The 113,075-nt window shown below is 73.7% G+C and carries 110 protein-coding genes and 2 tRNA genes (2 of these 112 only partly in view); 81 read left to right on the plus strand and 31 right to left on the minus strand.

Annotation, left to right across the window (positions count from 1 at the left end):
• The 7 genes from Q0795_RS05880 to Q0795_RS05910 form a co-directional block, all read left to right on the plus strand.
• Positions 1-1,415: the 3' portion of an ABC transporter substrate-binding protein gene (locus Q0795_RS05880; RefSeq protein WP_298887865.1), read on the plus strand. Its footprint begins 190 nt before the window's first position; only the last 1,415 of its 1,605 coding nucleotides appear in the window; its start codon lies off the left edge, out of view; it ends in the stop codon at positions 1,413-1,415.
• Positions 1,394-2,416 (plus strand): ABC transporter permease, encoded by a 1,023-nt coding sequence (locus Q0795_RS05885; protein ID WP_298887867.1) that lies wholly within the window; start codon positions 1,394-1,396, stop codon positions 2,414-2,416. The genes Q0795_RS05880 and Q0795_RS05885 overlap by 22 nt, the downstream gene beginning before the upstream one ends.
• Positions 2,406-3,284 carry an ABC transporter permease gene (locus Q0795_RS05890; protein ID WP_298887869.1) on the plus strand — a complete coding sequence of 293 codons (879 nt, stop codon included), beginning with the start codon at positions 2,406-2,408 and terminating at the stop codon, positions 3,282-3,284. The genes Q0795_RS05885 and Q0795_RS05890 overlap by 11 nt, the downstream gene beginning before the upstream one ends.
• Complete coding sequence (locus tag Q0795_RS05895) at positions 3,281-4,897, plus strand: ATP-binding cassette domain-containing protein (RefSeq protein WP_298887871.1); 1,617 nt, start codon at positions 3,281-3,283, stop codon at positions 4,895-4,897. Before Q0795_RS05890 ends, Q0795_RS05895 begins: the two co-directional genes overlap by 4 nt.
• Positions 4,898-4,988: 91 nt before the next feature.
• Positions 4,989-6,404 (plus strand): NAD-dependent malic enzyme, encoded by a 1,416-nt coding sequence (locus tag Q0795_RS05900; RefSeq protein WP_298887873.1) that lies wholly within the window; start codon positions 4,989-4,991, stop codon positions 6,402-6,404.
• Between the two features lie 50 nt (positions 6,405-6,454).
• The gene (locus Q0795_RS05905; RefSeq protein ID WP_298887875.1) at positions 6,455-6,826 is read left to right on the plus strand and encodes a VanZ family protein; all 372 of its coding nucleotides are present in this window, start codon (positions 6,455-6,457) and stop codon (positions 6,824-6,826) included.
• Positions 6,823-7,401 carry a YqgE/AlgH family protein gene (locus Q0795_RS05910; RefSeq protein ID WP_366942453.1) on the plus strand — a complete coding sequence of 193 codons (579 nt, stop codon included), beginning with the start codon at positions 6,823-6,825 and terminating at the stop codon, positions 7,399-7,401. The genes Q0795_RS05905 and Q0795_RS05910 overlap by 4 nt, the downstream gene beginning before the upstream one ends.
• Before the next feature lie 83 nt (positions 7,402-7,484).
• Here Q0795_RS05910 and Q0795_RS05915 read toward each other — a convergent pair whose 3' ends face one another.
• On the minus strand, positions 7,485-7,823 hold the full coding sequence (locus Q0795_RS05915; RefSeq protein ID WP_298887877.1) for a DUF3039 domain-containing protein: 339 nt from the start codon (positions 7,821-7,823) through the stop codon (positions 7,485-7,487).
• Between the two features lie 133 nt (positions 7,824-7,956).
• Between Q0795_RS05915 and Q0795_RS05920 the strand changes: the two genes are divergently transcribed.
• A complete protein-coding gene (locus Q0795_RS05920; RefSeq protein WP_298887878.1) occupies positions 7,957-9,705 on the plus strand; it encodes a DEAD/DEAH box helicase in 1,749 nt (582 codons plus the stop codon).
• A 280-nt stretch (positions 9,706-9,985) separates the two neighbouring features.
• Here Q0795_RS05920 and Q0795_RS05925 read toward each other — a convergent pair whose 3' ends face one another.
• Positions 9,986-10,942 carry a type IV toxin-antitoxin system AbiEi family antitoxin domain-containing protein gene (locus tag Q0795_RS05925; RefSeq protein ID WP_298887879.1) on the minus strand — a complete coding sequence of 319 codons (957 nt, stop codon included), beginning with the start codon at positions 10,940-10,942 and terminating at the stop codon, positions 9,986-9,988.
• A gap of 176 nt (positions 10,943-11,118) precedes the next feature.
• On the opposite strand from Q0795_RS05925, the gene Q0795_RS05930 reads away from it, so the two are divergent.
• Complete coding sequence (locus Q0795_RS05930) at positions 11,119-12,252, plus strand: RDD family protein (RefSeq protein ID WP_298887881.1); 1,134 nt, start codon at positions 11,119-11,121, stop codon at positions 12,250-12,252.
• Between the two features lie 90 nt (positions 12,253-12,342).
• Positions 12,343-12,948, plus strand: a complete 606-nt coding sequence (locus Q0795_RS05935; protein WP_298887883.1) for an isochorismatase family protein — start codon at positions 12,343-12,345, stop codon at positions 12,946-12,948.
• A 53-nt stretch (positions 12,949-13,001) separates the two neighbouring features.
• Here Q0795_RS05935 and Q0795_RS05940 read toward each other — a convergent pair whose 3' ends face one another.
• Complete coding sequence (locus tag Q0795_RS05940; protein ID WP_298887885.1) at positions 13,002-14,303, minus strand: nicotinate phosphoribosyltransferase; 1,302 nt, start codon at positions 14,301-14,303, stop codon at positions 13,002-13,004.
• A 94-nt stretch (positions 14,304-14,397) separates the two neighbouring features.
• Here Q0795_RS05940 and clpS point away from each other — a divergent pair, with 94 nt between their 5' ends.
• The 6 genes from clpS (at position 14,398) to Q0795_RS05970 (ending at position 18,103) form a co-directional block, all read left to right on the plus strand.
• Positions 14,398-14,658 carry an ATP-dependent Clp protease adapter ClpS gene (gene clpS / locus Q0795_RS05945; RefSeq protein WP_298751271.1) on the plus strand — a complete coding sequence of 87 codons (261 nt, stop codon included), beginning with the start codon at positions 14,398-14,400 and terminating at the stop codon, positions 14,656-14,658.
• A gap of 3 nt (positions 14,659-14,661) precedes the next feature.
• Positions 14,662-15,252 carry a DUF2017 family protein gene (locus tag Q0795_RS05950; RefSeq protein WP_298887887.1) on the plus strand — a complete coding sequence of 197 codons (591 nt, stop codon included), beginning with the start codon at positions 14,662-14,664 and terminating at the stop codon, positions 15,250-15,252.
• A 79-nt stretch (positions 15,253-15,331) separates the two neighbouring features.
• Positions 15,332-16,885, plus strand: a complete 1,554-nt coding sequence (gltX, locus tag Q0795_RS05955) for a glutamate--tRNA ligase (protein ID WP_298887889.1) — start codon at positions 15,332-15,334, stop codon at positions 16,883-16,885.
• Between the two features lie 98 nt (positions 16,886-16,983).
• A tRNA-Gln gene (locus Q0795_RS05960) sits at positions 16,984-17,055 on the plus strand.
• A gap of 85 nt (positions 17,056-17,140) precedes the next feature.
• Positions 17,141-17,213 (plus strand) — tRNA-Glu (locus Q0795_RS05965).
• 140 nt (positions 17,214-17,353) lie between these two features.
• Positions 17,354-18,103, plus strand: coding sequence for an HU family DNA-binding protein (locus Q0795_RS05970; RefSeq protein WP_298887891.1), 750 nt, complete (start codon positions 17,354-17,356; stop codon positions 18,101-18,103).
• A gap of 27 nt (positions 18,104-18,130) precedes the next feature.
• Here the strand turns inward: Q0795_RS05970 and Q0795_RS05975 are convergent, their stop codons facing one another.
• Both Q0795_RS05975 and cofC read right to left on the minus strand, forming a co-directional pair.
• Positions 18,131-18,367, minus strand: coding sequence for a hypothetical protein (locus Q0795_RS05975; protein WP_298887892.1), 237 nt, complete (start codon positions 18,365-18,367; stop codon positions 18,131-18,133).
• 10 nt (positions 18,368-18,377) lie between these two features.
• Positions 18,378-19,058, minus strand: coding sequence for a 2-phospho-L-lactate guanylyltransferase (cofC, locus tag Q0795_RS05980; protein ID WP_298887894.1), 681 nt, complete (start codon positions 19,056-19,058; stop codon positions 18,378-18,380).
• Positions 19,059-19,095: 37 nt separating this feature from the next.
• Here cofC and Q0795_RS05985 point away from each other — a divergent pair, with 37 nt between their 5' ends.
• From Q0795_RS05985 to Q0795_RS05995, 3 genes are read left to right on the plus strand one after another with little or no spacing between them, the layout of a single operon-like run.
• The gene (locus Q0795_RS05985) at positions 19,096-19,830 is read left to right on the plus strand and encodes a 1-acyl-sn-glycerol-3-phosphate acyltransferase (RefSeq protein ID WP_298887896.1); all 735 of its coding nucleotides are present in this window, start codon (positions 19,096-19,098) and stop codon (positions 19,828-19,830) included.
• Complete coding sequence (locus tag Q0795_RS05990; RefSeq protein WP_298887897.1) at positions 19,827-20,828, plus strand: NAD(P)H-dependent glycerol-3-phosphate dehydrogenase; 1,002 nt, start codon at positions 19,827-19,829, stop codon at positions 20,826-20,828. The genes Q0795_RS05985 and Q0795_RS05990 overlap by 4 nt, the downstream gene beginning before the upstream one ends.
• 55 nt (positions 20,829-20,883) lie before the next feature.
• On the plus strand, positions 20,884-22,017 hold the full coding sequence (locus tag Q0795_RS05995) for a D-alanine--D-alanine ligase family protein (protein WP_298887899.1): 1,134 nt from the start codon (positions 20,884-20,886) through the stop codon (positions 22,015-22,017).
• Positions 22,018-22,019: 2 nt separating this feature from the next.
• Here Q0795_RS05995 and Q0795_RS06000 read toward each other — a convergent pair whose 3' ends face one another.
• Together Q0795_RS06000 and Q0795_RS06005 are read right to left on the minus strand one after the other, a co-directional pair.
• A complete protein-coding gene (locus Q0795_RS06000; RefSeq protein ID WP_298887901.1) occupies positions 22,020-22,493 on the minus strand; it encodes a DUF3515 family protein in 474 nt (157 codons plus the stop codon).
• Positions 22,472-22,705 (minus strand): Lrp/AsnC ligand binding domain-containing protein, encoded by a 234-nt coding sequence (locus Q0795_RS06005; protein ID WP_298887903.1) that lies wholly within the window; start codon positions 22,703-22,705, stop codon positions 22,472-22,474. Before Q0795_RS06005 ends, Q0795_RS06000 begins: the two co-directional genes overlap by 22 nt.
• A gap of 47 nt (positions 22,706-22,752) precedes the next feature.
• Between Q0795_RS06005 and thiL the strand changes: the two genes are divergently transcribed.
• Entirely contained in the window at positions 22,753-23,775 is a 1,023-nt protein-coding gene (gene thiL, locus Q0795_RS06010) for a thiamine-phosphate kinase (RefSeq protein WP_298887905.1), read from the plus strand.
• A gap of 75 nt (positions 23,776-23,850) precedes the next feature.
• Here thiL and rpmB read toward each other — a convergent pair whose 3' ends face one another.
• Positions 23,851-24,036 (minus strand): 50S ribosomal protein L28, encoded by a 186-nt coding sequence (rpmB, locus tag Q0795_RS06015; protein WP_083519004.1) that lies wholly within the window; start codon positions 24,034-24,036, stop codon positions 23,851-23,853.
• 225 nt (positions 24,037-24,261) lie between these two features.
• On the opposite strand from rpmB, the gene Q0795_RS06020 reads away from it, so the two are divergent.
• From Q0795_RS06020 to mutM, 9 genes are all read left to right on the plus strand, one after another.
• Entirely contained in the window at positions 24,262-25,944 is a 1,683-nt protein-coding gene (locus tag Q0795_RS06020; RefSeq protein WP_298887907.1) for a DAK2 domain-containing protein, read from the plus strand.
• A complete protein-coding gene (locus Q0795_RS06025) occupies positions 25,944-28,238 on the plus strand; it encodes an ATP-dependent DNA helicase RecG (RefSeq protein ID WP_298887909.1) in 2,295 nt (764 codons plus the stop codon). The genes Q0795_RS06020 and Q0795_RS06025 overlap by 1 nt, the downstream gene beginning before the upstream one ends.
• Before the next feature lie 4 nt (positions 28,239-28,242).
• A complete protein-coding gene (gene rsmD, locus Q0795_RS06030; RefSeq protein WP_298887911.1) occupies positions 28,243-28,812 on the plus strand; it encodes a 16S rRNA (guanine(966)-N(2))-methyltransferase RsmD in 570 nt (189 codons plus the stop codon).
• A 25-nt stretch (positions 28,813-28,837) separates the two neighbouring features.
• A complete protein-coding gene (locus tag Q0795_RS06035) occupies positions 28,838-29,380 on the plus strand; it encodes a hemerythrin domain-containing protein (protein WP_298887913.1) in 543 nt (180 codons plus the stop codon).
• A 40-nt stretch (positions 29,381-29,420) separates the two neighbouring features.
• Positions 29,421-29,903, plus strand: a complete 483-nt coding sequence (gene coaD / locus Q0795_RS06040) for a pantetheine-phosphate adenylyltransferase (protein ID WP_298887915.1) — start codon at positions 29,421-29,423, stop codon at positions 29,901-29,903.
• A gap of 116 nt (positions 29,904-30,019) precedes the next feature.
• Complete coding sequence (locus tag Q0795_RS06045) at positions 30,020-30,622, plus strand: YceD family protein (RefSeq protein ID WP_298887917.1); 603 nt, start codon at positions 30,020-30,022, stop codon at positions 30,620-30,622.
• 1 nt (position 30,623) lies between these two features.
• Positions 30,624-30,818, plus strand: coding sequence for a 50S ribosomal protein L32 (gene rpmF, locus Q0795_RS06050; protein ID WP_058892500.1), 195 nt, complete (start codon positions 30,624-30,626; stop codon positions 30,816-30,818).
• 13 nt (positions 30,819-30,831) lie between these two features.
• Positions 30,832-31,584 carry a ribonuclease III gene (rnc, locus tag Q0795_RS06055; RefSeq protein WP_298887924.1) on the plus strand — a complete coding sequence of 251 codons (753 nt, stop codon included), beginning with the start codon at positions 30,832-30,834 and terminating at the stop codon, positions 31,582-31,584.
• Between the two features lie 7 nt (positions 31,585-31,591).
• Positions 31,592-32,524, plus strand: coding sequence for a bifunctional DNA-formamidopyrimidine glycosylase/DNA-(apurinic or apyrimidinic site) lyase (mutM, locus tag Q0795_RS06060; RefSeq protein WP_298887926.1), 933 nt, complete (start codon positions 31,592-31,594; stop codon positions 32,522-32,524).
• 4 nt (positions 32,525-32,528) lie between these two features.
• Here the strand turns inward: mutM and Q0795_RS06065 are convergent, their stop codons facing one another.
• Positions 32,529-32,816: a hypothetical protein gene (locus tag Q0795_RS06065; protein WP_298887928.1), complete on the minus strand. Its 288-nt coding sequence runs from the start codon at positions 32,814-32,816 to the stop codon at positions 32,529-32,531.
• Positions 32,817-32,833: 17 nt separating this feature from the next.
• The gene (locus tag Q0795_RS06070) at positions 32,834-33,868 is read right to left on the minus strand and encodes a Gfo/Idh/MocA family oxidoreductase (RefSeq protein ID WP_298887930.1); all 1,035 of its coding nucleotides are present in this window, start codon (positions 33,866-33,868) and stop codon (positions 32,834-32,836) included.
• Positions 33,869-33,891: 23 nt separating this feature from the next.
• Between Q0795_RS06070 and Q0795_RS06075 the strand changes: the two genes are divergently transcribed.
• The 5 genes from Q0795_RS06075 to ftsY all read left to right on the plus strand — a co-directional run bounded on the left by Q0795_RS06075 (position 33,892) and on the right by ftsY (position 40,340).
• On the plus strand, positions 33,892-34,173 hold the full coding sequence (locus Q0795_RS06075) for an acylphosphatase (RefSeq protein WP_298887932.1): 282 nt from the start codon (positions 33,892-33,894) through the stop codon (positions 34,171-34,173).
• Between the two features lie 111 nt (positions 34,174-34,284).
• Positions 34,285-37,944 carry a chromosome segregation protein SMC gene (smc, locus tag Q0795_RS06080; RefSeq protein WP_298887934.1) on the plus strand — a complete coding sequence of 1,220 codons (3,660 nt, stop codon included), beginning with the start codon at positions 34,285-34,287 and terminating at the stop codon, positions 37,942-37,944.
• Entirely contained in the window at positions 37,941-38,447 is a 507-nt protein-coding gene (locus tag Q0795_RS06085; RefSeq protein WP_298887936.1) for a hypothetical protein, read from the plus strand. The genes smc and Q0795_RS06085 overlap by 4 nt, the downstream gene beginning before the upstream one ends.
• Positions 38,448-38,604: 157 nt before the next feature.
• Positions 38,605-39,105 (plus strand): hypothetical protein, encoded by a 501-nt coding sequence (locus Q0795_RS06090; RefSeq protein WP_298887938.1) that lies wholly within the window; start codon positions 38,605-38,607, stop codon positions 39,103-39,105.
• A gap of 50 nt (positions 39,106-39,155) precedes the next feature.
• On the plus strand, positions 39,156-40,340 hold the full coding sequence (gene ftsY / locus Q0795_RS06095) for a signal recognition particle-docking protein FtsY (RefSeq protein WP_298887939.1): 1,185 nt from the start codon (positions 39,156-39,158) through the stop codon (positions 40,338-40,340).
• A 54-nt stretch (positions 40,341-40,394) separates the two neighbouring features.
• On the opposite strand, the gene Q0795_RS06100 is transcribed toward ftsY, so the two are convergent.
• Positions 40,395-41,360 carry an oxygenase MpaB family protein gene (locus Q0795_RS06100; RefSeq protein WP_298887942.1) on the minus strand — a complete coding sequence of 322 codons (966 nt, stop codon included), beginning with the start codon at positions 41,358-41,360 and terminating at the stop codon, positions 40,395-40,397.
• A gap of 93 nt (positions 41,361-41,453) precedes the next feature.
• Here Q0795_RS06100 and ffh point away from each other — a divergent pair, with 93 nt between their 5' ends.
• From ffh to Q0795_RS06115, 3 genes are read left to right on the plus strand one after another with little or no spacing between them, the layout of a single operon-like run.
• Positions 41,454-43,085, plus strand: a complete 1,632-nt coding sequence (gene ffh / locus Q0795_RS06105; RefSeq protein WP_298887944.1) for a signal recognition particle protein — start codon at positions 41,454-41,456, stop codon at positions 43,083-43,085.
• Positions 43,086-43,134: 49 nt separating this feature from the next.
• Positions 43,135-44,280, plus strand: a complete 1,146-nt coding sequence (locus tag Q0795_RS06110) for a M4 family metallopeptidase (protein ID WP_298887946.1) — start codon at positions 43,135-43,137, stop codon at positions 44,278-44,280.
• Entirely contained in the window at positions 44,280-44,861 is a 582-nt protein-coding gene (locus Q0795_RS06115; protein WP_298887947.1) for a mismatch-specific DNA-glycosylase, read from the plus strand. The genes Q0795_RS06110 and Q0795_RS06115 overlap by 1 nt, the downstream gene beginning before the upstream one ends.
• A gap of 9 nt (positions 44,862-44,870) precedes the next feature.
• Here the strand turns inward: Q0795_RS06115 and Q0795_RS06120 are convergent, their stop codons facing one another.
• Positions 44,871-45,575 (minus strand): N-acetyltransferase, encoded by a 705-nt coding sequence (locus Q0795_RS06120; RefSeq protein ID WP_298887949.1) that lies wholly within the window; start codon positions 45,573-45,575, stop codon positions 44,871-44,873.
• Positions 45,576-45,646: 71 nt separating this feature from the next.
• On the opposite strand from Q0795_RS06120, the gene Q0795_RS06125 reads away from it, so the two are divergent.
• Entirely contained in the window at positions 45,647-46,729 is a 1,083-nt protein-coding gene (locus tag Q0795_RS06125; protein WP_298887950.1) for an amidohydrolase family protein, read from the plus strand.
• Positions 46,730-46,817: 88 nt separating this feature from the next.
• Here the strand turns inward: Q0795_RS06125 and Q0795_RS06130 are convergent, their stop codons facing one another.
• Both Q0795_RS06130 and aceA read right to left on the minus strand, forming a co-directional pair.
• Positions 46,818-48,383, minus strand: coding sequence for a hypothetical protein (locus tag Q0795_RS06130; RefSeq protein WP_298887952.1), 1,566 nt, complete (start codon positions 48,381-48,383; stop codon positions 46,818-46,820).
• Between the two features lie 74 nt (positions 48,384-48,457).
• Positions 48,458-49,762, minus strand: coding sequence for an isocitrate lyase (aceA, locus tag Q0795_RS06135; RefSeq protein WP_298887954.1), 1,305 nt, complete (start codon positions 49,760-49,762; stop codon positions 48,458-48,460).
• Positions 49,763-49,880: 118 nt separating this feature from the next.
• Between aceA and Q0795_RS06140 the strand changes: the two genes are divergently transcribed.
• From Q0795_RS06140 to trmD, 5 genes are all read left to right on the plus strand, one after another.
• Positions 49,881-51,422, plus strand: coding sequence for a helix-turn-helix domain-containing protein (locus Q0795_RS06140; RefSeq protein WP_298887956.1), 1,542 nt, complete (start codon positions 49,881-49,883; stop codon positions 51,420-51,422).
• Positions 51,423-51,554: 132 nt separating this feature from the next.
• On the plus strand, positions 51,555-52,064 hold the full coding sequence (gene rpsP, locus Q0795_RS06145; protein ID WP_298887958.1) for a 30S ribosomal protein S16: 510 nt from the start codon (positions 51,555-51,557) through the stop codon (positions 52,062-52,064).
• A gap of 2 nt (positions 52,065-52,066) precedes the next feature.
• A complete protein-coding gene (locus Q0795_RS06150) occupies positions 52,067-52,309 on the plus strand; it encodes an RNA-binding protein (protein ID WP_298751013.1) in 243 nt (80 codons plus the stop codon).
• Between the two features lie 85 nt (positions 52,310-52,394).
• Complete coding sequence (gene rimM / locus Q0795_RS06155) at positions 52,395-52,919, plus strand: ribosome maturation factor RimM (protein ID WP_298887960.1); 525 nt, start codon at positions 52,395-52,397, stop codon at positions 52,917-52,919.
• Positions 52,920-52,924: 5 nt separating this feature from the next.
• Entirely contained in the window at positions 52,925-53,641 is a 717-nt protein-coding gene (gene trmD, locus Q0795_RS06160; protein WP_298887962.1) for a tRNA (guanosine(37)-N1)-methyltransferase TrmD, read from the plus strand.
• 55 nt (positions 53,642-53,696) lie between these two features.
• Here the strand turns inward: trmD and serB are convergent, their stop codons facing one another.
• A complete protein-coding gene (serB, locus tag Q0795_RS06165) occupies positions 53,697-54,575 on the minus strand; it encodes a phosphoserine phosphatase SerB (RefSeq protein ID WP_298887964.1) in 879 nt (292 codons plus the stop codon).
• 267 nt (positions 54,576-54,842) lie between these two features.
• Between serB and rplS the strand changes: the two genes are divergently transcribed.
• The 8 genes from rplS to Q0795_RS06205 all read left to right on the plus strand — a co-directional run bounded on the left by rplS (position 54,843) and on the right by Q0795_RS06205 (position 60,988).
• Complete coding sequence (gene rplS / locus Q0795_RS06170; protein WP_298887965.1) at positions 54,843-55,226, plus strand: 50S ribosomal protein L19; 384 nt, start codon at positions 54,843-54,845, stop codon at positions 55,224-55,226.
• A gap of 119 nt (positions 55,227-55,345) precedes the next feature.
• Positions 55,346-56,095: a signal peptidase I gene (gene lepB / locus Q0795_RS06175; protein ID WP_298887967.1), complete on the plus strand. Its 750-nt coding sequence runs from the start codon at positions 55,346-55,348 to the stop codon at positions 56,093-56,095.
• Positions 56,092-56,817 (plus strand): ribonuclease HII, encoded by a 726-nt coding sequence (locus Q0795_RS06180; protein WP_298887969.1) that lies wholly within the window; start codon positions 56,092-56,094, stop codon positions 56,815-56,817. Before lepB ends, Q0795_RS06180 begins: the two co-directional genes overlap by 4 nt.
• Positions 56,814-57,134, plus strand: coding sequence for a DUF2469 domain-containing protein (locus Q0795_RS06185; protein WP_058892477.1), 321 nt, complete (start codon positions 56,814-56,816; stop codon positions 57,132-57,134). Before Q0795_RS06180 ends, Q0795_RS06185 begins: the two co-directional genes overlap by 4 nt.
• Positions 57,135-57,241: 107 nt before the next feature.
• Positions 57,242-57,640: a YraN family protein gene (locus Q0795_RS06190; protein WP_298887973.1), complete on the plus strand. Its 399-nt coding sequence runs from the start codon at positions 57,242-57,244 to the stop codon at positions 57,638-57,640.
• On the plus strand, positions 57,640-59,169 hold the full coding sequence (locus Q0795_RS06195) for a YifB family Mg chelatase-like AAA ATPase (protein WP_298887976.1): 1,530 nt from the start codon (positions 57,640-57,642) through the stop codon (positions 59,167-59,169). Before Q0795_RS06190 ends, Q0795_RS06195 begins: the two co-directional genes overlap by 1 nt.
• Positions 59,166-60,278 (plus strand): DNA-processing protein DprA, encoded by a 1,113-nt coding sequence (dprA, locus tag Q0795_RS06200; protein WP_298887977.1) that lies wholly within the window; start codon positions 59,166-59,168, stop codon positions 60,276-60,278. The genes Q0795_RS06195 and dprA overlap by 4 nt, the downstream gene beginning before the upstream one ends.
• The gene (locus Q0795_RS06205) at positions 60,275-60,988 is read left to right on the plus strand and encodes a M23 family metallopeptidase (protein ID WP_298887978.1); all 714 of its coding nucleotides are present in this window, start codon (positions 60,275-60,277) and stop codon (positions 60,986-60,988) included. Before dprA ends, Q0795_RS06205 begins: the two co-directional genes overlap by 4 nt.
• 60 nt (positions 60,989-61,048) lie before the next feature.
• Here the strand turns inward: Q0795_RS06205 and Q0795_RS06210 are convergent, their stop codons facing one another.
• The 3 genes from Q0795_RS06210 to Q0795_RS06220 all read right to left on the minus strand — a co-directional run bounded on the left by Q0795_RS06210 (position 61,049) and on the right by Q0795_RS06220 (position 63,748).
• Positions 61,049-61,939 (minus strand): tyrosine recombinase XerC, encoded by an 891-nt coding sequence (locus Q0795_RS06210; protein ID WP_298888278.1) that lies wholly within the window; start codon positions 61,937-61,939, stop codon positions 61,049-61,051.
• Positions 61,940-62,001: 62 nt separating this feature from the next.
• The gene (locus tag Q0795_RS06215) at positions 62,002-62,592 is read right to left on the minus strand and encodes an RDD family protein (protein WP_298887979.1); all 591 of its coding nucleotides are present in this window, start codon (positions 62,590-62,592) and stop codon (positions 62,002-62,004) included.
• Positions 62,585-63,748, minus strand: coding sequence for a pyridoxal phosphate-dependent aminotransferase (locus Q0795_RS06220; RefSeq protein WP_298887981.1), 1,164 nt, complete (start codon positions 63,746-63,748; stop codon positions 62,585-62,587). Before Q0795_RS06220 ends, Q0795_RS06215 begins: the two co-directional genes overlap by 8 nt.
• A 258-nt stretch (positions 63,749-64,006) precedes the next feature.
• Here Q0795_RS06220 and rpsB point away from each other — a divergent pair, with 258 nt between their 5' ends.
• The 7 genes from rpsB (at position 64,007) to rlmN (ending at position 70,551) form a co-directional block, all read left to right on the plus strand.
• A complete protein-coding gene (gene rpsB / locus Q0795_RS06225) occupies positions 64,007-65,017 on the plus strand; it encodes a 30S ribosomal protein S2 (protein WP_298887983.1) in 1,011 nt (336 codons plus the stop codon).
• Between the two features lie 32 nt (positions 65,018-65,049).
• Positions 65,050-65,877 carry a translation elongation factor Ts gene (tsf, locus tag Q0795_RS06230; RefSeq protein ID WP_298751041.1) on the plus strand — a complete coding sequence of 276 codons (828 nt, stop codon included), beginning with the start codon at positions 65,050-65,052 and terminating at the stop codon, positions 65,875-65,877.
• Between the two features lie 171 nt (positions 65,878-66,048).
• Positions 66,049-66,936 carry a hypothetical protein gene (locus Q0795_RS06235; RefSeq protein WP_298887985.1) on the plus strand — a complete coding sequence of 296 codons (888 nt, stop codon included), beginning with the start codon at positions 66,049-66,051 and terminating at the stop codon, positions 66,934-66,936.
• Positions 66,937-67,033: 97 nt separating this feature from the next.
• Positions 67,034-67,807: a UMP kinase gene (gene pyrH, locus Q0795_RS06240; RefSeq protein ID WP_298888280.1), complete on the plus strand. Its 774-nt coding sequence runs from the start codon at positions 67,034-67,036 to the stop codon at positions 67,805-67,807.
• A gap of 56 nt (positions 67,808-67,863) precedes the next feature.
• Entirely contained in the window at positions 67,864-68,430 is a 567-nt protein-coding gene (gene frr / locus Q0795_RS06245; RefSeq protein ID WP_058892468.1) for a ribosome recycling factor, read from the plus strand.
• Between the two features lie 28 nt (positions 68,431-68,458).
• Positions 68,459-69,352 (plus strand): phosphatidate cytidylyltransferase, encoded by an 894-nt coding sequence (locus Q0795_RS06250; RefSeq protein WP_298887988.1) that lies wholly within the window; start codon positions 68,459-68,461, stop codon positions 69,350-69,352.
• Positions 69,353-69,375: 23 nt separating this feature from the next.
• Positions 69,376-70,551: a 23S rRNA (adenine(2503)-C(2))-methyltransferase RlmN gene (gene rlmN / locus Q0795_RS06255; RefSeq protein ID WP_298887990.1), complete on the plus strand. Its 1,176-nt coding sequence runs from the start codon at positions 69,376-69,378 to the stop codon at positions 70,549-70,551.
• 9 nt (positions 70,552-70,560) lie between these two features.
• On the opposite strand, the gene Q0795_RS06260 is transcribed toward rlmN, so the two are convergent.
• The gene (locus Q0795_RS06260; RefSeq protein WP_298887992.1) at positions 70,561-71,772 is read right to left on the minus strand and encodes an LOG family protein; all 1,212 of its coding nucleotides are present in this window, start codon (positions 71,770-71,772) and stop codon (positions 70,561-70,563) included.
• Between the two features lie 115 nt (positions 71,773-71,887).
• Here Q0795_RS06260 and Q0795_RS06265 point away from each other — a divergent pair, with 115 nt between their 5' ends.
• From Q0795_RS06265 to Q0795_RS06310, 10 genes are all read left to right on the plus strand, one after another.
• Positions 71,888-73,804: an acetate--CoA ligase gene (locus Q0795_RS06265; RefSeq protein WP_298887994.1), complete on the plus strand. Its 1,917-nt coding sequence runs from the start codon at positions 71,888-71,890 to the stop codon at positions 73,802-73,804.
• 107 nt (positions 73,805-73,911) lie between these two features.
• A complete protein-coding gene (locus Q0795_RS06270; protein ID WP_298887996.1) occupies positions 73,912-74,232 on the plus strand; it encodes a hypothetical protein in 321 nt (106 codons plus the stop codon).
• Positions 74,229-75,620: a hypothetical protein gene (locus tag Q0795_RS06275; protein ID WP_298887998.1), complete on the plus strand. Its 1,392-nt coding sequence runs from the start codon at positions 74,229-74,231 to the stop codon at positions 75,618-75,620. Before Q0795_RS06270 ends, Q0795_RS06275 begins: the two co-directional genes overlap by 4 nt.
• Positions 75,617-76,546, plus strand: a complete 930-nt coding sequence (locus Q0795_RS06280) for a hypothetical protein (RefSeq protein ID WP_298888000.1) — start codon at positions 75,617-75,619, stop codon at positions 76,544-76,546. Before Q0795_RS06275 ends, Q0795_RS06280 begins: the two co-directional genes overlap by 4 nt.
• 17 nt (positions 76,547-76,563) lie before the next feature.
• The gene (gene dxr, locus Q0795_RS06285; protein WP_298888002.1) at positions 76,564-77,787 is read left to right on the plus strand and encodes a 1-deoxy-D-xylulose-5-phosphate reductoisomerase; all 1,224 of its coding nucleotides are present in this window, start codon (positions 76,564-76,566) and stop codon (positions 77,785-77,787) included.
• Between the two features lie 12 nt (positions 77,788-77,799).
• Positions 77,800-79,107: an RIP metalloprotease gene (locus Q0795_RS06290; RefSeq protein ID WP_298888004.1), complete on the plus strand. Its 1,308-nt coding sequence runs from the start codon at positions 77,800-77,802 to the stop codon at positions 79,105-79,107.
• Between the two features lie 53 nt (positions 79,108-79,160).
• The gene (gene ispG, locus Q0795_RS06295) at positions 79,161-80,336 is read left to right on the plus strand and encodes a flavodoxin-dependent (E)-4-hydroxy-3-methylbut-2-enyl-diphosphate synthase (protein ID WP_298888006.1); all 1,176 of its coding nucleotides are present in this window, start codon (positions 79,161-79,163) and stop codon (positions 80,334-80,336) included.
• 35 nt (positions 80,337-80,371) lie between these two features.
• Positions 80,372-81,235, plus strand: a complete 864-nt coding sequence (locus tag Q0795_RS06300) for a GNAT family N-acetyltransferase (RefSeq protein ID WP_298888008.1) — start codon at positions 80,372-80,374, stop codon at positions 81,233-81,235.
• The gene (locus Q0795_RS06305; protein ID WP_298888010.1) at positions 81,232-81,939 is read left to right on the plus strand and encodes a uridine kinase; all 708 of its coding nucleotides are present in this window, start codon (positions 81,232-81,234) and stop codon (positions 81,937-81,939) included. The genes Q0795_RS06300 and Q0795_RS06305 overlap by 4 nt, the downstream gene beginning before the upstream one ends.
• Before the next feature lie 14 nt (positions 81,940-81,953).
• Positions 81,954-82,430 carry an SRPBCC family protein gene (locus Q0795_RS06310; protein ID WP_298888013.1) on the plus strand — a complete coding sequence of 159 codons (477 nt, stop codon included), beginning with the start codon at positions 81,954-81,956 and terminating at the stop codon, positions 82,428-82,430.
• A 52-nt stretch (positions 82,431-82,482) separates the two neighbouring features.
• Here the strand turns inward: Q0795_RS06310 and Q0795_RS06315 are convergent, their stop codons facing one another.
• From Q0795_RS06315 to Q0795_RS06340, 6 genes are all read right to left on the minus strand, one after another.
• Positions 82,483-83,253 (minus strand): amino acid ABC transporter ATP-binding protein, encoded by a 771-nt coding sequence (locus Q0795_RS06315; RefSeq protein ID WP_298888015.1) that lies wholly within the window; start codon positions 83,251-83,253, stop codon positions 82,483-82,485.
• Complete coding sequence (locus tag Q0795_RS06320; protein WP_298888017.1) at positions 83,253-84,056, minus strand: amino acid ABC transporter permease; 804 nt, start codon at positions 84,054-84,056, stop codon at positions 83,253-83,255. Before Q0795_RS06320 ends, Q0795_RS06315 begins: the two co-directional genes overlap by 1 nt.
• Before the next feature lie 11 nt (positions 84,057-84,067).
• On the minus strand, positions 84,068-84,877 hold the full coding sequence (locus Q0795_RS06325) for a basic amino acid ABC transporter substrate-binding protein (RefSeq protein ID WP_298888019.1): 810 nt from the start codon (positions 84,875-84,877) through the stop codon (positions 84,068-84,070).
• Positions 84,878-84,947: 70 nt separating this feature from the next.
• Complete coding sequence (gene glpK / locus Q0795_RS06330; RefSeq protein WP_298888021.1) at positions 84,948-86,486, minus strand: glycerol kinase GlpK; 1,539 nt, start codon at positions 86,484-86,486, stop codon at positions 84,948-84,950.
• Positions 86,487-86,558: 72 nt separating this feature from the next.
• On the minus strand, positions 86,559-87,314 hold the full coding sequence (locus Q0795_RS06335) for an MIP/aquaporin family protein (protein WP_298888023.1): 756 nt from the start codon (positions 87,312-87,314) through the stop codon (positions 86,559-86,561).
• A 56-nt stretch (positions 87,315-87,370) separates the two neighbouring features.
• Positions 87,371-89,128, minus strand: coding sequence for a glycerol-3-phosphate dehydrogenase/oxidase (locus Q0795_RS06340; RefSeq protein WP_298888025.1), 1,758 nt, complete (start codon positions 89,126-89,128; stop codon positions 87,371-87,373).
• 154 nt (positions 89,129-89,282) lie between these two features.
• On the opposite strand from Q0795_RS06340, the gene Q0795_RS06345 reads away from it, so the two are divergent.
• A complete protein-coding gene (locus Q0795_RS06345; protein WP_298888026.1) occupies positions 89,283-90,137 on the plus strand; it encodes a DUF4081 domain-containing GNAT family N-acetyltransferase in 855 nt (284 codons plus the stop codon).
• Positions 90,138-90,155: 18 nt separating this feature from the next.
• Here the strand turns inward: Q0795_RS06345 and Q0795_RS06350 are convergent, their stop codons facing one another.
• A complete protein-coding gene (locus Q0795_RS06350) occupies positions 90,156-92,222 on the minus strand; it encodes a prolyl oligopeptidase family serine peptidase (RefSeq protein WP_298888028.1) in 2,067 nt (688 codons plus the stop codon).
• 102 nt (positions 92,223-92,324) lie between these two features.
• Here Q0795_RS06350 and Q0795_RS06355 point away from each other — a divergent pair, with 102 nt between their 5' ends.
• The 3 genes from Q0795_RS06355 to Q0795_RS06365 all read left to right on the plus strand — a co-directional run bounded on the left by Q0795_RS06355 (position 92,325) and on the right by Q0795_RS06365 (position 96,289).
• On the plus strand, positions 92,325-93,533 hold the full coding sequence (locus Q0795_RS06355) for a cysteine desulfurase-like protein (protein ID WP_298888030.1): 1,209 nt from the start codon (positions 92,325-92,327) through the stop codon (positions 93,531-93,533).
• 141 nt (positions 93,534-93,674) lie between these two features.
• Positions 93,675-95,474, plus strand: a complete 1,800-nt coding sequence (locus Q0795_RS06360; RefSeq protein WP_298888032.1) for a proline--tRNA ligase — start codon at positions 93,675-93,677, stop codon at positions 95,472-95,474.
• A gap of 14 nt (positions 95,475-95,488) precedes the next feature.
• Positions 95,489-96,289, plus strand: coding sequence for a TSUP family transporter (locus Q0795_RS06365; RefSeq protein WP_298888034.1), 801 nt, complete (start codon positions 95,489-95,491; stop codon positions 96,287-96,289).
• A 37-nt stretch (positions 96,290-96,326) separates the two neighbouring features.
• On the opposite strand, the gene Q0795_RS06370 is transcribed toward Q0795_RS06365, so the two are convergent.
• The 3 genes from Q0795_RS06370 to Q0795_RS06380 form a co-directional block, all read right to left on the minus strand.
• On the minus strand, positions 96,327-97,445 hold the full coding sequence (locus tag Q0795_RS06370) for an LCP family protein (RefSeq protein ID WP_298888036.1): 1,119 nt from the start codon (positions 97,443-97,445) through the stop codon (positions 96,327-96,329).
• 62 nt (positions 97,446-97,507) lie between these two features.
• Positions 97,508-99,451: a thioredoxin domain-containing protein gene (locus Q0795_RS06375; protein WP_298888038.1), complete on the minus strand. Its 1,944-nt coding sequence runs from the start codon at positions 99,449-99,451 to the stop codon at positions 97,508-97,510.
• Positions 99,452-99,482: 31 nt separating this feature from the next.
• Entirely contained in the window at positions 99,483-100,460 is a 978-nt protein-coding gene (locus Q0795_RS06380; RefSeq protein WP_298888039.1) for a DUF4439 domain-containing protein, read from the minus strand.
• A 102-nt stretch (positions 100,461-100,562) separates the two neighbouring features.
• Here Q0795_RS06380 and Q0795_RS06385 point away from each other — a divergent pair, with 102 nt between their 5' ends.
• The 9 genes from Q0795_RS06385 to Q0795_RS06425 all read left to right on the plus strand — a co-directional run bounded on the left by Q0795_RS06385 (position 100,563) and on the right by Q0795_RS06425 (position 110,941).
• On the plus strand, positions 100,563-101,078 hold the full coding sequence (locus tag Q0795_RS06385) for a ribosome maturation factor RimP (protein WP_298888041.1): 516 nt from the start codon (positions 100,563-100,565) through the stop codon (positions 101,076-101,078).
• Entirely contained in the window at positions 101,078-102,109 is a 1,032-nt protein-coding gene (gene nusA / locus Q0795_RS06390; RefSeq protein ID WP_298888283.1) for a transcription termination factor NusA, read from the plus strand. The genes Q0795_RS06385 and nusA overlap by 1 nt, the downstream gene beginning before the upstream one ends.
• 49 nt (positions 102,110-102,158) lie before the next feature.
• Positions 102,159-102,425 (plus strand): YlxR family protein, encoded by a 267-nt coding sequence (locus Q0795_RS06395; RefSeq protein ID WP_298888043.1) that lies wholly within the window; start codon positions 102,159-102,161, stop codon positions 102,423-102,425.
• 193 nt (positions 102,426-102,618) lie between these two features.
• Positions 102,619-105,438 carry a translation initiation factor IF-2 gene (gene infB, locus Q0795_RS06400; RefSeq protein WP_298888045.1) on the plus strand — a complete coding sequence of 940 codons (2,820 nt, stop codon included), beginning with the start codon at positions 102,619-102,621 and terminating at the stop codon, positions 105,436-105,438.
• A 137-nt stretch (positions 105,439-105,575) separates the two neighbouring features.
• A complete protein-coding gene (gene rbfA / locus Q0795_RS06405) occupies positions 105,576-106,028 on the plus strand; it encodes a 30S ribosome-binding factor RbfA (protein WP_298888047.1) in 453 nt (150 codons plus the stop codon).
• Positions 106,025-106,948: a tRNA pseudouridine(55) synthase TruB gene (gene truB, locus Q0795_RS06410; protein ID WP_298888049.1), complete on the plus strand. Its 924-nt coding sequence runs from the start codon at positions 106,025-106,027 to the stop codon at positions 106,946-106,948. Before rbfA ends, truB begins: the two co-directional genes overlap by 4 nt.
• A gap of 10 nt (positions 106,949-106,958) precedes the next feature.
• The gene (locus Q0795_RS06415; protein ID WP_298888051.1) at positions 106,959-107,924 is read left to right on the plus strand and encodes a bifunctional riboflavin kinase/FAD synthetase; all 966 of its coding nucleotides are present in this window, start codon (positions 106,959-106,961) and stop codon (positions 107,922-107,924) included.
• Between the two features lie 7 nt (positions 107,925-107,931).
• Complete coding sequence (gene rodA / locus Q0795_RS06420; RefSeq protein WP_298888053.1) at positions 107,932-109,068, plus strand: rod shape-determining protein RodA; 1,137 nt, start codon at positions 107,932-107,934, stop codon at positions 109,066-109,068.
• Positions 109,069-109,102: 34 nt separating this feature from the next.
• On the plus strand, positions 109,103-110,941 hold the full coding sequence (locus Q0795_RS06425; RefSeq protein WP_298888055.1) for a long-chain fatty acid--CoA ligase: 1,839 nt from the start codon (positions 109,103-109,105) through the stop codon (positions 110,939-110,941).
• A 60-nt stretch (positions 110,942-111,001) separates the two neighbouring features.
• On the opposite strand, the gene xylB is transcribed toward Q0795_RS06425, so the two are convergent.
• Positions 111,002-112,417 (minus strand): xylulokinase, encoded by a 1,416-nt coding sequence (gene xylB / locus Q0795_RS06430; RefSeq protein ID WP_298888057.1) that lies wholly within the window; start codon positions 112,415-112,417, stop codon positions 111,002-111,004.
• Positions 112,404-113,075, minus strand: partial view of a mannitol dehydrogenase family protein gene (locus Q0795_RS06435; RefSeq protein ID WP_298888059.1) — the end only. 834 nt of this gene lie beyond the right edge of the window; 672 of the gene's 1,506 nt are visible here — the last part of the coding sequence; the start codon falls outside the window, past its right edge; it ends in the stop codon at positions 112,404-112,406. Before Q0795_RS06435 ends, xylB begins: the two co-directional genes overlap by 14 nt.

Genomic DNA, 113,075 nt, shown 5'->3' on the forward strand with positions numbered 1-113,075 from the left:
ACGCGCGCTGGGGTGACGGCAAGATCGTCGAGGGGCTGGTGCGGCTGGGTGTCGACCTCGAGCCCGAGCCCGTGCTGGCCGAGGAGCTGCCCGAGGTGGCGGACGACGGCCTCACCTACACCGTCACCCTCCGGGAGGGTGTGACCTTCCACGACGGGCAGGAGCTCGACGCCGAGGACGTGGTGGCGACCTACGAGGCCGCGCTCGACCCGGAGAACGGCTCCCCGGTGGCCGCCGACCTCACCGCGCTGGAGTCGGTGGAGGCCGTGGACGGGCGCACCGTCCGCTTCACCCTGGCCCACCCGCAGTCCGCGTTCGTCACCACGACCACCCTCGGCATACTCCCGGCGGACCAGGTCGACGCGACCTCGCCGGAGGACGTCGTCGGCACCGGCCCCTACCAGGTCGAGGGCTACCGGGCGGGCGAGCGCCTGGTGCTCACCGCCAGCCCCGACTACTGGGGCGAGCAGCCTGAGGTCACCCGGGCCACCTTCCTCTTCGTGGACGACGACGCGGCCCGTGCCGCCCGGCTCGCCTCCGGCGAGGTGGACGCCGCACTGCTGCCCACGCAGGCGCTCGGCCGTTTCGAGGACGACGGGGCCTACGACGTCATCCGCCGCGACACGGCCGACTTCCGCGCACTCGTCCTGCCCGAGGAGGGGGAGGTGACCGGCGACCCCGCCATCCGCACGGCCCTGCAGACGGGCCTGGACCGGCAGGCGCTGGTCGACGGCGCCCTGGCCGGCGCCGGGCGTCCGGCCTACGGGCCGATCCCGCCCGAGGCGCCGGAGTACTCCGACGTCGTCGAGGTCGAGGCGAACCCGAGGACGGCGGAGCAGCGGCTCGAGGAGGCCGGCTGGGTCGAGGGCGCCGACGGGGTCCGCGCCCGGGACGGGCAGCGAGCCGCCTTCACCCTCATGTACCCGGCCGGCGACACGCTGCGCCAGAACGTCGCCCTCGAGGTCCAGGCCCAGGCCGCCGAGCTCGGCATCGAGGTCGAGCCGGAGGGGCTGAGCTGGGAGGCGATCGAGCCGCGGATGTCCAGCGACGCCCTCGTCTACGGCAGCGGCAACCCCTACAACGCCGACCTGTCGACCTACCCCCTCTTCCACTCCAGTCGCGCCTTCCAGGGCTTCGACAACCCGGGCGGCTACGACTCCGCGGAGATGGACGCGGCCCTCGAGGCGGGCCGGGCCGCGCAGGAGGACTCCGAGCGGGTCGAGGCCTACGCCACCGTGCAGGAGCAGCTCGCGCAGGACCTGCCCTGGGTGTTCCTGGCCTACGTCGAGCACGACTACGTCATCGAGGCCGACACCTGGGCCGGGTATGACGTGCCGCTCGTCGAGCCGCACGAGCACGGTCTCCAGGGCGGACCCTGGTGGAACCTCCCCTCGTGGACGACCGCCGGCGGGTGAGGCTGCCGACCCGGCTCCACCCGGCCCGCCCTCCGCTGACCGGGCTCCTCGTCGGTCGGCTGCTGCTGCTCCCCGTCCTCGTGGCGGTGGTCACCCTCGTGATGTTCGCGCTCGCGCAGCGCACCCCCTTCGACCCGGTCCTCGCCACGCTGGGGGAGCGGGCCCTGACGATGGACGGGCCGACGCTCGAGGCGATGCGGGACCGGGCCTCCGACACCGGCGCGGTGCAGCAGTGGGCCGCGTGGTGGGGCAATGCCCTGCAGGGGGACCTCGGGGTGTCCTCCAGCCAGCGCTCGCCCGTCTCGACCGTCATCGCCCAGCGGCTTCCGTGGACGCTCGGGCTCATGTCCGCCGCGCTGGTGCTGGCCGTGCTCGGCGGGGTACTGGTGGGCGGGCTGGCCGGCACCCGGCCCGGTTCCTGGGCGGACCGGGCGGTGGGCGGTGGGCTGCTCGCGACCCAGGCGGCGCCCCCCTTCTGGGTGGGGCTCGTCGCCGTGTGGGTCTTCGCGGTGTGGCTCGGGTGGCTGCCGACCGGCGGGGCGACCTCGCCCGGCTCGGGCTCCGTGGAGGCCCTGGACGTGCTGCGGCACGCCGTGCTCCCCGTGCTCGTCCTGGCGCTGTCCCAGCTGCCGTGGTTCGGCCTGGTCGTCCGCGACGCCACCCGCGACGCACTGGCGGGGGTGCCGGTGCGCGCGGGCTGGGCCCGCGGCATACCCACGGCGCGGTTGCTGCGCCAGCACGCCGTCCGACCCGCGCTGCTGCCCCTGGTGACCGTCCTCGGGGTGCGGGTGCCGGAGCTCATCACCGGAGCCGTGCTCGTCGAGACCGTCTTCTCCTGGCCCGGGGTCGCGAGCGCCACGGTCGACTCGGCGCTGCGCCTCGACTTCCCGCTGCTCGCCGCGCTCACCGTCCTCACGACCGTCCTGGTCGTGCTCGGCAACCTGGCCGCGGACGTCGCCTACCGCGTCGTGGACCCGAGGGTGGGCCGTCGTGACGGCTGAGGGGTGGCGCGAGGTCGCCGGCGCGCGCTCCCGCCCCTGGGCCGGGACCCGGCACGCGGTGGCGCGGGGAGGCTCCGGCCCCTGGTGGGTCGCCCTCGGCGGCGTGGTCGTCGTCGTCCTGCTGCTCGGCGCGGGTGCGGCCGACCAGCGGGCCGACTTCGAGCAGGCCTTCCTGCCCCCCTCGGCAGAGCACCCCTTCGGGACCGACCAGGCCGGCCGTGACCTGCTGGCCCGCAGCCTGGCCGGCGCCCGGGTGTCGCTGCTGGTCGGGCTGGTGGCTGCCCTCGTCTCCAGCGTCGTCGGAGTGGTCGTGGGAGGGCTCGCCGGCTCGTTGGCCTCCCGCGCCGGTGGCGTCGTCGACGGCGTGCTGATGCGTGTGGTCGACGCCGTGAACGCCCTCCCGCACCTGGTGCTCGGCATCGTCATCGTCGCCCTGCTCGGCCCCTCCCTCGGCAGCGTGATCCTCAGCGTCGCCCTGACCCACTGGACGACGACCGCGCGGCTGGTGCGGGCCGAGCTGCTCGCGCTGGAGGGCGTCGGCTTCGTCGAGGCGGCCGTCGGGGCGGGCGCGGGGCGTTGGTGGGTGCTCTCCCGGCATCTGCTGGCGCACGTCATGGGTCGGGTGGTGCTCGCGACGGTGCTCATGGTGCCGCACGCGATCATGCACGAGTCGGCCCTGAGCTTCCTCGGCCTCGGGCTGCCCGACGACCAGGCCTCGCTCGGCACCATCATCGAGCAGTCGCGCACGGCCGTCCTCGCGGGCCACTGGTGGCCGGCGGTGCTGCCCGGCCTGCTGCTCGTGGCGCTGAGCCTGGTCGTCTTCGTGCTCGGCGAGCGGCTGCGCCCGGTCTCGTGGGGGCGCTCGTGAGCGGCCACGGGTATGCCGAGAGCCGGGACGTCGTGCTGCCCGCCTCGCAGACGGCTGGCCCGGGCGGTACGCCAGATTGGCGTCCGGTCGGCGGGTTGCGGGTGGAGGGGCTCGGGGTGGCCCTGCCCGACGGTCGGGGTGGGCACCAGACGGTGCTGGAGCAGGTGGACCTCCGGGTGCCGCGCGGGCGCCTCGTGGTGCTCCTCGGGCCCAGCGGCGCGGGCAAGTCGACACTCCTGGCCGCTCTGCTGGGCCTGCTGCCCACCGGCTCCCTGGTCCGCGGGCACGGGTGGTGGGAGGACGAGGAGGCCGAGCCGGTGGACCTCGTCGACCCGGGCGCGCCCGCGCGGGAGCGGCTGCGGGGCCGCGTCGCGGCGTGGCTGCCGCAAGCCCCCGTGGGTGCGCTGACCCCGGTGCTCACCGTCGGCCACCACCTCACCGAGAAGGCGCGGGTCCACGTGCCGGCGGGCCAGGTGCAGGCCTCGGTGCGGTCGGCGATGCGCCGCCACGACGTGGAGCCGCAGTGGTGGCGTCGGCTGCCCTCGCAGCTCTCCGGCGGGCAGGCCCAGCGGGTCTCCAACGCCCTCGCGCTGCTCGGTGACCCCGGGCTCGTCCTGGCCGACGAGCCCACCACCGGCCTGGACCGGCCCCGGGCGCGGGCGGCGGCGGCCGGGCTGACGGCGCTGGCGCACGACGAGGGCCGGGCCGTGCTGGTGGTCACCCACGACCTCCGGCTCGCGGAGGAGGCCGCGGACGCCGTGGTCGAGATCGACGGCGGGCGGTCCCGTGGCGCGGACGTGCCGGTGGGTGAGGTCATCGCCCGGGCCCGCCGCGCCACCCACCGCCTGGCCCCGCACGCCACCACCGGGCAGCGCCTGACCGCGCCCGGGGAGGGGCCGGCCGTCGGCGGAGGGCCGGCCACCGGGGGAGCACCGCACACCCCGGGCGGAGGGCCGGACGAGGGACAGGGCCCCGGCCTGGCCGGCGTGGACCTCACCCTGCGGCGCGGCCGGGGCACGCTGGTGCGCAGCGGGGTGACGCTGCGGGTCCGCCCGGACCGTACGACCGGCCTCATGGCCCCCTCCGGTGCGGGCAAGACGACGCTGCTGCGCGCCCTGGCGCTGCTGCACCGACCCTCGGCCGGCCAGGTGCGCCTGGACGGGCGCCCGGTCCACGGCACGGGGTATGCCGTGCCCGCCGCCCTGCGTCGTCGCATCGCCTTCGTGCCGCAGGACCCGCGACAGGGGGTGGACCCCCGGTGGACGCTGGGCCGGAGTCTGCTGGAGCCGTCCCGGTTGGCGGGGCGGGCCGGTGACGACACCACGGTCGCCCGGATGCTGGACCGGGTGGGCCTCGCACCGGAGCTGGCCGGCCGTCGACCGGACGAGGTCTCCGGTGGACAGCTGCAGCGGGTCGTCCTGGCCCGGGCCCTCACGCTGGGCGCGGACTTCCTCCTGCTGGACGAGCCGACGTCGATGGTCGACGCGGCCACCGCCCGCGCGGTCGTCCGGGCCGTGCACGAGCACCAGCACGCCACCGGGTGCGGGGTGCTGGTCGCCTCCCACGACGAGGAGCTCCTGCGCACCTGGTGCGACGTCGTCGTCGAGTGGTGAGCCGGAGCCGTCCCGCAGGGTCCCGGCGGACGCGGCACGCCGGGAGCGGGCTGCATACCTCTCGCGGGTCGGGACGCGCCACAATGGGGCCATGAGCCCCGTCCCGTCCGTGTCGAACTCCATCACCGTCCGTCTCGAGCTGCCGGCCCGCGTCACCGCCGTCTCCGAGATCACCACCGCGGTCGCGGACGTCGGCGGCATGGTCACCGCGGTCGACATCAGCGACTCGGCCCCCGAGCGGCTGCAGGCCGACCTGACCATCGCGACCTACGGCACGGACCACGCCGCCGAGGTCGTCGAGGCCATTAGTGAGGTCGACGGGGTGGAGATCGGGCGGGTCAGCGACCGGACGTTCCTGGCCCACCTGGGCGGCAAGCTGGAGGTGAAGTCCAAGCTGCCGATCCGCAACCGCGACGACCTCTCCCTGGTCTACACCCCGGGCGTGGCCAAGATCTGCCAGGCGATCGCCGAGAACCCCGAGGACGCCCGCAGCCTCACCATCAAGCGCAACACGGTCGCCGTCGTCACCGACGGCTCGGCCGTCCTCGGGCTGGGCGACATCGGGCCCCTGGCGGCCATGCCGGTCATGGAGGGCAAGGCCGCGCTGTTCAAGCGGTTCGCCGACATCGACGCCTTCCCCATCTGCCTCGACGCCCACGACAGCGACGAGATCGTGCGGGTGGTCAAGGCGATCGCGCCCGGTTTCGCCGGGATCAACCTCGAGGACATCTCGGCGCCGCGGTGCTTCGAGATCGAGGCGCGGCTGCGGCGGGAGCTGGACATCCCCGTCTTCCACGACGACCAGCACGGGACGGCGATCGTCGCGCTCGCCGCGCTGAAGAACTCCCTGCGGGTGGTCGACAAGGAGCTCAGGTCGGTCAAGATCGTCATGTCCGGGGCGGGTGCCGCGGGCTCGGCCATCATCCGGCTGCTGCTGCAGGCCGGGGCCACCGACGTCCTCGTCGCCGACGTCGACGGGGTTATCCACCCGAGGCGGCCCGACGTCATGCGCGGCGACAACGGCAACCTCGCCTGGATCGCCAGCCAGACCAACCGCGGCCTCGAGACCGGGACCCTCAAGGAGGCGCTCGTCGGGGCGGACGTCTTCATCGGTGTCTCGGCCGGCAACATCCTGACCGGTGAGGACATCGCCCGGATGAACGACGACGCGGTCGTCTTCGCCATGGCCAACCCGGTCCCCGAGGTCGACCCGGTCGAGGCCGGCAAGCACGCCACGGTCGTCGCGACCGGCCGCAGCGACTTCGCCAACCAGATCAACAACGTGCTCGTCTTCCCGGGGGTCTTCCGTGGCCTGCTGGACGCCGCGAGCGACCACATCGACGACCAGATGCTCCTGGCCGCAGCCTCCGCGCTGGCCGACGTCGTCACCGCCGACGAGCTCAACCCCACCTACATCATCCCCAGCGTCTTCAACCCCAAGGCGACCAAGGCAGTCGCCCAGGCGGTCGAGGAGGCCGCGCGGGCGCGTCGCGCGGAGACGAGCTGACGGGCGGCCCGCGAGATCCACGGCGGCCTCCCGGCCTGGACCTCGTCGTCGTGCTCGGGTGGTTCGCGCTGCTCGTGTCGCTGCTCGTCCAGGGGTACGGGCTCTACGCCCCGCAGGCGCCCGGGCCCGCCGGGGTCCCCGGCCTGGACAAGGTCGGCCACCTCATCGCCTTCGCCGTGCCCGCTGCCCTGGCGTGGTGGCTGCGAGCGCCATGGCTCGTGCCGGTGCTGGTGCTGCACGCCCTGGTGAGCGAGCCGCTGCAGCAGCTGCTCGCGCCCGGCCGGCAGGCAGACCTGCTGGACACGGCCGCGGACCTGCTGGGCGTGGGGCTCGGGGTCTGGCTCGCCGCGACGAGCCAGAGCCGCTGGGGTCATGATGGGGACATGCGCGAAACCTCGACGCCGACGAGGCGGCAGTCGTGAGCCCACCGCGCATGGAGCGGGGCGAGGTCACCGGTCAGCTGCTCGTGGCGACCCCGCTGACCGGCGAGCCCTTCGCCGGGTCCGTCGTGCTGATCCTGCACCACGACGAGGACGGCGCCCACGGGCTCGTCCTCAACCAGCCGATGGAGGCCGGCGTCGACGCGGTGCTGCCGGAGTGGCAGCCCTTCGTCACCGACCCGGGGGTGCTCTTCCGCGGTGGCCCGGTGGGTCGCGACACGGCCATGGGGTTGGTGAGCGTGCCGGGGCACCTGCCGGAGGACCCGCCCCTGGGCACCCAGCTGCTCTTCGGCGGGATCGGCCTGGTCGACCTGGACGCCCCGGCGCCGCTGGTCGTGCCCGAGCTCGGTGCCTTCCGGATCTTCGTGGGCTACAGCGGCTGGTCCGCCGGTCAACTCGACTCCGAGATCCGGCACGGGGCGTGGGAGGTCGTGCCCCGCGAGCCGCGTGACGCCTTCCGTGAGGACACCACCGACCTCTGGCGGGAGGTGCTGCTCCGCCAGCGCTCGGCTGCCTCCTTCCTCACCACCTGGACCGAGCACCCCGAGCGCAACTGACGGGGCGTCGCCCGTGGTGGCTCAGAAGCGGCCGCGCGTCGCTCGTGGTGGCTCAGAAGGGGCCGCGCGTCGCTCGTGGTGGCTCAGTCCTCGCCGCCGGACCCCCCGCCGGAGCCGCCACCGTCCTGCGGCTCGCGCAGCCCCTCGTAGATCTCCTTGCACTGGGGGCAGACCGGGAACCGCTGCGGGTCGCGACCCGGCACCCAGATCTTGCCGCACAGCGCGATCACGGGGTCCCCGCTCAGGGCGGACTCCATGATCTTCTCCTTGCGGACGTAGTGCGAGAAGCGCTCGTGGTCGCCCGGCTCGGACAGGTCGGGCTGGACCCGGGTGTCCTCGCGCTCCAGCACGGCGGTCTGTGTCGACGGCTGGGTCGGTGCCTCGGGCGCGTCGAGGGGCTGGTCGGACATGCGGACGCTCATGCGCCCCAGTCTAGGCGCGCTCCGGCATGCCTGCCCGCGGGCGGGAGGGACGGCATACCACGGGGTGCGGCGCCCCGGCGGGAGCGGGAGGGCCGGTGAGTCGGATCCGGAAACGACCTATCCTGGCGAGTCGATGTCCACTTCAGCCGCCTCCCACCTGCCCCCCGCCTATCCCGAGCGTGCCGCCTGGGGCACGGCGGGCAAGCTGCGTGCCTGGCAGGCGAGCGCGCTGCAGACCTACCTCGCCGAGCGCCCCCGTGACTTCCTCGCGGTGGCGACGCCCGGTGCGGGCAAGACGACCTTCGCGCTGCGCGTCGCGACCGAGCTGCTGGACCGCGGAGAGGTGCAGCGGATCACCGTCGTGGCGCCGACCGAGCACCTCAAGACCCAGTGGGCCGAGGCGGCCGCCAAGGTGGGCATCCGCATCGACCCGCGCTTCGCCAATGCGCAGGGGCGGCACAGCCAGGACTTCGACGGTGTCGCGGTGACGTATGCCGGGGTCGCCAGCAAGCCGCTGCTGCACCGGGCCCGGACCGAGGCGGCGCGCACCCTGGTGATCCTCGACGAGGTCCATCACGGCGGCGACGCGCTGTCGTGGGGGGAGGCCGTGCGTGACGCCTTCGAGCCGGCGACCCGGCGGCTGGCGCTGACCGGGACGCCGTTCCGGTCCGACACCGCGGCCATCCCGTTCGTGCGCTACGAGATGGACGCCGAGGGGATCCTGCGGTCGTCGGCCGACTACACCTACGGCTACGCCGACGCGCTGCGCGACGGCGTCGTGCGACCCGTGCTCTTCCTGTCCTACGGCGGCACGATGCGCTGGCGGACCAAGGTGGGCGACGAGCTGGAGGCGCGGCTGGGGGAGCCGCTGACGCAGGACGTCACCAAGCAGGCCTGGCGCACCGCGCTGGACCCGGCCGGCGACTGGGTCCCGGCGGTGCTGCGGGCAGCGGACAAGCGGCTGACCGAGGTGCGCCGACACGTCGAGGACGCCGGTGGTCTCGTCATCGCCTCCGACCAGCGCTCGGCGCGGGCCTACGCCAAGCAGCTGCGCGAGATCACCGGTGAGGCGGCGACCGTCGTGCTGTCCGACGACGCCGGGGCCTCGGCCCGGATCGAGGAGTATGCCGCGGGCGACTCGCGCTGGATGGTCGCCGTCCGCATGGTGTCCGAGGGGGTGGACGTGCCGCGGCTGGCCGTCGGGGTCTACGCCACCTCGACGTCGACTCCGCTGTTCTTCGCGCAGGCGGTGGGTCGCTTCGTGCGGGCCCGGCGCCGCGGTGAGACGGCCTCGGTCTTCCTGCCCAACGTGCCGCTGCTGCTCGGGCACGCCGGCTCGATGGAGCTGGAGCGTGACCACGCGCTGAACCGCAAGGACGGCGGGGAGGAGCAGCTGTGGTCGGAGGAGGAGGGTCTGCTCGAGCAGGCCCAGGCCGCCGAGGGGGCCTCGGACGACCTCGCCGGCAGCTACGAGGCGATCGGGTCGGACGCGGAGTTCGACCACGTGCTCTTCGACGCCGAGCAGTTCGGCCTGGGTGGGGTGCCCGGGTCGGAGGACGAGGACGACTACCTCGGCCTGCCCGGGCTCCTGGAGCCGGACCAGGTCGCGACCCTGCTGCGAGAACGGCAAAAGAAGCAGGTCGGGCGCGACGGTGGCCAGGCGCGGGCCCAGGCCGTGTCCGCCCACCGGGCGCTCGCCGAGCACCGCAAGGAGCTCAACAAGCTGGTCGCCGCCTACGCCCAGAAGAAGGGCCAGCCGCACGCCGTCGTGCACTCCGAGCTGCGCCGCGCCTGCGGCGGCCCCGAGCTCGCGACGGCCACCTCCGAGCAGGTCCGCGACCGCATCGAGTCTATCCGGCGCTGGTTCGTCGGCCGCCGCTGACGGCATACCTCGCTGGGGGCCTGCCAGGGTGCGGGCTCGCCACACCCGCCCCGGGGCATACCTGTGCACGGCACACCCGTCCCAGGAGCGCCTGTGCACGGATATGCAGCCGGTGCGTAGGTTCTACCGCACGCACAGGCTGCAGCTGCCGTGCACAGGCCGGGCTGATCGAGTTCAAGGTGTTGCGTGGCCGGGCGCGCGGGCGGAAAGGACTGTCCCGAACACTGCTGGACGCCGCCAGACTGGGTATGCCGTCGTCCGCGGCTGCGGGGAGGAAGTCTCAGGCCGGGGTCGCACGCCGAGCGAGCCCACGGGCCATGGCCGCACGGATCTTGGCGACGACGCGCTGGGGGTGGGCCAGGTCGTCCCAGGTGAGGCGCACCACCTCGTAGCCGAGCGCGCGGAGCCGGTCCTCGCGCCACTTCTCGGCCATCAGGTCGAGAGAGGAGGCGTATTTGAGCGCGCCGTCGAACTCGACCACCGTCCGGACCTCCCGCAGCAGGAAGTCGACGAAGCCGACCAGCTCGCCGTGCTCGTCGCAGATCCTCGCCTGGAGCTCCGGGACCGGCAGCCCGGCTTCGAGCATGATCCAGCGGGCCCGGGTCTCACCGGCCGACCCGCTCAGTCCGGTGGCGTGCTCGACCACGGTGCGGACGGCGGGGGCTCCGTGCCCGAACGACCCTTCCCGGCCCGCCTGACGCAGCCGCCCGATGGTCGTCGCCTTCTCCCGCAGCGCGATGTCCGCGCTGACCAGCCCGGCCACGAGGCCCATGGACCCGGCTACCTGCAGACAGGCCAGGGCAGGGTCGACGACGGGCGGCTCCCGGCTCGCCGGGTCGTCCGGGAAGATCACCCAGCTGCGGCTGACCGGTGGGTGGATGTGCACGACGCCGTCGCTCCGCCCTCGCTGGTCGTCGGTCCGCGTGAGGTGCACCTTGTCGTCGACACCGTAGGTTCCGATCCGGCGGACCTCGAGCCCGCTGTGGTGGCTGAGGGCGTACGGGCGGCCCGGTCCGCACAGCTTCGTCGCGACCGCGCGCGCCCGCAGCTCGTGCAGCTGCCACGGGGCCGCCCGACGCCATACCTCGCCTGAGACGAAGCAGTCCTTGCGGATCCGCACCAGCACGCCGCCGGCGATGAGTCTGCGGATCTGGGTGCGGGTGATGCCGAGGGCCCGCAGGTCGTCACCGCTGGCGACGTGGTGCTGGGCGGACAGGCGGGCCTGGAGGTGCTCCATGACGACCCACTGTGGCCGATCCCGGTGTCGCGGACGGGGAGTTGTCCACAGGTGGTGGGGTCGGGGGACGACCGCTTCGAGTCCGAACACGGATCTGCAGCCGGTACGTAGGTTCTACGGCATGCACAGGCTGCGCAACCGTGCACAGGATCAGGTGGGGTGCAGGTGGGGTGCAGGTGGCGTGCACAGGTCTGGCCCGTCTGCACTGGTGGGTGTATGCCCGGCCCACCGGGATGTCCCAGCTGCGCGGCACCTTCCTGTCCCACCGGGACGACCTGCTGCCGCCCGTCCCCGCCGAGCAGTTCCGCGCCGACCAGGTGCTCGTCGCCCGGGAGGTGGTCCGCAGGGCCGGCGGGGCAGCGGTGCCAGAGGAGGTCGTCTGCGCGGATAGTCTGGCCACCATGAGTCAGCAGGCAGGGTGGTACGACGACCCCGAGGACGCGCAGAATCTCCGCTACTGGGACGGCGTGCAGTGGACCCACCACACGGCACCCAAGCAGAAGCCCAACCTCGCCCAGTCGGGCCAGCAGTGGCAGGCGCCGGAGTCGGGCGAGGCCGGGCAGGCAGGCCAGGGGCAGCAGGGCCAGGGCGGCTACGGCCAGGGGCAGCAGGGCCAGGGGCAGCAGGGCTGGGGCCAGCAGGGCCAGGGTGGCTACGGCCAGGGGCAGCAGGGCTGGGGCCAGCAGGGCCAGCAGCAGCCCAACCCCTACGCCGGCCAGACCGGGCAGAACCCGTACCAGGGCCAGTGGCAGGGAGGGCCGGTGCCCGGCGGCTACCAGCCGCAGCCGGGTCCGACGACCCCGGACGGCCAGCCGCTGGCCGGGTGGTGGCACCGCGTCGGTGCCCGCCTGCTCGACGGCCTCCTCGCGCTCATCGTCAGCACCGTCCTCGTCGTGGCCACCGTGACCCCCGAGGTGCGCGGCGCCATGGAGGACTACGTCATGGACCCCGACCCCACGGGCGCCGTGCCCGTGATCCTCGAGGACTGGATCCTCCAGCTGGGGCTCGTGACCGCCGTCCTCGGCCTCGCCTACGAGGTGCTCATGGTGAAGTTCTTCGGTGGCACCGTCGGCAAGCTCATCACCGGGCTGCGCGTGCGGCTGCGGGACGAGCCGGGCCTGCCCACCTGGCGCGCGGTGCTGCTGCGCTCGGCCGTCTACCAGGGCCCGAACCTGCTGGGCAGCCTCTCACCCGCCCTCGGCTTCCTCGGCCTGTTCACCATCATCAACGTCCTGTGGCCGCTGTGGGACGCGAACAACCAGGCGCTGCACGACAAGGCTGCCGGCACCAACGTCGTCAAGAGGCGCTGAGCACGGCCCCCCGGCGGGCGCCGCCCGGCCGCGCGACGTGAGCCGGGCGCTCCTGTGCGGGTGTCGACTGGAGGTGGCACGATCAGGGGTATGAGCCGAGGCCTGATCATCGTCGACGTCCAGCACGACTTCTGCGAGGGCGGCTCGCTGCCGGTGACCGGGGGGATCGCCGTCGCCGAGGGCGTGAGCGCCTACACGGTCGCCCACGCGCAGGAGTACGCGACGGTGGTCGCCACCGCCGACTGGCACGTCGACCCCGGCGGGCACTGGGCCACCGACGGCGAGCCCGACTTCGTCACCTCCTGGCCGGTGCACTGCGAGGTCGGCACCGAGGGCGCCGACTTCCGGCCCGAGCTCGCCCCCGCCCTCGAGCACGTCCAGGCGGTCTTCCGCAAGGGGGAGCACGAGGCGGCCTACTCCGGGTTCGAGGGACGCACCGAGGTGCACGGTCGCCGGCTCGGCCTGGCCGACTGGCTGCGCGAGCGGGGCATCACGACCGTGGACGTCTGCGGCATCGCCACCGACCACTGCGTGCGGGCGACGGCGCTGGACGCCCGCCGGGAGGGGCTGGAGACGCACCTGCTGCTCGACCTGTGCGCCGGCGTCGCCCCCAGGACGACGGACGCCGCGCTGCGGGAGATGCGCGACGCGGGGGTCGTCGTGAGGCACGACACCGCGACGCGGGGGTCGTCGTGACGCACGACACCACGGCGGGGGGACCGGCGCGGGCCTGAGCCGGGCGCCGGCCCTCAGCTCCAGTCGTCGAGGTAGGTCGTCGCCAGCGCCGGGTCACCGAGGGAGAGCCGCAGCGCCCGCTGCGGCAGCTCCGCGCGGGCCCGTTCGTGGTGCTCCCGGGCAGCGGCGACGTCGGTGCGGGCGACCACCTCGCCGTGCTCGACCAGCGGCACCAGCAGGGGCCGGTCGTCGCCGTCGTCCTGCGGCTTCTCGTTGATCCCGATGATCTCCTCGGTCGCCTCGCCGCTGCTGGACCGGCGGCGCAGGGCGTACTTGCGCCCGCCCACGCTCGCCTTGTCCTTGCTCGCCTTGGCCACCCCCTCCATCCGGCCGTCGCCGCTCTCCCGGCTGACCAGCTTGTAGACCATCCCCGCCGCCGGGTGCCCCGAGCCGGTCACCACCTTGGTGCCCACGCCGTAGGCGTCGACGGGCGCGGCCTGCAGCGCGGCGATGGCGTGCTCGTCGAGGTCGGAGGTCACGACGATGCGCGTGTCCGCCGCCCCGAGCCGGTCCAGCTGGCTGCGGACCTCGAAGGCCTGGCTCACCAGGTCACCGGAGTCCAGGCGCACCCCGCCGAGCTCGCTCCCGGCCAGCTCGACCGCCAGCTCGACGGCGCCGGTCACGTCATACGTGTCGACGAGGAGGGTGGTCGACAGCCCCAGGCTGGCGAGCTGGTTGGCGAAGGCCTGGCGCTCGTCGTCGTGCAGGAGGGTGTAGGAGTGCGCGGCCGTCCCCATGGTCGGGATGCCGTGCCGCCGACCCGCCTCGAGGTTGGAGGTCGAGGCGAACCCCGCGAGGTATGCCGCCCGCGCCGCCGCCACCGCCGAGGCCTCGTGCGTGCGCCGGCTGCCCATCTCGATGCACGGGCGGCCGTGGGCGACCGCGGTCATCCGGGACGCCGCCGAGGCCACGGCCGAGTCGTGGTTGAGGACCGACAGGAAGAGGGTCTCCAGCACCACCCCCTCGGCGAAGCCCGACTCGACCACGAGCAGCGGGGAGCCGGGGAAGTAGACCTCGCCCTCGGCATACCCCCAGATGTCGCCGCGGAACCGGAAGTCGGCCAGCCAGTCCAGGGTGCGCCGGTCCACCACCTCCCGGTCGGCGAGGAAGGCGATCTCCTCCTCCCCGAAGCGGAAGTCGCGCAGCGCCTCCAGCGCGCGCCCGGTGCCGGCCACGACGCCGTAGCGCCGCCCCTCGGGCAGCCGGCGGGCGAACGCCTCGAAGACGCAGCGCCGCTCGGCGTGACCGCTGGCGAGCGCGGCCTGGATCATCGTCAGCTCGTAGTGGTCGGTCAGCAGGGCGGTGCTCGGGCTCACCCCCGCACCCTATGGTGGGGGCGTGCCGATCGACACCCCCAGCCCACCGGCGCCGCCGGCCGACCCGCAGACCACCCCGCAGGAGCAGGGCGGGGTGGCCGTCCTGGACCGCCCGGAGTCGGACCGCCCGTGGGTCACCCTGGTGTGGAACGACCCGGTCAACCTCATGAGCTACGTCACCTGGGTCTTCCAGACGCACTTCGGCTACACCCGCAGCAAGGCCGAGAAGCTCATGATGGACGTGCACACCGTGGGCCGCGCGGTCGTCTCGACCGGCACGCGGGAGAAGATGGAGGCCGACACCGAGGCCATGCACGGCTACGGCCTGTGGGCCACCTTCCAGAAGGACGACTGAGGTATGGCGCGGGCGTTCCGGCGCAGGGGCGAGCGGCTCGTCGCCTCCTTCGACGCCGACGAGATCGCCGTCGTCGTCCACGTCCTGCGGCTGACCCGGGACTTCGTGGCCCCGGAGCGCCCGGAGACCGGCGACCCCTTCCTCGACCTGGTCGCCGGGCTGGGGGACGAGGTCGACCCCACCGAGCCCAGCGACCCGGCGTTGCGGCGTCTGCTGCCGCCGGCCTCCCGCGACGACGACGAGCAGGCGGCCGAGTTCCGCCGGCTCACCGAGCACGGTCTGCGCCAGCGCAAGGCGGGCACCCTCGCCACGGCCATCGCGGCCCTGGAGGGGGCGACCCCGCCCCGCCTGGAGCTCGACCTCGACCAGGGGCGGGCCCTCGCGATCGCGCTCACCGACGCCCGGCTTATCCTCGGGGAGCGGCTCGGGCTGCGCACCGACGAGGACTCCGAACGTCTGCACCAGGAGCTCGAGGCGGCCCTGTCGGGGGACACCGACACCGACCTCGACCCGGCGCTGGCGCAGAAGATGGCCTACTACGACTTCCTCTCCTGGATGCAGGAGTCGGTGACGACCGCGCTCATGGGGCGCTGAGGCATACCCCGCGACGGGGGTGCCGCGGCTGCAGGACCGGCGTCCACCGGGTCCCGCGCGACGTAGGCTGGCGCCCATCATGACGACGCACTCCGCCCCTGTCTCCGCCACCGAGCACGACGACGTCACCGGCCCGGACGTCCGCGTGCGCTTCTGCCCCAGCCCCACCGGGACGCCGCACGTCGGCCTCGCGCGCACCGCGCTGTTCAACTGGGCCTACGCCCGCCACCACGGCGGCACGCTGGTCTTCCGGATCGAGGACACCGACGCCTCCCGCGACTCGCAGGAGTCCATGCAGCAGATCGTCGACGCCCTGGAGTGGTTGGGGCTGGACTACGACGAGGGGCCCGGCGTCGGCGGCCCCTACGGTCCCTACCGGCAGAGCGAGCGCGCCGACCTGCACGCCGACGTGGCGCGCCGGCTGCTGGAGGCGGGTCTGGCCTACGAGTCCTTCAGCACACCGCAGGAGGTCGAGGCGCGGCACCGGGCGGCGGGTCGCGACCCCAAGCTCGGCTACGACAACCACGACCGGGACCTCAGCGCGGAGCAGAAGCAGGCCTACCGCGACGAGGGCCGCGAGCCGGTGCTGCGGCTGCGGATGCCCGACGAGGACCTCACCTTCACCGACCTGGTGCGCGGGGAGGTCACCTTCGGGGCGGGGTCGGTGCCCGACTTCGTCATCGTCCGCGGCAACGGCCACCCGCTCTACACGCTGGTCAACCCGGTCGACGACGCCATGATGCGGATCACCCACGTCATCCGGGGTGAGGACCTGCTCTCCTCGACACCGCGGCAGATCGCGCTCTACCGCGCGCTGGTCGAGATCGGCGTCGCGCAGCGGGTGCCGACCTTCGCCCACCTGCCGCTCGTGCTGGGGGAGGGCAGCAAGAAGCTGTCCAAGCGGGACCCGCAGTCCGACCTCTTCCTGCACCGCGAGCGGGGCTTCGTCCGGGAGGGGATGATCAACTACCTCGCCCTGCTCGGCTGGTCCATCGGCCCGGACCGCGACATCTTCGACCCCGAGCACCTCGTGCAGGCCTTCGACGTCGCCGACGTCAACCCCAACCCGGCGCGGTGGGACCAGAAGAAGGCCGAGTCCATCAACGGCGACCACCTGCGGCGGCTGTCGCTGCCGGAGTTCACCTCCCGGCTGCTGCCGGTCCTGCGCGGGGCCGGTGTCCTTCGGGAGCAGAGCGACATGGGCGAGCTGGCGCGGCTGGAGGCGGTCGCCGACCTCATCCAGACCCGCATCCAGGTGCTCTCCGAGGCGGTCCCGATGGTGCGCCCGTTCTACGTCCGCGGCGCGGACCTGGAGATCGCCGAGGACGCCCGCGGACAGCTCAAGGACGACGCACCCGCCGTGCTGGACGCCGCCGTGGCGGCGCTGGAGCCGATCTCCGGGGCCGCGCCGGAGCCGCTCGGCGGGGGTGTGGAGTGGACCCACGAGCGGATCGAGGCCGCGCTCCGTGAGGCGCTGGTGGACGGACTGGGCCTCAAGCCGCGGCTCGCGTTCGGGCCGCTGCGGACGGCCGTCTCGGGCCAGCGCATCAGCCCGCCGCTGTTCGAGTCGATGGAGATCCTCGGCCGGGAGGAGACCCTGGACCGGCTGCGAGGGCTGCGGGCCTCGCTCTGAGGCGCGACGCGGTCCCGCCTGGGGATTTGGGTCGACGACCGGGTCACGGTAGAGTGGTTCCTCGGTTCGCCGCCCCGTACGGGGACGGAGATACCCCTTGGGGTATGGTGTAATTGGCAACACGGCTGATTCTGGTTCAGTTGTTCTAGGTTCGAGTCCTGGTACCCCAGCGCGACATCGAGACGTTGCTCTCGATTTCGTGGAGGTCTACCCGGTCGGGTAGGCTCTCCGCTCGGCGCAGTCAGCGCCGGACACGGCCCCGTTGTGTAGCGGCCTAGCACGCCGCCCTCTCAAGGCGGTAGCGCGGGTTCGAATCCCGTCGGGGCTACCCGTGTCGAACGGCCCTCATCGCACCTGCGATGGGGGCCGTTCCTCGTGTCGGGGCGCCTCGTCGCGATAGCGTGGGGAGGACGTGGCCCGGTCGCCTGACCTGCGGTCTCACGTCCGGCACGGTGGAGAGGGTGCGGCATGAACAAGGCAGACCTGATCGAGGCGCTCGCGCCGCGGCTGGGCGGCCGGGCGGCCGCCACGGCGGCGGTGGAGGCGCTGGTGGACGTGGTGCTGCGCGAGGTCGCCTCCGGGGGGTCGGTGGCGATCACCGGCTTCGGCACCTTCGAGCGCGTGCAGCGAGCCCCGCGGACGGGCCGCAACCCGCGCACCGGGGAGCGCGTGCCCATCGCCCGCACGACGACCCCGCGGTTCCGCCCGGGGAGCTATTTCAAGGACGTCGTCGCCGACCCCGCCGGGCTGCCTGCTGAGGGGTCTGCGGGGGTCCGTGGTGCGGTGGTCGACGGGGCGGCGAGCCGCTCGGGCGCGCCGCCCAGCGTGCGCCGCTCGGCGGGTGAGGAGGCCCGTGGCGGGCGGGCCGCCCCCGCCTCACGCGAGGGGCGGGCGTCGAAGCGGGCCGCGTCGGGCACCCCCTCCAGCGTGCGCAAGGAGACGCCCAGCGACGCCGCACCGGTCGAGTCCGAGGCCGGTCCCTCGGCTCCGGGGGGCGCCGGCCTGGTCTTCGCGGGGGGCGAGGACATCACCGCCGGCATGATCTCGGCCAAGAAGGCGCAGCTGGCCCGGGTGAAGAACGACCAGGTCATCGCGGAGTCCACGAGCTCGTCCTCGAAGAAGAAGAAGAACAAGGGCGGCAAGGGGAAGAAGAAGGGTCAGGACGGCAAGGGCAAGGGCAAGGCAACGAGCACGAACAAGGGCAAGGGCAAGGGCTGAGCCGCCGGTGGGGGAGGGGCGGGGCCCTCAGGTGATGGTCTCGCCCTCGCCGATGCCGACGATCCACACGCGGGAGACGGTGGCGCCCGCGGTCTCGGGGTCGGCGCCCTCGGCGACCTCGATGCACACCCGCTGGCCGACCCGCAGGTGACGCAGGCCGCTCGCCTCGACGGCGGCGGCCGGGAAGGGCAGGACGCGGCCGGTGTCGAGGAGCACCTCACCCGTGCGCGCGTCGAGGTCGTAGGTGTGGACGCTGGCCTGCATGGTGCCCACCCTAGGCCGAGGTCGGCGGGTGCCCGGCGGCGAGGGCGGCGGACGTCCGCGGACCGAGGCCGAGGCGTATGGCGTCGCCCAGGTCCGCGGTGGTGTCGACGTCGCGGCGCAGGCGCGGGAGGTCCAGCGCCAGACGCGCGGCGGTCCTCGCGTGCCGGGCGGCGCTGCCCGCGCCGAACCGTGGCACGAGATCGGCGTCGACCGAGGTGAGCAGCACGGTGCCCGAGCCGTCGGCGTCGGGCACCACCGCGCGCGGGTGGCGTGCGCAGACGTCCAGCGCCGCCACCAGGTCCGCGGGCTGCAGGCACGGCAGGTCACCGAGCAGGACGGCGAGACCCGGCGGTCCCGTCCCGCCCACGGCTTCGCCACCGGGCGTTGCGGCGACCTGGAGGCCGGCCCGGATCGCGGCGTTCAGCCCGCCGCCGGGATCGTCGACGACCCGGGCGCCGAGCGCGGCCGCCCGCGCCGCACCGGCCTCGTCCGAGGTGACGACGACGACGTCGCCCTGGGGGAGGGCACGGCATACCGACTCCAGCGTGTCCGCGGCGATGGCGCGGGCCAACGCGACCCTGCCGACACCCTCGGGCGCCACCAGGCGGGTCTTGGCGCGCTCCGCGCGCTGGAGGGGGACCACGAGCCGCCACCGGGTCGCGGGCCGGGGGACGCGGGGGGTGGGGGTCACCGGTGCATCCTCGCGACGACCTGGCCCGGATGCAAAGATGACCGTCGTGAGACGCCAGCCCAGCCACCACGACCTGCCCTGGTCCTACCACGCGGTCATCACCGCCGTGCGGCCGCTGCTGCAGGTCGCGACCCGTCGGGACTGGGCCGGCGGCGAGCACCTCCCGCAGCAGGGTGGCTTCATCGTGGCGGGCAACCACTACTCCGAGGTGGACCCCATCACGCTGGCCCACTACCTCGTCGACCACGGGCACCCGCCGTTCTACCTGGCCAAGTCCTCGCTCTTCGAGGTGCCGCTGCTCGGGCGCGCCCTCACCCACCTCGAGCAGGTGCCGGTCTACCGCGCGAGCTCGCGGGCCCGCGACGCGCTCGTCTCCGCCCGCGAGGCGCTCCACGACGGCCGCTGCATCGTCATCATGCCGGAGGGCACGCTGACGCGGGACCCGGACCTGTGGCCCATGCGCGCCAAGCCGGGCGTCGGCCGCCTGGCGCTCACCTCCGGTGCCCCGGTGGTGCCGGTCGCGCAGTGGGGCGCCCAGCGGATCCTCGGTCGCTACGCCCGGCGCCCGGGCAACCTCCTGGCGCGTCCCGTGCAGCAGGTGCTCGCCGGGCCGCCGGTGGACCTCTCCGACCTGCAGGACCGCCCGGAGGACCCGCGGGCGCACACCGAGGCGACCACCCGCATCATGGCGGCGGTCACCGCGCAGCTCGCGACGCTGCGGGGCGAGCAGCCGCCGGCGCGCCCGCACGAGTACCGGGAGGAGGGCCGGTGACGCGGGCCGCCATCTTCGGTGCCGGGAGCTGGGGCACGGCCTTCGCGCAGGTCCTCGCGGACGCCGGGGCCGAACGGGTGACCCTCTGGGCGCGGCGCCCGGATGTGGCCCGGCAGGTGCGCGAGGAGCACCGCAACCCCGACTACCTGCCGGAGGTCGAGCTCGGGCCCGTCGTCACCGCCACCGCCGACCCGCGCGAGGCGGCCGAGGGGGCCGACCTCGTCGTGCTCGCGGTGCCCAGCCAGAGCCTGCAGGACAACCTCGACGGCTGGGGAGCCCACCTGCCGGCCGGGGCCCCCGTCGTGTCGCTCATGAAGGGCATCGAGCTCGGCACCGGGCGCCGGATGAGCGAGGTCATCGTGGCCAGCGGCATCGACGAGCGCCGCGTCGTGGTCGTCACCGGGCCCAACCTCAGCCGGGAGATCGCCGCCCGCCAGCCGGCGGCCAGCGTCGTCGCGGGGATCGACCACGGGACGGCCGACCGGGTCGCCGCCGCCGTGATGACGCCCTACTTCCGGCCCTACACCCAGACCGACGTCGTGGGTGCCGAGCTCGGCGGTGCGGTGAAGAACGTCATCGCCCTGGCCGTCGGCATGGCCGAGGGGCTCGGCTACGGCGACAACACCAAGTCCAGCCTCATCACCCGGGGGCTCGCCGAGACCGCCCGCCTGGGGCAGGCGCTGGGTGCGGACCCGGCCACCCTCATGGGTCTGGCCGGGGTCGGGGACCTCATCGCGACGTGCATGTCACCGCTCTCGCGCAACCACCGGGTGGGGGTGGCGCTCGGGCAGGGCCGCACGGTCGCGGAGATCCTCGCCGTGCCGCACCAGACGGCCGAGGGCGTGAAGTCGTGCCGCAGCGTCGTCGAGCTCGGCGCCCGGCACGGGGTGGAGATGCCGATCTGCCAAGGCGTCAGCGCCGTGGTGGACGGGTCGGTCACCCCGGAGCAGCTGACCGGCGAGCTCATGACCCGGGCCCGCAAGCACGAGCGTCACTGAGCGGCGTGCGCGTCCTGCGCGGGCGCCCGCACCACCTTGGCTAGGCTCGACGGCGATGGACACGCAGACCTCGCCCGCCCCCGACCGCCGACGCCGCGTCGCCCTGGTCTTCGGTGGCCGCTCCGACGAGCACGCCATCTCCTGCGCCACCGCCGCGAGCGTGCTGCGCGCGCTGGACCGGCAGCGGTATGCCGTGGTGCCGGTCGGCATCACCCGCGAGGGTCACTGGGTGCTCGTGGACGACGACCCGCAGGCCCTCGACATCCGGGACGGCCGTCTGCCGTCCGTGTCCGACACCGGTCGGCGGGTCATCGTGCCGCTGGGGGGAGTGGAGCACGAGTGGACCTGGGTCGACGCCGCGGGCGAGGTGCACCCGATCGGTGAGGTCGACGTCGTCTTCCCGCTGCTGCACGGGCCGTTCGGGGAGGACGGCACCATCCAGGGTCTGCTGGAGCTCGCCGACCTGCCCTACGTCGGGTGCGGGGTGATGGCGTCCGCGGCGATGATGGACAAGCACGTCATGAAGGTCCTCTTCGCCTCCGCCGGGCTGCCCGTGGGGCCCTACGCGCTCATCACCGACCGGCAGTGGCGGCGGGACCGGGCCGCCGCCCTGGACGCCGCCTCCGGGCTGCGCTTCCCGGTCTTCGTCAAGCCCGCCCGGGCCGGGTCCTCGGTGGGGGTCGTCAAGGTGGAACGCCCCGAGGACCTCGAGGTCGCCGTCGACAAGGCCCGCGACCACGACCCCAAGGTGCTCGTCGAGCAGGGGATCGAGGGGCGGGAGATCGAGTGCGGCGTCCTCGGGGGCCGCGGCTCGGAGCCGCCCCGGGTCAGCGAGTGCGGCGAGATCGTCGTCTCCGGTGCGCACGACTTCTACGACTTCGAGGCGAAGTACCTCGACGAGGAGAGCGTGCAGATCACCGCGCCGGCGGACCTACCGGTCGAGATCCGGGACGAGATCCACCGCATCGCGGCCCTCGCCTTCGAGGTCGCCGACGCCGAGGGCCTGTCCCGGGTCGACTGCTTCGTCACCCCGCGCGGCGAGGTGGTGCTCAACGAGATCAACACCATGCCGGGCTTCACGCCCTACTCGATGTACCCCCAGGCCTGGGCCGCCTCCGGGATGAGCTATCCCGAGCTGGTGGACGAGCTCATCACCCTGGCGCTGGAGCGCCCGCTCGGGCTGCGCTGAGCTCAGCCGTCGGCCGAGGAGCACTCCCCGAGGGTCTGCGGGACCGCCTCGGCGGCCTCCCCCAGAGGCGGCAGCAGCAGGGGGTGGCTGTCGTAGTCCGCCGGCACCAGCACCTCCAGCGCCGGCTCGCGCCCGTAGGTCGTGAACATCGTGCCGCCGTCGTCGAGCTGGGTGGCCACCCAGTCCACGCCGTTGACGTCGATGCACGGGTCGGTCGTCGGCCCGGGCGGCGTCTTGCCGCAGCGCGCGACGATGGGCGGGTCGCCCCAGGCCGCCACCCCCTCGGACTGCACCGCGGTGACCCGTGCCTCGTACGGCCCGATCGTGCTGGGCCAGTGGCGCGCCACCTCCTGGCAGGGCGCGGAGTCGGCGGCGTCGAAGGGCACCGCGCGCACCGCCTCGTCGCCGCACCCGCCCAGCACGAGCACGACGGCGGTGGCGGGCAGGACGCCCCTCAGAGCTCGACGACCGTGCACGTCGTCGTGCGGGTGATGTCGGGGACCTCGAGGACGCGGGCGATCACCCCACGGCCGAGATCGGCGACGGTGGGCGCCTGCACGACGGCGATGACGTCGTAGGGCCCGGCGACGTCCTCGGCGCTCACCACCCCCGCGAGGCCCCGGAGGGTGCGGGTGACCTGCGCGGACGCCCCGACCTGGGTCTGGACGAGCATGTATGCCTTGACCACGGCTTCCTCCTGATCCGGCTCGGTGGGTGGGAGGCTACCGTGCGGGGGTGGACGCGAGCGAGGACGGTGGACGGGCGGGTCCCGGCGGCGGCGCGAGGACCGGGCCGGTGCTCGGGGAGGTGGGGGAGCGGGGCGTGCTCGCCGAGGTGTTCGCCGCCCTCGCCGACCAGCCGGCCGACGGCGTGCTCGTGGGGCCGGGCGACGACACGGCATACCTCCGGGCACGGCGGGGAGCGGTGCTCGTGACCACGGACACCATGGTGCTGGGCCACGACTGGCGCGACGACTGGTCGACGCCGCAGGACGTGGGGGTCAAGGCCACCACCCAGAACCTCGCCGACATCGCCTCGATGGGGGGAGCGGGCACCGGACTGCTCGTCACCCTCGCGGCGCACCCGCGGCTGCCCCTGGCCTGGGCGCGCGGCCTCGCGGAGGGTATGGCGTGGGCGTCGCGACGCAGCGGCGTCCCGGTCGTCGGGGGCGACCTCAGCGCGGCACCGGACGGCGTGGTGATGCTCGGCGTCACCGCGCTGGGCGAGCTGCCGGAAGGGGTGGAGCACCCGGTCCTGCGCGACGGCGCCCGTCCGGGCGACGTGCTCGCCGTCTCCGGGCCGCTGGGCCGCTCGGGGGCCGGGCTCGCGCAGCTGCTCGAGGGACGGTCGGAGGGGCCGTGGGTGGACTACCACCGGCGTCCCTGGACCGACCTGGGCCAAGGCCCGCGGGCCGCGCTCGCGGGGGCCTCGTCGATGATCGACGTGTCCGACGGGCTGGTCCGCGACGCCGACCGGGTGGCCCGCGCCAGCGACGTGCGGATCGACCTGCGGCCCGGGGCGGTGGACGTCCTCGCCGCCGCCCTCCACGGGGTGCCCGCCGAGGCCGCTCGCCGGGCGGTGCTCGGGGGCGGGGAGGAGCACGTGCTGCTGGCCACCTTCGCGCCCGACGCCGCGCCGCCCGGGTGGGTGCTCCTCGGTGACGTGGCGGCGTGCGGCCGGGGCGAGACTGCCGGGGTGTGGCTCGGTCCGGACCGCCTCGACCCGGCCCGGGGGGGCTGGGACCACTACGGCGGGTGAGGCGGGCGAGGGGAACGACGGAGCCGGCGGCACCCTGGTGGGTACCGCCGGCTCACGGGCCTGCTGAGGGGGAGGTCAGCGGGTGACCTTGCCCGCCTTCAGGCAGGAGGTGCAGACGTTGAGTCGCTTCGAGGTGCCGCCGATGGTGGTGCGCACGCGCTGGATGTTGGGGTTCCAACGGCGCTTCGTGCGGCGGTGCGAGTGCGAGATGCTGTGACCGAAGCTCGGTCCCTTGGCGCAGACGTCGCAAGTGGCAGCCACGGTGTACTCCTGAAGGTCGTCCGGTGAGAGGTCGAGAGCCCGCGGCGCCGGAGCGCGCAGGCAACCGAACCAGCGTACCGGACGCTGCTCGGGGCGCCCAAATCATCCCTCCGGTGCAGTCCTCCTGCGCGTCCGGTGCTGCACGACCGCGCGCCGGGTGCGGTCCCTGGGCGCGTCCGGTGCGGGGCTGCGGGGGTGGTCGGGGGCGGGCACTAGGTTGGGGGCGTGCCCGGACCAGCCCTCGACCTCGCGACCGCCCGCCGGTGGGCGATGACGGCGCGGCTGTCCCTCGCCGCGGCGCGCGAGCAGGTCGACGCGCTCAACGTCTTCCCGGTGGCCGACGGTGACACCGGCACCAACATGTTCCTCACCCTCGACGGGGCCCTGGAGCACGTCCGGGTGCAGGTCGAGCTCGGTGAGGACACCGGGGGGCTGCGGGACGGGCTGCACCTCATCGCCCGCGGGATGCTGCTGGCCGCCCGCGGCAACTCGGGGGTCATCCTGGCCCAGCTCGCCCGGGGGCTGGCGGACGCCGTCGGCCCCGACGTCGAGGCGGTCGGCCCCGAGGAGGTCGCCGCGGCCTTCGAGCAGGCGGCACGCAGCGCCTGGGACGCCTTGGCGACACCGGTGGAGGGGACCATCCTCACCGTCGCCAGGGCCGCCGCCCAGGGCGCGAGAGGGTCCGTGCAGGCGGGGGAGGGCGACGTCGCCGAGGTGGTCGCGGCCGCCCTGAGCGAGGCCCAGGACGCGCTCGCCCGCACCCCCGAGCAGCTCGCCGAGCTGCGCGACGCCGGGGTCGTGGACGCGGGTGGGGCGGGGCTGGTGCTGGTCGTGGAGGCGCTGCACACCGTGCTGCTCGACCTGCCGGCCGGCTCCGAGGGCGAGGTGCCCGGCTGGTGGTCGACCGGCACCGGGCAGCCCGCGCGCACCGGGTCGGCGGAGGCCGGCGGGACCGTCGAGGTCATGTTCCTGCTGACCGGCAGCGACCCCGAGCGCGCCGCGCGGCTGCGCTCCCACCTCACGCACGTGGGCGACTCCGTGGCCGTGGCCGGCGGGCCGCACGACTACCAGGTGCACGTCCACCTCGACGACCCCTCGGCCGCGCTCGAGGCCGGGGGGCTGGCCGGTGTCGTGAGCGATGTGCGGCACACCTCCCTCACCGGGGACGCGGCAGCCCACGGCGCGGGGGGCGACCACCGCTGCGGCGGCCCCTCCGGCGGCGGCTCGGCCGGTCTGCCCACCGGCCTCCAGGTGGTCAGCTGCGTGCTCGGTGACGGCGTGGCCGGGCTCATGGGCTCGGCCGGCGCGGTCCTCGTGCCCAGCGGGCCACGGCGTCGCGCGTCGGCAGGCCAGCTCCTCGCCGCGATCCGCGCCTGCGAGTCCGAGGGGGTGCTGGTGCTCCCCAACGACGAGGACATGGTCATGGTGGCGCGGGCCGCGGCCGCGGAGGCGCGGCGCGAGGGCCTGGTGGTCGAGGTGGTGCCCACCCGCTCGCTGCCCGAGGGACTGGCCGCCCTGGCCGTCCTGGACCCGGACGGGCGCCTCGACAGTGCTGCACGCGCGATGCGGGAGGCCGCCGGTGGGGTGCACGGGGGCGCGTTGACCCGGGCCGACCGCGGCGCCGAGACCCCCGTCGGTCCGTGCCGCCCCGGCCAGTGGCTCGGGATCGTCGACCACGCCATCGTCGCCGTCGAGGACGCCCTGGCGCCGGCCACCGAGGCGGTGCTGGAGACCCTCTGGCACCCCGGTGTCGAGCTGGTCACCGTCCTGCTCGGCGAGGGAGGCGACGCGCAGGTGCGCGCCGAGGTCGAGCGGCAGCTGACCGGGCGCGCGGCCGGCACCGAGGTCGAGCTCTCCGTCCTGGACGGGGGCCAACCGACCTACGCCGTGCTCATCGGGGTCGAGTGATGGCGCAGCGGCACCTGCGCGCCGTGGCGGACGGCGACCTCAACCCCCTGGACGTCGGCCTGCGCGACGTCGTCGGCACCAGCGCCCGGATCCTCGAGCGGGCGCGCGGCATCCGCACCGTGGGGCAGCTGCTCGACTGGCTCCCCCGGACCTACCTCGACCCCACCCGCCCCACCGCCTTCCGCGACCTGCCGCACGGCGAGGACGTCGTCGTGGTGGGGACGGTCCGGGCCGCGACGACGCACCAGATGCGCAACCGCCGGGGCCGCAGGCTCGTGGTGGAGGTCGCCGACGACGCCGGCGGCACGATCGAGCTGACCTTCTTCAAGCCCTTCGGCCATCAGGACCGCCTGCGGCCCGGGGTGCGGGTGGTGTGCTCGGGCCAGGTCGGGGTGTGGCGCGAGACCCTCCAGCTCACCCACCCGGACTACGCCACCCTGGGCGAGGACGGCGAGGGCGGCGCGCAGTGGCTGCTGGACGGGCTGGTCCCGGTCTACACCGCCACCAAGGGTCTGTCGCCCATCGTCCACGGCCAGTGCCTCGAGCTGGTCCTGCACCACGTGGAGCAGCTGCGCGACCCCGTCCCGGAGGAGGTTCGCCGGGAGGTGGGTCTGCCGGGGCTGCTCGAGGCCTACCGCCTCGTGCACCGGCCCCGCACCGAGGCCGAGCACCGCCGTGGCCGCTGGCGGCTGAAGTTCACCGAGGCGTTCACGGTGCAGGCCCAGCTCGCCCGGGTCCGCCGCTCCGCCGAGGCCGTGCCCGCCCGTCCCCGCGTCCTGGCCGTGGACGGACTCGGGGCCCAGCTGCGGCACCGGCTGCCCTTCGAGCTCACCGAGGGGCAGGAGACGGTCCTGGCCGAGCTGCTCGACGACCTGGCCCGGACGGTCCCGATGCACCGCCTGCTCCAGGGTGAGGTCGGCTCCGGCAAGACGGTCCTCGCCCTGCTCGCGATGCTGGCCGTCGTCGACTCGGGCGGGCAGGCGGCGCTGCTGGCGCCCACCGAGGTGCTCGCGGCCCAGCACCACCGGTCCATGTCCCAGATGCTCGGCCCGATCGCCGAGGCCGGGCTCCTGGGGGGCCTGGCCGAGGGCACCCGGATCACCCTGCTCACCGGCAGCCAGTCCACCGCCGAACGCCGGGCGGCGCTGCTCGCGGCGGCCTCGGGGGAGGCGGGCATCGTCATCGGCACGCACGCGCTCATCCAGGAGCACGTGCAGTTCGCCGACCTGGCCATGGTCGTCGTCGACGAGCAGCACCGCTTCGGCGTGGAGCAGCGTGACGCGCTGCGCGCGAAGGCGCCCGAGGGCACCGCCCCGCACGTGCTCGTCATGACCGCGACCCCGATCCCGCGGACCGTGGCGATGACCGTCTACGGCGACATGGAGATCTCCACGCTGCGCGAGCTGCCCGGCGGCCGCCGCCCCATCCACACCTTCGTCGTCGACGGTCAGCGCCCCGACTGGGTGCGCCGCACCTGGGAGCGGGTCGCCGAGGAGGTCCGCGGGGGCGGCCAGGTGTATGTCGTGTGCCCCCGGATCGGGGACGTCGACGACCCGGACCTGCCCGGCACGGGTGGGGCCGGGCCCGGGCTCCCCACGGGTGCCGGGTCGGCGGGCACCACCGGCGACGACGGCGCCGACCTCCTCGGGGCGCCGGACGTGCCGGGCGCGGCGCCGCCCGCCCTCCACGGCGTGCACCAGGTGGCGCGCTGCCTCCGGGGCCTGGCCGCGACGAGCGAGCTGACCATCGAGGTCCTGCACGGCCGCATGCCCGCCGAGGACAAGGACGCCGTCATGGTGGCCTTCGCCGCGGGTCGCGTCGACGTGGTCGTCTCCACCACCGTCATCGAGGTGGGCGTGGACGTGCCCGACGCGACGACCATGGTGCTGCTGGACGCCGACCGCTTCGGCATCTCCCAGCTCCACCAGCTGCGGGGCCGGGTGGGCCGGGGCGGGCGGCCGGGGCTGGCGCTGCTGCTCACCCAGGGGGAGGGGGTCGACCCGGCCGCCGTGGAGCGGCTGGAGCAGGTGGCGGCGACCACCGACGGTTTCCAGCTGGCCCGGCTGGACCTGGAGAGCCGGCGCGAGGGCGACGTGCTCGGCGCGAGCCAGAGCGGGGGGCGCAGCGGGCTGCGCTTCCTGCGCCTCTCCCGCGACGAGGACCTGATCGTCCAGGCGCACGAGGCGGCATGGCGCACGGTCGAGGCCGACCCCGAGCTGGAGCGGCACCCCGAGCTCGCCGAGGCCCTGACGCGGCTCGACGCGGCCCGGGCGGCCTTCCTGGAGCGGGGGTGAGCCGATGACCCGCATCATCGCCGGGTCCGCCGGGGGGCGCAGCCTGCACACCCCTCGGGGGGCGCTCACCCGGCCCACCACCGACCGGGTGCGGGAGGCGGTGTTCTCCCGGATCGAGTCGCTGCTCGACCTCGAGGGGTGCGCCGTGCTCGACCTCTTCGCCGGGTCGGGGGCCCTCGGTCTCGAGGCGGTCTCCCGCGGCGGGGGCCGGCTGCTGGCGGTGGAGCGCCACCGGGCGACCGCCCGGATCGTCGAGCGCAACGCGGCCGACCTGGGGCTCTCGGGCGTCGAGGTGCGGACGGCCCCGGTGGCCGAGGTGCTCAGGGCCGGGCCGCAGGGCGAGGCGTTCCACCTGGCGCTGCTGGACCCGCCGTACGACCTGGGGGAGGCCGAGCTCGGTGAGGTGCTGGCCGCGCTCGTCCCGTGGCTGGACCCCGACGGGCTCGTGGTCCTGGAGCGCAGCGCCCGTTCCCCGCAGCCGGCCTGGCCCCCCGGGCTGGCCCACCTCGACACCCGCCGCTACGGCGAGACCGCCGTGCACCTCGCCGAGCCCGCCACCCCGGCGAGCGCCTGAGCCGGCCGTTTGCCAGGATCGGGCCATGACCTCATACACGATCCCCCGACCCGTCTCCGGTGACGTCGTCGACCTCATCCTGGCCGACCACCGCCTCTTCGAGGAGCTCATGCGCGAGCTGCGCGACAGCAGCTCGGACCGTGAGTCCGCCCGCCAGGCCTTCGCTGCCGTGCTCATCGCGCACGGCGAGGCCGAGGAGGAGAAGGTCTACCCCCGGCTGCGGCGGAAGGAGGCCATCGACGAGCACGAGGCCGAGCACGGCGAGGAGGAGCACGCAGAGATCAACCGCGCGCTGCTCGACCTGCTCGAGTGCGCCGGCACCGACACCCAGAAGTTCGACGACGCGGTCGAGGCCATGAACGAGGTGCTGCAGCACCACCTGACCGAGGAGGAGCTGACCATCCTCAACCCGGCCCGCGACGAGGTGTCCGACCAGGACCGTGCGGACCTGGGGGCGGCCTTCCTCGAGGTCCGGGGGCGCCACCTCGACCAGGGCGTCGGCATCGAGCAGGTGCGCTCGCTGGTCGAGCAGGCCGAGCAGGACGGGCTGCTCGACGACGAGGACTGAGCGGCGCGGTGGTGGGTCGCGCCGACAGTAGGCTCTGGGCATGACGACCCGTCGCTGCGTGTGCCCCGGATCCTTCGACCCGGTGACCCTCGGTCACGTCGACGTCGTCGTGCGGGCCGCCGCGCTCTACGACGAGGTGCTCGTCGCGGTGATGCACAACCCGGCCAAGCAGGGCACGTTCCCGGTCGAGCAGCGGCTGGAGCTCGTCCGGCAGTCGTTGCCGCAGGAGGCCGCCTCGGCGGTCCGGGTGGAGGCGTATGCCGAGCGCCTGCTCGTCGACGTGTGCCAGGAGGCGGGCGCCCAGGCCGTGGTCAAGGGGCTGCGGGGCGGCACCGACTTCACCTACGAGCTGCCGATGGCCCTGATGAACCGCCACCTGACCGGGGTGGAGACCGTCTTCCTGCCCGGGGACCCGGCGCTGGAGCACGTCTCCAGCTCCTTGGTCAAGGAGGTCCACCGGCTCGGCGGCGACGTCTCCGCCCTGGTCCCCGCCCCGGTCCTGCGGGCGCTGCGGCAGATTTGAGCCCGGGCCGTCCGCTCCGGTAGTCTGAGCAGTCGGTTTGTGTCCTTCCTGCCTCCGTGCCACGGATCAGGGCCGAACCCCGATCAGCAGGTCAGACACACGTGAGGGACTTCAGCATGGCTGCCCAGCAGACGGAACGCGACTGGGTGTTCGACACCCGGGAGCTGGTCCGCCGGCCCGGCACGATGCGTGAGGTCTCGCGTGAGGTGACCACGACGGAGCCCCTGGGCACCGACGTCATCGCGATCCCTGCCGGCGCGCCGGTGCAGGTGGATCTGCGGTTGGAGTCGGTGGTCGAGGGGATCCTGGCGACGGGGGAGGCCCAGGCCACGGTGGTCGGGGAGTGCGTGCGCTGCCTGGACGAGATCGTCGAGCACCTCGACGTCCCCTTCCAGGAGCTGTACGCCTACCCGGACCGGGCGGCGCACCACCAGCAGGTGGCGGGTCGACCCGGGAGCGAGAAGGACGCGAGCGCCGACGAGGACGAGCAGCGGACTCTCGACGGCGACCTGATGGACCTCGAAGAGGTTGTCCGGGACGCCGTGGTGACCTCACTGCCCTTCCAACCGGTATGCCGGGACGACTGTCCGGGACTGTGCTCCGAGTGCGGGGCACGCCTGGCCGACGACCCGGAGCACGAGCACGACGTGATCGACCCCCGGTGGTCGGCGCTGGCCGCGATGGCCAGCCCGGCCGACGACGACGAGAAGAGGACCTGACGTGGCCGTTCCCAAGCGGAAGATGTCCCGTTCCAACACCCGGCACCGCCGCTCGCAGTGGAAGGCCGCCCCGATCGCGCTGACCACCTGCCCGCAGTGCCAGGCCGTGGCGACCCCGCACCAGGCGTGCCCGTCCTGCGGCTCCTACGGCGGTCGGCACTACGCCGCCGCCGAGCGCACCGAGCACCAGGGCTGACCCGGACCGCGGTATGCGCCCCGTCGCCGAGCTCAACGACTACCTCGCCGAGGTCGTCGGTGAGCGGTGCGACGAGGCGCTGCTGCTGCGTGCCCTGACGCACCGGTCGTTCTCCTACGAGCACGACGGGCAGCCGCACAACGAGCGGCTGGAGTTCCTCGGTGACTCCGTGCTGGGGGTCGTGGTCACCGACACGCTCTACCGCACGCACCCGGACCTGTCCGAGGGCCAGCTGGCCAAGCTGCGCGCCGCGGTCGTCAACTCGCGTGCCCTCGCCGAGGTCGCGCGCACCATCGACCTCGGCCAGTTCGTGCTGCTCGGCAAGGGCGAGGAGGCGACCGGAGGCCGCGACAAGGACTCCATCCTGGCGGACACGACCGAGGCGGTCATCGGCTGCCTCTACGTCTCCCTCGGGCTGTCCTGGGCGGACACCTTCATCCACCACGTCCTGGACCCGGTGATGGCCCGCAGCGCCGACCTGGGCGCCGGGCTGGACTGGAAGACCAGCCTGCAGGAGGTCGCCTCGGCGGCCGAGCTCGGGCCGCCCGAGTACGTCCTGGAGGCCGAGGGGCCCGACCACGACAAGACCTTCACGGCGCGGGCGGTCGTCGGTGGTGAGGTCGTGGGGACCGGGGTGGGCCGGTCCAAGAAGCTCGCCGAGCAGCAGGCCGCCGAGCACGGGTGGCGGCTGCTGACCGACCGCGCCGCCGAGGTGGTCGCGACCGCTCCCAGCGTCGACCCTGCCCGCGACGTCCGGACGGGCTGAGAGCCCCGTGCCCGAGCTGCCCGAGGTCGAGGTCGTGCGTCGAGGGCTCGCCGAGCACGTCGTCGGGCGCCGGATCAGCACCGCCCACCTCCTCGGCCAGCGGGTCGCCCGGCGGCACGAGGGCGGGCCGGCCGACCTCGCGGCACGGGTGCGCCGGGCCGAGGTCCTCGCGGCCGACCGGCGGGGCAAGTACCTCTGGCTGGTCCTGGATCCCCCCGACGACGACCCGCACGCCCTGGTGATGCATCTCGGGATGAGCGGCCAGCTGCTCGTGGAGCGAGGCGACGCGCCGCGGGAGAAGCACCTGCACGCGACCCTCGACTTCGACGACGACGGGCCGCAGCTGCGCTTCGTCGACCAGCGCACCTTCGGCGGCCTGGCCCTGACCCCGCTCCTGCCCGACGCGCACCGTCGGGCTGCGGCGCCCGGCTCCGACGAGCGACCCGGGTCCGACGGCGGGCACGGGCACGGCATACCGCAACCGGTCGCCCACATCGCCCCCGACCCGCTCGAGGACGCCTTCGACCGGCCGAGCGTGATCCGGACGATGAAGTCGAAGAACGTCGCGGTGAAGAGGCTGTTGCTGGACCAGGGAGTCGTCAGCGGCATCGGGAACATCTACGCCGACGAGGCGCTCTGGCGAGCCGGGGTGCACGGCCGGCGCCCCGCCTCGGCGCTGACCCGGCCCGCGATCGGCCGCCTCCTGGACCACGCCGCCGAGGTCATGCGCGAGGCGCTGGCCCAGGGCGGGACCAGCTTCGACGCGCTCTACGTCAACGTCAACGGCGCCAGCGGCTACTTCGACCGCTCGCTGGACGCCTACGGCCAGACCGGCCGCCCGTGCGCACGCTGCGGCAGCGCCATCCGGCGCGAGGAGTTCATGAACCGCAGCTCGCACTACTGCCCGCGGTGCCAGACCGTGCCCCGGGTCCGCGCCTGAGCCCTCACCGGTCCGGGGGCGGGTCCTCGGGGTTCGGGGGCGGGGGAGGCATGGGCCCCTCGTGCTGCTCCAGGGAACCGCGGCCCTCGACCTCCTCGCGGGCGACGTCCTGCCGGCGCGAGCGTTCCTTGCCGGCGTCGAAGAAGAGCCGCATCCCCCGCCCGACCAGGTCGGCCACGTGCACCGGGGTCCACCGGCGCAGCGGCAGCCGTCCCGTCGGGGGCGTGGCCGTCTGGCCGAGGGCGGCAAGGATCACGCACCCGAGGAGCAGGAAGAGGAGCAGCTGGGTCATCGCGGTGCCATCCTGCCTCAGGTGTGCAGGGGGGCGTCCTCCTGGGGGTAGCGCACCCCCAGCTCGCGCCGCGCGCTCTCCAGGATCGTCATGATCGCCACCGTGTCGGCGTGCGGTGCCAGCGGCGACTCCGCCAGCCCCTCCCGCAGGCAGCGGTGCACCTCCTCCACCTGGTGCTCGTAGCCCCGCCGGTCACCCGTCACGGTCTCCTCCTCCTCACCTCGTCGGATGGTGAAGGAGGTGGGGTGGTTGAGCGGGCCGTGCAGGGTGATCGACCCCTCGGTGCCCCGCACGATCGTCTCGGTGGTGCCGTGCGAGCGGGAGTCCGTCATGACCTGGGCGACGGCACCGTCCGCCGTCATCCACTGCAGCGCCACGAGGGCGTCGGCTCCCGTGGGGACCTTCGAGCCCAGGACGTGCAGGTGGGTCGGGTGCCCCACGAGCAGGTGCGCCAGGGTCACGGGGTAGATGCCCAGGTCCATGAGGGCGCCGCCGCCGTTGGTGAGGTCGAAGAGGCGGTGGGTCTCGTCGTAGTCGAACGGCACGGGGAACGCGGCGTGGAAGCTGCGGACGTCCCCGATCGCGCCCGACCGCACCCGCTCCCGGACGTCGAGCACGATCGGCTGGAAGCGGGTCCACATGGCCTCCACCGCCAGGACCCCCGCCTCCCGCGCGGCCTCGAAGACCTCCTCGGTGTCGTGGACGGTGAGCGTGGTGGGCTTCTCGACGAGGACGTGCTTGCCCGCGGCGATGCAGGCCAGGGCCTGCTCGTGGTGGAAGGGGTGGGTCGAGGAGATGTAGACGACGTCGACCTCCGGGTCCTGCAGGAGCTCGTCGTAGCCCCCGTAGGAGCGCGGGATGCCGAACTCCTGCGCGAAGGCCCGGGCCCGCTCGCCGTCCCGCGCCGCGACCGCGACCGCCTGGCCACCGTCCACGGCGGCGATCGCCTCGCCCAGCGCCCGGGCGATCCCTCCCGCGGCGAGGAGACCCCACCGGACCGGACGGTCGGCGACGGGTTCGTACGAGGGGCTGCTGGCGGGTGGCTGCTGCATACCCCCACCGTAGTCTCGCGGGTATGGAGCGTGCGCTGATCTTCGTCCGTGGTCGGGTCCAGGGTGTCGGCTTCCGCTGGTGGACGCGCTCCCGGGCGCTGGAGCTCGGGCTCGTCGGACACGCCCTGAACCTCCCGGACGGCCGGGTGGAGGTCAGCGCGCAGGGCGAGCGGTCCGCCGTCGACGCCCTCGTCGACCTGCTGCGCGAGGACCCCTCGACGCGCAGCCGGCCGGGCCGGGTCGACGGGGTGGTGGTGCAGCGGCACCCGGCGCGCGCGGGGACGACAGGGTTCCTCGAGCGCTGACCGGTCCGCGGACCCGCCGGGCGGACGGCCGCGCGGCGGCGCGGTGGCGGCATACCCGGCAGGTATGTTGGCGGACGAGCCGTCCCGGAGCCGAGAGCGAAGAGCAGGTCGATGTACGTCAAGAGCCTCACCCTCAAGGGCTTCAAGTCGTTCGCCTCGGCGACGACGATGCGCCTGGAGCCGGGGATCACGTGCATCGTCGGGCCGAACGGGTCGGGCAAGTCCAACGTCGTCGACGCGCTCGCCTGGGTCATGGGGGAGCAGGGCGCCAAGAGCCTGCGGGGCGGCAAGATGGAGGACGTCATCTTCGCGGGGACCTCCGGGCGACAGCCGCTGGGGCGGGCCGAGGTGTCGCTGACCATCGACAACACCGACGGCGCGCTGCCGATCGACTACACCGAGGTGACCATCACCCGGACGATGTTCCGCACCGGCGGCTCGGAGTACGCCATCAACGGCACCTCCTGCCGGCTCCTGGACGTGCAGGAGCTGCTCAGCGACTCCGGCATCGGGCGGGAGATGCACGTCATCGTCGGGCAGGGCCAGCTGGACCAGGTCCTGCGGGCGACCCCGGAGGAGCGGCGCGGCTTCATCGAGGAGGCCGCGGGGGTGCTCAAGCACCGCAAGCGCAAGGAGCGTGCGCTGCGCAAGCTGGAGACGATGGAGGGCAACCTCACCCGCCTCGCCGACCTCACCTCGGAGATCCGGCGCCAGCTGGGCCCCCTGGGTCGACAGGCCGAGACCGCGCGTCGGGCCGCGACCATCCAGGCCGAGGTCCGGGACGCCAGGCTGCGGATCCTCGCCGACGACCTCGTGCAGCTGACCAGCGCGCTCGAGCAGGAGCTGGCCGACGAGCGGGCGCTCGTCGAGCGGCGCACGGCGGTGCAGGAGGCGGCTCGGGCCGCCGACGCCCAGGTCGCCGGGCTCGAGCAGGAGCGGGCGGCCGCGGCCCCGGCGCTCACCGAGGTCCAGGACCGGTGGTACGCCCTGTCCTCGCTGCTGGAGCGGGTGCGCGCCCTGGGCGACCTCGCCGCCGAGCGGGTCCGGCTGCTCGGGGCGGAGGAGGAGGACCTGGCCGCCGAGGAGAGCGGCCGGTCGCGCCGTGGCCGGGACCCCGAGGAGCTGCGCGCCCAGGCCGCGCGGGTGCGCCAGGAGGAGGCGGACCTGCAGGCGAGGGTGGCCGAGCTGGCGCAGACGCTCGCCGACGCCGAGACCGCGCGCGCCGGGGCCGAGGACGCGCACGCCCAGGAGCAGGCGCGGCTGCAGCGGCTGGCCCGCGCCGCCGCCGACCGGCGCGAGGGTCTGGCCCGGCTCACCGGACAGGTCGCGGCGCGGCGCTCGCGGGTCGAGGCCGGGGAGGGTGAGATCGCCCGCTTGCAGCAGGTGGCGGTGGCCGTCGTCGAGCGGGCGGACAAGGCCGAGCGAGACTTCGCGGCGCTGGAGGGCACCGTGCTCGACGTCGAGCACGGCGAGGAGGGGCTGGACGAGCACTACGAGCAGGCGGAGGAGCGCCGGGGCGAGGCCGAGGCGGAGGTCGAGCAGCTCACCGAGGAGGTGCGCGAGGCGCACGCCGAGCAGGCCCGCTGGCAGGCCCGCGTCGAGGCGCTGTCGATGAGCCTGCGGCGCACCGACGGCGCCAGCGCGCTGCTGGCGGCCGACGACGTGCAGGGGCTGCGGGGCACGGTGACCGACCAGCTCCAGGTGGAGGCGGGCCGCGAGGGCGCCGTGGCGGCCGCCCTCGGGTGGGCCGGTGAGGCGCTGGTCATCGACGGTCTCGAGCCGGCCCGGGAGGCGCTGGCGTGGCTGCGCGAGGAGGACCAGGGACAGGCCGGTCTGCTCGTGCCCGAGCTGGTCGCGGGGGAGGAGGACCGCTCCGGCTGGCCGGACCTGCCGGGCTATGCCGTCTGGGCCGCCGACACGGTCCGCGCCCGGGACGGTGACGAGGCCCTGCTGCGCGCCGTCACCGGGCTGCTCGCCCGGGTGGCCCTCGTGCGGGACGCCGACGACGCCGCCCTGCTCGTGCGGGCCCTGCCCGGCGTCACGGTCGTGACCCCGGAGGGCGACGTCTACGGCCCCGGGTGGCTCCGCGGCGGATCCTCCGCGGCGCCCAGCCTGCTCGAGCTCACCTCGGCGCTGGAGGAGGCCCGGACCGGGGTGGCCGAGGCGGTGGCCCGCGCGGAGCGGGCGACCTTCGCGCTGGGCTCGGCCCGCGAGGACCTCGAGTCGGCACGGCGGGCGGCGGACCAGGCGCTCGACGCCCTGCACGACTCCGACGCCCGGATGACGGCCGTCGCCGAGCAGCTCTCCCAGCTCGGGCAGACCATGCGCACCGCCCGCGCCGAGCACGAGCGCGCCACCACCGCGATCACCACCGCGGAGGAGTCCCTCGCCACCACCCGCGACGAGCTCGCCGAGCTCGAGCAGCGGCTGGCGGACGCCGAGGAGCTCGCCACCCAGGAGGGAACCGACGACCCGGACACCACGCAGCGGGAGCGCCTGGCCGAGGCGGCCGCCCGGGCCCGCAGCGCCGAGACCGAGGCCCGGCTCGGGCTGCGCACCCAGGAGGAGCGCGTCACCGCGCTGGCCGGGCGTGCCGACAGTCTCGAGTCCGCGGCGGCCGGCGAGCTGGCCGCGCGTCGCCGCGCCGCCGAGCGCCGCGAGCGCCGGGCCCGGGAGCGGGCGACGGCGCAGGCCGTGGGTGTGGGGGCGGCATACCTGCTGGAGCGCAGCGCGGCGGTGCTCGAGGAGGCCACCCAGGAGCGGGAGCGGGTGCGGGCCGAGCAGGCCGAGCGCGACCAGGCGCTCGCGGCGGCCCGGCAGCGCGCCCGCGAGCTGGCCGACGACCTGCGCGACCTCACCGACTCCGTGCACGCCGACGAGATCGCCCGGGCCGAGCAGCGGCTGCGCATCGAGGCGCTCCAGGCGCGCTCGGTGCAGGAGCTGGGGGTGCCGCCGGAGACGCTGGTGGAGGAGTACGGCCCGCACCTGCCCGTGCCGCACATCCCCGGACCGGACGACCCCGCGCCCGAGGACCCGGACGCCGAGGCGCCCGAGCCGCAGCCCTTCGTCCGCGAGGTGCAGGACAAGCGGCTGCGCCGCGCCGAGCGCCAGCTGGCGCAGCTCGGCCGGGTCAACCCTCTCGCGCTGGAGGAGTTCGCGGCGCTGGAGGAACGGCATACCTTCCTCACCGAGCAGGTGGAGGACCTGCGGCGCTCCAAGGAGGACCTGCTGGAGATCGTCCGCTCGGTGGACGAGCGGGTCGAGCGGGTGTTCACCGAGGCCTTCCACGACACGGCCGCCCAGTTCGAGCGGGTGTTCTCCCGGCTCTTCCCCGGGGGCGAGGGGCGCATCACCCTCACCGACCCCGAGCACATGCTCACCACCGGCATCGAGGTCGAGGCCCGACCCCCGGGCAAGAAGATCAAGCGGCTCTCGCTGCTGTCCGGCGGGGAGCGGTCGCTGACCGCCGTCGCACTCCTCGTGGCCATCTTCAAGGCCCGCCCGAGCCCGTTCTACATCATGGACGAGGTCGAGGCGGCGCTCGACGACACCAACCTCGGTCGCCTCATCACGCTCTTCGAGGAGCTGCGCGACTCCAGCCAGCTCATCGTCATCACCCACCAGAAGCGGACGATGGAGATCGCCGACGCGCTCTACGGCGTGTCGATGCGCGGGGACGGAGTGACCACCGTCGTCAGCCAGCGGATCAAGGACGTCGCTGCCGACGGGGTCGAGCCACCCACGCGATCGCCCGAGCCGGCGCCGGCATGACCGTCGTCTTCGGCGGCGCCGAGTTCCCCGCCTACGTCATCGACGAGGAGACCCTGCGCGAGGAGCTGCTGGACGAGGAGGAGACGCGCGAGTGGGTCGCCGAGACCCCGCAGGACCCGCACGCGGTCGCGCTGCTGCGGATGCTCGGCGAGCTGGACAGGGCGCTCCTGTCAGGCCTGGACCGTGTGCACGAGCGGGAGCCGGGGACCGCTGCCTGGGCCACGGCCGCGGTCCGGCTGGCCCACGTGCACCACTGGCGCGGGGAGTTCGCCGAGGCGCACGAGCTGCTGGACGCGGCCGAGGAGGTGCTGGCCGGTGACGAGCCCAGGACCGCGCTCGTCCACCAGCACCGTGCCAAGGCGCTCTTCGACGAGGGCAGGTATGCCGAGGCGCACGCGGCCGCCCTCCGGGCCCTGCAGCTGCGCGAGGGGGTGGGGGACGCCGGGCTCGTCGCCTCGACGCGGCAGACGCTGGGGCGCATCGCCCGGGAGCTGCCGGGCTGAGCGGCCCGCCCGCGCGTCCGGTGCGGTCCTGCCGCGTGTCCGGTGCGTGCCTGGCGAGTGTCCGGTGCTGTGAGTCGGCTCACGATCGGCGCGACACGCGCAGGACACGCCGGGCGCGTGTTCGGTCCCGGGGGCTCGCGCGCGGCACACTGGCTCCATGCTTGCACTTGTCCTGGCCATGCTGATGTGTGTCGCCCTGGGCGCGGGGGTCGTGGGGTACGTCATGATCGAGGCCCGACGCGAGGGGCGGGGCCAGTTCTGGACCCCTGAGGGGGAGGAGCTCATCGCGGGTGCCCGCCGACGGGGTGAGCAGGTCCGCAGCCGTGGGGAGCAGCTCGGCCGGTCCGCGGCCGAGCGCACCCAGTCCATCCGCCAGCCGCGCCGCCAGCCGCCGGCCGAGGACGCTGCCGCGGGCGCGACGGCGACCGCCGCGACCGGTGCACCCACGGCCGCTACCGGCTCCGGGTCCGTCGGCGCGCAGGGCCAGGCCGGGGCCGGCGCCCGCGCCGGGGCAACAGTCCCCGCGGGTTCCGAGACCTCCCCCGCGCAGCAGGGCGCCGAGGACGCCCGGGCCGAGGACGCCCGGGCGGAGGACGCCCGCGCGGAGGACGCCCGCGCGGAGGAGTACCGCGCGGAGGAGTACCGCGCCGCCAGCTGAGCCGGCCCATCTCGTTCGGGGCCGGCCGGCGCCTCTGAGACACTGTGCCGGTGGGACCGATCAATGAGCTCTGGGAGATTCTGACCCTCGTCACCGTCGTGGTGCTCGGGGGTCTCGCGCTGCTGGTCGCGCTGGTGCGCGGGCGTGGCGGTGACACCGCCACGCTGGACGAAGAGGGGCGACCGGAGAGGGACGCCCCCGAGGGAGACGTCCTCGTCGAGGAGCGGCCCGACCCGGGCGAGGTCGACAACCGCGGGGGCGGGGTCGCCGTCGAGGAGCCCGAGGCACCGACGCCCACCCTCGAGCGCCCCGACTCCGCACGTGGCCGGCTCCAGCGGCTGCGGGCCCGGCTGGCCCGGTCCAACAGCGCCATCGGCCAGGCGCTGCTCTCGCTGCTCTCCCGCGGCGGCCTGGACGAGCAGGCGTGGGAGGACGTCGAGGACACCCTGCTGGCCTCGGACCTCGGGGTGGAGGCGACCCAGGAGCTCGTCGACTCCCTGCGCACCCGGGTGAAGGTGGAGGGCACGAGCGACCCCCAGCAGGTGCGGCAGTGGCTCCACGACGACCTGCTGCGGCTCGTGGACCCGTCGCTCGACCGGCGCATCGCGGCGAGCCGCACGGGGGAGCACCCTGCGGTCATCCTCGTGGTGGGCGTCAACGGCACCGGCAAGACGACGACCGTGGGCAAGCTCGGTCGGGTGCTCGTCGCCGAGGACAAGGACGTGCTCTTCGGGGCCGCGGACACCTTCCGCGCCGCGGCCGCCGACCAGCTGCAGACGTGGGGGGAGCGGGTGGGCGTGCCTACCGTCCGCTCGCACGCCGAGGGCGCCGACCCCGCCTCCGTGGCCTTCGACGCGGTGAAGGGCGGGGTCGAGGCCGAGGTCGACGTCGTGCTCATCGACACCGCGGGACGCCTCCACACCAAGCGGGGGCTCATGGACGAGCTGGGCAAGATCAAGCGGGTGGTGGAGAAGGTCGCTCCCGTGGGCGAGGTGCTGCTCGTCCTGGACGCGACCACCGGGCAGAACGGCATGCGGCAGGCCGAGGAGTTCGCCCGGGAGGTCGCGATCACGGGCATCGTCCTGACCAAGCTGGACGGCACCGCCAAGGGCGGCATCGTCATCAACGTGCAGCGCAAGCTCGGCGTCCCGGTCAAGCTCATCGGCCTCGGGGAGGGCCCGGACGACCTGGCGCCGTTCGACGCGGAGGCCTTCGTCAGCGCGATCGTCGGCTGACCGGCTGACGGGTCGACCACTCGTGGCCAGAACCTGTTCCGGTGCGGTGATGCATCACGGCACCGGAACAGGTTCGCGCCAGGAGTCGTGGACCGGGCCGGTCCGGTCGACCACCGCCGAGCTGGTCGGCGCGTTCCGCGGGTCCTCCGGGTTCGCCAGCGCCCATCCGACGGCGGCCGTGCCGAGCCGGCCGAGGGGGTCCAGGAGGGCCAGGGCGGTCGGCTCGAGCGGGCGCAGGGGGTCGGGCAGGTGCAGACCGAGCAGGTCACGGGCATACCCCGGCAGCAGGGTGACCGCCCCCGCGGCCAGCATCCAGAAGCCCGGTCGGGCCGCCCACGGCAGTGGAGGCTCGGCGAGCAGGAAGCGGGCCACGTCCCGTGCCCCCTCGCTCGCCTCCAGCTCGGGGCGGTATGCCGTGAGCGCCTGCTCGAGCTCCTCGACCGACTCTGGAGGGTCGAGGACGCCCAGCTGCGCGGCGGCCCACGAGGTCTGCGCCACGTAGGCGTCGGCCTCGGCCTTCGTCAGCGGCGTGCGGGCGTAGTGCTGGTGGGCGCGCAGGAAGCTGTCGATCTCCGCGACGTGCACCCAGCGCAGCAGGTGGCTGTCGGTGGCGGCGTAGGGGCGGCCGTCGGCGGAGGTGCCGACGACGGTCCGGTGCACCCGGTTGATCCGGTCGAGGACCCGCTGCGCCGCGTCCACCGGGCCGTAGGTCGTCATCGCGATGAACTCGCTGGTGCGCTGCAGGCGGCCCCAGGGGTCGCCGCGGTAGCCCGAGTGCTGACCGACGCCCGCCATGGCCAGCGGGTGCAGCGACTGGAGGAGCAGCGCGCGGATGCCACCGGCATACATCCCTGCGTGCCCGTGCACCCGGCAGATGGGGTCGTGCGGGGCGAAGCGGCGGGGCCCGGGGTCGAGCCAGACGGCCTGGGCCCGGCGGGGGGCGTCGGCTCCGGCGACCCGGTCCCGCAGCGCCAGCGACAGGCGGCGACGCGCGGCGGCGGTGAGGTCGAAGGGGGGCACCGCTCCAGTATGCGGACGCCGCGGCCCGGTCGCGCGGCGGCGCCGGTGGACGGGCGACGCGGCCGTGGCCCACCGGCACGTATCCTTGGGCGGGTGTTCACCAGCCTCTCCGACCGCCTGACGCAGACCTTCCGCAACCTCAAGCGCAAGGGGACCGTCACCGAGTCCGACCTCAACGCCACCATCCGCGACATCCGGATGGCGCTGCTGGACGCGGACGTCGCGCTGCCGGTGGTCAAGGAGTTCACCGGTCGGATCCGGGAGCGGGGGCTCGGCGCCGAGGTGCACCAGGCGCTCAACCCGGCCCAGCAGATCGTCAAGATCGTCAACGAGGAGCTCGTCGCGATCCTGGGTGGTCGGACGCGCCGGCTGAACCTGGCCAAGAACCCGCCGACCGTCATCATGCTGGCCGGTCTCCAGGGATCGGGCAAGACGACCTTCGCGGGCAAGCTGGGCAAGTGGCTGGCCGACCAGGGGCACACCCCGCTGCTCGTCGCCGCCGACCTGCAGCGACCCAACGCCGTCACCCAGCTGGAGGTGGTCGGTCAGCGGGCCGGGGTCCCGGTCTTCGCCCCCGAGCGCGGCAACATCTTCGGCCACGACGCCGCGATGGACTCGGGGGAGGGGACGCGGTCCTTCGGTGACCCGGTCGACGTCGCGGTCGACGGCGTCGAGGAGGCGCGGCGCAGGAGCCACGACGTGGTCATCATCGACACCGCGGGTCGGCTCGCGGTGGACGTCGACCTCATGCGGCAGGCCCACGACATCCGGCTGGAGACCCAGGCCGACGAGGTGCTCTTCGTCATCGACGCGATGATCGGTCAGGCGGCCGTGGAGACGGCCAAGGCCTTCGCCGACGGCGTCGGGATCACCGGCTCGGTGCTCTCCAAGCTGGACGGCGACGCGCGCGGTGGCGCGGCGCTCTCCGTGGCGACGGTGACCGGGCAGCCGATCCTCTTCGCCTCGACCGGGGAGGGCGTCAAGGACATCGAGCTGTTCCACCCCGACCGGATGGCCTCGCGCATCCTCGACATGGGTGACGTCCTGACCCTCATCGAACAGGCCGAGCAGGCCTTCGACCAGGCGCAGGCGAAGGAGATGACCCGCAAGTTCCTCTCCGACGAGGACTTCACCTTCGACGACTTCCTCGAGCAGATGTCGGCGATCAAGCGGATGGGCTCGCTCAAGCAGATGCTCGGCATGATGCCGGGGATGCAGGGCATGAAGGCGCAGCTGGACTCCCTGGACGAGCGGGAGTTCGACCGGGTCGAGGCCATGGTCCGGTCCATGACACCGCTGGAGCGTGGTCACCCGAAGATCATCAACGGCTCGCGGCGGGCCAGGATCGCCCGGGGCTCGGGGGTGAGCGTCGGTGAGGTCAACCAGCTCATCGAGCGCTTCGGCGAGGCACAGAAGATGATGCGCCAGCTCAAGAAGGGCGGAGGCATGCCCGGCATGCCGGGGATGCCCGGCGCGGGCGGTGCCGGTGGGGCGCGCAAGGGCAAGGCGCCGCAGCGCAAGAAGGGCAAGTCGGGCAACCCGGCCAAGCGGGCGCAGCAGGAGCGGGACGCGGTGGCCAAGCAGAACGCGGCCCGGGAGAAGTCCTTCGAGAGCGCCTTCGGTGCCGGTGCGGCCGGCGGGGACGACGCGCCCACCGGGCAGGACCTGTCCGGTCTGAAGCTGCCCTCGGGCTTCGAGAAGTACCTGCAGGACGGCAAGGACTGAGCGCTCCCGACGGGGCGGGTCTGTCGGCGGCCCGTGGCACAGTGAGGCCATGACGGGGACACGCTGCACGATCATCCCGGGCTACCTGCTCACCCGGATCGCCCAGGCCGAGCCCGAGCTCGCGCCGGCCATGGAGTTCACCCTGCGCGACAGCGCGGACACCCGCGGGCGACGGGAGATCGAGGCCACCCGGTGGCCGGGTGGGCACGCGCCGCTGCAGGGCGGCATCCTGCCCGCGACCCTGCCCGGGCAGGCCCCGCCCGACACCCGTCGCGAGGGCCGGGGCAGCGCCACGGCGGTGCCGGAGGCTGCGACCCCCCGGCGACGCGTCCACGACGCCGACGGCGGGACTGCGCTGCCCGGGCGGCTGGTCCGTGCCGAGGGCGACCCGGAGACCGGCGACCCCGCGGTCGGCGAGGCCTACGACGGGCTCGGGTCCACCTGGGAGCTCCTGGCCCGGGCCTACGGCCGTGACTCCCTGGACGACCGGGGGCTGCTCCTGCCGGCCACCGTCCACTACGGGCAGAGCTACGCCAACGCCTTCTGGGACGGCCGACAGATGGTCTTCGGCGACGGGGACGGCCTCTACTTCACCGGGTTCACCCGGAGCCTGGACGTCATCGCGCACGAGCTGTCCCACGGGCTGGTGCAGTACACCGCCGGCCTGACCTACGTCGGGCAGTCCGGTGCTCTCAACGAGTCCGTCTGCGACGTCTTCGGTGCGCTGGTCAGCCAGCGGGTGCGCGGCCAGGACGCGCAGGAGGCGGACTGGCTCATCGGGGCCGACCTGCTCACCGACCGGGTCCAGGGGCGGGCGCTGCGCTCGATGGGCGAGCCGGGGACGGCCTACGACGACCCGGTGCTGGGGCGGGACCCGCAGCCGTCCCACCTCGACGACTTCGTCGACCTGCCGCACGACGCCGACAACGACAACGGCGGGGTGCACATCAACTCGGGCATCCCCAACAAGGCCTTCCACCTCTTCGCGACCGGGCTCGGCGGACGGTCCTGGGAGCGGGCCGGACAGGTCTGGTACGACACGCTCGCCACCCGCGGGCGCATCCCCCGGGACGTCGGCTTTGCCGGGTTCGCGGCGGCGACCCTGGAGTCGGCCCGGGAGCGGTATGCCGACCAGCCCGAGGTCGCCGACACGCTCCGGGAGGCGTGGGCCGGGGTCGGTCTCGAGGTGGGCTGATGGCCGCGCGCTTCACCCGCGCCGAGCTCGAGTCCTTCCGGGACGCGCAGGTGCCGGACCTGCTGCCCGAGGCCGGGGGACCGTCGCTGCGGCTGCTCTTCGTCGGCATCAACCCCGGCCTGTGGACGGCAGCGACGCAGACGCACTTCGCCCACCCGGGCAAACGGTTCTATCCGGCCCTGGCGCGGGCGGGGGTCATCGAGCGTGCCGTCGACCCGGCGGCGGGCATGAGCGAGCTGGACCGTGTCCACCTGCTGCAGCGGGGGATCGGCATCACCAACCTCGCGCGGCGCGCCACCGCCCGGGCCGACGAGCTCACCGCCGAGGAGCTGCGCGAGGGCGGACGGCGACTCGTGCGGACGGTGCGCGAGACGCGGCCGGCGGTGGTCGCGGTGGCCGGGATCACGGCCTACCGCAGCGCGTTCGGCGTGCGCGGCGCGGTGGTGGGGCCTCAGCCCGAGGACCTCGCGGGTGCCCAGCTCTGGGTGGTGCCCAACCCCAGCGGGCTCAACGCGCACGAGACCGTCGACTCCCTGGCCCGTGCCTACGCCGAGCCAGCCCGGGCGGCCGGGGTGCTGTGAGGCTCCCGCTCAGCGCCCGAGGTCGGCCGCGTGCTCGCGCCGCGGCTTCCACAGCTGTTCGCTGGCCACCGGGACGAAGCCGCGCCGCAGGAAGAACCGCAGCGAGCGAGCGTTGCCGGGGGTCACCGACGCGAGCACGACCTCCCCCGGGGGCAGCCGGCCGAGGACCCCCTCCAGCAGCGCGGCGGCATACCCGTCCTCGGCCTGGATGCCGACCTCGGGGAGTCCGCCGATGCCGCGCGAGAGGGTGGCCAGCGAGGTGACCTGCGGGTCGGACAGCCCGTAGACGTCGACCTCGGTGCGCCACTCCCCGGCGTGGGCGGCACGGTCGGTCTTGGCGAGGTCGGCGCGGGGCACGAGGGGACCGCCGGCGCCTGTCCCGTGGCCGACCAGCAGCGCGTCGAGCACCCCGATGGGGCCACCGCCGGCCAGGGCCAGGGTGGTGCGCGGCTCGTGGGCACCGCCGAAGCCGTGGACCCCGAGACCGGCCAGCTGCCCGTCGCTGACGTCGTCCGCGACGACCATCACGGCGTGACCGGTGAAGGCGACGGCCCCCTCGAGACCGTCCTTCCACGGAGCCGCCCGGGAGAAGCCCCCGTCCGAGTCCGGGAACCGGCCGGCCGCGGCGTCCCGCAGCATCGAGCCCAGGTCGACCCGCGGCACCCGCAGCGGCTGCCGCGCGGGTCCGGCGGTGGGGGAGAGGTCGGTGGACACGAGGGTCGAGTCTACGGACGGGGGCGGCGGCTACGGTGGTCGCGGCATACCTGCGACGAAGGAGACGCCACGTGAGCGCACCGGTGCTGCACATCGAGGGACAGGTCCTCGTGGGACCCGAGGAGGTGCTGGGGGAGGTCTGGGTGGTCGACGGGCGCGTGAGCCTCGACGCGCCGGCCGGTCGGGAGGTCGAGACGATCCGCGGGTATGCCCTGCCGGGCCTGGTCGACGCCCACTGCCACGTGGGGCTCGAGGCGCAGGGCGCCGTCGACGACGCGCGCGCCGAGGAGCACGCCCTGGCCGAGCGGCACGCCGGTGCGCTGCTCCTGCGGGACGCAGGAAGTCCGGCGGACACCCGGTGGGTGCAGGAGCGTGAGGACCTGCCCCGGCTGATCCGGGCGGGCCGCCACATCGCGCGGACCCGGAGGTACATCCGCAACTTCGCCTGGGAGATCGAGCCCCGGGACCTCGTGGACTACGTCCGGCAGGAGGCCCGGGCAGGTGACGGCTGGGTCAAGCTCGTCGGCGACTGGATCGACCGGGAGACCGGCGACCTCGGCACCTGCTGGCCCGTCGACGTGCTGACCGAGGCCATCACAGCCGCGCACGAGGAGGGTGCCAGGGTGACCGCCCACTGCTTCGGTGAGCAGTCCCTCGTCGACTTCGCGGCCGCCGGCACCGACTGCATCGAGCACGCCACGGGCCTCGTCGACGAGACCATCGACACCTTCGCCCGGCAGGGGATCGCGATCGTCCCGACCCTGGTCAACATCGACAACTTCCCGGGCTTCGCCGAGGCGGGGCGCGGCAAGTTCCCGACCTACGCCGACCACATGATGGAGCTCTACGCGCGCCGCCACGAGACGGTCGCCCAGGCCCACGAGGCAGGCATACCGGTGTATGTCGGCACCGACGCCGGCGGTCAGCTGCCGCACGGTCTCGTGGCCCAGGAGGTCGAGGCGCTGACCCGGGCCGGCCTGAGCGCGGTCGAGGCCCTCGGCGCCGCGACCTGGGCGGCCCGCGACTGGCTGGGCCGCCCGGGCATCGCCGAGGGGGAGTCGGCCGACCTCGTCGTCTACGCCGAGGACCCGCGTGCCGACGTGCGCGTCCTGGCCGACCCGGCTCACGTCATCCTGCGCGGGCGGGCCTACTGACCACCATTCGCGGCGCTCGGTGTGGACGAGAGCAACCATGCGCGGCGCCCGGTGGGGGCGAGGGCAACCATGCGCGGCGCCCGGTGGGTCAGGCGACGTCGCTCTCCGGGACGGCCTCGTCCACCGACAGCAGGACCTCGTAGGCCCGCTGGCAGAGGAAGGCCGGCGGCTCGGCCGCGACGACGGCGTCGCGCAGCAGCGTCACCGCGTGCCCGAGCAGGTCCTCGTGCGCGCCCCGGCGTCGCAGGAGCGCCACCTCGTCCTCGAGCATCCGGTCGAGGAGCAGCTCGGACATGGTGGGACCCTCCGCGAGCCGCTGACCATGGCTGAGCCACTGCCACAGCTGCATCCGGTTGAGCTCCACCGTGCCGAAGTCCTCGATGTGCCCGGCGATGACCGCCGTGCCCTCCCCGGCGAGCCATCCGGTGAGGTAGCTGAGCGAGGAGCGCAGGGCGGTGCGCACCCCGGTGAGCGTCGAGGCCCCCGGGATGGAGCTCACGTCGCGCAGGGCGACCGGGTCGAGGGTCGCGGCCCGGGCCGGGTCGGCCTCCTCCCACGCACCCTCCTCGCGCAGGCGGTCGCGCTCCTCGAAGGGCGCCCGGGCCACCGGGACCATGCCGGGGTGCACGACCCAGGCGCCGTCGAAGCCCTGCTTGGCCTCCCGTGCCTTGTCCCGGTGCACCCGGGCGTGGGTCATCGCGACCGACTCGTCGAACGGGCCGCTCGGGGCCAGGGCGATCGGCCCGCCGATCGCCTGCACGCCCCGGCGGTGGCACACACCGACGATGAGCGAGGTGTAGCTGCGCAGGAACCGGGTGTTCATGGTGAACGCGTCGCGGTCGGGCAGGAGGTGGTCCGGGCGGGTCCCGTAGGTCCTCAGGTAGGAGAAGATGTAGTCCCACCGACCCGCGGCCAGCCCGGTGAGCCGCCGGCGCAGCGCGTGGACGATCTCCTCCAGCTCGTAGGTGGCCTGCACGGTCTCCACCAGGACGCTGACCCTGGTGCAGCCGTGCGGCAGCCCGAGCAGGGACTCGGCCCGCCCGAGCAGGTCGTCCCACCAGGCGGCCTCCGCCGCGGTCTCGAGCTTGGGCAGGTACAGGTACGGCGCGGTGCCGCCGGAGAGCAGCGTGCGGGCGCACCGGGCCAGGAAGGTGAACGTGTCGACCGTCGAGGCGCTCGCGGCCGCACCGTCCACCTGCAGGTGCGCCTCCGGCAGGTGCAGGCCCCGCGGCCGCACCATGAGGGTGGGGACCCCGGGCTCGGCGTCCCCCGTGCGGGTGGCCGCGACGTCCTCGATGGCCCGGTGGGCCGCCACGAGCCGGGCCGACGTCGGCACCAGCATGTCCTCGAGGTCGGCCACCCACACGTCGGCGCGGGAGGCCATCGCGGCGGTCGCGTGCTCGGCCGAGGCGGGGGTCGCCAGCTCGACGAGCCGGTGGGTCAGGTCCTGCGGCGGCGGGGCGACCCGCCAGGAGTCGTCCTCGCGCAGGTCGGCGGTCTCGGGCGACGGGCCGAGCTCGGCACCGGCCCGCACCGCGCGCGACCTCTCCTTGCGGGCCCGCAGCAGGGCGGCGCGGGGGGCTGCGGTCTCCGCGACGAGCTGGCGCAGCAGCTCGGCCGTGGTCTCCTCCAGCAGGGTCCCGGGGTAGTCCATCTCGTCCTCGTCTCGTCGGGAGGGGCGCCTGACCCGGCCCCTGGGGCCGGGGGCCGGGTCAGCGTCCGCGTCGATCAGTGGAACTGCTCGGACTCGGTGGAGCCCGACAGGGCCGTCGTCGACGACTCGGGGTTGACCGCGGTGCTCACCGCGTCAAAGTACCCGGTGCCGACCTCGGCCTGGTGCCGCACCGCGGTGTAGCCGGACGCCGCGGACGCGAACTCCGCCTCCTGCAGCTCCACGTAGGCGCTCATGCCGCTGCGGGCATACCCCTGGGCCAGGGTGAACATCGAGTGGTTGAGGGCGTGGAAGCCGGCCAGGGTGATGAACTGGAAGGCATAGCCCAGGTCGCCGAGCTCGTCCTGGAAGGACGCGATCTCGCTGTCCGACAGGGCGGCCCTCCAGTTGAACGACGGGCTGCAGTTGTAGGCCAGCTTCTGCTCCGGGAAGTCCCGGTGCAGCTCCTGGGCGAACTCGCGGGCGAGCCCCAGGTCGGGGGTGCCGGTCTCGACCCAGATGAGGTCGGCGTAGGGGGCGTAGGCCTTGGCGCGCGCCAGGACCGGCTCGATCCCGTTGCGGACCCGGAAGAAGCCCTCGGGCGTGCGCTCGCCGGTGGTGAACTCCTGGTCGATCTCGTCGACGTCGCTGGTCAGCAGGTCCGCGGCGAGCGCGTCGGTGCGGGCGATGACGACCGAGGGGACGCCGAGCACGTCCGCCGCGAGACGGGCCGAGCTCAGGGTGCGGACGTGCTGGCCCGTCGGGACGAGCACCTTGCCGCCCAGGTGGCCGCACTTCTTCTCCGAGGCCAGCTGGTCCTCCCAGTGCACGCCCGCGGCACCGGCCGCGATCATCGACTTCATCAGCTCGAAGACGTTGAGCGGGCCGCCGAAGCCCGCCTCGGCGTCGGCCACGATCGGCACGAGGTAGTCGGTGCTGGTGTCGCCGTCCATCCAGGCGATCTGGTCCGCGCGCTGCAGGGCGTTGTTGATGCGGCGCACGACCGCCGGCACCGAGTTGGCCGGGTAGAGGCTCTGGTCCGGGTAGGTCTGGCCGGCGAGGTTGGCGTCGGCGGCGACCTGCCAGCCGGAGAGGTAGATCGCCTCCAGCCCGCCCTTGACCATCTGGACGGCCTGGTTGCCGGTGAGGGCGCCGAGGGCGCGGGTGAAGGGCTTGGTCTCCAGCGCCTCCCAGAGCCGCTCGGCCCCCCGGCGGGCCAGGGTGTGCTCCTCCACGACGGAGCCACGCAGCCGCACGACGTCCTGGGCGGAGTAGCGACGCTCGACGCCGGCCCAGCGGGGGTTGCTCCGCCAGTCCTGCTCGATCTCCAGCGCCTGGGCGGCGGCGGGGGTGGTGTCGGTGGGCTGGGTGGTGATGGTCATCGTCGACCCCTCTCCTCGGTATGGCGACTGCGGGTGTGACTCCACTGTCCCGGCGGTCGGCGGGCTCGGGCGGGATCGGCGCTGTCAAGAACGACGAAAGTTTCGCTATCGTGGTGGTATGCCGTCCTCCACCGGTCGCGTCCTGCCGTTCCGCCCCTCCGAGCGCCTGGACGGCGCCGAGCGAGGCACCGGGCAGGCCGCCGACCCGGTCTCCGTCGGGCGCCGGGTGCGGCACGCCCGCCGGGCCGCCGGGCTGACCCTGGCGGCGGTGGCCGAGCGCACCGGGCTGTCCCCGTCGGCGCTCTCCCTCATCGAGAACGGCCGCCGCGAGGCCCGTCCGTCCACGCTGGAGCAGGTGGCCGCCGCCCTCGGGGCCGACCTGACCAGCCTGCTCTCGGGCGCACCGCCCAGCCGGCGCGCCGGACTTGAGGTCCGGTGGGAGCGGGCGCAGCGGGCCGAGGGCTTCCAGACCCTGGGCATCCCGGCCGTGCGGGTGGGCCCGGGCCTGCCGGACGACGCGCTGGAGGCGCTGGTGGGGCTGTACGAGAGCGTCGTGGGACTGCAGCAGCAGCGGGCCGCCACCCCGGAGTTCGCCCGGTTGGCCAACGCCGAGCTGCGGGCCCGGATGCGCGCGGCCGGCAACTACTTCGCGGACATCGAGGCCGCCGCGGCGAGCCTGGTGACGCAGGCGGGGCATACCGGTGGGCCGGTCTCCCAGGCGGTCGTCGAGCAGGTCGCCCGACACGTGGGGTTCGAGATCGTCACCGTGCCCGACGTCCCTGCGTCGACCCGGACCGTGACCGACCTCGCGCACCACCGCATCTACCTGCCCGCCCGCGGCGCGCACGACCCCCGGGCCGCCGCGCTGCAGGCGCTCGGGCACGTCGTCCTCGAGCACGAGCCCCCCCGCGACTACGCCGAGTTCCTCGCCCAGCGGGTGGAGATCAACTACTTCGCCGCCGCCGCGCTGGTGCCCGAGAGCAGCGCGGTCCCCCTCCTGCGGCGGGCCCGGGCCGACCGGGACATCGCCGTGGAGGACCTGCGCGACGCCTACGCGGTGTCCTACGAGACGGCGGCCCACCGCTTCTGCAACCTCGCCACCGAGCACCTCGACCTGCAGGTCCACTTCATGCGGACCAGCGCCGACGGGGTGATCTACAAGGCCTACGAGAACGACGGCGTGCGCTTCCCCATGGACGCCTCGGGGGCGATCGAGGGGGCGCGGGTCTGCCGCTCGTGGACCGCACGGGTCGTCTTCGACCGGCCGCTGGGGGAGGTCTACCACCAGTACACCGACACCGGCCGGGGTACCTACTGGTGCACCGCCGTCGCGGAGCCCACCCCGGCCGGCGTGTTCTCGGTCAGCGTCGGTGTGCCGTTCGACCAGGTCCGGTGGATGCGCGGACGGGACACGCGGGAGCGCCGGCTGTCCCGCTGCCCGGACCCGCGCTGCTGCACCCGCCCGCCGGCCGACCTCGCCCGCGCGTGGGAGGGGCGGGTGTGGCCCAGTGCGCGGGCGCACTCCCACCTCCTCGCGGTCATGCCGCCCGGGGTCTTCCCCGGCGTGGACGACACCGAGGTGCTGCGCTTCGTGGCGCAGCACGCGCCGCCGTCGCCGGAGGTCGCGGAGCAGGGACCGGCGGGGGATGTGGCACAATGACAGTGAACCCATCGGTGGTCGGCCCTCTCACCGTGCCCTGATGTGTCCATCGCAGCCGTGGTGCCGTGCGTGTTCATCCCCACGCGGCGCCGGGTCGCACACCACAGACAACTATGAGGAGACACCGCACACGTGGCTGTCAAGATTCGCCTGAAGCGCATGGGCAAGATCCGTGCACCGTTCTACCGCGTCGTCGTGATGGACTCGCGCGCCAAGCGCGACGGCCGGGCGATCGAGGAGATCGGCAAGTACAACCCCACCGAGGAGCCGTCGCTCATCGACATCGACTCCGAGCGTGCGCAGTACTGGCTCGGTGTCGGCGCGCAGCCGACCGAGCAGGTCGCGGCGCTGCTCCGGGTCACCGGCGACTGGCAGAAGTTCAAGGGTGAGCCCGGCGCCGAGGGCACCCTGAAGGTCCGCGAGCCCAAGGCGGACAAGAAGGCTCTCTACGAGGCGGCCCTGGCGGCCTCCGACGGTGAGGACACGTCGGGCGCCACGACCCAGCGTCGCAAGAAGCCCACCAAGGCGCAGGCCCCGGCCGGCGCGGAGGAGACGGCTCCCGCGGCCGACCGCGAGGGTTCGGTGGCCGCCAGCAGCGGTGACGAGGCGGCTGAGAGCGGCGCGCAGACCGACGAGGCCTGAGCATGCTCGAGGAAGCGCTGGAGCACCTGGTCAAGGGCATCGTCGACCACGACGGTGACGTGGTGGTCCGCACCAAGAACGCCCGGCACGGCGACATCCTGGAGGTCCGGGTCCACCCGGACGACCTGGGTCGCGTCATCGGGCGTCGCGGACGCACCGCGAGTGCCCTGCGCACCGTGGTCGGCGCCCTCGCCGGTGGCGAGAAGGTCCGGGTGGACATCGTCGACACCGACCGGGCGCGCTGAGCCCGCACCCCGCAGCACCCCCTCGACCCGCCCCGGCGCACCAGCGCCCGGGCGGGTCGTGCCGTCCACCGGACCGGAGGAGACCATGAGCCAGACGTTCGTCGTCGCCCGCGTCGGCAAGCCGCACGGCCTGCGCGGAGAGGTCACCGTGCAGGTGCACACCGACGACCCGGAGGGCCGGCTCACCCCCGGCGCCCGCTTCGCCACCGACCCGCAGCAGCGCGGCCCGCTCACCCTGGTCTCGGTCCGGCAGCACCAGGGGACCTTTCTCCTCGGGTTCGAGGGGCACCCCGACCGCACCGCCGCCGAGGCGCTGCGGGGCACCCGCCTGCTCGTCGACGACGACGCAGACGGCGAGGAGGACGACGACGACGCGGGGTGGCGCGAGGACGACCTGCTCGGTTTCGCGGTGGTCCAGGTCGACGGCCGTCCGGTCGGGGAGGTCACGGCGCTGCACCTGCGGCCCGTCCAGGACCTGCTCGAGGTGCGGACACCGTCCGGGGGCGTCGTCCTCGTGCCCTTCGTGGAGGAGCTGGTGCCGCAGGTCGACGAGGAGGCGCGCACCGTGGTCGTGGACCCGCCGCCCGGGCTGCTCGAGCTGGGGGAGTGAGCGGTATGCCGCTGCGCCTGGACGTCGTCACGATCTTCCCGGAGTACCTCGCACCGCTGGACCTGTCGCTGCTGGGACGCGCCCGCCGCGAGGGGCTGCTGGACGTGCACGTCCACGACCTGCGGGACTGGACCCACGACCGGCACCGCACCGTGGACGACAGCCCCTACGGCGGTGGGGCCGGGATGGTGATGCGGCCCGAGCCCTGGGGGGAGGCCCTGGACGAGATCTGCACGTCGGTGCCCGGCCGCACCCCACGCCTCGTGGTGCCGGGTCCGGGGGGCGAGGTCTTCAGCCAGGAGGTCGCCTCCCGCCTGGCCCTGGAGGAGGACTGGCTGGTCTTCGTCTGCGGACGCTACGAGGGGATCGACGAGCGGGTCTACGACGAGTTCGCGGTGCGCTACCCGCTGAGCGTCCTGAGCCTGGGCGACTACGTGCTCAACGGGGGCGAGGTCGCCGTGCTGGCGATGACCGAGGCGGTGGCACGCCTGCTGCCCGGGATGGTCGGCAACGAGGCGTCCCTCGTGGAGGAGTCGCACACGGGCGGGTTGCTGGAGTACCCCGTCTACACCAAGCCTGCCAGCTGGCGCGGGCACGAGGTCCCCGAGGTGCTGCTGTCGGGGCACCACGGCCGGATCGCCGCCTGGCGGCAGCAGCAGCGCCTGGCCCGCACCGCCCAGCGCCGCCCCGACCTCATGGCCCGCTACGAGGCCGGCCCCTGAGCTTCTGGACCTACGCTCCTGGGTGACGGGCACCAGAAACCGATGTCCAGAAGCGTCACGGGCGGACGATCTCCTCGTCGGCATACCCCTGCAGGTAGAGCACGGCGGTGAGGTCCCCGTGGTTGACCCGGACCGGCACCTGCCGGGCGACCGCCGGCTTGGCGTGCAGCGCGACGCCCAGGCCGGCGGCCCGCAGCATGGGCAGGTCGTTGGCGCCGTCACCGACCGCCACGACGTCCTCGTGGCGGACCCCGAGCCGGGCGCTGATCTCCTCCAGCGCCCTCAGCTTGGCCTCCTGGCCGACGACCGGGAGCACGACGCGACCCGTCAGCCGGCCGTCCGCGACGGCGAGCGTGTTGGCGCGGTGCTCGTCGAAGCCGAGGCGCTCGGCGACCACCCGGGTGAAGAGGGTGAACCCTCCGGACACGAGTGCGGCATACCCCCCGGCCGCCGCCATGGTGGCGAGCAGCTCGGGGCCTCCCCGCATCGGGGTGATGCGCTCGGCGAGGACCGTGTCGACCACGCCGACCGGGAGCCCGCGCAGCAGGGCCACCCGCTCGTGCAGGGCGCCGGCGAAGTCGAGCTCGCCGTTCATGGCCCGGGCCGTGATGTCGGCGACCTGTTCCCCGACCCCGGCCTGCGCGGCCAGCTCGTCGATGCACTCCTGCTCGATCATCGTGGAGTCCATGTCGGCGAGCAGCACCCGGCGCCGGTGCGGCCCGTCGGGCTGCAGCACGACGTCGACCCCGCGCCGCTGCCAGGCCGACCACAGGTCCTCGTCGAGGCGCAGCTGCGGCCCGACCGCCACCTGCACGGCGGACCCGGGTCGTAGCCAGCGTGGCTCGCTAGACACGGCTGCCCCGCCCACCTCGTGCGGCGTCGTGGCGGTGAGGTCGCGGGCGCTCGGGTCGCTGATGAGCGTCAGGAGGGGCACGTCGACCATGCTAGGCGGCGGACGAGGGTGCCCGAGCGGCCCTCGCGGGCGCGGCGACCGACTTGGAGGGGCCCACGACCTCTGGCACAATGGTGCCTTGTGTCCCGGCGTCCGCGCCGAGCAGCCCGTGCCCCTGCCACAGGGGGAAGCGTGCGGGTGGCGTCGACCGGAGACCACACCACGACGACCGTGTCCCGCCAGCCTGTGCGCCGGCGCGGGCCCGACACGCCGCGGGTGACCTGTGGCACCCACGAGCAGGAGACCATCATGCACAAGCTTGCCGATCTCGACGCCGCCAGCCTCCGCAGCGACATCCCCGACTTCCGGGCCGGCGACACCGTCAACGTCCACGTCAAGGTCATCGAGGGCAACCGCTCGCGTGTCCAGGTCTTCAAGGGCGTCGTCATCCGCCGGCACGGTGGGGGCCTCGGAGAGACCTACACCGTCCGCAAGGTGTCCTTCGGCGTCGGCGTGGAACGCACCTTCCCGCTGCACTCCCCGAACGTCGAGAAGATCGAGGTCGCGAGCCGTGGCGTGGTGCGCCGCGCCAAGCTCTACTACCTGCGCGACCTGCGCGGCAAGGCGGCCAAGATCCGCGAGCGCCGCGACAGCGTCCCGGCCGCCAAGGCGAAGCCGGCCGACCAGGGCTGAGCGCCTCCCGCTGACGACGATCCCCCGCCCGGCCCGGCCCGGCGGGGGATCGGTCTGTTCCCAGCCATCCGGGTTAGGGTCGGCGTGGCCACAGACACCACAGGACAGGACGACATCCGGTGAGCGAACCCACCCGGGAGAGGGGCAGCTCCTCCGACGAGGGGACCCCGCAGCCGGCCGAGCGGCCGGCCCCCGCCGGTGGTTTCTGGGCAGGGGTGCGGGAGATCGTCATGATCGCCGCGACCGCCCTGGTCATCTCCTTCCTCATCAAGACCTTCGTGGCGCAGGCCTTCTGGATCCCGTCCGGCAGCATGGAGCAGACGCTGGTCTACGGCGACCGGGTCATGGTGAGCAAGGTGCAGGCCGGGCCGTGGTCCGTCGACCGGGGTGACGTCGTCGTCTTCGAGGACCCGGGCGGCTGGCTCCCACCGGTGCAGCGGGTGGACCGCGGGCCGGTGGTCAACGCCGCCCTGCGCACCCTGGAGTTCGTGGGGGTCGCGCCGTCGTCCCAGGGCAACCACCTCATCAAGCGGGTCATCGGGCTGCCCGGCGACACGGTGGAGTGCTGCGACGACGAGGGTCGGCTGATCGTCAACGGCGAGCCCCTCGACGAGGACTACATCTTCCCCGGCGACGAGCCCAGCACCGCCGACTTCTCCGTCACCGTGCCCGAGGACCACATCTGGCTCATGGGCGACCACCGGTCGAACTCGCGCGACTCGCGGGCCAACGACGACGGCACCGGCCAGGAGGGTTCGGTGCCGCTGGACGCGGTCGTCGGTCAGGCCGTCGTCCTGCTCTACCCCTTCGACCACTTCGACTGGTTCACCGTGCCGGACACCTTCGCCGACGTGCCGGACGCGCCGTGAGCACGGCCACGCCCCGGCGCCCCACGCGGCGTCCCAGCCTGCGCGTGGAGCGCACCCTGCAGCGGGAGGGGTATGCCGTGCTCGTCGGCATGGACGAGGTCGGCCGGGGCGCCCTGGCCGGGCCGGTGAGCGTCGGGGTCGTCGCCGTCGACGCCTCCTGCCGTACGGCACCGCAGGGTGTCAAGGACTCCAAGCTGCTCACCGCGGCGGTGCGCGAGCGCCTGGTGCCCCGGATCCGTCGGTGGGCGCTCGCGCACGCCGTCGGGCACGCCTGGCCGCAGGAGATCGACGACCTCGGCATCATGGCGGCCCTCCGGCTCGCCGGAGAGCGTGCCCTGGCCGGGTTGGAGGCCACGAGGCCGGACCTGGTGCTGCTCGACGGCAACCACGACTGGCTGACCGACCCGCAGCGCGTCGGTCTGCTGGGCCTGCTCGACGGTCCGCCCCGCCCCCCGGTCCGCACCATGGTCAAGGCGGACCTGCGCTGCTCGTCCGTCGCCGCGGCCTCGGTCCTGGCGAAGGTGGAACGGGACGGGCTCATGGTGCAGGCCTCGGCCGAGCCCCGGCATACCCCGTATCTGTGGGATCAGAACAAGGGCTACGCCGCACCCGAGCACCAGGACGCCCTGCGTCGGCTGGGGCCCAGCGACTGGCACCGGCGCAGCTGGAACATCGCCGCGGCGGCGACCGCCGTGGCGCGCGAGGAAGGAGTGGCGCCATGAGCGCGGAGGACCTGGAGAAGTACGAGACCGACGCCGAGCTGGCGCTCTACCGCGAGTACCGCGACGTCGTGGGGCTGTTCACCCACGTGGTGGAGACCGAGCGCCGGTTCTACCTGGCCAACGAGGTCGACGTGCAGGTCCGCACCGGGGACGGGGAGACCTGGTTCGAGGTGACCCTCACCGACGCCTGGGTCTGGGACGTCTATCGACCGGCCCGCTTCGTGCGGAAGGCCCGGGTCATCACCTTCAAGGACGTCAACGTCGAGGAGCTCGCCAAGTCCGACCTCGACGTCAAGGGCCTCACCGACGGCCGCTGAGCCCCCGTCCACATCCCCCGGCCCCCCTCCCGGTCGTCCACAGCCGGCCGCCCGCCCCTTGCGCCGGGGCAGACCGGTGCGTTGGCTGGAGGTGACCACCGCCGACGGTGGTCCAGGAGGAGGGGGAGATGGACGACGGGGGTATGCCGTGGGCACGGGCCCGGGAGATCGGCGACCGGGGCGAGGAGCTCGTCTGCGCGCACGTCCGGGCGCTGGGCTGGATGGTGCTCGAGCGCAACTGGCGCTGCCCGGAGGGTGAGCTCGACGTCGTGGCCCACGACGGCCGCCAGCTGGTCTTCTGCGAGGTCAAGACACGTCGGTCGGCCCGCTTCGGCGAGCCGGTGGAGGCGGTGGGCAGGGAGAAGGCACACCGGCTGCGGCGGTTGGCCTGGGCGTGGCTGGACGCCCACGGGCGGCGAGGGGCCGACTTCCGGATCGACGTCTTCGGCCTGCTGAGCCCGCCGGACGCGCCGACCCGGCTCACCCACCTGCGGGGAGTGGCCTGATGGCGCTCGCCCGGACGCACGCCGTCACCCTGAGCGGTGTCGAGGGTCGTCTCGTCACCGTGGAGGCCCAGGGGGCAGATGGGCTGCCCGCGACGGTGATGACCGGCCTGGCCGACAGCGCCTGCCGGCAGGCACCCGACCGGGTGCGGCCCGCCCTGCGCAACTGCGGGATGCCGGTCCCCCCGCGGCGGTGGACCATCAACCTCTCACCCGCGGGCGTCCCGAAGGCCGGCAGCGGGCTGGACCTCGCGATCGCGGTGGCGATGATGGCCGCGGAGGGCCACGTGCCGCCGGCGGCGGTCCGCGGCATCGCCCACGTGGGAGAGGTGGGCCTGGCCGGGGACGTCCGGCCGGTGCCGGGGGTGCTGCCCATGACGCTGGCGGCCGCCGCCGACGGGGTCGCCGAGGTGCTGGTGGCCGCCGACGCGGCTCGGGAGGCGGCCCTGGTGGCCGGGGTGCGCGTGCACCCGGTACGCACGCTCGGCGAGGTCCGCGCCTTCTACCTCGCCCGGTCCCGCGGCGAGGAGCTGCACCTCGAGCTGCCCCCGGCAGCGCCCTCGGCCCCGGCCCAAGTGCCCGACCTCAACGACGTCGTCGGACAGGCCGTGGCCCGTCAGGCGCTGGAGATCGCCGCCGCCGGGGGGCACCACCTGCTCCTCGTGGGCCCGCCGGGTGCGGGCAAGACCATGCTGGCCGAGCGGCTGCCAGGGATCCTGCCCGAGATGGGCCCCGACGACGCGCTGGCGGTGACCGGGATCCACTCCGTCCTCGGGGCCCTGCCGGCGGACGACCGGCTGGTGACGCGCCCGCCCTTCGTGGCGCCGCACCACACGGCGTCCACGGCCGCGGTCATCGGCGGCGGGTCCCGCCTCATCCATCCGGGCGCCGTGTCGCGGGCCCACCGCGGTGTGCTCTTCCTCGACGAGGCGCCCGAGTTCCGGCGCGACGTCCTCGACGGTCTCCGGCAGCCCCTGGAGTCGGGGGAGGTGCTCATCGCCCGCGCCGACCGGCACGTGCGGCTGCCCGCCCGGTTCCAGCTCGTGCTCGCGGCCAACCCGTGCCCGTGCGGCGGCGCCGGCGGTGCCTGCACGTGCCCGCCCTTCCGCCGGACCGGGTATCTCGGCCGGCTCTCCGGCCCGTTGCTGGACCGGATCGACCTTAAGCTCGGCGTGAGCGCGGTGACCCGCGGGGACCTCGCCCTGCCGCCGGGCGAGCCCTCCGCGGTGGTGGCGGACCGGGTAGTGCAGGCCCGCGAGCGCCAGCGGGAGCGGTGGCGCGCCCTGCCCTGGCTGCTCAACAGCGAGGTCCCCGGTGCCGTGCTGCGCGAGCAGCCCTGGCGCCTCGGCCCCGCCCAGCGGCGGCCGCTCGAGCGGGCCATGGACCGGGGCGCGCTGACCCTGCGCGGCCTGGACCGAGCCCTCCGGGTGGCCTGGACGCTGGCCGACCTGCGCGGTGCTGGGCGTCCCGACCTCGACGACGTCACCCTGGCGCTGGACCTGCGTACGCCGAGCGGGGTGAAGGTGGCATGACGGGGGACCGCGAACGGCGGGCGCGCATCCTGCTGTCCCGGCTCGCCGAGCCCTACGACGAGCGGGTCCAGCAGGTGGTGGCTGAGCACGGGGTCGAGGACGTCGTCGGCTACGCCCTGGGGGAGGGGCGCACCCCCGGCGGTGCGGACCTCGGGCGGCTCGCGGCGCGGGTGGCGCGGGCCGGGGCCGTCGACGACGAGCGGATCGCCGGCCGGCTGGGGGCCCGCATCCTCGTGCCCGGTGACCCGGAGTGGCCCGACGGCCTCGACCAGCTCGAGCACCCGCCGTGGTGCCTGTGGGTGAGCGGCCCGGGCGACCTCGCCCACCTGGCCGAGCGCAGCGTCGCCGTGGTCGGCGCCCGCGCCAGCACGGCCTACGGCGACCACGTCACCGCCGGCCTGTGCGTCGACCTCGTGACCAGAGGCTTCACGATCGTCTCCGGGGCGGCTTTCGGCATCGACGCGACCGCCCACCGCGCGACCCTCTCGGCGGAGGGGTCCACCGTGGCGGTGCTGGCCGGAGGGGTCGACGTGCCCTACCCCCGCGCCAACACCGAGCTCATCGACCGCATCCGTCGGACCGGTGTCCTGGTCAGCGAGACCCCGCCGGGCGGAGCGCCGGCCCGGATGCGCTTCCTCGCCCGCAACCGCATCATCGCCGGCGTCGCCCGGGGGACGGTGGTCGTGGAGGCAGGCCTGCGTTCCGGCGCGCGCTCGACGCTCAAGCACACCCGGGACCTGGGCCGGCCGGTGATGGCGGTGCCGGGGTCGGTGGAGAGCCTGATGTCGCAGGGCACGCACGCCGAGATCCGGCTCGGCGCCGAGCTCGTCACCGACGGAGCCGAGGTGGCGGAGCTCGTCGGCAGGATCGGTGACGACCTGGCACCCGTCAAGCAGGGGGAGAGCCGGGCCACGGACGGGCTGTCTGAGGACCTGCGGCGGGTGTGGCAGTGGCTGCGGCCGCGGTCCTCCAGCGCGGTGGACGACGTCATGGCGCGATCCGGCCTGACGCTGCGGGAGACGCTGGGGGCGCTGCGCGAGCTGGAGCGCGAGGGCCTGGCCGAGGAGCTCCTCGACGGGTGGCAACGGCGGCCCGTGGGGGCCCGATGAACCGGACCAGAGGACCCGTCCAGGCAGACCGGTCGGGCCGCGCCGGCCGGTCGGGCCGGTCGGGCCGGTCAGGCCTGGCGGCCCTGGCAGCCGTGGTGGTGCTCTCCGGGTCCGCGGCCCCGGAGGCCGCGACGACGCCACGGCTGTCCTCCCCGGGCGCGCTGGCCTCGGTCCTGCTGGGCCTGCGCGTCCCCGCGGTGGACGCCGCCCAGGGAGACCGGCACAGCACCGCGCTGTGGGGCTGGCCGCTCGCCGGCGCCCCGGAGATCGTGCGAGGCTTCGACCCGCCCGAGGAGCGGTGGGGGAGCGGCCACCGGGGCCTCGACCTCGCCGGTCTGGTCGGCGAGAGGGTGTTGGCGGTGGACGAGGGCGTCGTGAGCTTCAGCGGGGAGGTCGCCGGGGTGGGCGTGGTGAGCGTGACCCATGCGAGCGGCCTGCGCAGCACCTACCAACCGGTCGGGGACAGGGTGGCGCGGGGGGTGCGGGTGGCCCGGGGCGACCCCCTCGGGCGGGTGACGTCCGGGGGGCACTGCCCGGTCCACGACTGCCTGCACCTCGGGGCCGTGCGGGGTCGCGACGGCTACGTCGACCCGACGCCGCTGCTGCTCGGGGTGCAGCTGACCCTGCTCCCCCACGAGGGGTGGGCCACCGGGCGGACGGGTGCGGGACCGACGGCAGGGGGAGGAGGTGGGACCAGGGAAGAAGGATGAGGGGGGTCCCGGTCAGGCGCGTGGTCGGGCCTGCTGGGGGCCGGATGCGGAGAGTCCCGGTCAGGCGCGCGGGTGGGCCTGCTGGTAGGCGGAGCGGAGCCGCTCCACCGACACGTGGGTGTAGATCTGGGTGGTCGCCAGGCTAGCATGGCCCAGGAGCTCCTGGACGGTGCGCAGGTCCGCACCGCCCTCGAGCAGGTGGGTGGCCGCGCTGTGCCGCAGCCCGTGCGGCCCCAGGGGCGGGGTGTCCGGCAGGTGGGCGAGCAGGCCCTGCAGGCTGGACCTGACCTGGCGCTGGTCCACCCGGCGGCCACGGCGGCCGAGGAAGAGCGCAGGCCCCGACTCGGCCGTCACCAGGCGGGGCCGGCCGGCGTCGAGCCAGGCCGTGATCGCCTCCGTCGCAGGGACGCCGAACGGCACGACGCGCTCCTTGTCGCCCTTGCCGAGCACGCGGGCGGTCCCGCTCCTCAGGTCCAGGTCGTCGATGTCGAGACCGGTCAGCTCTCCCACGCGCATCCCGGAGGCGTAGAGCAGCTCGAGCATGGCCCGGTTGCGAAGGTGCAGCGGGTCGTCGTCGTCGGCCGCGACGGCCGCCAGGTCCATGAGCGCAGCGGCCTGCGGAGCCCGCAGCACCCCGGGCAGATAGGCGTCCTTGCCGGGGGCGAGCAGCCGCAGCGAGGGGTCGGCGGGCAACCGTCCGGTGCGCTGGGCCCACCGGAAGAACGTCTTGGCGCAGGCCGCGCGACGGGACACGCTGGACCGGGCCGCGCCTGCGGCGCCCAGCCCGGCCAACCAGGCGCGCAGGTCGCCCAGCCGCACCGCCGCGGCGTCCGGCACCTCCCGTCGGGCCAGGAAGGTGTCCAGGGCGCGCAGGTCGGCCAGGTAGGCGCGCACGGTGTGCGGCGAGCGCCCCTTCTCGATCTCCAGGTGCTGCGCGAACTCCGCCAGCAGCGGCTCGCCGAGGACCTGCCGGGCGGGCCCTTCGACGTCGCCGCCGGATCGGCGTGGCTCGCTCACGGGGCCGCGCCCGCGGTCGCCACCCGTGCCACCCTGGTGCCCGCCGCGCGGTCGTGGATGCCGCGGCCCCCGGCGAGCGCCGGTGCGGCGCACAGCACCGCCAGAGCCAGTGAGAGGACCACCAGGGCCAGGCCCCAGCCCTCCTGGACCTCCAGGATGCCCCTGGCCGCGCCGAGGTGCGCCAGCTGCCAGGGAAGGGCCTTGACGACGTTGCGCAGCCAGATCGCAGAGCGGCTCGGCGGCCCGCCGTCCAGGGCTGTCACCACCAGACCCGCCCACCGCTTGCCCAGCGTGGCCTGCCGGGAAGAGGACTCGGTGAGCGCGAGGTAGCACACGTAGGGGACGACGGTGGCCAGCGTGATGGCGATGTCGGAGGCCAGCAGGGAGCCCGGCGAGACGGTGAAGGTGGCAGAGAGCCCGAGCGCCGGTCGCAGCACGAGGCCCGCGATGGTCAGCACCCCGAGCCACAGCCCCACGACCGCCCAGTCGGCGAGCCACGACCCCACCCTGGCCCGCGGCGAGGGGCGCCACGACGCGGGCGCTCTCGTCGGGGGCGCGGACGGCATACCCGTGAGCCTGTCAGGCACCGCCGAGACGGTGCAGGCGGCGCGCCGCCTCCCGCAGAACCTCGTCCTGCTTGCAGAAGGCGAAGCGCACCAGGCTGCGCACCGGCGCGGGGTCGTCGCAGAACACCGAGACCGGGACGCCGACCAGGCCCAGCTCCTCCGGCATGCGGCGGCAGAAGTCGACCGCGTCCTCGACGCCGTGCGGCGCGAGGTCGGCGATGACGAAGTAGCTGCCCTGGCAGGGGCTGACCGGCACCCCGACCTCCCCGAGCGCCTCGACCAGCAGGTCCCGCTTGCCCTGCAGCTGTCGGGCGAAGCCGTGGAAGAAGTCGTCGGGCATCGACAGGCCGTGCGCGACCGCCGGCTGCAGGTGCGTCACCCCGACGAAGGTGAGGAACTGCTTCACCGCCGCGACCGCGTCGACCAGCTCCCGCGGCCCGCTCACCCAGCCGGTCTTCCACCCGGTGAGGGAGAAGGTCTTGCCCACCGAGGAGATGGTCAGCGTCCGCTCGAACATCCCCGGTAGCCCGGCGATGGGGAGGTGGCGCCGCCCGTCGAAGACCAGGTGCTCGTACACCTCGTCGGAGACGACCACGAGGTCGTGCTCACGCGCGAGCGCGGCGATGCCGTCCAGCTCGGTGGCGGTGAAGACCTTGCCGGTCGGGTTGTGCGGGGTGTTGAGCACGAGGACGCGGGTGCGGTCGGTCACGGCCGCGCGCAGCTCCTCGAGGTCCAGGGACAGGTCGGGGAAGCGCAGCTGCACGCTGCGGCGCACCCCGCCGGCCATCGCGACCGCAGCGCCGTAGGAGTCGTAGGACGGCTCGATGACCAGGACCTCCTCCCCGGGCTCGACCAGGGCGATGAGCGAGGCGGCGATCGCCTCGGTCGCGCCGACCGTGACGAGGACCTGCGTCTGCGGGTCCAGCGGTATGCCGTACCACCGCTCCTGGTGCTCGGCCACCGCCTCGCGCAGCACGGGGAGGCCGCGGGCCGGGGCGTACTGGTTGAGGCCTTCCTGCAGGCCGCGCGCCGCGAGGTCGAGCATCTCCTGCGGGCCGTCGGTGTCCGGGAAACCCTGACCGAGGTTGACCGCGTCGAACTGCAGGGCACGCTGGGTCATCTCGGCGAAGACGCTGGTGCCGAACGGCTGGAGTCGCTGGACGAGAGGATCGCTCATCGGACCACGGTATCGATTCGTCCGAAGACCGGCCGCTGCCGTACCCTGGGCCCTACGTGCGTCTCGTCCTGCCCTCGGGTCGGTGCGACGCGCGAATTCGCGCCCGGGCGCGACCGGTGCACACCGCATACCTCTTCGGTAGGCGGCTCGTCACCGGTGGCGCACCCTGCGGTCCCACGTCCGTGCCAGCACGGACGTGGGTGGGGAGCGTCCCCGGGCCAGGACACAACTGCCATCGAGAAGAAAGCGAGACACGGCATGGCCGTCGTCACCATGCGCCAGCTCCTGGAGAGCGGCGTCCACTTCGGGCACCAGACCCGTCGCTGGAACCCCAAGATGAAGCGCTTCATCATGACCGAGCGCAACGGCATCTACATCATCGACCTGCAGCAGTCGCTGACCTACCTCAACGAGGCCTACGACTTTGTCAAGCAGACCGTCGCGCACGGTGGGTCGATCATGTTCGTCGGCACCAAGAAGCAGGCCCAGGAGTCCATCGCCGAGCAGGCCACGCGCGTGGGGATGCCCTACGTCAACCACCGCTGGCTGGGCGGCATGCTCACCAACTTCCAGACCGTCTCCAAGCGCCTGACGCGCATGAAGGAGCTCGAGGAGATCGACTTCGACGACGTGGCCGGCAGCGGCCGCACGAAGAAGGAGCTCCTCATGATGCGTCGCGAGTACGAGAAGCTGTCCAAGACGCTGGGCGGCATCCGGGACATGCAGAAGGTGCCCTCGGCCGTCTGGGTCGTCGACACCAAGAAGGAGCACCTGGCCGTCACCGAGGCCCGCAAGCTCGGTCTGCCGGTCATCGCGATCCTCGACACCAACTGCGACCCGGACGAGGTCGACTACAAGATCCCGGGCAACGACGACGCGATCCGCTCGGTCACCCTGCTGACCCGCGTGGTCGCCGACGCGGTCGCCGACGGTCTCATCTCCCGCTCCGGCGGCAGCAGCGCCACCTCCGGCGAGGAGGCGGGCACCGCCAACGAGCCGATGGCCGAGTGGGAGCGCGAGCTGCTCGCCGGCTCCGAGGAGTCCGCGCCCACCGTGGGGGCCGAGCAGGCCACCTCTGAGGACGCGAACGCGGCCGCGGCCGGTGCCGAGGCCGAGGAGACGCAGGCGGCCGACGCCGCGACGGACACCGCCGAGGCGACCGAGGCCGCGGCGGACACCGCCGAGGCGAGCGAGCCCACCGAGGCCGTGGCCGAGACCCCCGAGGCGGGCGAGCCCACCGAGGCGGCCGCCGAGACCACCCAGTCCTGACCCCTCCCTCACGAAGGAGCTAGCAAGCACTCATGGCGAACTACACCGCCGCTGACATCAAGGCGCTGCGCGAGTCCACCGGCGCCGGGATGATGGACGTCAAGAAGGCGCTCGACGAGGCCGACGGCGACACCGCCAAGGCCACGGACATCCTGCGCGTCAAGGGCCTCAAGGGCGTGACCAAGCGCGAGGGTCGCTCCGCGACCAACGGGCTCGTCCGGGCCCAGGTCGACGGTGGCGTCGGCACCCTCGTCGAGGTCAACTGCGAGACCGACTTCGTGGCCAAGGGCCCGGTGTTCGGCGAGCTCGCCGACCGCGTCCTCGCCCAGGCCGTGGCCGTGCAGGCCGCGGACGTCGACGCCCTCCTGGCCTCGGACATGGACGGCAAGACCGTCAAGGACGTCCTGGACGACGCCAACGCCACCATCGGCGAGAAGATCGAGGTCCGTCGGGTGGCCCGCGTCGCGGGTGACCAGGTCGTGTCCTACCTGCACAAGACGATGCCCGACCTGCCCCCGCAGATCGGTGTCCTGGTCGCGACCTCCGGTGGCGACGAGCAGGTGGCGCGCGACATCGCGATGCACGTCGCGGCGTTCTCGCCCTCGGTCCTGACCCGGGACGAGATCGACGCCGACACGGTGGCCAACGAGCGCCGTATCGCCGAGGAGACCGCCCGCGAGGAGGGCAAGCCCGAGCAGGCGTTGCCCAAGATCATCGAGGGCCGGGTCAACGGCTTCTTCAAGGAGAACGTCCTCCTGGACCAGCCGTTCGCCAAGGACACCAAGAAGACGATCGCCAAGGTCGCCGAGGAGGCCGGCGCCGAGGTGACCGGTTTCGCGCGCTTCAAGGTCGGCGTCTGACACCAGCCTGAGCGCCGCTCCGCACCGACCGGAAGGCCGGGTCCGCACCGTCGGGCCCGGCCTTCCGGCGTCGGCGCGGGTCGTGGGCGCACGGGTATGCCGCAGCTGCAGGGATCCTGTCCGACCGGGGTCGAGGTGGTCGGCGAGGCCCGGGGGAGGCAGGATGAGGCGGTGTCCGCCGACCTGAGTGCCGAGCTGGTCGCCGTGGTGACGGCGGTCGACGACGACCGGCCCCTGGTGCTCACGTCGGGGGAGCGCCCCCGGCTCCCGGCCGGACCGCTGCGCTCGGAGCACCGCTCGATGCAGGCCGGGCTCAGCGCCTGGGTCGAGGAGCAGACGGGGCACCGGCTGGGCTACGTCGAGCAGCTCTACACCTTCGCCGACGGCGACCGCGAGGCACGCCGGGCCATCTCGGTCTCCTACCTCGGGCTGACGAGAGCCGTGTCCGGGACGCAGTGGCGGGACTGGTACGCCTTCTTCCCGTGGGAGGACCACCGCGCCACCGAGAGCCCGCGGACGTCGGGGGCCGGGCTGGTGGAGCGGACCGTGGCCCCGCTGCTGTCCGAGTGGGTGGCGCGCGCGCCGAGGGGTGGTCGCAGCGCCCGTCGGCGCCGGGCGGACATCTGTTTCGGGCTGGGCGGGCGCGCCTGGGCGCCCGAGCTGGCCCTGCAGCGCTACGAGCTGCTCTGGGAGGCCGGCCTCATCCCCGAGGCCGGGGCGTCCCTGGTGCCGGGCGACCCCATGGAGTCTGACCACCGCCGCATCCTCGCCACGGCGCTGTCCCGGCTGCGCGCGACGATCCAGTACCGGCCCGTGGTCTTCGAGCTCGTGCCCCGGACGTTCACCCTGGGTCGGTTGCAGCGCACCGTCGAGGCCCTCGCCGGGCGACGTCTGCACAAGCAGAACTTCCGGCGTCTGGTGACCGGGCAGGAGCTCGTCGAGGAGACGGGGGAGATCTCCCCGGACACCGGGGGGCGACCGGCCCGTCTCTACCGGTTCCGGCGGGCCGTGCTGGACGAGCGACAGGTGGCGGGCACGAAGCTCCCGACGCCGCGCTGAGGCAGCGGGGTGCTGGCCGGCGCGATCGCCGCACCCCGGTGCGTGTGGCAGGATCGAGCGACCGCCCAGCCTCGATCACCGGAGGACCCCCATGAGCATGACCACGACCGCGCCCGCGCACCGGACCGCGACGAGCCACGACCTGTCCTCCCAGCACCCGGGTCGGGCGCGTCGCGTCCTGCTCAAGCTCTCCGGCGAGGCCTTCGGCGGAGGGCACGTCGGCGTCGACCCGGACGTGGTCAAGGGGATCGCCCACCAGATCGCCGACGCGCACCGCGCCGGGGTGCAGATCGCCGTGGTCATCGGCGGGGGCAACTTCTTCCGCGGCGCCGAGCTCCAGCAGCGGGGCATGGAGCGGGCCCGGGCGGACTACATGGGCATGCTGGGGACGGTGATGAACTGCCTCGCCCTGCAGGACTTCCTGGAGAAGGAGGGGGTGGACACCCGCGTCCAGACGGCCATCACCATGGGCCAGGTCGCCGAGCCTTACATCCCCCGCCGCGCCATGCGCCACCTCGAGAAGGGCCGGGTCGTCATCTTCGGTGCGGGCGCCGGTATGCCGTACTTCTCCACCGACACCGTCTCGGCGCAGCGGGCCCTGGAGATCAAGTGCGACCAGGTGCTCATGAGCAAGCACGGGGTGGACGGCGTCTACACGGCGGACCCGCGCACCGACGACCAGGCCCGCAAGCTGGAGGAGCTGACCTTCTCCGACGCCCTCGTCGGCAACCTGCGCGTCGTCGACGCTGCGGCGTTCAGCCTCTGCATGGACAACGAGCTGCCCATGCTCGTCTTCGGCATGGACGGCGAGGACTCCATCACCCGCGCGATCAAGGGTGAGAGGATCGGGACACTCGTGACGGCGGGCTGACCGCCGCACCGCCCGCACCAGCCGCACCACGACATACCACGCAAGGAGCACCCACGATGTCCGAGGTCGTCGAGATGGCCCTCATGGAGGCCGAGGAGAAGATGGACAAGGCGCTGGAGGTGGCTCGCGAGGACATGGCGTCCATCCGCACCGGCCGCGCCCACCCGGGCATGTTCACCAAGCTCCAGGTCGACTACTACGGCGCGCCCACCCCGCTGCAGCAGCTGGCCAGCTTCAGCATCCAGGACGCCCGCACGGTGCTCATCACCCCCTACGACAGGTCGGCGATGAAGGACATCGAGAAGGCGCTGCGGGAGGCCGATCTGGGGGCCAACCCCAGCAACGACGGCAACGCCATCCGGATCGTCATGCCGCAGCTCACCGAGGAGCGCCGGCGTGAGTACATCAAGCTGGCCCACGCCAAGGGGGAGGACGCCAAGGTCACCGTGCGGCACGTGCGCCGGCACGCCAAGGACGTCATCGACCGGGCCGTCAAGGACGGCGAGATCGGTGAGGACGACGGCACCCGGGGCGAGAAGGAGCTCGAGGCCCTCACCCGGCGGCACGTCGAGGTCGTCGACGACATCCTCAAGCACAAGGAGGCCGAGCTGCTCGAGGTGTGAGCAGCTCAGCCCGAGGGGGAGGGACCCGATGACCGAGCCGAGCGCCACGGCCCCCGCGACGCCGGACCCCGTCACGCGGCGGGCGGCCCGGACGGCCCGCCGCCCGGGTCGCTCGGGCCGACCCTCCCGGGCCGGCCGCAACCTCCCCGCCGCCATCGGGGTCGGGGTCGGCCTGGTGCTCGTGATCCTGGCCAGCCTGGTCTTCTGGAAGGCCGCCTTCGTCTACCTCGTCACCGCCGCGGCGCTGGTCGGTGTCTGGGAGCTGGACCACGCGTTGCGCACGGGGCGGGTCGACCCGCCCCGGGTGCCGGTCTTCGTCTCGGTCGGACTGGTGCCGCTCGCCTACTACCAGGGGGCGGACGCGCTCGCGGTCGGCTTCGCCACCGCCACGGCGCTCATCCTGGTCTGGCGCAGCATCGGATCCCCGAGGGACGCCGCCCGCGACGTCGCCGGCGGTGTCTACATCGTCGCCTACGTCCCCCTGCTCGCCGCGATCGCCTCGCTCATGCTGGCGCAGCCGGACGGCGTCGGCCGGATCATCACCTTCATCCTGGTCACCGTGGCCTCCGACACCGGGGGGTATGCCGTGGGTGTGCTGCGCGGGCGCACCCCCATGTCGCCCTCGTTGTCCCCGAAGAAGTCCTGGGAGGGCTTCGCGGGGTCGGTCGCCACCAGCGCCGTGGTGGGTGCCGTGTGCGTGTTCCTCTTCCTGGACGGCGCCTGGTGGGCGGGTCTGGTGGTGGGTGCGTGCGCTGCCGCCTTCGCGACCGTGGGGGACCTGGCCGAGTCCGCGATCAAGCGCGACCTCGGCATCAAGGACATGGGCAGCATCCTGCCCGGGCACGGTGGCGTGATGGACCGTCTCGACTCCCTCGTCGTGACCGCACCCGTCTGCTGGGCGCTGCTGCACCTGCTGGTCTGAGTCCCTGAGACACTGGGAGGGCCATGACGACCGATCTCCCCGCCCCGACCGCCGCCCGACCCGTCCCCGGCCAGCTCACCTTTCAAGCGCCCCGCCGCGGCAAGGCCCCGACCCACCTCGCCGACCACGACCTGGCGGGGCGCAAGGAGTGGGCCACCGAGCTGGGCATCCCCGGCTTCCGCGCCGACCAGGTGAGCCGCCACTACTTCGAGCGGCTGGTCACCGACCCCGACCAGATGACCGACCTGCCGAAGGCCGGCCGGCGCGAGCTCGTCGAGGGCCTGCTGCCCCCGCTGCTCACCCCGGTGCGCGCCCTGTCCGCCGACGACGGTGCGACGCTGAAGCAGGTGCACCGGCTGCACGACGGCGCCATGGTCGAGTCGGTGCTCATGCGCTACCCCGGCCGGGTGACCATGTGCATCTCCAGCCAGGCCGGGTGCGGGATGAACTGCCCCTTCTGCGCGACCGGCCAGGCGGGGCTCACCCGCAACCTGTCGACCGCCGAGATCGTGGAGCAGGTCGTCGCCGCGGCCCGGGCGCTGCGGCACGGCCAGCTGGCCGGGGGGGAGGGCGACGGGGACGCCGCCGAGCAGGTGCGGGTCAGCAATGTCGTCTTCATGGGGATGGGCGAGGCGCTGGCCAACTACAAGGCGTCCCTGGGCGCGATCCACCGTCTCGTCGACCCCTCGCCGCACGGCCTGGGCATGTCGGCGAGGGGGGTGACCATGTCGACCGTCGGGCTGGCCCCGGCCATCGACAAGCTGGCTGGCGAGGGCATCCCCGTCACGCTGGCCCTGTCCCTGCACGCCCCGGATGACGAGCTGCGCGACGAGCTGGTGCCGATCAACACCCGCTGGAAGGTGGATGAGGCCCTCGACGCCGCCCGTCGCTACTTCGAGACGACGGGTCGACGGGTGTCCATCGAGTACGCCCTCATCCGCGACATCAACGACCAGGCGTGGCGGGCCGACCTGCTGGGCGAGAAGCTCAACGCGCGCGGGCGCGGGTGGGTGCACGTCAACCCCATCCCGCTGAACCCGACGCCGGGGAGCAAGTGGACCGCCTCCCGCCGCGGGGTCGAGCAGCAGTTCGTCGAGCGGCTGCTGGCCCACGGGATCCCCACGACCGTGCGCGACACCCGTGGCTCGGACATCGACGGCGCCTGCGGGCAGCTGGCGGCGACCGCCGAGCCCACCTGACGGCAGGCCTCAGCGCAGGAGGTCCGCGGCCTCCTGCACGGTGTCGACCAGGTGCAGGGCACCCGACATCGGCCGCCCGGCGGCGAGCGCTCCCAGCAGCGGCCAGACGGGCAACCGGGTCGTCCAGTGCTCCCGGCCCACCAGGACCACGGGGCTGAGCCCGTCCTCGGCGTCCACCTCGTAGTAGAGCCGGGTCGCCATCTGGAAGACCTCCTGCACCGTCCCGGCAGCCCCGGGCAGGACGACGAGGCCGTGCCGGGACCGCGCGAGGAGCAGGTCCTCGCGCAGCGCGTTGGAGAAGAACTTCGCGATGAGCTGGCCGAAGGCGTTCGGCGGCTCGTGGCCGTAGTACCACGTGGGGATGCCCACGCTGCGCAATCGGCGGGGGCCTGCGGCCTCGCCGGTCCCGGCCTCGGCCCGCAGCCGCAGCGCCGGCCGCGCCCAGTCCCCGATGTCCGGTGCGAAGTCGGGCACCTGCCCCAGCTCCTGCAGGGCCCGGTCGAGCACTTCCTCGTCGCCGGCCCAGGCCCCGAGGTTGGCGGCCTCCATGGCACCCGGACCGCCGCCGGTCAGGACCACGGCGCCGCCGACGGCGAGACGGTGGCCGAGCAGCGCCGCAGCGGCGAAGTCCTCCGTCCCCCGTCGCAGCGCGTGCCCGCCCATGACGCCGACGACCCTCCGGCCGTCCAGGGCGGCGACGAGGGCGTCGGTCATGGCGTCGTCGTGGATCGCGCGCAGCGCCGTGACGTAGGCGTCGTGGCGCAGCGTCGCGTCCGCGGACCAGCGGTAGGCGCGCGCGTCCGGGGTGCCGTCGTACCCGTGCTCGTCCAGGCCGGCGTAGAGCTCCTGCGCGGTGTAGAGGTGGGCCCGGTAGGGGTCGACGGGCGCATGCGGCGCGGCCGGGAAGACGAGGGCCCCGGCCCGGCGCAGGTGCGCCTCGATCTCGGCGTCCAGGCGACCGCCGAGCACCACCAGGTCGCCCAGGTCGTCGCGGGCCAGCAGCAGCTCGCGGTCGAGGGTGAGGTCCAGGCCCTGGACCCGCAGCGGCGGCAGCGGACCCTCGGCCTGCAGCCAGCGCCGCCAGGTGCCGGGGTCCTCGACCTCGCGGTGGTCAGGGCACGGGCGCGGCTCGACGCGGCCGTAGCGCACCTCGAAGGTCTCTCCCGCACCGACCGGCCGGTCGCAGACCTGCTCGCTGACCGGGCCCTGGCGCTGCTGCATACCGTGGGACCCTAGCGGCCGACGTCCGCGGCCCCCGGCACCGCCCGTCGCGCGCGCACGACCGCCCGGCGCCCGGTGCTGGCGCGCGGCCGTCCCGCGGGTGTGTGATGGCCCCATGAGCAGCGACGCCACCCCGCAGCAGGCCTACCGCGCGCAGGTCTCCTCCAGCCTCGCCGACCCCCGGGCGTTCTGGGAGCAGGCGGCGCGCGGCATCGACTGGATCCACCGGCCGCGCGAGGTCCTGGACGCCGGGGACGCCCCTTTCTACCGTTGGTTCCCGGACGGCACCCTCAACGTCTGCTACAACGCCCTGGACCGGCACGTGGTGCACGGTCGCGCCGACCAGACGGCCCTCGTCCACGACAGCCCGGTCACGGGGACCGTTCGCAGCTGGACCTACGCCGAGCTGCTCGACCTCGTGGCCCGCTTCGCCGGCGTGCTGCGCGACCTCGGGGTGGGCAAGGGCGACCGCGTCGTCGTCTACCTCCCGATGGTCCCCGAGGCGGTCATCACCATGCTGGCCTGCGCCCGTATCGGTGCGGTGCACTCGGTGGTGTTCGGGGGCTTCGCCCCGGCCGAGCTCGCCGCGCGCATCGAGGACGCGCGACCCACGGTCGTCGTCTCCGCCAGCTGCGGCATCGAGCCGAGCCGGGTGGTGCCCTACAAGCCGATGCTGGACGAGGCGATCGCCCGGTCGGCGCACCAGCCCGACCACTGCGTCATCCTCCAGCGCGAGCAGCTGACCTGCGAGCTCGGGGAGCGCGACCTCGACTGGGCCAGCCTCATGCACCCTGACGCCGTCGCCCCGGCGGCCTGCGTGCCGGTGCAGGCGACGGACCCGCTCTACGTCCTCTACACCTCCGGCACGACCGGGCGGCCCAAGGGGATCGTCCGCGACAGCGGGGGGTATGCCGTGGCCCTGCGCTGGTCGATGACGCACCTGTACGGCGTCCAACCGGGGGAGACGTGGCTGTGCGGCTCCGACGTCGGCTGGGTGGTCGGCCACTCCTACATCGTCTACGCCCCGCTGCTCACCGGGGCCACGACCATCCTCTTCGAGGGCAAGCCGGTCGGCACCCCGGACGCCGGGGCCTACTGGCGGTTGATCGCCCAGCACCGCGCGGTCGCGGCATTCACCGCCCCGACCGCGATCCGGGCCATCAAGAAGCAGGACCCGCACGCCGAGCTCGTCGCCGGTCACGACCTCTCCTCGCTGCGCGCACTCTTCCTCGCCGGGGAGCGCCTGGACCCGGACACCTGGCGGTGGGCGTCCGACCACCTCGGCGTCCCGGTCGTCGACAACTGGTGGCAGACCGAGACCGGCTGGCCGATCGCCATCAACCCGGTCGGCCCCGACGGCGCCCTGCTGGACATCCGCCCCGGCAGTCCGGGCCCGGCCACCGTCGGCTACGACGTACGCGTCCTCGACGAGCGGGGCGAGGAGGTGCCCGCCGGGACGGAGGGGGCGATCTGCCTGCGGCTGCCGCTGCCGCCCGGCACCCTGCCCACGCTGTGGCGGGACGACGAGCGCTACGTCTCCTCCTACCTGTCCGCCTACGACGGGTACTACCTGTCCGGCGACGGCGGCTACGTCGACGAGGACGGCTACGTCTACGTCATGGGCCGCACTGACGACGTGCTCAACGTGGCGGGGCACCGCCTGTCCACCGGCGCGCTGGAGGAGGCGCTGGCCGGGCACCCGGCGGTCGCGGAGTGCGCCGTCATCGGCGTGGCCGACGACCTCAAGGGGCAGGTGCCCCGGGCCCTGGTCGTGTTGAAGGCCGGGATCGACCCGGACGAGGCCGGCGAGGCACGCCTGCGCGAGGAGCTCGTGGACCGGGTGCGGGCCGAGGTCGGCCCGGTGGCCTCCCTGCGCCGGGTGGATGTCGTGGACGCGCTGCCCAAGACGCGGTCGGGCAAGATCCTGCGCCGGACGATGCGTCAGATCGCGGACGGCGACACCCCGATGGTGCCCTCGACGATCGAGGACGTCGCGGTCCTGGACGGGCTGCGGCCGGTGCTGCGGGGGTGAGCGCCCCCGGTCGCCTGTGGACAACTCCCCCCGGACGGCAGCGGCTGCCCTAGCCTCGGTATGAGTCGGGCCTGCCGGGCCCGGTGCGAGAACGAGGGGGAGCACACATGGGGTATGCCGTGCGCGTGGACGCCGAGCACCTGGAGGCGGCGGCCGGGGAGCTGGAGGCGGCCGGGGGAGTCCTGGAGGAGGTCGCCGACGGGCTCGCCCGCGCCCTGGTGACCGTGGCCGTGGCGGCCGGCGGTGGGCTGCTCAGCCGGGCGGCGACCGACGCCTGCGATCGCTGGCGCTCGGGGCTGCGCGAGGTCGCCGGACAGGGGGAGTCGCTTGCGCGGGCGGTGCGGCAGGCGCGGGCCGACTACCTGGGGCTGGAGCGGTCTCTGGCAGGGAGGTGGGCCGGTGGGCCGAGGACGGGGCCGGTGCCGTGAGCACCTCGGTGCTGGGGACGTCGCCGGAGGAGATGGAGCGCGCGGCGCTGCAGCTGCGGGCGGAGGGGGAGCGGATCGAGGCGGCGGCCGACCGCCTGCTGAGCGGGGCTCCGCAGGAGCCGGGGTGGTCCGGACTCGCCGCCTGGCAGGCGGCCGCGCGGACCCGTGCCGTGCACCGGGTCACCCGTGCGGCGGCAGCCCCGCCCCGGGAGGCGGCGGCGGCCGTCCTGGACTGCGCGGCCGCGGCACGGGTGGCGACCCGGGAGGTGCACACGTGGACCCGGCGGGCCGAGCGGGCCCGGGCCGAGGTCCTGGCGCTGCAGCTGCCGGGACCACCGCCCGAGCCGGGGCTCGAGCTGCTCCGGCGGCGCCGGATCGAGCAGCTGCAGCACGAGGAGGCGCTCGCGCGGCGCCGGGTCGCGGCCGCCGAGGACGAGTTCCGGGAGCGCGAGCGCGGTGCCGCGCGCCGGGTGGCGCAGGCCTGGGAGCTCGTTCAGGAGGTGCGCGACCTGGCCACCGCGCCCAGGAAGGCCGTGGAGGCGTTCGGGTATGCCTGGGGGACCGGTGAGCGGGTGGTCCGCACCACCCAGCTCGCCCTCCAGCTGGCCCGGGCCCGCTGGTCGCGGGCCGCCGACGTGCGGCGGCAGGCACGACGCCGCGCCGCGCACGCGTTGTCCCGGCTGCGCGCCCTGGTGCGGGTCCGCGGAGGGGCCGTCCTCGGGCGGGTGGCGCTCGTGCCGGGGCCGCACCGCCTGGTCACGGCCTGGCTCGGCGCGTGGGGCGACGTGCGTGACGGCGGCGGCTACGCCGGGTGGCGGGGCGAGGTGACGCGGGGGTTCGCGGCTGCCGGGATCCTCGGAGGGTTCATGGTGGTGCCGGGCACGTTCGTCCATCCAGCGGTCGGTGGGGCCGGCGTCGGCCTCCTCACGGCGTGGGCGGCCTGGTCGTTGGGCAACGCGGCGTGGGACGGCGGCTCGGCCCTCGTCCGGTATGCCCGGAGGCACGGCCCACCCTTCCTGCGGCGGACCGGTCGAGCGGTGGCGCTCGCGTCCCAGCGGGCCGCGAGGCGGCTCCAGGACGTCCGAAGGACCCTCCTCGACGCTCGGGCCGCAGCGCGCGCCGAGCTCGGTCGACGGGTGCGGCGCGCGGGGGAGGTGCTCGCTCCCGTGCTCGGTCCAGCGGGCGACCCGCGCCATCGGGTCGTGGGGCTGCCCGCGGGGAGGGTGCGGTTGCCCTCCGACGAGCTGGTCGACCGCGTCGTCGGTCGCCTCCCTGGGACGGAACCCGTCCGCGACTGGTGGCGTCGGGCGTTCGACCCACTGCTCATGCCGGTCGTCCGCGTGCCCGTGCTGCCCGGCCCGGTGCGGCTGGGACGGTGGCTACCGTGAGCGACCCGGACGGCGGGCCCGAGCCGGGGACCACCCCGAGCGGGCCCGGGACCACCCCGACCGGGCCCGGGACCACCCCGACCGGCACCGGCCCCCGGGGCGGACCGGTGCTGGTGGTGACGGCCGTGGAGCTCGAGCTGCTCGAGGACGCGCACGACCGGCTGCTCGACGCCACCGCCCTCGACGAGGGAGCTGCCCGGCACGGCCGCGTCACCGGCTCGGCACCGGGCGCCGACCCACCGGCGACCCCGGAGCGGGCCCGGCCGGCCCGTGCCGAGGCCCTGCTGTCGCTGCAGGGTCGCGGTCTGCTCGATGCCGACGGCGCGCTCACGACCGGGACCGCGTTCACCGACCTCGTGCTCGTCATGCTCGACGTCCGCCTGGCCGCCGAGGCCCTGCTCGTCGTCGAGCGGCGGTTCGCCGGCGCCGAGGAGCGCCCCGACCTGCGCCTGCTGCACCTCATCGCGGCCGGCGGCGTGGCCGAGGACCTGCACGGGGGTGGGTGGCACGGGTTCGACCTGCTCGTCGACCCGGGACAGCTCGCCGAGGAGGCCCTCGCGCCGGTGCTGCCCCCGGACGCGCGACCGGGTCGGGGTGAGCCGGTGGTCCTGGACCCGGAGGACCCGGACGCCGCGGCGGACGCGCTCGGGGCAGGCCTGCTGGCCGAGCTCACCCTCGCGCGGCCCGGCTCGGGGACCGAGGAGTCCGTCCTGCTCGCCGTCGGGGCGTCGGGCTGCCACGTCGCGTGGGCGCCCGGCACGCCGCGAGAGGGCCCGCCCACGGCCCGTGCGCCGGACGACCACCCCGCCGCACGGCCGACGCTGACCTTCGCACCGACGTCACCGGACGCGCTGCGTGCCGTGGTGCTCGAGTGGGTGTCGCGGGTGGTCGACCCGGTGCCGTCGCCCCGCCACGCGCCGACCTGACGGCGTCGGCAGGCACAATGACCGGTGTGAGTGCACGCACCCTGACCATCCTCGGCTCGACCGGCTCGATCGGCACCCAGGCCATCGACGTCGTCCGCGCGCACCCCGACCGGTTCCGGGTGCAGGCCCTGGCCGCGGGTGGGAGCGACCTCGGCCTCCTCGCCGCCCAGGCCGTCGAGCTCGAGGTCCAGCAGGTGGCCGTCGCCCGGGAGGACGACGCGGTCGCCGCCGACCTCGACGAGGCGCTGGCCGAGGCCGCCCGCGCGGCGGGCCGGCCGGCATACCGGCCCGAGGTCCTCACCGGGGCCGAGGGGGTGGTCCGGGTCTCCGGTGCGGGGGCCGACGTCGTGCTCAACGGGGTCACCGGCAGCATCGGCCTGCGACCGACCCTCGCCGCCCTGGGCGCGGGCAGCACGCTCGCCCTGGCCAACAAGGAGTCCCTCATCGTCGGTGGCCGCCTCGTCACCGGTGCCGCCGCGCCCGGGCAGATCGTGCCGGTCGACTCCGAGCACAGCGCTATCGCGCAGGCGCTGCGCTCGGGCAGGGCAGACGAGGTGCGCCGGTTGGTGCTCACCGCCAGCGGGGGACCCTTCCGCGGCATGACTCGCGACCAGCTGGCGGACGTCACCCCGCAGCAGGCGCTGGCCCACCCGACCTGGGACATGGGGCAGGTGGTCACCACCAACTCGGCGACCCTGGTCAACAAGGGCCTGGAGGTCATCGAGGCCCACCTGCTCTTCGACGTCCCCTTCGAGGCCATCGACGTGGTGGTCCACCCGCAGTCGGTCGTCCACTCCATGGTCGAGTTCGTCGACGGCTCGACGATCGCGCAGGCCTCGCCGCCGACCATGCACATCCCCATCGCGCTCGGCCTGGCCTGGCCGGACCGCCTGGCCGACGTCGCCCCGGCCTGCGACTGGAGCCGTGCCACGAGCTGGGAGTTCCTGCCGCTGGACGACGAAGCCTTCCCCGCGGTCCGGCTGGCCCGTCAGGTCGGCCAGGAGGGTGGCACCTTCCCGGCGGTCTACAACGCCGCCAACGAGGTGTGCGTCGCCGCGTTCCACGACGGTGCGCTGCCCTTCCCGGGCATCGTCGAGGTCGTGGGTCGGGTCGTGGGCGAGCACGCCGGGAACTCCACCGCCGCCGCAGGTGTTGACCTCTCGGTGGACCAGGTGCTGGCCGCCGACGCCTGGGCGCGGGCCGCCGCAGCCCACCGGATCCAGTCCCCCGGCCGGGGCTGAGGAGGAGGACCCATGCTCTACCTGCTCGGCGTGCTGGTGGTGTTCGTGGGCATCGCCGTCTCGATCGCCCTGCACGAGATCGGCCACCTCGTCCCGGCCAAGCTCTTCAAGGTCCGGGTGACCCAGTACATGGTGGGTTTCGGCCCGACGCTCTGGTCACGCACCCGGGGCGAGACCGAGTACGGCGTCAAGGCGATCCCGCTGGGCGGCTACATCCGGATGATCGGGATGTTCCCGCCCCGCGCCGGCGACGGGGGGCGGTTGCGGGCCAGCAGCTCCAACCCGCTGCACCTCATGGTCGAGCAGGCCCGGGAGGAGTCGCTGGAGGAGGTCGGGCCCGGCGACGAGGACCGCGTGTTCTACCGGCTGCCGGTCTGGAAACGGGTCGTCGTCATGTCCGGGGGGCCGTTGATGAACCTCGCCCTGAGCTTCGGCCTCGTCACGATGCTGGTGCTCGGCCCGGGGATTCCCGCAGCGACGTCGACCATCGGCCAGGTCTCCGCCTGCGTCAACGAGGACGTCACGAGCCAGGACTGCGCCGGGCAGCCCCCGTCCCCGGCGGTCGCCGCCGGCCTGCAGCCCGGCGACACCATCGTGTCCGTCGGCGGGGAGCGGGTCCAGGACTGGTCCGACACGATGTTCGCCATCCAGAACGCGGGTGGGCCGACGGAGTTCGTCATCGAACGAGCAGGCACCGAGCAGACCCTCACGGCCGACCTGGTGCAGCGCGAGCGGATGCTGGTCGAGGCTGACGGGACGCCGGTCCGCGACGCGGACGGCGAGCCGGTGACCGGCGAGGTCTGGTTCCTCGGCGCCTCGCCGGAGGTGGTCGAGCTCGGTCCCGTCGCGGCCACCGCGGACATGTTCACCGGCACCGCGGGGATCGTGCTCACCCTCCCGCAGCGGATGGTGGACGTGGCGCAGGCCGCCTTCGGCACCGAGGCACGCGACCCCAACGGCCCCATGTCGGTCGTCGGGGTCGGACGCGTGGCCGGCGAGGTCACCCAGGACGGCCTGGACGGCCTGGTGGAGACGGCGCAGGAGCGCTTCTGGCTGCTCGTGTCGTTGCTGGCCTCGCTCAACATGGCGCTCTTCGTCTTCAACCTCATCCCGCTGCTGCCGCTGGACGGTGGGCACATCGCCGGGGCGCTGTGGGAGGGCGTGAAGAAGACCTGGGCGCGGGTGTTCCGCCGACCCGCACCCGGCCCGGTGGACACGGCTGCCGCCCTGCCGGTCGCCTATGCGGTGGCCCTCGGCCTCCTGGGGATGACCGTGCTGCTCATCTACGCCGACATCGTCCGCCCCGTGCAGATCGGCTGACGCGCCCAGCGGTCGCCCAGGGAGACACCAGGCCGGGGTGCGACAATGGGCGCATGACTGCTGGTGTCCCCATCTCGCTCGGTATGCCCTCCGCGCCGCCCCCCGTCCTCGCGCCCCGGCGCCCGACCCGCAAGATCAAGGTCGGCAAGGTGGAGGTGGGCGGCGACGCCCCGATCTCGGTCCAGTCGATGACGACCACGCCGACGACCGACATCAATGCGACGCTGCAGCAGATCGCCGAGCTCACCGCGACCGGGTGCGACATCGTGCGGGTCGCCTGCCCGAGCCAGGACGACGCCGACGCCCTGCCGGCGATCGCGAAGAAGTCGCAGATCCCGGTCATCGCTGACATCCACTTCCAGCCCAAGTACGTCTACGCGGCGATCGACGCCGGGTGCGCGGCCGTCCGGGTCAACCCGGGCAACATCCGCAAGTTCGACGACCAGGTCAAGGAGATCGCGCGGGCCGCCAAGGACGCAGGGGTCTCGATCCGCATCGGCGTCAACGCCGGGTCGCTGGACAAGCGGCTGCTGGACAAGTACGGCAAGCCGACCGCCGAGGCCCTCGTGGAGTCCGCCGTGTGGGAGGCCGGGCTCTTCGAGGAGCACGACTTCCACGACTTCAAGATCTCGGTCAAGCACAACGACCCGGTCGTCATGGTGCGCGCCTACGAGATGCTCTCGGAGCGGGGCGACTGGCCGCTGCACCTCGGGGTCACCGAGGCGGGCCCGGCATTCCAGGGCACCATCAAGTCCTCGGTCGCCTTCGGGGCGCTGCTGTCCCAGGGCATCGGCGACACCATCCGGGTCTCGCTGTCCGCCCCGCCGGTCGAGGAGGTCAAGGTCGGCAACCAGATCCTGCAGAGCCTCAACCTCAAGCCGCGCAAGCTGGAGATCGTCTCCTGCCCCTCCTGCGGGCGGGCTCAGGTCGACGTCTACACCCTCGCCGAGGAGGTCACCGCCGGTCTGGAGGGGCTCGAGGTGCCGCTGCGGGTGGCCGTGATGGGCTGCGTCGTCAACGGTCCGGGCGAGGCCCGGGAGGCCGACCTCGGGGTCGCCTCGGGCAACGGCAAGGGACAGATCTTCGTCAAGGGCGAGGTCATCAAGACCGTGCCCGAGAGCCAGATCGTGGAGACCCTGCTGGATGAGGCCATGCGGATCGCCGAGGAGATGGGCGAGCCGGAGGACGGGGCCGGCTCGTCGGCCGGCGCCACCGTGACCGTCGGGTAACGCGCCGGCAACAGGCCACCGGGTAACGTCTGGTCATGGCACCGGACCCCATCAGCCGGCAGACCGCCCGCCAGTCGACGTGGCACGAGGTGTGCCGCGCGTTCCACCTCGTGGACCGCACCGACCTGACCGTGGTGCACGAGCACATGCCGTCCGGGACCGCCGCCCAGCCGCACACCCACGACCGGGGTCGCCAGTTCTTCTACGTCCTCGCGGGCACCGGCACGATGACGCTCGGGCGCCGCGAGGTGCAGGTGCCTCCCGAGTCCGGCATCGAGGTGCCGCCGCGCACCCGGCACTTCATGCGCAACGACGGCGACGACGACCTCGAGATGATCGTCGTCACGACCCCGCGGGCCAGCGGCACGCCGCACGTGCGGGACCGCCCGCTGGGCCGGGACCGCGGTGGTCTGGTGGTGGGGTCGCACCTGCGGCAGACGCGGCGCAGCGACCTCGGGGCCGTGGTGAGCTTCGAGGAGGCGATGGACACCAGCCCCTTCCTCGGCCAGGGCGGGCACGACTGGCACGAGCAGGCGCTGCAGGACCCCGACCTCGAGCACTGGGTCCTCGTCGACCGGCTCGACCGGGTCATCGCCTTCGGCATCCTCGTCGGCGTCGGCGGTGGTGACGTCGTGGAGATCCGCCGCATGGTCGTGGCGCCCGAGGGTCGGGGCCAGGGGCTGGGGCGGCTGCTCCTGCGCCACCTGCTCGAGCACGCGCTGGCCGGCCCCCGGGTCCGCCGGGTCTGGCTCGACGTGAGCGCGGACAACACCCGCGCCCGCTCGCTCTACCGCACCTTCGGGTTCGTCGAGAAGCCGCCGCCGCCGGACGCCACGCTGCTCGAGAACGGCGTCTACATGGAGTGGGGCGACACCCACCGCATACCCTTGAGCGGGTGACTGCTCCCGGGTTCCTGCCGCTGCGCCAGCTCGTCCTCGTCGACCTGCTGGGGCTCATGCTCGCCGTCCGTCCGGGGGAGCGCGCGGTCATCGCCCTCGACGGCCCGGACGGGGTCGGCAAGACGCGGCTGGCGGCCGAGCTGGTGGCCCTCGCCCCGCACGTGGCCGGACGGGAGCTGCAGGCGGTCTCGGTGGACGGGTTCCACCACCCCCGTGAGGAGCGCTACGCGCGCGGTCGCACGGGCCTGACCTGCTACCAGGACTCCTACGACTACGACGCCCTGCGCCGGGCCGTGCTCTGGCCGTTCCGGGCGGGCGAGGACATCGTGCCCGCCGTCTTCGACGTCCACCGCGACGAAGCCGTGGCCGCCGACCCGGTCGCCCTCTCCTCCGACGCCGTCCTGCTCATCGAGGGGGTCTTCCTGCGCCGCCCGGAGCTGCGGGGGGAGTGGGACGCCACCTGCCTGGTCACCGCGCCGGAGTCGGTGACGGTGCCGCGGGGCAACGCCCGGTTCCCCGGGTCCCGCGTGTCCGGTGACGGCCTGCCCGGTCATCCGGCGAACGCGCGCTACGTTGAGGCGCAGCGTCTCTACCGGCTGCAGGCCCGCACCTGGGCGCCGGAGTGGATCGTCGACAACACCGACCTGCAACGGCCGGAGCTGGTCTGGCCGGACCCCGACGAGCCCCAGTGGTTCGACCAGTGACAGGAGGGACCCGCATGGCCCTGGCGCCGCTGCCCTACGCCGCCTCGCGCAGCATCCTCGTGCAGGCGGCCCCCGAGCGGATCTTCACCGAGCTGGTGGACTTCCGGCGCTGGCGGGACTGGTCGCCGTGGGAGGCGCTGGACCCGCGGATGCACCGCAGCTACTCCGGGCCCAAGTCGGGGGTCGGGTCGGAGTATGCCTGGGACGGCGGCACCAAGGCCGGCGCCGGGTCGATGCGGATCGCGCAGGTTCGGGCGCCGCGCTCGGTGCAGATCGACCTGCACTTCGAGAAGCCGTTCCCGACCGACAACGACATCCGGTTCGACCTGCTCCCGCAGCCCGAGGGGGACCGCACCCTGGTGACCTGGAGCATGGCCGGGCAGCACACCGGCGTCATGCGGGTGCTCGGCCGGGTCCTGTCGATGGACCGGCTCGTGGGCAAGGACTTCGAGCGGGGTCTGGCCCGGCTTCAGGACCTCGTCGAGCGCTGACGCACGGCGGCGCCTGCCGGGCTGCCGGGCGAGGTCGGGCGCCCGGGTGCGGTCAGAGGACCTTGGAGAGGAACTCCTGGGTGCGCACCTCGCGCGGGTTCGCGAGGACCTCGCGGGGGTCACCTTCCTCGCAGATGACGCCGTCGGCCATGAAGACCAGCTTGTCGCCGACCTCCCGGGCGAAGCCCATCTCGTGGGTGACGACCATCATCGTCATGCCCTCGCCCGCCAACGTCTTCATGACGTCGAGCACGTCGCCGACCAGCTCGGGGTCCAGCGCCGAGGTGGGCTCGTCGAAGAGCATCATGTCCGGGTCCATGGACAGCGCCCGGGCGATGGCCACGCGTTGCTGCTGGCCCCCGGACAGGTGGGCCGGGTAGGCGTCGACCTTGTCCGACAGCCCGACCCGGTCGAGGTTGCCGCGGGCGATCTCCTCGGCCTCCGTGCGGCTGCGCTTCTTCGCCCGCTGCTGGGCGATGGTGAGGTTGCGCAGGACGGTCATGTGGCTGAAGAGGTTGAACTGCTGGAACACCATGCCGATCCGGGACCGGACGGCGTCGAGCTCGGTCTCGGGGTCGGTGATGTCGATGCCCTCGATGAGCACCTGACCCGAGGTCGGCTCCTCCAGCCGGTTGACGCACCGCAGCAGCGTGGACTTGCCGGAGCCGGACGGGCCGATGACGCAGACGACCTGACCGGAGTTGACGTGGAAGTCGATGCCGGTGAGGACGTGGTTGTCGCCGAACGACTTGTGCAGGTCGCGGACCTCGATCGCCGGGGCGCCGTGGTCCACCTCCTTGGTCGGGTGCAGCCGGGTCGTCATCAGCGGGACCTCTTCTGTCGGCGCTCGAGCCACGCCACCACGCGGGTGAGCGGCAGGGTGATCGCGAGGTACATCAGACACGCGAAGACGAGGCTGGTCGCCGTGCCGGCTGACGGGCCGCTCGCCATGAAGTCACGCGCCATGGTGGTGAGCTCCTTCTCGTTGGCCGCCATGCCGACGACGAAGAGCAGGGACGTGTCCTTGATGAGGATGACCAGCTCGTTGGTCAGCGGGGGGATGACGATACGCAGCGCCTGGGGCATGACGACGGTGGCCATCGTCCAGGGACCGCTCATGCCGAGCGACCGCGCCGCCTCGGTCTGCCCCTTGGGGACCGCCTCGATACCGGCCCGGATGGTTTCGGCCATGTAGGCGGCGGCCACCAGCATGAGCCCGACCAGGCCGGCGCCGATCGTGCCGCCGGGCGGTCGCCACCCGAAGGCGATCGGGACGCCGAGAGCCATGAAGAGGATGACGACCAGCGCGGGAAGGCCGCGGAAGAGCTCGATGTAGACCGTCGCCAGCCAGCGGAAGGGCGCGACCGGTGCCAGCTTCATGAGCACCAGAACCATCGCCAGCACGAAGCCGCCGACGAAGGCGATGATCGTGTAGAGGATGGTGTTGCGTGCTCCCACGAACACGAAGTCCTGCCAGGTGCCGGTGAAGCCCTCGACGAGGAAGAAGCTCGACGAGATGGCCTCCCAGTCCGCGACGAGCACGAAGGCGACGGCCAGGAGGACGAAGAGGGCGTACAGCGTCAGCCGTACGGCTCGCTGTCGCTGCGTGCGGGTCAGTGAGCCCATCTGGCGTCGGCTCAGTCCTCGGTGCTGAAGTACGAGTCGTAGATCTCGTCGTACTCCCCGTTGTCGCGCAGCTCGGTCAGCTGCTCGTTCACGGCCTCCACCAGGGCGGTGTTGTCCTGCTGCATGGCCAGGCCGTAGGTCTCGTCGGTGGAGTACTCCTCGACGACCTCGAAGTCGCCGTTCTCGGCGTTGTCGATGTTCACCGGCAGGTCCTGCAGGATCGCGTCGATCTGCCCGGCCTGGATGGCCTGGAACAGCTCGGCGTTGCTGGGGAAGGCGGTGATGGTCGCGTCCGGGGCGTTCTCCTGGGTGTAGGCCTCACCCGTGGTGCCCTGCTGCACGCCGACGGTCCGCCCGGCGAGGTCGTCGATCCCGGCGATGTCGGAGTCGGCGGGGACGAGAAGGGACTGCTGGGAGTCGTAGTAGCCGTCGGAGAAGGCGAGGTTCTCCTGGCGCTCCTCGGTGATCGTCATGGCGGAGGCAGCCAGGTCGCAGTCCCCCGAGTTGAGCGCCAGGCCGGACTGCAGCGCGTCGAAGGAGGAGTCCTTGATCTCGAGCTCGAGGTCCAGGCCCTCGGCCACCGCGCTGACGATGTCGACGTCGAAGCCGGTGAAGCCCGAGTCGGAGGACTCGTCGAAGTCCTCGAACGGGGGGTAGGGGACGTCGGAGCAGACGGTCAGGGTGCCCTCGGTCACGAGGTCGAGGTCGGCGCCGGCCGCCTCGCCCCCGCCGGCGTCGCTGCCGGAGTCGTCGGAGCCGCAGGCGGCCAGGGTGAACGCCAGGGTGGCGGCGCCGATCACGGGAAGGATGGAGTTCTTCATGGGCGCACCATACGTCCGGCCCGGGCGAGACCTGCTCACCCGGGCCGGATCGTGACCGAATTGATGCCGGTCAGGCGCTCCCGGCCTCCTCGGCAGCCTCCTCGGCGGCCTCGGCGTCGTCGTCCACCCAGTCGAAGGTCTTGGTCACGGCCTTCTTCCACTGGCGGTAGAGACGGTCACGCTCGGCGTCCCTCATCTGGGGGCTCCAGCGCTGGCCCTCCTCCCAGTTGTCGATGACGTCCTGCTCGCCGCTGAAGAATCCGACCGCGATGCCCGCGGCGTACGCCGCCCCGAGCGCGGTCGTCTCAGCGACCTTGGGACGCACGACGTCGACCCCGAGGATGTCGGCCTGGAACTGCATGAGGGTCTCGTTGGCCACCATGCCGCCGTCGACGCGCAGCTCGGTGAGGTCGACGCCGGAGTCGGCGTTCATCGCGTCCGCGACCTCCCGCGTCTGGAAGGCGGTCGACTCCAGGGCGGCCCGGGCGACGTGGTTGCGGTTGACGTAGCGGGTCAGGCCCACGATCGCGCCACGGGCGTCGTCCTTCCAGTACGGCGCGAAGAGACCCGAGAACGCCGGCACGATGTAGCAGCCGCCGTTGTCGTCGACCTGCTTGGCCAGCTCCTCGATCTGGGGCGCCTCCGAGATGAGACCGATGTTGTCCCGGAGCCACTGCACCAGCGAGCCGGTCACGGCGATCGAGCCCTCCAGGGCATACACCGCGTCCTGGTCGCCGATCTTGTAGCACACCGTCGTCAGCAGGCCGTTCTCGCTGGGCACGATCTCGGTCCCGGTGTTGAGCAGCATGAAGTTGCCGGTGCCGTAGGTGTTCTTGCTCATGCCCTTCTCGAAGCAGGCCTGCCCGAAGGTCGCGGCCTGCTGGTCGCCGAGGATGCCGGCGATCGGCACGTGCAGCTTGGTGCTCTCGCCGTAGACCTCCGCCGAGGACTTGATCTCGGGCAGCATCGACATCGGGATGCCCATGTCCGAGGCCACCTCCTCGGACCAGCTCAGGGACTGCAGGTCCATGAGCATGGTGCGGGAGGCGTTGGTGACGTCGGTGACGTGCACGCCGCCCTCGGTGCCGCCGGTGAGGTTCCAGAGCGTCCAGCTGTCGGTGGTGCCGAAGAGCAGGTCACCGGCCTCGGCCCGCTCCCGCGCGCCGTCGACGTTGTCGAGGATCCACTTCACCTTGGGGCCGGAGAAGTACGTCGCGAGCGGGAGCCCGCAGATGTGCTTGTACTTGTCCGCACCGTCGTCACCCGCCAGCTCGGCGACGACCTTGTCGGTCCGGGTGTCCTGCCAGACGATGGCGTTGTAGACCGGTTCGCCGGTGTTCTTGTCCCACACCACCGCGGTCTCCCGTTGGTTGGTGATGCCGATGGCCGCCAGTTCGTCGTTGCCGACACCCCCCTTGCCCAGGGCGGTGCCGATGACCTCCTTGGTGTTGCGCCAGATCTCGGCCGGGTCGTGCTCGACCCACCCCGCCTTGGGGAAGATCTGCTCGTGCTCCTTCTGCCCGACCGAGTGGATCTCACCGCTCTTGGTGAACACGATGGCACGGGTGCTGGTGGTTCCCTGGTCGATCGCCAGGACGTAGTCAGCCATGGATGCGCTCCTTCACGTCGTTGTGGATGGGGTGGGGTGCGGTCGCTGTGTGCCGAGGTATGCCGTGTGGTCTCACCCGTACATCGCGGCGATGAGTCCGGCAAGGACGCCACCCACGAGCGGGCCCACGACGGGCACCCACGAATAGCCCCAGTCGCTGGTGCCCTTGCCCGGGATGGGCAGGACGGCATGGGCGATACGCGGGCCGAGGTCACGGGCCGGGTTGATGGCGTAACCGGTCGGGCCACCGAGACTGGCGCCGATGCCGACGACGAGCAGGGCCACGGCCAACGGGCCCAGGCCGGACGGGGTGTTGCCGAACATGATGACGACGAAGACCAGGACGAAGGTGCCGATCACCTCGGTGGCGAAGTTCCAGCCGTAGTTGCGGATCTCCGGCCCGGTCGAGAAGACCCCGAGCTTGGCGGCCGGGTCGCCGTCGGCGTCGAAGTGCTGCTTGTAGGCCAGCCAGCAGAGCACGGCGCCGAGGAAGGCGCCCAGCATCTGGGCGCCGAAGTACACCATGGCGTTGCCGAAGGTGGCCTCGACGGCCGCCAGACCAGCATCAGGGTTGCCCGGGAAGAACTCGGACCCGTTGGCCCACAGTCCCACGGTCACCGCCGGGTTGATGTGCGCCCCGGACTTGTAGGCGGTGTAGACACCGGCGAAGACGCCGAGACCCCAGCCGAAGTTGATGAGCAGCCAGGCGGCGCTCGCGCCGCCCCCGGTGCCCTTGGTCTTGGGCAGGATGGCGTTGGCCACCACACCGCAGCCGAAGAGCAGCAGCATCATCGTGCCGAGCACCTCTGAGATGAAGATCTCTCCCACGTCGCAGGATCCTTTCTGTGCTCACGGGTCCGGACGGGCGTCCGGGACCCCGGGGGTCAGGCGTCCTTGCCCGCCCCCATCGCCTGGAGCGGGGCGACCTCACCGAGGTGGTCCCTGACCCGGGCGGCGCTCTCGTCGTCCGGCTCGGCGGCGGCCGCGATCTCCGCCTCCGCCCGGGCGGTGTAGGCCTCGATCTCGGCCTGCTTGGTCTGCTCGTCCCAGCCCAGCTCGGCTGCGGCGATCTCGGCGATCTCGGGGACCGTGTCCAGGCCCTTGCGGGGTGCCTCGTAGATGAGCCGGGTGCGGCGCATCATGAGGTCCTCCAGGTGCAGCACCCCCTCGGTCCGGCAGGCGTGGGCGACCTCGGCGCGCAGGTAGGCGCTGGAGTGCTCGAGGGTGCGGGCCAGGGAGGGGTCGGCGCCGATGAGCTCGAGCAGCTCCTCCACCAGCGACCCGTAGCGGTGGAGCAGGTGGTCGGTCATCTGCTCGCTCCAGCCGTACTGCTCGCGCAGGGCCGGCATCCGGTGCCGCATGGCGGCCTCGCCGACCGCGCCGAGCAGCGGGATCTGGTCGGTGACGCAGGGCAGGTCCGCGGCGCGGCCGCCGAGCGCGAAGTCCACGGCGTCCTTGGCCATGACCCGGTATGTCGTGAGCTTGCCACCCCCGATGACCGTGAGCCCGGGCACGGGGCTGGCGACGGTGTGCTCCCGGCTGACCTTCGCCGAGTCCGTGCCCTCCTTGGTGCCCGGCTGCAGCAGCGGGCGGAGGCCGGCATACCAGCCGACGACGTCGTCCCGGGTGAGGGTCGTCTTGAGCACGGCGTTGGCATGCTCGAGCACGTAGTCGATGTCCGCCGCGGTGGCCACCGGGTTCTGCCGGTCCAGCTCCCAGGGGGTGTCGGTGGTCCCCAGGATCCAGTAGCGCGACCAGGGGATGAAGAACAGCACCGACTTCTCGGTCTGCAGGAACAGGCCCGAGCTGCCCTGGATGCGCTCGCGGGGGATGACGAGGTGGATGCCCTTGGAGGCCAGCACGTTCAGGCCGCCGTCGGTGTCGGCCAGCCCGGACACGTCGTCGGTCCACACGCCGGTGCAGCTGATGACGTGCTCTGCCCGGGCCTCGAAGCGCTCACCGGTCTCGAGGTCGACGAGCTCGGCGCCGATCGCCTTGCCGTGCTCGTCCTTGACGATGCTGACGACCTCGGTGCGGCTCGCGGCCCGCGCGCCGTAGGTGTGGGCGGTGCGGACCAGGGTGGAGACGAGCCGGGCGTCGTCGACGGTCGCGTCGTAGTACTTGACCGCACCGATGGCCGTGTCGTGGCGCAGGTCGGGGAACTGCTTGCTCAGTCCGCCGCGGGTGGTGTGCTGGTGGATGGGCAGGGCACGCCGCCCGGGCATGATGTTGGCCAGCACGTCGTAGAGGGTCACCCCGGCGCCGTAGTAGGCCCGCTGCCACACCCGGTGCTCCAGGGGGATGAGGAAGGGCATCGGCTTGACGAGGTGCGGGGCCAGGGTCTTGAGCAGCAGGCCGCGCTCGGTCAGCGCCTCGTGCACCAGCTTGAAGTCGAGCATCTGCAGGTAGCGCAGGCCGCCGTGCACGAGCTTGGTGGACCACTGGGAGGTGCCCGACGCCCAGTCCTGCGCCTCGACGATGACCGTGGACAGTCCGCGGGTGGCGGCGTCGAGCGCGACCCCCGCCCCGGTGACCCCACCCCCGATGACCAGCACGTCGAGCGGTCGGCCGCCCGCACCCGACTCCTTGAGGGCCTGGATCGCCTGCTCGCGGCTGGCGGGGTCGAGTGGGCGAGGCTGCATGGTGGCCTTCCGGTGGTGGACGTCCCGTGGTGCCCTCCGATCCTGCCCTGCCTGGACCTGTCCCGCAAGGGCACGCCCCCGGTCGTCGGGGCTGGTCGCGGGCGCCGTGCGGGCCCGTGTCGCACGAGCGCCGCGGGTGGGGCAGGCTGGGACCATGCTGCGCACCCTCGGCTCCGGGACGTCGAGCGTGCGCGCCTACGGTCTGCAGGACGCCCGGCGCGCCCTCGACGTGTGCGCCGAGGACCCGGTGAGCAACGTCTTCGTCGCGGCGCGCATCCGGGAGAGCGGGCTCGTCGGCACCCGGGGACCCCTCTACGGCTACGAGGCCGGCGGTGAGCACGCCCTGTGCTGGTGCGCGGCCAACGTGGTCCCGGTCGGTGCCAGCCCGCGGGCCCTGGGGGCGCTGGCGGGGGCGGTGGTCAAGCGCCGCGCGACCGCGAGCTCGGTCTTCGGCCCGGCCGACCAGGTGCTGGACCTGTGGGGCCGGCTGCGCCGTCACTGGGGCGAGCCGCGCGAGGTGCGCCGCAACCAGCCGGTGATGACGATGCAGGCCCTGCCGAGCGAGGTCGGCGTGCCGCTGGACCCGCAGGTGCGGCCGGCGCGCCCCGAGGAGGTCGACCTGGTGCTCCCCGCCGCCGCGGCGATGTTCACCGAGGAGATCGGCTACCCGCCCTACCGCGGCAACGCCACGGCATACCGCCGCGCCGTGGCCGGCCTCGTCGACCAGGGGCACACGCTGGTGCGGGTGGAGGACGCCGAGGTCGTCTTCAAGGCCGACCTCGGCTCGGTGGCGCTGGGGGTGGCGCAGGTGCAGGGGGTCTGGGTGCACCCGCGCTGGCGCGGTCAGGGCGTGGCGGCGCCCGCGATGGCCTCGGTGGTGGAGCACACCATCCGGCACATCGCCCCGGTCGTCACCCTCTACGTCAACGACTTCAACACCCCGGCCCTCGCGACCTACCGTCGGGTCGGGATGGTGCAGACGGACACCTTCGCCACGGTCCTGCTCTGAGCGCCCTCGTGGCGGTCCTCAGCCGGTGAGGCGCTCGTGCAGGAAGGCCCACGCCAGGGCGTGCCAGGTCGCCCACTGGGCCGCGGTGCTGGCACCTCCGTGCCCACCCTCGGTGTTCTCCCAGTAGGTCACGTCGCGACCGTGCTCCTCCAGCAGCGCCGCCATCTTGCGGGCGTGACCAGGGTGCACCCGGTCGTCGCGGGTCGAGGTCGCGAGGTAGACCGGCGGGGTCGGACGATGCGGGTCGAAGCGCTGGTAGGGCGAGAAGGTCTGGAGCCACTCCCACTGCTCGGGGTCGTCGGGGTCGCCGTACTCCGCCATCCAGGAGGCCCCGGCCAGCAGGTGGGGGTAGCGCCCCATGTCGAGCAGCGGCACCTGGCAGACGATCGCCCCGAAGTCCTCCGGGTAGCCGGTGAGCATGTTGCCCACGAGCAGCCCGCCGTTGCTGCGACCGGTCGTCCCCAGCCGGGGCACGGAGGTGACGCCGCGGGCGACGAGGTCGCGGGCCACCGCGACGAAGTCCTCGTAGGCCCGGGGCCGCTGCTCCAGGAGGGCGCCCTGGTGCCAGCGCGGCCCGAACTCCCCGCCCCCGCGGATTCCGGCCACGACGTGCACGTGGCCGTGCGCCAGCCACGCCCTGCCGACGATGGGGTCGTAGGCGGGGGTGAGGGCGTGCTCGAAGCCGCCGTAGCCGTGCAGCACCGTCGGCGTCGAGCCGTCCCCGGGCAGCCCGGCGGGGCCCACCTGCCAGTAGGGCACCCGGGTGCCGTCCGCCGACGTGGCCCACTGCTGGGTCACCTCCAGGCCGGTGGCGTCGAAACGCTGCGGCGCCTGCCGCAGGGTCTCGAGCTGAAGATCCTGCCCCTCGCCCGCCTCGAGGTGGGCCAGCGAGAGGGTCATCGGGTCGAGGAAGCCGGTGGTGACGACCCACAGGTCGTCGCTCTCGTGGTCGTCGACCGCCGACAGGCTCACGGTCCGCAGGCCGACCTCCAGCGCGTCGGTGAGGTCGGTGGTGACCCACCCCTGCGCGGTCCTGCGGTGCGCCTGGACGGTATGCCGCACCTCCCGCAGGGTGGTCGTGACGAGCTGGTGGGCGGTCCAGCTGAGGCCGACCAGGGCGGAGCGCTCGTCGGGGGCGACCAGGCAGGTCCACGGCGCCGTGGCCGGGTCCGCCAGCACGGCCGCCAGCGGGGCGACCACCAGGGCGCCCGGCGCGTACTCCAGCCCGGGCCGCGGACGCCAGGCGTGGCGCAGCTCGAGGGCGACCTGGTCCCCGTGCACCGAGATCGAGGCCGTCTCGGGCAGGTCCAGCGCCTGCACCCCCTCGGCGGTCAGGACGAGCGCCTCCTCGCGGTAGAAGGCCGGGACCCGGGTGAGCACGGTCTGGTCGCGCTCCTGGTCGTGGTGCACGAACACCCCGAGGTCCTCCTCGCCCACGGTGTGGACGACCTGTGCCTCGGTCACCGGGGTGCCGCGACGCCACAGCCGCACCGTCCGCGGGTAGCCGGAACGGGTCGCGCCGGTCGGGTCGTCGGCGGTGGTGAGGTAGACGTGGTCACGGTCCCGCCACGTCAGCCGACCCTTGGCCTCGGGCTTGGCGAAGCCCTCGGGCCCGGTGACGAAGCGCCCGGAGGCGAGGTCCAGCTCCCGGGTGGTGCCGGCGTCCGACCCGCCGCGGGACAGGTGCACCAGGGCCCGGTCGTGCGCCGGGCGCAGCAGGCTCGCCCCCTGCCACACCCACGGCACGTCCTCGTCCTCCGCCAGGGCGTCGACGTCCACCAGCACCTCCCACCGCGGGTCCTCGGTGCGGTAGGACTCCCAGGTGGTGCGCCGCCACACCCCGCGGGGGTGCTCCGCGTCGGTCCAGAACCCGTAGAGGTGGTCGCCGGCCTGGCCGACGAGGGGGATGCGGTCACTGGCCTCGAGCGCGTCCCGGATGCCGTCGTGCAGCCCGGGGAAGGCCGGGCTGCTGCGCAGCGTGTCCTCGCTGGCCGCCGAGCGCTCGCGCACCCAGTCCAGGGCCTCGGGCGACTCGACCTCCTCGAGCCAGCGGTGCGGGTCGGTGGCGGACGAGGTCTGCGTCATGCGCCCCATGTCATCACACGACGGCCGGTGGCGCCGGAGCGGCATACCTCTGAGGAGCCGGGCGGGGCCGGCTGAGGTGCCGGCCCCGCCTAGGGTGGCGGTATGCCGTTCGACCACGCCGCCGTCCGTGCCCAGTTCCCGTCACTGCGGTCCGGGACCGCGTTCTTCGACGGCCCCGGCGGCTCGCAGACGCCCCAGGCCGTGGCGGAGGCGGTGGCCGCCACGCTCACCAGCGCCATCTCCAACCGGGGCGTGGTGACCAGCAGCGAGCGGCGCGCCGCGGACGTCGTCGAGGGGGCACGCAGGGCGCTGGGCGACCTGCTGGGGGTGGAGCCGGGGGACGTCGTCTTCGGGCGCAGCATGACGGCGCTGACCATGGACCTGGCGCGCACCCTCGCCCGCGCCCAGGACTGGGGCCCCGGCGACGAGGTCGTGGTGAGCTCGCTGGACCACGACGCCAACATCCGCCCGTGGGTGCTCGCCGCCGAGTCCGTCGGCGCCACGGTCCGGTGGGCCGAGGTGGATCCCTCGACCGGAGAGCTGCCGGTCGAGGCCGTCACCACGGTGCTGTCGACGCGTACCCGGCTCGTCGCCGTGACCGGCGCCTCGAACCTGCTGGGGACCCGACCGGACGTGCGGGCCGTCGCCGACGCGGCCCACGAGGCCGGGGCCCTGGTGCACCTCGACGCCGTGCACCTGGCCGCGCACGCCCGCGTGGACCGGGAGGCGCTGGGCGTCGACCTGCTCTCCTGCTCGCCCTACAAGTTCTTCGGGCCGCACCTGGGGGTCCTGGCCGCCCGCCCCGGCCTGCTCGAGGAGTGGCGCCCCGACAAGCTCGTGCCCTCCAGCGACGCCGTGCCCGAGCGGTTCGAGCTCGGCACCCTGCCCTACGAGCTGCTGGCCGGCGCCACCGCAGCCGTCGACGTCGTCGCCGGCTGGGGCGAGGGGGCCTCCCGGGGAGAACGCCTCACCAGCGCCTTCGCTGCGGTGGAGGAGCACGAGGACTCCCTGCGCGAGCGCACCGAGGAGGGACTGCGGGGTATCGAGGGACTGACGCTCTGGTCGCGGGCGGCCCGGCGCACCCCGACGCTGCTGTTCACCCTCGAGGGCGTGGAGCCGTCCGCGGTGCACCGCCACCTGGCCGGGCTCGGAGTCAACGCCCCCGCCTCGCACTTCTACGCCTGGGAGCTGTCCCACCGGCTGGGCCTCGGGTCGACCGGCGGGGTGCGCGTGGGCATGGCGCCCTACACCAGCACCGACGACGTGGACCGGCTGCTGGCGGGCGTGGCCGAGGTGGCCTCGACCCGCTGACCCGGCGCTGACCGGCGCACCGTCGCCGCGGCGGGCGCCCGCCGCCAAATCCCGTCGAGCCCCGCCGACCCCGGCAGGTACCCTCGTAGCGCCGGGACACCGGCATACCCCTGCACACCGACCACCGAGGAGTGCCCTGCCGTGACGCGCCCCCTGCGCCTGTCGACCCTCTTCCTGCGGACCCTGCGCGAGGACCCGGCCGACGCCGAGCTGCCGGGGCACAAGCTGCTCGTCCGCGCGGGCTACGTCCGGCGCGCCGCGCCGGGCGTCTACTCCTGGATGCCGCTCGGGCTGCGGGTGCTGCGCAACGTGGAGCGCGTGGTGCGCGAGGAGATGGCCGCCATCGGCGGCCAGGAGCTGTCCTTCCCGGCGCTGCTGCCGCGGGAGCCCTACGAGGCGACCGGCCGGTGGACCGAGTACGGCCCGAACCTCTTCCGGCTGCAGGACCGCAAGGGCGTCGACATGCTGCTCGGGCCCACGCACGAGGAGATGTTCACCCTCGCGGTCAAGGACATGTTCAGCTCCTACAAGGAGCTGCCGCTCACCCTCTACCAGATCCAGACGAAGTACCGCGACGAGGCCCGGCCCCGTGCCGGGCTGCTGCGCGGCCGCGAGTTCGTCATGAAGGACTCCTACTCCTTCGACGTCGGCGACGCCGGCCTGGAGGCCGCCTACCAGCGACACCGAGAGGCCTACGTCCGGATCTTCGACCGGCTCGGCTTCGACTACGTCGTCGTGCACGCCGACTCCGGGGCCATGGGCGGCTCGGCCAGCGAGGAGTTCCTCGCCGTGAGCCCGGTGGGGGAGGACACCTTCGTGCGCTGCGAGGAGTCCGGGTATGCCGCGAACGTCGAGGCGGTCGTGGTGCCCCAGGCGCCGCCCGTCGACGAGGCCACGGTGGCGGCGACCCCGGCGGCCCACGTCGAGGACACCCCCGACAGCCCCACCATCGCGACGCTCGTGGCCCAGGGCAACGCCCTGCACCCACGGGCCGACGGCCGGCCCTGGACGGCGGCCGACACGCTGAAGAACGTCGTCGTCCTGCTGACCCACCCCGACGGCAGCACCGAGCCGCTCGCCATCGGGCTGCCGGGCGACCGCGAGGTCGACGCCAAGCGGCTCGAGGCCCAGGTCGCCCCCGCCACCTGGCGGCCCTTCGAGGAGGCCGACTTCGCCGCCTACCCGATGCTGGCCAAGGGTTACATCGGTCCCGGCGTGCTGGGGGAGGAGCGCGAGTCCGGCATCCGGTACCTCCTCGATCCCTCGGTCGCCGAGGGGTCGGCCTGGGTGACGGGTGCGGACGAGCACGGCAAGCACGTCTTCGACCTCGTGGTGGGCCGGGACTTCACCGCCGACGGGACCATCCAGGCCGGCGAGATCCGCGAGGGCGACCCGAGCCCGGACGGTGCCGGCCCGCTCACGCTCGCGCGCGGCATCGAGATGGGCCACATCTTCCAGCTCGGCCGCAAGTATGCCGAGGCGCTGGACCTGCGGGTGCTGGACGAGAACGGCAAGCTCGTCACCGTGACCATGGGGTCCTACGGCGTCGGCGTGTCCCGTGCTGTGGCGGCCGTCGCCGAGGCGACGCACGACGACCTCGGTCTGGTGTGGCCCCGCGAGCTCGCGCCGGCCGACGTCCACGTCGTCGCCACGGGCAAGGACCAGGCCGTCTTCGACCACGCCGAGGGTCTGGTGGCCGAGCTCGCCGCGCAGGGCCTCGAGGTGATCTTCGACGACCGGGCCAAGGTGAGCCCCGGGGTCAAGTTCAAGGACGCCGAGCTGCTCGGCGTCCCGACGATCGTCGTGGTGGGCAAGGGCCTGGCCGACGGGGTCGTGGAGCTGAAGGACCGCCGGTCCGGCGAGCGCCGTGAGGTGCCGGTCGAGGCCGGCGTCACCGAGGTGCTGGCCGAGGTGCGGGGCACGGCCCCGACCCCGGGCTGAGCGCAGACCCGTCGGTGCTGGCGTCGCTCGACCTGGAGCCACGGGTCCTGATCCTCCTCGCGCTCGCGGGCCTCGCGGCCGGGTTCATCGACGCCGTGGTCGGCGGCGGCGGGCTGGTCCAGCTCCCCGCCCTGCTCCTCGCGCTGCCAGGCGCGAGCCCGGTGCAGCTGCTGGCCACCAACAAGCTGGGCTCGATCTGCGGCACCACCACCAGCTCCCTCACCTACCTGCGCCGCATCCGGCCCGACCTGCGCACCGCGCTCCCCCTGGCGGGTGCCGCCCTCTGCGGCAGCGCGGCCGGTGCGGCGCTCGCCTTCCACATCCCGAAAGCCGCCTTCAACCCCCTCATCCTGGTCGTCCTGGTGGTGGTGGGCGCCTACACGCTCATGAAGCCGTCGATGGGGCAGATGCAGGCGCTGCGCTTCGCCCACTCGAGGCGCCGGCACCTGGGGTGGGCCGTGCTCATCGGGCTGGTGGTCGGCGCCTACGACGGGGCGCTGGGGCCCGGAACGGGCTCGTTCTTCGTCTTCGCGCTCGTCAGCATCCTGGGGTACGGGTTCCTCGAGGCGAGCGCCAAGGCCAAGATCGCCAACCTCGCCACCAACCTCGCGGCACTGGCCGTCTTCGTGCCGCAGGGGGCGGTCATCTGGTCGGTCGGGCTGCTCATGGGCGCCTCGAACGTCGTCGGAGGCTATCTCGGTGCCAGGGTGGCGGTGTCACGGGGCAGCAGGTTCGTGCGGGTCTTCTTCGTGGTGGTCCTCGTGGCCTTCGTCCTGAGGATCGGCTACGACACCTGGGTGCAGCTCGTGGGCTGACGCCGCCCGGGGCGGTCCTGCCCCCGGCGCTCCTGCGTCATCCTCCGGGGGCGTAGCCCGTTCCCCAGCGCTCGACGTAGGCCTCGATCGAGTCCTCCCGGACGGCCTGCCCCAGCGCCGCGGTCTGCTCCCGGTCCACGATGTTGACCGACTGGCCCTGGATCATGTCGAAGCCGGTGATGGGCACCATCAGCGAGATGGTGTCCTCGGGGTCGAGCTCGGTGAGCAGCGGGGCGAGCGCGACGAAGTCCGCGACGTCGAGGTCACCGGTCACCTTGACGTTGTCGCGCAGGTTGGCCACCAGCTCCGGGAAGTCCTGAGGGTCCTCCTCGAGGCGCTCCTGCAGCCGCTCCATCATCCCGATGAGCACCGCCCGCTGACGCTCGGTGCGGTCCAGGTCACCCAGGGGCAGGGTCTGGCGCTGCCGGGCGTAGATCAGCCCGTCGGTGTTCTCCAGCCAGATCTCGCCCTCCTCGAAGACGACCTCCCGACCGGTGGAGCCGACCACCACCGACGAGGCGTGCTGGTTGTCGACCTCGAAACCCTCCAGCCACCGGGTGAGGTTGATGAAACCCTGGAAGTTGGACTGCAGGACGTAGTCGATCTCCACCCCGCCGAGCAGGTCGGAGACCGTGGCGAGCAGCGTGTCGGTGCCGCCCCGGGCGAACGCCGAGTTGATCTTCCCCTGGCCGAGCCCCGGGATGTCCACCCACATGTCGCGGGTGAGCGAGATGAGCGCGACGTCCTCGCGGTCGGCCGGCAGGTGGAGCAGCATGATGGTGTCGGAGTGTCCACCCATCGAGGAGGGGTCCCGCGAGTCGGTCCCGACCAGCAGGATGGTCACGGGCCCACTGCCCAGGGGAGAGCTCTCGGGTGCGGTCGAGGTCCGCTCCGCCGCCGTCGCCGTGGAGGGCGTCGTCGCGGACCCGGTGCGGGCCGAGGCGTCCCCCGCGGGCGCGCTGCTCGTGGCGGCCCCGGCATCGGCGGAGCCGGTGGCGGCGGTGTCGTCGGTCGTCGCCGGTGCGCTCGCGGACGAGGTCGCCGCGTCGCGCTCCTCGGTGGTGGGGGCCACCTGTGTGGTGGCCGGGTCGCCGCCGCTGCAGGACGTCAGCACCAGCGCGGCGGTGAGGGTGGCCAGGGCCCGGGAGATGCGCACGCCCCCATGCTCGCAGACGGAGGCCTCCCTGGCCGGAAGGCCTCCCGGGCGCGGCAGCGTCGTCAGGGGAGGTCGGCGGGGTCGGCGGAGGGCAGACCGCAGACCGTCCCTCGGCAGACCAGCGCCAGCCCCGGGCCGACCTCCTCGGCGGGGTCGCCACCACCGGTCGTGGGGCACACGACGAGGATGCCCGCCGGGGTGCGCCCGGCGGCCCGCGCCAGGTCGGCGCCCGGTCGCGCCCCCAGGTGCACCGTCACCGGACCGGCGGCCAGCTCCTCGGCCGCCACCAGGGACCACCCGGCGAAGCGTGGCGCCTGCTGCGCAGTGGCCGCCACCCGTGCGAGGGCCCGACGGGCGCGGTCCAGCCGGTCCGCGCGGGAGCCCTGCGCCCCGGCCCGCACGAGCGCGACGGTGAGGGCGGACAGCCCCCCGGGCTCGGCGTTGTCGCCGGTGGATGACGGGGCGAGGAAGAGCTGCTCGCCGTCGCGCCCCGTGGCCGCGAAGCCCCCGTCCGGCTCGCCGAAGAGGTCGAGGGCGCGGTCGAGGAGGTGGTCGGCCTCGGCGAGCCACCGCGCGTCCCCGGTCGCCCGGTGCAGGGCCAGGAGGCCGTCGGCGAGGGCGCCGACGTCCTCGGCCACGCCCAGGGAACGGCCGACGACGCCGTCCCGCGAGCTGCGTCGCAGGCGCCCGTCGACGACGTGGACGTCCAGGAGGAAGCGGGCGCAGCGCGCGGCGAGGTCGACCCAGTCCTCCTCCCCGAACACCCAGCCGGCGTGCGCCAGCGCACCCACCAGGAGCCCGTTCCAGGCGGTCACGACCTTGTCGTCCCGCCCCGGCTGGGGTCGCAGGCTGCGGGCGACGTCCAGGCGCTGCCGGACCCCGTCGAACCAGGCGCGGTCGTCGGGGTCGGAGCGCAGCTGCAGCGTGGATCGGCCGTCCTCGAAGGTGCCGGCCCCGGTGACCCCGAGCAGGTCCGCGGCCGCCTCGCCGTCCTCGGGTCCCAGGACGGCCGCGAGCTCTGCCCGGGTCCAGGTGTAGGTCGCCCCCTCCACCCCCTGGGTGTCGGCGTCCAGCGAGCTGGCGAAGGCCTCCTGCTCGGTCCAGAGCTCGCGGACCAGCCACTCGACCGTCTCCCGGACGACCCGTTCCGCCCAGGGTCGTGAGGTCTCGTCGGTGCGGGCCAGATCGGTGTAGACCCCCAGCAGCAGAGCGTTGTCGTAGAGCATCTTCTCGAAGTGGGGGACCACCCAGGCGCGGTCCACGGCATACCTCGCGAACCCGCCGCCGACCTGGTCGTAGGTGCCGGACCGGGCCAGGTGCTCGCAGGTGCTCCGCACCATCGTCAGGGCGTGCTCGTCGCCGGTGCGGGCGTGGTGGCGCAGGAGGAACGCCAGGACCATGGACGGCGGGAACTTCGGCGCGCCGCCGAACCCGCCCCACTGGGGGTCGTACTCGCTGGCCAGGGAGGCCACCGCGCCCTCGAGGTCGACGGTGCCCCCGCCCTCCGCAGCGCCGGACCGCGCGGAGGCCTCCCGCAGCCGCGCGGCCACCTCCCCGGCCCCCTGCTCGAGGCGATCCCGCTCCGAGGACCACTGCCGGGCGGCGGCGCGCAGCAGCCGGAGCAGGTCGTGCTTCGGCAGGTAGGTCCCCGCCCAGAACGGCTCGCCGGCGGGGGTGAGCAGACAGGTCATGGGCCACCCGCCGTGCCCGGTGAGCGCGGTGGTCGCGCTCATGTAGGCGGCGTCGACGTCCGGCCGCTCCTCCCGGTCCACCTTGACCGCCACGTAGCCCTCGCGCAGGACCTGGGCCACCTCCTCGTCCTCGAAGGACTCGTGCGCCATGACGTGGCACCAGTGGCAGGCGGCATACCCCACGGACAGCAGGACGGGCACCCCGCGGTGCCGGGCCTGCTCGAAGGCGTCCTCGCCCCACTCCCACCAGTCCACCGGGTTGTCCGCGTGCTGCAGGAGGTAGGGCGAGGTGCTGCTGGCGAGACGGTTCGGCATGCCCCCAGTCTGCCTCGCCGGGCGGTGAGGTTCAGGGCAGGCTCATGCCCGGGAAGGCCTGCTCGGGGACACCCAGCCGGTCCGCCCAGAGGCCGGCCTGCAGGACGAGCCGCAGGTAGGACTCCACCTGTTGCACGTCCGACCCGGCACGGTCGGCGACGGACAGCACCGCCGGTCCGACGTCCTGCACCACGGCCCGCGCGAGCGCGAGCCGCTGCTCGCCGTCGGCGAGCGGCTCGGGGAGGTCGTAGCCCAGCGGTGGCACCGGGGCGGCGTCCCCGGCCAGCGTGACGAGGGAGCGGGTGACCGAGCGCAGCGGGGCCAGCACGTCCTCGTAGCGCTCCCGCTCCTCGCCGCCGGAGCGCGCCGTGACCACCTCCAGCGCGAAGACGGCGGGACGGGTGCGGGCCAGGACGGGGACCGCCGCGGTCCCGGTCGGTCCGACCAGCGGGGGCCAGTCCGTGCCGGCCCCCAGACGATCTGCGCTCGCGAGGTGCTGGGCCGCGAGCGACAGCAGCATGGGACGGTGCACCGAGGTGGAGGTCGCGACACCCTCGAGCATGGCGGCCAGGTCCTCCCGCACCCTGCGCCCGACCTCGATGAGCTCCGTCGGGCCGGCCGAGGTGACCGCGGCGTCGTCCCCCGGGGAGGTGGTCGCCGCCGCGACGTCCGCACCGCCCGGCACCCCGCTGCCGCCGAGTGCCCGCAGGACCAGGTCGAGGCGTTCCTCCTGAGTGGTCCACACGTCGTCGAGGGTGCGCGCCAGCTGCCGGCCCTGCCCGGTCGGGCGGGTGCCCGCCAGCAGGTCGCGGTATCCGGCGACCCGGTGCCGGGCGTCCTCGAGCAGGGGCAGGTCCGGGGTCGCGCGACCCTCCTGCGCGTCGGTCGAGGGGTCGGGGGACCACGGCGTACGCAGTCGCTCGCCGCTGCATCCGGTGAGCACGGCCCCCGTCGCGACGCCGGCTCCCACGCGCAGGAGGGTGCGGCGGGAGGTGGCGGCAGGGGGCATGGGCGCCATCCTCGCAGACGGTAGGCTGTCCACCCCGGGGCCGTACGCCGCGGGCACCTGTGCGTGCCCGGCCCGCCGACAGCAGAAGACGAGGAGCACCGCATGGACGCCCGCGCCGCCGCCGCGACGATCACGCAGCACACCTCCGAGGCCCTGCAGCACGCCGGCCTGGGCGTGGTGGTCGACGACGTCAGGGTGCAGGAAGCCGGCCGGCGACGGCTGGTCCGCGTCCTGCTCGCCCGTGACGTGTCCACCATCCCCGCCGAGGACATCACGTCCCCGGTCGAGCCGCTGAGCCTCGACGAGGTGTCCGAGGCCACGACGACGGTCTCCTCCGCCCTGGACGGGTGCGCGGTCATGGGCGAGCGTGCCTACACCCTCGAGGTGAGCTCGGCGGGCACCGACCGCGCGCTCACCACCCCCGCGGACTTCCGGCGCAACGTGGGGCGGCTGCTCACCGTGGTGCGCACCGACGGCAGCTCGACGACCTCGCGGCTGCTCGCCGCCGGGCCCTCGGAGCTGCGGCTGGAGGGGGAGGACCACCTGGTGCCGCTGTCCGAGGTGACGCGGGCCCAGGTCCAGATCGAGTTCACCCGCCCCGACGGAAAGGACGCATGATGGACATCGACATGGCCGCGCTCCGCTTGCTCGAGCGCGAGCGCGAGATCCCCATGGACGTCATCGCCGAGGCGATCGAGCAGGCTCTGCTCTCCGCCTACCAGCGCATCGAGGGACATGCCCGGCACGCCCGCGTCGAGCTCGACCGGAGCAGTGGCCACGTCACCGTCTGGGCCCGCGAGGACCCGCCCGTGCTGGAGGACGGCACGCGGGGCGAGCCCGGGCCGGAGTACGACGACACCCCCGAAGGTTTCGGGAGGGTCGCCGCCTCCACCGCCCGGCAGGTCATCACCCAGCGCATGCGGGACCTCGAGGACGACGCGATCCTCGGGGACTTCCGTGGACGCGAGGGAGACATCGTCTCCGGCGTCATCCAGCAGTCCAACGACCCGCGCCGCGTGCTCGTGGACTTCGGGACGATCGAGGGCGAGCTGCCGGTCTCCGAGCAGGTGCCGGGGGAGAGCTACGCGCACGGGCAGCGGCTGCGCTGCTACGTCGTGAGTGCCAAGCGAGGGATGCGCGGGCCGCACGTCATGCTGTCGCGGACCCACCCCAACCTCGTGCGCCGGCTCTTCGCCCTGGAGGTGCCCGAGATCGCCGACGGCACCGTGCAGATCGAGGCCATCGCCCGCGAGGCCGGCCACCGCACCAAGATCGCGGTCCACTCACCGGTGCCGGGGGTCAACGCCAAGGGCGCCTGCATCGGCCCCATGGGTCAGCGGGTGCGGGCCGTGATGGCCGAGCTGCAGGGCGAGAAGATCGACATCGTCGACTACGACGACGACCCGGCGTCCTTCGTGGCGGCGGCGCTGTCGCCCGCGCGGGTGACCTCGGCGGCCGTGGTCGACACCCGCACCAAGCAGGTGCGGGTGGTGGTCCCCGACTACCAGCTGTCGCTGGCCATCGGCCGCGAGGGCCAGAACGCCCGCCTCGCCAACCGGCTGACCGGCTGGAAGATCGACATCCGGGCCGACACCGAGGAGCAGGTCGAGCACGGGGCAGCGGCCACGTCGCCCGACGCCAGCGTGTAGAGTGAAGGGTCGGACCGGAGTTGACCTCCCGGTGCGGGCAGGCTCGCCTGTGCGCACCTGCGTGGGGTGTCGGCGACGGGACGAACAAGCCGCGCTGCTGCGGCTGGTGGCTCGTCGGGACGAGGCCGGATCGTGGACGGTCGTCCCGGACGAACGCCGACGTCTCCCGGGGCGGGGTGCCTACGTGCACCGGCGCACCGGGTGTGTCGAGTCGGCCGTGGCTCGCCGCGCCGTCGTCCGTGCGCTGCGCCTCTCGGCGCCGGTGACGGTCGATCTCGCGGAGGTGCTGCGGCACTCGGCGGAGCAGCACGGATGAAGGACCTCGCCGGACCGACCGGTCCGGCGAGACGTACCACGGGCGGGCTACGGCCTGTCATCGAGGACACCGGAAGCGGGATTGACGCTGATGAGCACCCGATGAGTACTCAGCGATGAGCACCCACCAGCAGTAGTCGCGACCTCCCCGAGCGGGTTCGGTCGTGGCGCCAACACCAAGGAGACACCACACCGTGCCAAAGCTCAGGGTTTACGAGCTCGCCAAGGAGCTCGGGGTCGAGAGCAAAGAGCTGCTCGCCCACCTGAAGGACCAGGGAGAGTTCGTGAGGTCGGCGTCGTCGACCATCGAGCCCCCCGTCGTACGCAAGATCCGGGAGAACCCGCCCGCGGGATCCGGGTCCACGACCTCTGGGTCGGACCAGGCACCGGCCGCGAAGCGGTCGGGATCTGCCGCCCCCAAGCCGGGCCCGGCGCGCAGCGCGAGCCCGGCCCCGGCCGCCGAGAAGGAGAAGGCGGACGCCCCGACGCCGGCGGCCCCCGAGGCCACGCCGGCGCCGCGCCCGAACGAGCCGGCCGCTCCGGAGCAGCCTGCACCGGCGCAGCCCGCCCCGCAGAAGCCCGCCGCGGAGCCCGCGCCCGGGAGCCAGACCCCGACGCCGCAGGCGCCCACCCCGCAGGCGCCGGCCGCCAAGGCTGCGCCCAAGACCCCGCGACCCGGCGCCAAGCCGGGCCCGCGGCCGGGCAACAACCCCTTCAGCTCCAACCAGGGGATGGGCCAGTCCCGCGACCGCCGCGGTGGTCAGGGCGATCGCGGCGGCTCGCCGCGGCCGGGCAACAACCCGTTCGCCACCAGCCAGGGCATGCCCCGACCCGGTGGTAGCCGAGGCTCCGAACGCCCGGCCGCACGCCAGGGCAGCGGTGCCGCCGGTCCTCGTCCCGGCGGCCCCCGTCCGAACCCGGGCATGATGCCGGCCCAGGCCGCGGTGCCCCGTCCCGGTGAGCGTCCTGCGCGCGGCGGTGGCCGTGGCCGCCCCGGTGGGGGCGGACCCGGTGGCCCCGGTGCTGCGGGAGGTTTCCGTGGCCCCGGTGGGGGACGTGGTGGCGGTCCCCGCGGCCGCGGCGGCACGGCGGGTGCCTTCGGTCGAGGTGGCGGGAAGGTCCGCGGTCGCAAGTCGAAGCGGGCCAAGCGCGCCGAGTTCGAGCAGATGCAGGCGCCCGCCATCGGCGGCGTCAACGTGCCCCGCGGCAACGGCGCGACCATCACGGTGCGCCGTGGTGCCTCGCTGACCGACTTCGCCGACAAGATCAACGTCGACCCCGCGTCGCTGGTGACCGTCCTCTTCCACCTGGGAGAGATGGCGACCGCGACCCAGTCGCTCGACGAGGACACCTTCGGGGTGCTCGGCGCCGAGCTCGACTACACCATCCGTGTGGTGTCGCCGGAGGAGGAGGAGCGCGAGCTGTTCAGCTCCTTCAACATCGACCTCGATGCCGAGGCGGACGCCGAGTCCGACGAGGACCTCGAGGCCCGCCCCCCGGTCGTCACGGTCATGGGTCACGTGGACCACGGCAAGACCCGGCTGCTGGACGCCATCCGGCAGGCCGACGTGGGCGCCGACGAGGCGGGTGGCATCACTCAGCACATCGGCGCGTACCAGGTGCACACCGAGCACGACGGTCAGGAGCGCGCGATCACCTTCATCGACACCCCGGGTCACGAGGCGTTCACCGCCATGCGTGCCCGTGGTGCCAAGGTGACCGACATCGCGATCCTCGTCGTCGCTGCCGACGACGGCGTGATGCCGCAGACGATCGAGGCGCTGAACCACGCGCAGGCGGCGGATGTGCCGATCGTGGTCGCCGTCAACAAGATCGACGTCGACGGTGCGGACGCGGCCAAGGTGCGCGGTCAGCTGACCGAGTACAACCTCATCGCCGAGGAGTACGGCGGCGAGACGATGTTCGTCGACGTGTCGGCCAAGAACCAGCTCAACATCGACCAGCTGCTCGATGCCGTGCTGCTCACCGCCGACGCCGCGCTGGACCTGCGGGCCAACCCCGACAAGGACGCGCGCGGTGTGGCGATCGAGGCCAACCTGGACAAGGGCCGCGGCGCGGTTGCGACCGTCCTCGTCCAGCAGGGCACCCTGCGGGTCGGCGACGCGATCGTCTCCGGCGGCAGCCACGGTCGGGTACGTGCCCTGCTCGACGAGCACGGCACCAACGTCGACGAGGCCACCCCGTCACGTCCGGTGCAGGTGCTCGGGATGGACACCGTGGCGCGGGCGGGCGACACCTTCTTGGTGGCACCCGACGACCGCACCGCCCGGCAGATCGCCGAGAAGCGCGAGGCCGCCGACCGACAGGCCGCGCTGGCGAAGTCCCGCAAGCGGATCAGCCTCGAGGACCTCAACCAGGCCCTCGCGCAGGGCAAGGTCGAGACCCTCAACCTCATCCTCAAGGGTGACGTGTCAGGGTCCGTGGAGGCCCTGGAGGACGCGCTGCTGCAGATCGACGTCGGCGACGAGGTCGACCTGCGCATCATCGACCGAGGGGTCGGCGCGATCACGATGAACAACATCAACCTCGCGGTCGCCTCCGACGCGGTCATCCTCGGCTTCAACGTCCGGGCGGAGGGTCAGAACGCCGACTACGCCGACAAGGAAGGCGTGGAGATCCGCTACTACTCGGTGATCTACCAGGCCATCGAGGACATCGAGAACGCCCTCAAGGGGATGCTCAAGCCCGAGTACGAAGAGGTCGAGACCGGGACGGCGGAGGTCCGCGAGATCTTCCGCAGCTCCAAGTTCGGCAACGTGGCGGGCTGTCTCGTGCGCAGTGGCGAGATGCGCCGCGGTGCCAAGGCCCGCATCACCCGCAACGGGGTCGTCATCACCGAGAACCTGCAGATCGCCGGCCTGCGGCGGTTCAAGGACGACGTCACCGAGGTCCGCGAGGGCTTCGAGTGCGGTGTCAACCTGGGGTCGTTCAACGACCTGCAGGCGGACGACCTCATCACCACCTACGAGATGCGGGAGATCCCGCGCAGCTGAGGTGACCTGACGGACGACGAGGCCGGTCCCACGCCCCAGGGCGCAGGACCGGCCTCGTCGCTCGGCACGACCAGGTCCGTAGGATGGGCCGGCCCCACCCTGCCGCGGGGGAGGCCCGACAGCCCGAGGAGGACGAGATGGCAGACCAGGCACGCGCACGGCGCATCGCCGAGCGGACCAAGCAGCTGGTGACCCAGGGACTCTCCCAGGTGGTCAAGGACGAGAGGGTCGGCTTCGTGACGGTCACCGACGTGCGGGTCACCGGCGATCTGCAGCACGCCAGCGTCTTCTACACGGTCCTGGGCAGCGACGAGGACCGGGAGGTGGCGGCGGAGATCCTCCAGACCTACCGCGGCCGGCTGCGCAGCTTCGTCGGCAAGGGGCTGGGCATCCGCCTCACGCCGACCCTGGAGTTCATCCTCGACGCGTTGCCCGAGGACGCCCAGCACATGGACGAGCTGCTCCAGGAGGTGGCGCGGCGCGACGCCGAGCTCGCCGCCGGGCGTCGGGCGTCGGGCTACGCCGGCGAGGAAGACCCCTACCGCAAGCCGCGGACCGCAGAGGAGGACCAGGGGTCCTCCGGCGCATGAGCCCTGCACCGCGGGCGCCCTTCGTAGGTGACGGCCTCCTCGTCGTGGACAAGCCCTCCGGGTGGACCAGCCACGACGTCGTCGCCCGGGCCCGCCGGCTGTGCGGGACCCGCAAGGTCGGTCACGCCGGCACGCTCGACCCGATGGCCACCGGGGTGCTCGTCCTGGGGGTGGGTCGGGGCACCAAGCTGCTGACCTTCCTCGTGGGGAGCGACAAGGCCTACACCGCCACCGTGCGGCTGGGGCAGGCCACCCTCACCGACGACGCCGAGGGCGAGGTGGTCTCCACTGCGGACGTGACGGAGCTGTCCGAGGGACAGATCGCCGCCGCCGTGCGGAACCTCACGGGGGATCTCCAGCAGGTCCCCAGCGCCGTCAGCGCCATCAAGGTCCGGGGGGAGCGCTCCTACGCCCGGGTGCGCGCCGGCGAGGACGTGCAGCTGGCCGCCCGGCCGGTCCGGGTCGCCCGCTTCGAGGTGCGGCACGTCCGGTGGGAGGGCCCGACGGTGGACCTGGACGTCGAGGTCGAGGTCTCCTCGGGGACCTATGTCCGAGCCCTCGCCCGCGACCTGGGTGCCGCCCTCGGGGTCGGCGGCCACCTCACCGCCCTGCGACGGACCCGGGTGGGTGGGCTGGGGGTCGAGGCCGCCAGTGCGCTCGAGGCGTTGGCCGCCGACGGAGCGGCGGCCCGGCAGCTCGTCCCGCTGGCCGACGCCGCCCGGGCCACGCTCACCGCCCGGTTGCTCGACGACGCCGAGGCGAGAGCCCTCGGGCACGGTCGCCGCATACCCTCCGAGCAGCCCGGACGCAGCGAACCGGTGGCGGCGTTCGCCCCCGACGGGCGCCTGGTCGCGGTGCTCGACGAGTCGCGCGACGAGGCGCGGGCGCACGTGGTCCTGGCCCCCGCCGGGTCCGGTTAGAGTGACGCCCGTGCATCGCTGGACCAGCGTGGAGGACCTTCCCGACGACCTCGGCCCGACGGTGGCGACCCTCGGCAACTTCGACGGCGTCCACCTCGGCCACCAGGCGGTGCTGCGCACCGTCACCGACCTGGCGCGGGAGCGTGGCGTCCCGGCGGTCGCCGTCACCTTCGACCCGCACCCGGTCGCGGTGCTGCACCCGGAGCGGGCGCCCCGGGAGATCGTCGGGCTGGAGCACCGTCTGCAGCTGCTGGAGGAGGCGGGCCTCGACGGGGTGGTCGTCATCGAGTTCACCCGGGAGTACGCCCGGCTCCTGCCGGAGGACTTCGTCGTCGAGACCTTCGTCGACGGGCTGCGGGCCGAGGTGGTCGTGGTCGGCCAGGACACGAGGTTCGGGCTGCACAACTCCGGGGACGTCGCCACCATGCGTCAGCTGGGCGAGGTGCACGGGTTCGAGGTGGTCGTGCAGCACACGGCCGGCGCCCTGGCGGACGGCCGGCGCACGTGGTCCTCGACCGCGCTGCGTCAGGCCATCGCCGACGGGGACATGGCCCTGGCGGCCCAGATCACCGACCGCCTCCACCGGGTCTCCGGCACCGTGGTGCACGGCCACCACCGCGGCCGGCAGCTCGGTTACCCCACGGCCAACCTGGGCCCCGACCGGGTCGGCATGGTGCCGGCCGACGGCGTCTACGCGGGGTGGCTGGGGCGACCCTCCGCCGACGCCGACGACCCTGACCGCCGACTGCCGGCAGCGATCTCCGTCGGGACCAACCCCACCTTCGACGACGTCGAGGAGCGCACGGTCGAGGCCTACGTGCTGGACCGCACCGACCTCGACCTCTACGGCGAGCTCGTCTGCGTCGACTTCCTGGCCCGCCTCCGCGGCAACGTCCGGTTCGGCTCCGTGGAAGAGCTCACCGAGCAGATGGCGCACGACGTGGACCGGAGCCGCGCCCTGCTCGCGGGGGACTGACCCCTCCGTGCGGGAGCGCTACCTCCGCACGGACTGGGCCCCGTTCGTGGCCGGACTCGGGCTGAGCCTCGTGGGTGCCGTCCTCATCTGGTCGGCGACCCACGAGTGGGCCGGGACGTCCCTGGCGGTGCGTCACCTGGTCAACACGGTCGTCGGGGTCGTCGTGGGCCTCGCGGTCGTCGCGCTGGACGTGCGCTGGCTGCGCGCCGCGGCACCCTGGGTCTACCTCGCGGGACTGTCCGGCCTCGTGCTGGTCCTCACGCCGGTCGGGCAGACGGTCAACGGGTCACGGTCCTGGCTGTTCCTGCCCGGTGGCTTCTCCCTGCAGCCCGCCGAGCTCGCCAAGATCGGTCTGGTCGTCGGGCTGGCGATGATCCTGGCCGAGGGTCGCGACCCCTACCGTCGACCGGGGTGGCGGGAGGTGCTCCCGGCCTGGGTGTTGGCGGCCGTGCCGATCGGTCTCATCATGCTGCAGCCCGACCTGGGCAGCGGCCTCGTCCTGGGTGTCCTCACCCTGGTCGTGGTCGCGACCTCCGGTGCCTCGTGGCGGTGGAGCGCGGCCGCCGCTGCGGCGGTGTGCGCGGCGGTCGTCGCGGCCATCCGGATCCCGCTGCTGGACCCCTACCAGGTGGACCGTCTGCTGGCCTTCCGCGACCCGGGTCTGGACCCCGAGGGCATCGGCTACCAGACGCGGCAGGCCCGGCTGGCGATCGGCTCCGGAGGGTGGTCGGGAACCGGCCTGGGCGAGGGGTCCCAGACGCAGGGTGGGTTCATCCCCTTCCAGTACACCGACTTCATCTTCACCGTGGCCGGGGAGGAGCTGGGCTTCGTGGGTGCGGTCGGCCTGCTGGTCTTGCTGGGATTCCTCGTCGTCCGGGGGCTGGTGGTCGCGCTGCGCTGCGAGGACCCCTTCGGGCGCCTGCTCGCGGTCGGCGTCTCGTCGTGGTTCGGTTTCCAGATCTTCGAGAACATCGGGATGAACCTCGGGCTCATGCCGGTCACCGGGCTGCCCCTGCCGTTCCTGTCCTACGGGGGGTCCTCGATGCTGGCCTGCTGGGTGGCGCTGGGGCTCCTGGCCTGCGCCAGCGGACGGGACCGGGCGGCGCGCCCGTCTTGGCGGCCCCGGTCGAACCTGCCAAGATGAGCATCCGCAGGACCATACGACTTGAGGAGTTGCCGTGGCCCGTCTCATCGATGAGCAGCCAGATCTCGCCCTGATCGAGAACCGTGTCCCGAGCGTCGGGCACCTCTTCCGGGACCGGGTCGCCGCCACGCCGGACGCCGACGCCTTCCTCTACCCCGACGGGGATGCGTGGCCGACCCTGAGCTGGTCCCAGGCCGGGGAGCGTGCCTACGCCCTCGCCGCCGGTCTGGTCGAGCTCGGGGTGCAGCCGGAGGAGCGGGTGGCCCTGTCGTGCTCGACCCGCATCGAGTGGGTCCTGGTCGACCTGGCGGTGATGTGCGCCGGGGCGGCCACGACGACGATCTATCCGACCACCCTGTCCCAGGACGTCGCCTTCATCATCACCGACTCCGGCAGCCGGGTGGTCGTGGCCGAGGACGACGAGCAGGTGGCCAAGGTGCTCGAGCACCGGGCCGAGCTCGGTGCCGTGCTCAAGATCGTCGTCATCGACGGGTCGGGCGACGGTGGCGACATCATCACGCTGGCCGAGCTGGAGGAGCTCGGGCGGCGTCGGCTCGAGTCCGAGCCGGGGGTGGTCGACGCGCGCATCGACGCGCTCACCCCGGACCACCTCGCGACGATCATCTACACCTCCGGCACCACGGGGCGGCCCAAGGGCGTCCGGCTGCCGCACTCCGCCTGGACCTACGAGGGCGCCGGGGTGGACGCCGTCCACCTGCTCGGGCCGGACGACCTCCAGTACCTCTGGCTCCCGCTGGCCCACGTCTTCGGCAAGTGCCTCCTCGTCCTGCCCCTGCAGATGGGCTTCCCGACGGCCGTGGACGGCCGGGTGGACCAGATCGTGGCGAACCTCGCCGTCGTCCGGCCGACCTTCATGGGCGCCGCCCCGCGCATCTTCGAGAAGGCCTACGGCCGCATCACCACCATGATGGCCGACGAGGGCGGGGTGAAGCAGAAGCTCTTCACCTGGGCCTCCGGGGTGGGCCAGGAGGTGGCCGAGATCCGTGCCTCCGGCGGTGAGCCGGCCGGTCTGCTCAAGGCCAAGCACGCGGTCGCCGACAAGCTCGTGCTGTCCAAGATCCGGGAGCGCTTCGGCGGGCGGATCCGGTTCTTCATCTCCGGCTCCGCCGCGCTCAACCACGACATCGCCCGGTGGTTCGACGCGATGGGGCTGACGATCATCGAGGGCTACGGTCTCACCGAGTCCAGCGCCGCCTCGATCGTCAACCGTCCGCGCCCCGGGGTCAACAAGATCGGCACCGTGGGGTGGCCGCTGCCGGGGACCGAGGTGCAGATCGCCGAGGACGGGGAGCTGCTCATGCGCGGCCCCGGTGTCATGACCGGCTACCACCAGAACGACGAGGCCACGGCGGAGGCGCTGCAGGACGGCTGGCTCGCCACGGGTGACATCGCCGAGATCGACGAGGACGGCTACGTCCGCATCACCGACCGCAAGAAGGACCTGTTCAAGACCTCCGGCGGCAAGTACGTCGCGCCCTCGCGCATCGAGTCCCTGTTCAAGGGCATCTGCCCCTACGCCAGCCAGCTCATCGTCGAGGGGGACGGCCGCAACTTCGTGTCCGCGCTCATCACGCTCGACCACGACGCCATCACCGCCTGGGCTGCCAAGAACGGCATGGCGGGGGACAGCTACGCCCAGATCGTCACCTCCACGGCCGCCCGGGAGATGGTGCAGCGCCACGTGGACCAGCTCAACCAGCAGCTCGCGCGGCACGAGCAGGTCAAGCAGTTCCACATCCTCGACCACGACCTGTCGATCGAGGACGGGGACCTGACACCGAGCATGAAGCTCAAGCGGCGTGCGGTCACGGCGAAGTACAAGGACGAGCTGGACGCCTTCTACACCGGCTGACCGGGACGGTTCGGCCAGGGCCGGGGCGCCACGGCCGACCCTGACGCCTCGCCCGGCCGGTCAGCCGTGGACGGTCCGGACCAGCTCGCGGTAGCGGCCGACCACGTCCGTGGCGTGCTCGGAGGGCCTCGCCTCCAGCCGTGCCGAGGTGGGCACCGGCCAGTCCGGCAGCTCCCCGCCCCGCAGCGTCCACGCCGCCTGCCGGGCGGCCCCCAGGGCGACGTACTCGCCGGCCGCCGGGACGACGACCGGCACCCCCAGCAGGTCTGCCGCGATCTCGCGGACCGCCCGGGAGGCGACCGCCCCGCCGATGAGGTGGATGCGCTCGACGGTGACGCCCTCCCGGGCCAGCGAGTCGACCCCGGCCCCCACGCCGAGCACCATGCCCTCGACCATGGCGCGGGCCAGGTTGGCCGGCGTGAGGTTGTCGCGGGTGAGGCCGGACAGGGTGCCCGTGGCGTCCGGCAGGTTCGGTGTCCGCTCCCCGTCGAGGTAGGGAAGCAGCGTGAGACCACCGGCGCCCAGCTCCGCCTGCAGGGCGAGGTCCTCCAGACCCGCGAGGTCGGTCCCGAGGGCGTGTGCCCCCGCGGTGAGCACCCGGGCGGCGTTGAGGGTGCACACCAGGGGCAGGAAGGTGCCGGTGGCGTCGGCGTAGGACGCCACCTCCCCGGTCGCGTCGTGGCTGGGGGAGTCGTGCCGGGCGAAGGCGGTGCCGCTCGTGCCGAGCGACATGACGACGTCGCCGGGCCGGAGCCCGAGACCGAGGGCCGCCGCCGCGTTGTCACCCGTCCCCGGCCCCAGGACCATGCCGGAGGCGGTGCGGCCCGCCTCCTCGTGCGGTCCGAGGACCTCCGGCAGCTCCAGGTCCCGGTTGACCGCCAGCCGCAGCAGGTCCCGGTCGTAGTCGCCCGAGGCGGCGTCGAAGTATCCCGTGCCCGAGGCGTCCCCCCGGTCGGTCACCCATCCCGCGTCCCGGCCGCCGTGGCGGCGCAGGATCTGCCCGGTGAGCCAGTCGTGGGGGAGCACGCACGTGCGGGCCCGGGCGAACACGTCGGGCTCCTGCTCGGCGCTCCAGCGCAGCTTGCTGACGGTGATGGCCGCGAGCGGCACGACGCCCACCCGGTCGGCCCACGCCTGCGCGCCCCCGAGCTCGTCCACGAGCGACCGGGCGGCGTGCGCGGAGCGGGTGTCGTTCCACAGCAGGGCGGGCCGCACGACGGCGTCGTCCTCGTCGAGCAGGACCATCCCGTGCTGCTGCCCGCCCACGGACAGGGCGGCGACGTCCTCGAGGAGTCCGTCGGCGGTCGCCTCCTCGAAGGCGTCCCACCAGTCCTGCGGGTCGACCTCCGTGCCCGAGGGGTGCGTGCCGCGCCCCTCGCGGACGACCTCGCCGGTGTCGGCGTCGCAGACGACGACCTTGCAGGACTGCGTCGAGGTGTCGACGCCGGCGACGAGGGTGCGGTCAGCTCCAGTCATGGTCCTCCAGGGTGGTGCGTGCACCCACCTCGTGCAACCGCTGGAGGAAGTGGCGGTAGGCCGTGGCGAACCGCTCGTCGTGGCGCAGGTCGCCGAAGAAGGTCTCGTCCTCGAGGAAGGCCAGCGGCTCCTCGTCCTGCCGGGCGGCCGCGGCCATGACCCGGTCGCGGTGACGGTCGACGACCTCGATCGGCTCGCCCTGCTCGTCCACGCCCTCGGCATACCGCGCCCAGGACGCGACGACGAGGGCCGACCGGTCGATGGACCCGTCGTGCTCCAGGTTGTGCCGGATGACCGGCACGAGCCACTTCGGTATGCGGTCGCTGCTCTCGGCGCAGAGGCGGGCGAGGGTGTCGCGCACCTCGGGGTTGGCGAACCGCTCGACCAGCGTGTGCCGGTAGTCGGCGAGGTCGACGTCCGGCACCTCCGGGAGGGTGGGGGACCCCTCGTGCTCCATGTAGCCGAGCAGGAACTCCTCGAAGAGCGGATCCTGGGCGACCTCGTGGGCGTAGCGGTACCCCGCGAGGTAGCCCAGGTAGCACAGCGCCTGGTGGCTGGCGTTGAGCAGCCGCAGCTTCATGAGCTCGTAGGGGACGACGTCGTCGACCACCTGCACCCCGACCTCCTCGAAGGCGGGACGTCCGGTGGGGAAGTGGTC

The organism is uncultured Serinicoccus sp. (genome assembly GCF_947487915.1).
Classification (GTDB): Bacteria; Actinomycetota; Actinomycetes; order Actinomycetales; family Dermatophilaceae; genus Ornithinicoccus.

Bases quoted from the DNA above. Each gene is read 5' to 3' on its own strand.
- Q0795_RS06195 (WP_298887976.1), top strand. From the start codon at position 57,640: ATGGCGCTCGCCCGGACGCACGCCGTCACCCTGAGCGGTGTCGAGGGT.
- Q0795_RS06265 (WP_298887994.1), top strand. From the start codon at position 71,888: ATGAGCAGCGACGCCACCCCGCAGCAGGCCTACCGCGCGCAGGTCTCC.
- Q0795_RS06115 (WP_298887947.1), top strand. From the start codon at position 44,280: ATGGCCGCGCGCTTCACCCGCGCCGAGCTCGAGTCCTTCCGGGACGCG.
- Q0795_RS06220 (WP_298887981.1), bottom strand. From the start codon at position 63,748: ATGAGCGATCCTCTCGTCCAGCGACTCCAGCCGTTCGGCACCAGCGTC.
- Q0795_RS06320 (WP_298888017.1), bottom strand. From the start codon at position 84,056: ATGGGCTCACTGACCCGCACGCAGCGACAGCGAGCCGTACGGCTGACG.
- Q0795_RS05950 (WP_298887887.1), top strand. From the start codon at position 14,662: ATGGCGCGGGCGTTCCGGCGCAGGGGCGAGCGGCTCGTCGCCTCCTTC.
- Q0795_RS06045 (WP_298887917.1), top strand. From the start codon at position 30,020: ATGGCTGCCCAGCAGACGGAACGCGACTGGGTGTTCGACACCCGGGAG.
- Q0795_RS06140 (WP_298887956.1), top strand. From the start codon at position 49,881: ATGCCGTCCTCCACCGGTCGCGTCCTGCCGTTCCGCCCCTCCGAGCGC.
- Q0795_RS06325 (WP_298888019.1), bottom strand. From the start codon at position 84,877: ATGAAGAACTCCATCCTTCCCGTGATCGGCGCCGCCACCCTGGCGTTC.
- Q0795_RS06085 (WP_298887936.1), top strand. From the start codon at position 37,941: ATGACCGTCGTCTTCGGCGGCGCCGAGTTCCCCGCCTACGTCATCGAC.
- rnc (WP_298887924.1), top strand. From the start codon at position 30,832: ATGCGCCCCGTCGCCGAGCTCAACGACTACCTCGCCGAGGTCGTCGGT.
- Q0795_RS05925 (WP_298887879.1), bottom strand. From the start codon at position 10,942: ATGGAGCACCTCCAGGCCCGCCTGTCCGCCCAGCACCACGTCGCCAGC.
- pyrH (WP_298888280.1), top strand. From the start codon at position 67,034: ATGACCACGACCGCGCCCGCGCACCGGACCGCGACGAGCCACGACCTG.
- rlmN (WP_298887990.1), top strand. From the start codon at position 69,376: ATGACGACCGATCTCCCCGCCCCGACCGCCGCCCGACCCGTCCCCGGC.
- rpsB (WP_298887983.1), top strand. From the start codon at position 64,007: ATGGCCGTCGTCACCATGCGCCAGCTCCTGGAGAGCGGCGTCCACTTC.
- Q0795_RS06205 (WP_298887978.1), top strand. From the start codon at position 60,275: ATGAACCGGACCAGAGGACCCGTCCAGGCAGACCGGTCGGGCCGCGCC.
- Q0795_RS05935 (WP_298887883.1), top strand. From the start codon at position 12,343: ATGAGCCGAGGCCTGATCATCGTCGACGTCCAGCACGACTTCTGCGAG.
- gltX (WP_298887889.1), top strand. From the start codon at position 15,332: ATGACGACGCACTCCGCCCCTGTCTCCGCCACCGAGCACGACGACGTC.
- Q0795_RS06340 (WP_298888025.1), bottom strand. From the start codon at position 89,128: ATGCAGCCTCGCCCACTCGACCCCGCCAGCCGCGAGCAGGCGATCCAG.
- rbfA (WP_298888047.1), top strand. From the start codon at position 105,576: ATGGCAGACCAGGCACGCGCACGGCGCATCGCCGAGCGGACCAAGCAG.
- Q0795_RS05995 (WP_298887899.1), top strand. From the start codon at position 20,884: ATGGACACGCAGACCTCGCCCGCCCCCGACCGCCGACGCCGCGTCGCC.
- smc (WP_298887934.1), top strand. From the start codon at position 34,285: ATGTACGTCAAGAGCCTCACCCTCAAGGGCTTCAAGTCGTTCGCCTCG.
- Q0795_RS06075 (WP_298887932.1), top strand. From the start codon at position 33,892: ATGGAGCGTGCGCTGATCTTCGTCCGTGGTCGGGTCCAGGGTGTCGGC.
- Q0795_RS06090 (WP_298887938.1), top strand. From the start codon at position 38,605: ATGCTTGCACTTGTCCTGGCCATGCTGATGTGTGTCGCCCTGGGCGCG.
- Q0795_RS05915 (WP_298887877.1), bottom strand. From the start codon at position 7,823: ATGAGCGTCCGCATGTCCGACCAGCCCCTCGACGCGCCCGAGGCACCG.
- Q0795_RS06290 (WP_298888004.1), top strand. From the start codon at position 77,800: ATGCTCTACCTGCTCGGCGTGCTGGTGGTGTTCGTGGGCATCGCCGTC.
- Q0795_RS05970 (WP_298887891.1), top strand. From the start codon at position 17,354: ATGAACAAGGCAGACCTGATCGAGGCGCTCGCGCCGCGGCTGGGCGGC.
- Q0795_RS05985 (WP_298887896.1), top strand. From the start codon at position 19,096: ATGACCGTCGTGAGACGCCAGCCCAGCCACCACGACCTGCCCTGGTCC.
- Q0795_RS06345 (WP_298888026.1), top strand. From the start codon at position 89,283: ATGCTGCGCACCCTCGGCTCCGGGACGTCGAGCGTGCGCGCCTACGGT.
- Q0795_RS06350 (WP_298888028.1), bottom strand. From the start codon at position 92,222: ATGACGCAGACCTCGTCCGCCACCGACCCGCACCGCTGGCTCGAGGAG.
- nusA (WP_298888283.1), top strand. From the start codon at position 101,078: ATGGACATCGACATGGCCGCGCTCCGCTTGCTCGAGCGCGAGCGCGAG.
- Q0795_RS06315 (WP_298888015.1), bottom strand. From the start codon at position 83,253: ATGACGACCCGGCTGCACCCGACCAAGGAGGTGGACCACGGCGCCCCG.
- aceA (WP_298887954.1), bottom strand. From the start codon at position 49,762: ATGACCATCACCACCCAGCCCACCGACACCACCCCCGCCGCCGCCCAG.
- Q0795_RS05900 (WP_298887873.1), top strand. From the start codon at position 4,989: ATGAGCCCCGTCCCGTCCGTGTCGAACTCCATCACCGTCCGTCTCGAG.
- Q0795_RS06185 (WP_058892477.1), top strand. From the start codon at position 56,814: ATGAGCGCGGAGGACCTGGAGAAGTACGAGACCGACGCCGAGCTGGCG.
- dxr (WP_298888002.1), top strand. From the start codon at position 76,564: ATGACCGGTGTGAGTGCACGCACCCTGACCATCCTCGGCTCGACCGGC.
- Q0795_RS06130 (WP_298887952.1), bottom strand. From the start codon at position 48,383: ATGGACTACCCCGGGACCCTGCTGGAGGAGACCACGGCCGAGCTGCTG.
- tsf (WP_298751041.1), top strand. From the start codon at position 65,050: ATGGCGAACTACACCGCCGCTGACATCAAGGCGCTGCGCGAGTCCACC.
- dprA (WP_298887977.1), top strand. From the start codon at position 59,166: ATGACGGGGGACCGCGAACGGCGGGCGCGCATCCTGCTGTCCCGGCTC.
- Q0795_RS06375 (WP_298888038.1), bottom strand. From the start codon at position 99,451: ATGCCGAACCGTCTCGCCAGCAGCACCTCGCCCTACCTCCTGCAGCAC.
- Q0795_RS06025 (WP_298887909.1), top strand. From the start codon at position 25,944: ATGGCGCAGCGGCACCTGCGCGCCGTGGCGGACGGCGACCTCAACCCC.
- rsmD (WP_298887911.1), top strand. From the start codon at position 28,243: ATGACCCGCATCATCGCCGGGTCCGCCGGGGGGCGCAGCCTGCACACC.
- Q0795_RS06070 (WP_298887930.1), bottom strand. From the start codon at position 33,868: ATGCAGCAGCCACCCGCCAGCAGCCCCTCGTACGAACCCGTCGCCGAC.
- Q0795_RS06065 (WP_298887928.1), bottom strand. From the start codon at position 32,816: ATGACCCAGCTGCTCCTCTTCCTGCTCCTCGGGTGCGTGATCCTTGCC.
- glpK (WP_298888021.1), bottom strand. From the start codon at position 86,486: ATGGCTGACTACGTCCTGGCGATCGACCAGGGAACCACCAGCACCCGT.
- frr (WP_058892468.1), top strand. From the start codon at position 67,864: ATGTCCGAGGTCGTCGAGATGGCCCTCATGGAGGCCGAGGAGAAGATG.
- truB (WP_298888049.1), top strand. From the start codon at position 106,025: ATGAGCCCTGCACCGCGGGCGCCCTTCGTAGGTGACGGCCTCCTCGTC.
- Q0795_RS06300 (WP_298888008.1), top strand. From the start codon at position 80,372: ATGGCACCGGACCCCATCAGCCGGCAGACCGCCCGCCAGTCGACGTGG.
- rimM (WP_298887960.1), top strand. From the start codon at position 52,395: ATGAGCCAGACGTTCGTCGTCGCCCGCGTCGGCAAGCCGCACGGCCTG.
- Q0795_RS06380 (WP_298888039.1), bottom strand. From the start codon at position 100,460: ATGCCCCCTGCCGCCACCTCCCGCCGCACCCTCCTGCGCGTGGGAGCC.
- Q0795_RS06270 (WP_298887996.1), top strand. From the start codon at position 73,912: ATGGGGTATGCCGTGCGCGTGGACGCCGAGCACCTGGAGGCGGCGGCC.
- Q0795_RS06035 (WP_298887913.1), top strand. From the start codon at position 28,838: ATGACCTCATACACGATCCCCCGACCCGTCTCCGGTGACGTCGTCGAC.
- Q0795_RS06260 (WP_298887992.1), bottom strand. From the start codon at position 71,772: ATGCAGCAGCGCCAGGGCCCGGTCAGCGAGCAGGTCTGCGACCGGCCG.
- rplS (WP_298887965.1), top strand. From the start codon at position 54,843: ATGCACAAGCTTGCCGATCTCGACGCCGCCAGCCTCCGCAGCGACATC.
- xylB (WP_298888057.1), bottom strand. From the start codon at position 112,417: ATGACTGGAGCTGACCGCACCCTCGTCGCCGGCGTCGACACCTCGACG.
- ispG (WP_298888006.1), top strand. From the start codon at position 79,161: ATGACTGCTGGTGTCCCCATCTCGCTCGGTATGCCCTCCGCGCCGCCC.
- Q0795_RS06385 (WP_298888041.1), top strand. From the start codon at position 100,563: ATGGACGCCCGCGCCGCCGCCGCGACGATCACGCAGCACACCTCCGAG.
- Q0795_RS06150 (WP_298751013.1), top strand. From the start codon at position 52,067: ATGCTCGAGGAAGCGCTGGAGCACCTGGTCAAGGGCATCGTCGACCAC.
- Q0795_RS05920 (WP_298887878.1), top strand. From the start codon at position 7,957: ATGTCCACTTCAGCCGCCTCCCACCTGCCCCCCGCCTATCCCGAGCGT.
- coaD (WP_298887915.1), top strand. From the start codon at position 29,421: ATGACGACCCGTCGCTGCGTGTGCCCCGGATCCTTCGACCCGGTGACC.
- Q0795_RS06110 (WP_298887946.1), top strand. From the start codon at position 43,135: ATGACGGGGACACGCTGCACGATCATCCCGGGCTACCTGCTCACCCGG.
- Q0795_RS06310 (WP_298888013.1), top strand. From the start codon at position 81,954: ATGGCCCTGGCGCCGCTGCCCTACGCCGCCTCGCGCAGCATCCTCGTG.
- Q0795_RS06355 (WP_298888030.1), top strand. From the start codon at position 92,325: ATGCCGTTCGACCACGCCGCCGTCCGTGCCCAGTTCCCGTCACTGCGG.
- Q0795_RS06250 (WP_298887988.1), top strand. From the start codon at position 68,459: ATGACCGAGCCGAGCGCCACGGCCCCCGCGACGCCGGACCCCGTCACG.
- trmD (WP_298887962.1), top strand. From the start codon at position 52,925: ATGCCGCTGCGCCTGGACGTCGTCACGATCTTCCCGGAGTACCTCGCA.
- Q0795_RS05975 (WP_298887892.1), bottom strand. From the start codon at position 18,367: ATGCAGGCCAGCGTCCACACCTACGACCTCGACGCGCGCACGGGTGAG.